Below are 115,343 nucleotides of genomic sequence, written 5' to 3' on the forward strand. Positions count from 1 at the left end.
GATAACGAAATAATCACAAACGGTATTTTCTATTTCTCGTAAATCCAGGATCTCTATATCATTTCCTTTTACTTCCTCAATCCCCTTGATTATGTGTGCGATAAGTATGTCGTTGTTCGTTTCTTTTTTTGTCATTAAATTTTATTTCTTTGCGCAAAGTTATTACTTTTTACTCTTTTTGAGCCTTGGTTTTTTATAACATTTAACGCCTTCATTATTCAACACTCTCTTATGCACCTTATCAAAGTTAATGCCATCAACTCCACCAATTCTTTCGCCCGTGAGCTGTTTAAGGAAAATAAGGCAGTACCGGTCACTTGTATACTCGCAAAAAAGCAGTTGCAAGGGAGAGGGCAGAGGGGCACCACCTGGGAATCTGAAGAAGGTCAAAACCTTACTTTCAGTGTCCTATACCCTCATCCAGGCATCCCACCCGCCAATCAATTCCTGCTTAGTGCGGCTGTGGCTGCAGCCCTGGTGCAGGGGCTTCAAAAATTCGGGTTGCCAAAACTTAAGGTGAAATGGCCGAACGACATTCTGTCAGCAAATAATAAAATTGCAGGCATCCTTATCGAAAATGTCATAACAGAGGGGCAGTTAACGGCAAGTATCATAGGGATAGGATTAAATGTGAATCAGGAGCAGTTTCCTCACCTCCCGGCCGCAGGGTCTATGTACACGGTTTCAGGTAAAAAATATGAGCCTCAAGAGGTGCTGGATGTGCTTCTTAATGAACTTGAAAACCGGTTGGACCTGCTTTCGAACCAGAGTGCCGCAGCGATACTGCAGGACTATAAAGACCGGTTGTTTCGCTTTGGGATTCCTTCAACTTTTGAACGGCCTGATGCAAGCCGGTTTACCGGCATCATAGCCGGGGTGAAGGCTTCGGGGGAATTGATCGTAAGAACAGAAGATGACCTCCTGCAGGAATTTGACCTGAAGGAGATCAAACTATGTTATTGATCACAGTTTTGAGGTGTTCTCTGCAAGGGTTGCAATGAATTTCTTCAGCGGTCCTTTTACCATCATCGCCATCATCGTATTGAACTTCCCGTGGAAGAACAATTGCGCCTCGCTCTGGCCGGGCCCTGCATTCTCAATGATGACATCAAGGGAAAAGTTGAACTTATCTGACGTAGACCCCAGTACGATAAATTCCGGTTCACGGGTCTCTTTGATCTGAAGTTCAATTTCGGGCATGCCTTTAAGGGCAAAAGAGAAGGTGTCTTGTGACTTCACCTCAAATTTCTCTTTACTCTCGGGCATGATCTGTTCGTAATTCTCGACATTCGTCAAAAAATTATAAAGCTCCTGTTGGCTTTTTTGAACAGTTACTTTCTGACTTTCTAATTCCATAGCTTTATTTTTTCCAGTTGGCCGGATCCTTATGCCAGTTCATCAGCAGTTCTGCTTCGGCCTGATTTATATAATTCGTTTTCTGGGCGATCTCCAGAAGGTATTCGTAATTGCTCAGGGTATGTAATTCAACCTTTGCTTTCTCGAAATTCTCTCGGGCCTCTTCAAAACCGTAGGAGAAAATGGCCAGCATCCCTTTGATCTGAACGTTTGCCGCCTCAAGGGCTTTGATTGCATTCAGACTGCTCTTTCCTGTACTAATGAGGTCTTCGATGACCACTACCGTTTGACCTTCATCGATCTTTCCTTCAATCTGGTTCTTTCTTCCGTGGCTTTTTGGTTCAGGGCGAACGTATACGAATGGCAGGCTAAGATATTCAGCTACCAGCATGCCTATTCCAATAGCTCCTGTGGCCACCCCGGCGATCACATCGGCCTTTCCGTAGAGCTGCTCGATCTGTTTCGCCATATTTTCCCTGATGAAATTCCGAATAGGCGGATAAGACAAGATGATGCGGTTGTCACAGTAAATTGGGGAATTCCACCCGCTGGCCCATTTGAAGCCCTGTTGTGCATCTAATTTTATTGCTTTAATTTGCAATAGTAACTCAGCCGTTTTGCGTGCTGTTTCTTTATCTAAAATCATACTGCAAATGTATAAAGTTTTTGTAAATGATATTCCGATTATTCTTTCTACTGAAAAGGATTTGGGAGAAAAATATACTTCAATCCCGATAAAAGAAGTTAAATTTAAAAGAATCATCAAAAAGATCAACAAAGGAAAACTTTTATACATCAACCTTTACCACCCCAAAAAAGAGAAATTACTGAAGCATCTTTTCAAAAAACTACCTGTTGTCACCGCAGGAGGGGGAATGGTCTTTAATCCCGAAAAAGAGGTGCTTTTCATTTATCGTAATGGCCGATGGGACCTGCCCAAAGGAAAGATCGAAAAGGATGAAAGCCTTGAAGAAGGTGCCATAAGGGAGGTGGAGGAAGAGACAGGAGTAAAGGGCCTGAAGGTTGACAAATTCCTTCAAAAAACTTACCACGTGTTCCAGCGCAAAGGTAAATACAAACTAAAAGTTACCTACTGGTTTCAAATGTCCACCGATTATACAGGAGAACTCGTGCCCGAAGAAAAAGAAGGGATCATGAAAGTGAAATGGAAGGATGTTGTGAAGGCTCAGAAGGCTCTCAAAAAGTCTTACGCTAACATCAAACTTCTTTTCCCCGAGGAGATCTTACCGGTTTATTCGAAACACGGGATATCTTAAATGTGATATTTCGTAATGGTCTGATCGCTTATGGATCCATTCGAGTTGCGCGTACCAGTTATTTGCAAATTCCCGGTCAGTTTTTTTCTTCTCCAGGAATTCATCTTCCAGTTCGGGATCGTCATCGAGGATCTCCCGTGCAAGATCTTCGAAAACATAAGGGGAGAAACCTTCTTTTTGCTGCAGGACACTGTCAAAGAAATTCCAGTTGAAAAAAGAATCGGGAGCTTCAGGCTCCAGCGTTTCCATGAGATATTTTGCTGCGCGTTGTTCAATAGGTATGAAAAAATCCCCTTTTCTGATCCTTACTTTTTGTTTGACGGTTTTTACTTTAGTCCCTGAATGAGGATAATGCCCCTCATAGGCACTGCTGCGGGTCTTGTAATCTTCTATTTTGTAAACTTCTGCCACCAACATAGTATCCTTTTCGAATTTCTGCATTTCCACTTCGTTCAGTTCTAAAAGTTCAAGTACCGGCCACCATCCCTGCGGAATGATATAACCTTTTGGAAGTGCCACCTGGCGTGCCGGCTTAAAATTGTTATAATATTTTATCTCTTTTGTGAAAGGACGTGTAGTGTCGTACCTAAGGCGATCAAAACCTGTTACCTCGCTTTTTTCAATATCTGCTTCATATCCTTTAAACTGAAGGTTGGAAACCTTGCTGCTGTCGATCCTAAAGTCAAAAGCGTATTTTTTTTGTTTAGGGAACTGTTCGAAGGCACGGGCACGCAGTTTCCTGATGGTATCGGCATCCTTTTCTGTAATTTCGATCATAGATCTCAGTACTTCGTAGGTACCGCGCACCCTATTGTCATAAGGTTTAAGCATGTGCGTCTCTATCATCATTCCGAAGCTGTTCCAGAGGGCAGCATAGCCGGTGGAGTAGCGGGGATTATCGAGGAACTGTGAAAATCCTTTTTCGGGTATATCATTAAAGACATTCACGTATGGAGTGATCTCCCACTTTTTTTCCTGTAGCGATTTCTCCAGGGCCGGTCTCATTTTTTCATTGATATAGCTACCCATTTCGCCACCCATTTTATTATGTTGGGTGAACAAATGAGTGAGCGTGTATTGATAATCTGCACCATTACTCACGTGAGTATCAATGAAAACATCAGGGTTTACCTGGTGGAAGATCTCGTAAAATGCGCGGGTATTGCGGGTATCTGCTTTGATGAAATCCCGGTTGAGGTCAAAGTTCCGGGCATTTCCGCGAAAGCCGTAAGATTTGGGACCATTCTGGTTGGTCCTGGTAAAGGAATTTCGGTTAAGGGCACCGCCAATATTGTAAACAGGAATGGTTGCTATAACCGTATTTTCAGGAACAGGAATTGAATCCTGGGCAAGATCCCTGAACAACATCATGGTTGCATCAATGCCGTCACTTTCGCCTGGGTGGATGCCGTTGTTTATGAAGAGGATCGTCCTTTTACCCTTCATTCCCTCCAGGTCAAAATCTTTGTTGTTGCTGTAGATCACCAGGTGTAACGGCTCCCCACTGTCAGTCTCCCCCATTATCTGCAGGTCTAGCCTGGGATATACTGCAGCCAGATTCTTGTAGTAATCTATTACTTCCCGGTACGTGGCTGTTTCTTTTCCGCCGGTCTTTTCATAAACGGTCGTGAAATCATAGTCCTGTTCAAGGATATAATTGGAAAAGTCACAGGAAGTGAGGGCGAACAATAAAGAAACCAGTGCCAGGATCTTTTTCATGAAAATTCATTTTATGAGCCGTAAACTTAATTAAAAACTCCAAAAACAGCCAGAGGTTCTCCGCTTCTTGTTAAAGATGTCCAAATTGGTCCCACGGGTTTTCTGTCACTAAAAATAAAACTTATTTTAGCCACACCGGCAGATCGCGCCTAAATTTATTAGCACTGTCGTTAGAAAACATCGCAACTTGATAAAAAATCTACTCCTGTTTACCTTCCTTCTTTGCTTCGGAAGTATTTCTGCCCAGACAGTAAATGGAACCCTGATGAATTCTCTCACCAATCAACCTGTGACCAATGCATCTGTTTCTGCGGAAGGTGCTTCAGCAGCCGTACTTACTGCGGAAGATGGCTCCTTTTCTATTTCAGTACTTTCATTTCCCGTGCTCCTGAAGATTTCCGCAGAAGGATTCGAAGAGAAAAAAATAACGATAGAAAATGCCGAAAAAGAACCCGTCATCTATCTTTTACCTCTGGCTGAAACCCTTTCTGAAGTTGTCTTAAGAAGCACTGTAATACCTAAAGAACTTTTACGGACCCCGGCTTCCGTTAGTGTTCTCAACGCTTCAGATCTGAAAAGGAGTGATGAAACCAATATCGTTCAGACTATTAACACGGTATCGGGAGTGTATATACACCAGGGGGCGCTCAACACCAATAAGATCAGCATTCGCGGTATAGGGGCCAGGGCCCAGTATGGAACTAATCGTGTAAAAGCCTATTTTGAAGGCATTCCCATTTCTACGGCAGAAGGGGAGACCACCATTGATGATATTGATCCTGCGGTTATAGGAAGAATAGAGATCCTGAAAGGTCCGGTTTCCAGTGTTTATGGTGCGGGGCTGGGAGGTGTTATAAATATGTACGCTGCCCGGGCTACCCAAAAAGGTAGCTCTGCAAAGGTCCGGCTGAGTTTTGGCAGTTACGGCCTCTTTAGTCAAACAGTGCAGGCCTCACATGCCACTGAAAATACTGACCTGGTTGCGACCTATAATGGTCTGAGTACAGATAGTTTCAGGGAGAACGGGGAATATGACCGCAAAAGTTTTACACTTAGTGGAAAACTGATGGATGACGGGAAGAGTTCCGTCTCCCTACTGGCCCAACTCACCCGTCTTAAAGCCTATATTCCCAGTTCGGTAGACAGGGAAACCCTTGAAAATGATCCTGCTTCGGCCGCTTTTACCTGGGCTGCATCCCGTGGATATGAATCTTATGACAGGGGGCTGTTGGGTCTTTCTTTTAAACACAGGTTTTCAAAGCATCTTTCAAATACCACCAGTACCTATCTCAATTTCAGGGATGGCTATGAACCCCGACCCTTTGATATACTGAATGAGAACAGGTTGGCTGCCGGTGCCCGAACTCAATTCAACTGGAATACCGAGATCATTAACCTTCCTTCCGAAATAAGTCTTGGAGCCGAGTACAACAGGGAATGGTACGCTGCTTCCACTTTTGATAACCTGTATGAGAATTTTTCCGAAGAAGGTAGTATACCGGGAGATCTTTTAAGCAATAACACCCAGGACAGGTATTATACCAACCTTTTCGCGCAGTGGAACCTTTCGCTGACCAAAAAACTGCTTATGGAGGCCGGGTTGAACCTTAACTCCACACGGTATGAGTTGACTGACCAGTTTTATGAGGATGAAACAGACCAGTCCGGAAAATATCGTTTTGAGTCCGTTCTTTCGCCGCGTGCAGGAGTTATTTATTCCCCACTAACTTCACTGAATTTGTATGCGACAGTGAGCCACGGATTTTCCACACCCTCGGTGGCAGAGACCCTCACTCCCGAAGGGCTTATCAATACAGAGCTAAAGCCGGAAACCGGGATCAACTATGAAGTTGGCTTCAAAGGGAATTTTTTCCGGAACAAACTCTATGCAGAAATAGCAGCTTTTTCGATCCAGGTTAATGATCTTTTGGTTGCCAAAAGGGTGGCAGAGGACCGGTATATTGGAAGGAATATCGGAAAGACAGATCACAACGGAATTGAATTTCTATTGCAATATAATTTCAGCCTTATTGACGGGGTTCAGATTAATACCCATGCAAATGCATCCTTCAATGATTTTAGTTTTGATGAGTTCGTGGAAGACGAAAAAGATCTTTCGGGCAACGCATTACCCGCGGTACCTGATAAGAGTATTAATGCAGGCCTGGATATTTCCTTTGATTTTGGGTTTGACCTCTATGCCTCTTTTCAGCATGAGGGGGAGATGCCTTTAAATGATGAAAATTCAGGTTTTACAGAAGATTACAACCTCTTCCATTTAAAAGCGGTTTATACTCTAAACTTTTTTAAGAACTGGGACCTGTCGGTTTTTGGAGGAGTGAACAATGTGTTTGATGAGAACTATGCTGCTTCTATTGTTCCCAATGCAATAGGATTTGGAGGGGCATCCCCGCGCTATTTCTATCCCGGGAACCCAAGGAACTATTTTGGAGGATTTTCAGTAAGTTACTTGTTTTAATATAGAACCCTTTTCAGGGTTTCAAACCCTGAAAGGGTTGATTTATTTCTTCACCGCATCGGGTACCATAAAGGCGTAATCCCCGCCGTTGCGTATCACATCCCTTACCACCGTTGAAGAAATATGGCTTTTTCCGGAGGAAGTAATAAAGAAAACTGTTTCAATACCGGCAATTTTAAAATTGGTCTGCCCTATGATCTTCTCGAAATCAAAATCTGTTGAACTTCTAAGGCCCCGTAGGAGGAAATTCGCTTTTTGTTCCCGGCAAAAATCCACCGTCATTCCCGTATAGGTCATAACTTTTATTTTGGGTTCATCTTTAAATGTTTCCTTAAGGAACTTTACCCTATCCTCAAGAGGGAACATATATTTCTTATCGGCATTGACACCCACCGCGAGAATGATCTCATCGAACAGCGGTAACCCACGTTCTATTATATCCACATGTCCCAGGGTGACAGGGTCAAAAGAACCCGGAAAAACAGCTTTTTTCATACCTTATAATTAATCCTGTGATTTAAAAATAGTGAAATTTGGTGAGCTTAAAAGCGCATGGCTGTCTCTATTGCACTTCCGAACAATTCCGGGAGGGTAATACCGGCTGCCTGGGCCTGCTGCGGCAAAATACTGGCTTCACTTAATCCAGGGTTCGTGTTCATTTCTATAAAATGCGGTTCATTATTATGGAAAATAAATTCTGATCTCGAAAATCCTTTCATTTTAAGTTTCCGGTAAATGAGCATGGCGATCTCCTGTACCTCTCTGGTCTGCTCTTCAGAAATCCTGGCAGGGGTGATCTCCTGGGATTTTCCGAGGTATTTGGCTTCGTAGTCAAAAAATTCATTTTCAGATATGATCTCGGTGACCGGCAATGCCGTGACCTCCCCGTTATGCATGATCACTCCCACAGAAACCTCAATTCCGTCAAGAAATGATTCGATGATCACTTCATTATCTTCCTTGAAAGCAAATTTTGTGGCCCTTACGATATCTTCCTTCTTTTTTACCTTGGTGATCCCAAAACTACTTCCGGCTTTATTAGCCTTTACAAAACAGGGTAATCCTACTTTTTCCACAATTTCGTCAGGCAGGACCTCATCTCCTTTATCAAGCAAATAATTTACTGCAGTCTTTATTCCGAAGGGTTTAAGAACACTTATAAGGTCTCTTTTGTTAAAGGTGAGGGCAGACTGGTAGAAATCGCAGGAAGTTTGCGGGATATCGAGCAGTTCCAGGTAAGCCTGCAATAAACCGTTTTCCCCTGGGGTCCCGTGTATGGTATTGAAAACACAGTCAAAAGTGATGAGCTTTCCATTAATAGTGACCGTAAAATTACTTCGGTTGATGGGGTAGGGCTCATCATTTTCTCCAATCACGAACCACTCTTTCTGTAAGATATGAACCCTATAGGGGTTGTATTTGCTGCGATCAAGATTTTTGTATACCACGTTCCCGCTGTTGATGGAAATACGGTATTCGCTGGAATAGCCTCCCATGGCTATGGCAACATTTCTCTTCATAAATGAATATTGGCAGTTTATTTGCGTTAACAAAAATAGGACTATTAAATGAATGTCCGCAAAACCACCTGTTTTTATATCTTTGCTCTTTTAAAAATATCTATGAGTTTTTTCAAATTCCTCTTTAGCAAAACCTTTCTGATACAGTTGGGTTTAGCTGTTCTGGCGCTTTTTTTGATCGTTTTCATTATTCTGAAGTGGCTGGATTTTTCCACCAATCAGGATCAAAGGATAGTGGTTCCAAACCTCGCAAGGCTTTCCCTTGACAAGGTTGACGAACAATTGGAGGAATTGGACCTTCGCAGGGAGATCCTGGATTCTGCAAATTATAATCCTGAATATCCTCCTTTTTCGGTGATCGATCAGGTGCCTCTTCCGGGGAAATTTGTAAAGGAGAACAGGAAGATCTACCTCACCCTGAATCCTTCGGGTTACAGGAAAGTAGAAATCCCCGAGAATCTTATTCGCAGGACCAGGAGGCAGGTGGAACCAACCTTGCGTTCCCTTGGATTTGAAATTGGGACCATCACCTATAAACCCGATGTGGCTAAAGATGCCGTGCTGGAACTAAGGCACAAAGGGGAGCTGGTAGAGCCCGGAATGAAATTACTCAAAACTTCTAAGATCGATCTTGTACTGGGTGACGGTTCAGGCAGGTATGGAATGGAGGAAGAAGATGAAACGACAGATGAAGATACAATTTTAGATGACCTGGAAAATGAAGAATTTGACTTCTGAGAATAACAATCCGGAACTGGATGATAACGATGATGAGCTTTATGAACATCACCGGTTTGTAGCCGATAAAGGTCAGCAACCGTTAAGGGTGGACAAGTTCCTCATGAACTATATCGAAAAAGCTACCCGTAATAAGATACAGACTGCCGCTAAGGAAGGGAACATTCATGTGAATGAAGTACCCGTAAAATCGAATTATAAGGTAAAGCCGGGCGATGTAGTGCAGGTAATGTTTCAGCATCCGCCTTATGAATTCCTGCTTACCCCCGAAGATATTCCGCTAGACATCGTTTATGAAGATGATGCCTTGCTGGTAGTGAATAAACCTGCCGGAATGGTGGTGCACCCCGGCCACGGAAATTACAGCGGCACCCTCATCAACGCCCTGGTCTATCATATTGATAACCTTCCGCAGAACAGCAGTGAACGCCCCGGACTTGTGCACAGGATCGATAAAGATACCAGCGGACTCCTGGTGGTTGCCAAGACTGAGCAGGCCATGACCAAACTTTCCAAGCAGTTCTTTGACAAGAGCAGTGAACGCGAATATGTCGCAATTGTTTGGGGGAATCTCGAAGAAGATGAAGGGACGATTGAAGGGAACATTGGCCGTCATCCCAAGAACAGGTTACAAAATACCGTTTATCTGGGGGATGATGAAGATAAAGGAAAGCCGGCTGTAACTCACTTCAAGGTAATCGAGCGACTTGGTTATGTTACGCTGGTCTCTTGTAAGCTCGAAACCGGAAGAACTCATCAGATTAGGGTGCATATGAAATACATTGGCCATACCCTGTTCAATGATGAACGTTATGGTGGTGACAAGATCCTTAAAGGGACCACCTTCACAAAATACAAGCAATTCGTGGAGAACTGTTTTAAAGTGCTTCCGCGACAGGCTTTACATGCCAAAACACTTGGCTTTAAACACCCGGTGAGTGGTGAGTGGATGAGGTTTGACACACCTATTCCTGATGATATGCAGCAGTGCATTGAAAAGTGGCGCAGTTATTCGAAAAATCAGAAGGAGTTTATCGACTAAATAAGCTTTTTCGATACCATTATCAATAGTAAAGAAAGATCCCGGCAAGAAAACCTTCCGGGATTTTATATTTTAGAGGAGTATTTAAAAAATAGTTTCTTCGGAAAGATCAAAATATGAAAATAGTAGTTTCCCCCGCCAAAACCCTGGATTACGAAACCAGGTTGCCCACCGCTCGTGGCACACAACCCGAATTTTTGGAAACCACAGCTACCATTAACCGGAAGCTGGCCAGGATGTCTAAAAAAGAGATCTCAGAATTAATGGGTATCAGCGACAAGCTGGCAGAGCTCAACCATACCCGTTATCACGAATTCAAAGAAGAGCACAATAAGAAGAATTCCCGCCCCGCTGTGTATGCCTTCAACGGCGATGTTTACACCGGGTTGGATGCCTATTCCATTCCCACAGAAAAACTGGATCTTCTGCAGGATTCCTTGCGGATACTTTCCGGCTACTACGGAATTTTAAAGCCTCTGGACCTTATTCAGCCATACCGCCTGGAGATGGGAACCTCCCTTTCTGTGGGGCGTAAAAAAGACCTGTACGAAATTTGGAAGGAAAAGGTCACCGGTTACCTTAATAAAGAACTTAAGGAAGATGAGTTGTTCGTGAACCTTGCCAGCCAGGAATATTTTAAGGCGGTAAATGTGAAGAAATTAAAGGTTCCGGTCATTACGCCGGTGTTCAAGGATCTCAAGAACGGAAAACTCAAGATCATTAGCTTTTTCGCTAAAAAAGCCAGGGGTTCCATGGTGCGCTACATTATAGATACCAATTCGAAAACCGTCGGGGACCTTAAAGGATTCAACTATGATGGATACCTTTATAGTGAAGAGGAAAGCACTAAAAAAAATGAATTGGTTTTTACTCGATAAGCAGCAGCAGGTTTATTGTTAAAGTATTTCAAAAAGCGGTGTCCCACCGCTTTTTTCTTTTTACTTTCTGAGCAATTGCATCTTTCGGAAGGAAGATATTTTAATTAACGAAAAAAGCATTTTTCAGAAATGGATATAAAAAAGGTTTTAGTAGCGAACAGAGGGGAAATTGCCATCAGGATCTTCAGGGCCTGTACCGAGATAGGTTTACGTACGGTTGGGATATATACTTTTGAAGATCGCTATTCGCTGCACAGATACAAGGCAGATGAAGCTTACCAGATAGGCGCAGATACAGATCCGTTAAAACCTTACCTCGATATTGATGCAATCATCAGAACCGCAAAAAAGAATGAGGTTGATGCCATTCATCCCGGTTACGGATTCCTTTCTGAAAATGCAGAATTTGCGGCAAAATGTGAGGAGAACGGGATCATTTTTATAGGGCCAAAGGTATCTGTATTAAAATCTCTTGGAGACAAGGTAAAAGCAAAGGAAGTTGCGGTTAAGAACAACATCCCGATCATTCAGAGTAACGAAAGGGAATTAAGTTCTGTAGAGGTCGCGCTTGAAGAAGCCGGAAAGATCGGGTATCCTGTAATGTTAAAAGCGGCATCTGGTGGCGGTGGTCGCGGAATGAGGGTCATTCGGAATGATGAGGAACTGGAAAGCGGTTTTCCGGAATCTAAACGGGAAGCCCTTAATGCTTTTGGGGATGACACGGTCTTTCTGGAAAAATTTGTAGAAGATCCTAAACACATTGAAATACAGATCGTAGCCGATAATCACGGTAATATGGTGCATCTTTTCGAACGGGATTGTTCAGTTCAACGCCGTTATCAAAAGGTGATCGAATTCGCGCCTTCGCAGGGGCTGGATGAGGGCATCAAGCAAAAGCTGTATCAATATGCGCTTGACCTTTGTAAAGCTGTTGACTATAATAATATCGGGACGGTAGAATTCCTGGTAGACAGGAGCGGGGAGATCTTTTTTATCGAGGTGAATCCGCGTATCCAGGTAGAACATACCGTGACAGAGATCATCACCAATTTTGACCTTGTTAAGGCCCAGATCTTCATTGCAGGAGGATATAAACTTTCAGATAAACAGATCAAGATAGATGCCCAGGAAAAGATCAAGATCAATGGTTACGCTCTCCAGTGTCGTATCACCACAGAAGATCCCACGAATGATTTTAAACCCGATTACGGTACTATAACTACCTACCGGAGTGCTTCCGGGTTCGGAATAAGACTTGATGCCGGGAGTATTTACCAGGGAGTATCGGTTTCGCCGTTCTTTGATTCCATGCTGGTAAAGGTTTCAGCCAGTAGTCGCACTCTTGACGGGGCGTGCCGAAAAATGCGTAGGGCGCTGGCCGAATTCCGTATTCGGGGAGTGATGACCAATATTGGTTTCCTCGATAACATCCTGGCCAATCAAACATTCAGGAACGGGGATGTCACCGTTAATTTTATAAAAGACCATCCTGAACTTTTTGAGATCAGGAAGACCAGGAACAGGGCTACCAAAATGGTTAAATTCCTGGGGAATGTGATCATCAATGGGAATGAAGATGTCAAAAATGTAAAAGAGGTCCCTGATTTCATTAAACCTGTAGTGCCCGATTTTCCTTCAGGGAACGGATATCCAAAAGGGACAAAAGACCTGCTGACAGAATACGGTCCCGAAAAATTCTCCCGTTGGTTGATGCACGAGGGAAAAGTACATTATACAGATACTACCATGCGCGATGCGCACCAAAGTCTCCTGGCTACCAGGATGCGAAGTACAGACATGTTGAAAGTTGCTGAAGGTTTTGCCCGTAACCATCCCGAGGTATTCAGTATGGAGATATGGGGAGGAGCCACTTTTGATGTATGTATGCGTTTTTTAAAGGAAAACCCCTGGGAACGACTAAGGTTGCTCAGAGAGGCGATGCCTAATATCTTAATGCAAATGCTGCTACGAGGCTCTAACGGAGTGGGATATACAGCTTACCCGGATAATCTTATCGGGAAATTTGTGGAGCAGTCCTGGGAGAACGGGATAGATGTATTCAGGATCTTTGACAGCCTTAACTGGATGGAATCTATTGCACCCTGCATTGAACATGTAAGGACACGAACCGAAGGGCTTGCAGAAGGAGCCATATGCTATACCGGCGACATTATGGATCCTAAAGAAACTAAGTACTCCCTGGAGTATTACGTGCAGCTGGCAAAGGATATTGAAAATGCCGGTGCCCATATTATCGGAATTAAAGACATGGCAGGTATCCTTAAACCCGATGCTGCCTTTGAATTGATCTCTGCAATAAAGTCACGGGTCAATTTGCCGATTCACCTGCACACACATGACACCTCTTCCATCCAGGCAGCCACCTATCTCAAGGCTATTGAAGCAGGGGTAGATGTGGTAGATGTTGCCCTGGGGGGACTCTCCGGTCTCACTTCCCAACCTAACTTCAATTCTATTGTTGAAATGTTAAGGTTCCATACCCGCGGACGATTGCTTAACACAGATAAACTCAATGAATACTCCCGGTATTGGGAGGCCGTTAGGCGCTATTACTTCCCATTCGAATCGGGATTAAAGGCCGGTTCAGGGGAAGTGTATAAACATGAGATCCCGGGAGGACAATATTCCAATCTTAAACCTCAGGCAGAATCGCTGGGGCTGGCAGATCGTTTCCACGAGATCACCGAAATGTACGGTAAGGTAAATGACCTTTTTGGGGATATTATAAAAGTAACCCCCAGCTCTAAAGTGGTGGGTGACATGGCGCAGTACCTGGTAAGCAATAACCTTAGTATAGAAGATGTGCTTGAAAAAGGCGAAGAAATTTCTTTTCCGCAGTCTGTAAAAAGCTTTTTCAGAGGAGACCTTGGGCAACCACATGGCGGCTTTCCCGAGAAGTTGCAGAAGATCATCCTCAAAGACGAACAGCCTTATACAGACAGGCCTAATGCGCATTTGGAACCCATAGATTTTGAAAAGGAATTTTCAGAATTCGAAGCAATGTTTGGGGAAGGATTGGGCAGGGACCTGGATATCACCGATTTTTTATCCTATAAATTATATCCCAAAGTTTTTACAGAGGCCTATAATCATCATGTGGAATACGGCGACGTCCTTAATATCCCAACTAAAAATTTCTTCTACGGAATGAAACCCGGGGAAGAGATCATTGTGGAACTCGATAGAGGAAAAACCTTGCTCATTCAGTACATGTCTTCAAGTGAACCTGACGAAGACGGGATGGCAAAGATCTACTTTAAGGTGAACGGACAAACCCGTGCGGTTGAAGTGAAAGATGAATCGGTCAAGGTTGAAAAGGTCGTACACCAGAAGGTGGATAAAAATGATAAAAAACAGATTGGCGCACCGCTTCAGGGTGCCTTGTCCAATATTCAGGTGAAACCCGGCGACTCCGTAGAAAAGAATCAGCCCTTGTTCGTTATTGAAGCGATGAAAATGGAAACCACCATCACCGCGAACTCTGACGGAGAAGTCGATAAGATCATTTTAAAAGAAGGAGATATGGTTTTTGCAGATGATTTGGTAATTGTTCTTAAATAGATATGAGATGTGAGTAGTGTGATTTTTAAAACACCAAATTCCAAAAAGAATTAATGTAGCCTCAGGGTTGTTGGTATCCTGAAGTTAGATTTTAGAATTTGGAGTTTTTTTGTGACTCATGGCTTAAAATTTGCATAAAACCTGGAATAATCCTCAAATCTTCAAATAGCAACATGTTCCATCATAAACATCCCTATGATCCCTTTATTCCCGAAAATGCCACAAAACTCATCGTGGGTACTTTGCCGCCTCCGCGGTTTACCACCCGCGAACTAAAAGAAGGGGATGTAGATTTTTGCTATGGAAGCCGTGACGGACTCCTATGGATGGTAATCGACCGGGTTTTTGGACTGGACCTTAAGTTTGAGAATACAGATGAGGCAGTTAAAGAACGTAAAGAATTCCTGGCCAAAAAAGGAATAGGGATTTGTGACACCGTAGAAAGCTGCAGGAGAGAAAAAATCGATGCTTCAGATTTGGGGATGCTTAAAGTAGAACTGCGGGACCTTATCTCCATCCTTAGGGATCATGAAAAAATCGATACCCTTCTTTTTACCGGAGGGAACAGTAAAAATGGCCCTGAATTCTTCTTCCGGAAGCTTTTAAAAGAATACGATCTAAAATTTAAGGTGATCTCCAATGATGTGCCCCGGGTACACCAGTTCCTGCTGGATGGAAGATCGATCAACACCGTGTCCCTTACCGCTCCATCTGGCTCAGCAAACCGGGCGATTGGAAGTATGGCGCTGTATAAAAAGCTAAAAAAACAAAACCCCGAATTCAATACGATTGATTTCAGGGTTTTGCAATACCGTCAGTTCCTTGAGAACTAAACGGGTTCTTTTTCAAGAGGATTTTTTGTTTTTTGTGGCTTAACTCTGAATTTCTTCCGCTTTGGCCTCAGCTTGCCCCAACTGTTGAGGGCAATTTTTCCTCTCTTGGTCTTTTTGTCACCTTTACCCATTATTTTTTATTTTTCTGGTCTCTAATTGTTCTTTCATTAATATCAAAATCGTTTGTTTCAATATCTCTGTTCCCAATTTCACCACTTAACGGGTCACTGTCACTACGACGTCTTCTCTGTCTTTGCTTCTTCTTGTTCTTATCTTCTATAATTCCCATGACATTTTAAATTTTGGTTCTCTTCAATATACAAAAAACCAGCCCTGAATTCTATTAAAGACTTGTTATAAGAAGGTTAAACTAACGCAGTTGACCAATAAAGTCGGCAATTTTATTGGTGCCGTGGGTGTTGAGCTGTTTTATAAAAGCACTTCCCACGATCGCTCCTTTGGTAGTTTTGGTGGCCTGTTTAAAGGTTTCTGCATTATTTATTCCGAAGCCTACGATTAGAGGTGTCTGCAGTCCCATTTTTGAGACTTTTTCGAAATAACTTGTATGTCCTTCTCCAAAGCCTGCAGTGCCTCCGGTAACACCTGCACTGCTTACCATATAGATAAAGCCCTGTGAGATCTTATCTATCTTTCGTATTCTTTCCTCGGAAGTCTGGGGGGTGATCAGGAAGATAGGGATCAGATCATATTTTTCGAAGATCGACTTGTAATGTTCCTCATATTCCTCCGCCGGAAGATCCGGAATTATGACGCCGTCTATACCTACCTCCCTGCACAGGGCACAGAATCTTTCCACCCCAAACTGAAGGATAGGATTAAAATATCCCATGATAAGCAACGGGATCTTGACTGTTTCCCTTATATTTTCAAGTTGCGAAAACAGTTTTTGAGTGGTCATTCCCTTTTTCAGTGCAATTTCTGAACTTCTTTGAATGGTAGGCCCGTCTGCCAGGGGATCACTAAAGGGCATTCCTATTTCTATCATGTCTACCCCGTTCTTTTCGAGTTCCCTTATGATGGGAACGGTATCTTCCTGCTGCGGGTAACCCGCGGTAAAATAGATGGAAAGCAACTTTTTCTGGGGGTCTTCCTGTAATTTTTGTTTGATTCTGTTCATTCGTTGAATATGATTTATTGTGAAGCCGTCTCGAAACTTCGGAAGTTTCAGATCCTGAAACAAGTTCAGGATGACGTAGCTCTACAAATTAAAATGTTCGATATAGGTGTTGAGGTCCTTATCACCACGCCCTGAAAGATTCACCACCACCACCTCATCTTCTTTGAACTTACGGTCTTCAAAAATAGCCAGGGCATGGGCCGTCTCGATCGCCGGAATAATGCCTTCCAGCTGCGAGAGCATCAGGCCTGCTTCCATGGCTTCCTTATCTGTTATAGAAATGAATTCCCCGCGACCCGTTTTGAACAGGTTGGCGTGCATAGGACCTACTCCCGGGTAATCCAGTCCGGCCGAAATGGAATAGGGTTCGGTTATTTGTCCGTCATCGGTCTGCATCAGCAGGGTTTTGCTTCCGTGAATGATCCCTTCCTTTCCAAGTGCCGAGGTCGCTGCGCTCTTCCCCGAAGCGATCCCTTCCCCGGCCGCTTCTACTGCTATGATGTTGACCTCCTCCCTGTCCAGGTAATGATAGAAAAGTCCGGCAGCATTACTTCCGCCGCCCACACAGGCCACGACATGATCGGGATCTTCGCGGCCTTCCTTTTCCAAAAGCTGTTTCTTGACCTCTTCGGAAATCACACTTTGAAAACGGGCCACCATATCAGGATAGGGATGCGGCCCTACCACAGACCCTATAATATAATGAGTGTCCAGAGGATTATTGATCCAGTCCCTGATTGCTTCATTGGTCGCATCCTTAAGAGTGCGGCTACCCGATCGCGCCGGAACAACAGTTGCTCCCAGCATCTTCATTCTTGCCACGTTAGGTGCCTGCCGTTCAATATCCACCTCTCCCATATAAACGATGCACTCCAGCCCCATCAACGCACATACCGTTGCTGTTGCAACCCCGTGCTGTCCCGCGCCGGTTTCAGCGATGATCCTGTCCTTGCCAAGACGTTTCGCCATAAGGATCTGTCCTACGGTATTATTCACCTTATGCGCCCCGGTATGGCAGAGATCCTCGCGTTTTAAATAGATCCTGGTCCCGTATTTCTTACTGAAACGGTCAGCATAGTAAAGTGGGGTAGGACGGCCTACATAATCTTTAAGCAGCTGGTGGAATTCTTTTTTGAAAGATTCCTCCTGCATGATATTGATATAATTCTTCCGTAGTTCTTCAACATTGGGATACAACATTTCAGGAATGAATGCTCCTCCAAAATCGCCGTAATATCCTTTCTCGTTTACCTGGTAACTCATATTATTTTGTTTTAAGACAGCAGCCTGTCCTTGAATATTTTTAATTTTTCCGGATCCTTTACTCCGGGTGCAGTTTCGAACCTGCTGTTAACATCGAGGCCATAGAAAAGATGCTGCATCTTATTTTTTTCAAAATAGTCGTAAAGGTCTTTTATGGCGGGTACCTCTTCCACTCCAATTCCTCCACTTAGGAAGAAAGGGACAGAAGATGGATATTTTTTCAGTATCTCCCAGTTAAAAGTGATCCCGTGACCGCCTTTGTTCTTGCCTTTTGTATCAAAAAGGAAAAGATCAACCACTTCTTCATAATCCTTTAAAATGCTGAATTCAAACTCATCTTTTACTCCAAAAACCTTGATAAGCTGAATTTCTTCAGAAAGTTTTTTCTTCAAAGCCCGGCAGTAGTCCTTAGATTCATTACCGTGCAACTGGATGGCCGAAAGTTTGAATTCTTCTGCTTTTTCCAGGACAAATGCTCCCGAAGCATCTACGAAAACCCCTGTTTTCCTTATGGCCGGATCTTTTACCTCTACAGTTTCTGAAACATACCTGGGAGAACCTTCAAAAAAGATAAATCCGAGATAATCTGGATGCAGGTCAGCCACCTTATTAATGTTTTCCTGGTCTCTCATGCCGCATATTTTAAGCTTTAACTCCATTATCTCCCCGATTTTAATTCCTGCATGAATTTTTGGGCACTATTCCCGGGATCTTTTGTCTTCATGAAATTTCCGCCAATAAGGAAGCCTTGAAATCCGCTTTTTTGAAGCTCCAGGATCGAGGAGGTCTCGCTAATGCCACTTTCAGATACTTTTACAAACTCAGAAGGGATTTCCTCTGCCAGGTTTTTGCTGATGTTGAGGTCCATTTCAAAGGTTTTCAGGTTCCTGTTGTTGACCCCAATCATGTCTATGGACGGCATTATTGACCGCTCCAGTTCCTCCTGGTTATGAACTTCCAGAAGAACTTCAAGGCCCAGCTTCCGGGCAAGAACCGAAAATTTTCTGATCTCTTCTGGCTTCAGAAGGGCAGCGATCAACAGGATCACATCGGCGCCAAACGCTTTTGCCTCAATAATCTGGTATTCGTCAATAATAAAATCCTTCCGAAGCAAGGGGATATTTACAGTTTCCCTTGCCAGCATAAGATCATCTGCGGTACCGCCAAAATAAAGTTCATCTGTAAGGACAGAGATACCTGCAGCCCCTGCTTTTTCGTATTCCGAAGTAATTTCAGCAACATCGGCGTCGGGATTGAGATCGGGGAGGGAAGGAGACCGCCTCTTGAATTCGGCTATAATTCCGGGAGGGGAAGTACGAAGGCGTTTGGCTAAGGAAATACATTTCCTTTTAAAGTGCGGCAGCAATTGCAATGCCTCCACAGGAACCATTTCTTTTTGTTCTTCTACCTCCAGGCGTTTATCGGTAGCTATCCTGTCCAGTATATTCATTTCTTTTTTCATTCGCTCAAATTCTGAAGTTTTTGAAAGGACCTCAAAGCTTTACCGGTCAACAGCGCTTCTTTAGCAAGGTCAAAACTTTCCTGTAGTCCTGTATTTTTAACGGTGTTAATGGCCATCGCGGAATTAGCGCAAACCACGTTATTCTGGGCTTCACTTCCTTTACCATTTAAAATATCCAGGAAAATGGCAGCGGCAGATTCCACTGTATTTCCTCCTGATATTTGTGAAGCAGCGATCTGGGATACGCCAAAATCCCCTGGCTTCAGCATACCTTCAGAAGTATTGGAGATGGTTTTTGTTTTGCCGGTAAGGGAGATCTCGTCATATCCATCAAGTGCATGTAAAATGGTGAATTTCTTATCTGTTTTTTGATACAGGTAACCGTACATCCTGGCCAACTCAAGGCTGAATACCCCAACTACCTGGTTCCGTGGAAAGGAAGGGTTCACCATGGGTCCCAGCATATTGAAAAAGGTCTTTACCGCAAGGGATTTTCTTATAGGCGCCACATTCTTCATGGCCGGATGAAAAAGGGCGGCATGAAGAAAACTGATCCCGGCCTCGTCCATACTTTTCTTTAAAAAATCCTGGTCATCGCTGAACCTTATCCCCAGCTTCTCCATAACATTAGAGCTGCCGCAGCTCGAAGAAACCCCGTAATTTCCATGTTTAGCCACAGGGATTCCTGCCCCTGCCGTTACAAATGATGCGAGGGTGGAAATATTAAAGGTGTCTTTTCCATCTCCGCCTGTTCCGCAGAGATCAACGGGATCATATTCCTGCAGGTCCACCGGCAGACAGAGTTCCAGTAAAGCATCCCTGAAACCTTCGAGTTCATCTATGGTGATGCTTCGCATCATGTAAACGGTCAAAAAAGCGGCGATCTGGCTTTCATTATAGTTGCCGTTGGAAATATTGATCAACGCAGACCGTGCCTCTTCTTTTGAGATGGTCTCATGATTGATAAGCCTGTTAAGTAGATCTTTCATTCTTACTGTTTTTTCCTTCCGGAACTTTTATTGTTTTTCCTGAATACCTGAAGTGGTATTTTCTTCTGGTGATGATTTTACCGGACTTTTGACCCAGTTCTCCAGAATCTTTTTACCGTGAGGGGTAAGAACAGATTCCGGGTGGAACTGAACTCCTTTTACATCGAAAAAGCGGTGTCGCAGGGACATTATCTGCCCGTTCTCATCATAAGATGTCGCCTCCAGGCAGTCGGGAAGGTTTCTGGCCACGACCCAGGAATGGTACCGGCCTACTTCCATCTCTTTTTCAAGGTTCTCAAACAGGGATTCATCACTCACACAAAGTTTGATCCTGGAAGAAACGCCATGGTAGACCTGCTGGAGGTTTATAATGCTGCCTCCAAAAACCTCCCCAATGGCCTGCTGACCAAGACATACTCCAAAAATACTTTTCGTGGGAGCATACCGGGCAATGATTTCCTTTAGGAGTCCGGCTTCATCGGGAATGCCCGGGCCCGGGGAAAGGAGGATCTTATCGAAATTTTCTACTTCTTCGAGCTCAAGCTCATTATTTCTTTTCACAGTCACCTTGCAATCCAGTTCTTCAAGGTAGTGCACCAGGTTATAAACGAAGGAGTCGTAATTGTCGATCACCAGAATTTTCAGGGGTTTACTCTCATCCCCTCCCTGGCCCCCGGAGGGAAGGGTGTTTTTATTGATATATTGATCTTTTTCCATTTTGCTATTATAACTATCCCCTATTTGTCAAGGAGAGGTGCCCGCAGGGCGGGGTGATTTATATTTCTTCTGCTATTTCAAGAGCGCGGGTAAGGGCACCCAGTTTGTTGTATACCTCCTGCAATTCATTTTCTTCCTTAGATTCTGAGACGATGCCTGCACCTGCCTGGTAATGTAGCTGATGGTTTTTGCTAAGAAAAGATCTGATGACAATGGCATGGTTAAAATTTCCTTTAAAATCCATAAAACCTATCGCGCCCCCGTAAAAATCCCGGTTCACATTCTCAAGTTCCTCAATGATCTGCATCGCACGATGTTTTGGAGCACCACTCAGCGTTCCTGCCGGGAAAGTATCGGCCACCATTTGCATGGTAGGAGTGAGGCTGTTCTTTTTTGCAGTGACTTTACTCACCAAATGGATCACGTGTGAAAAATACTGGATCTCCTTATAGGTTTCCACTTTTACCTCGCTGCCGTGGCGGCTAAGGTCATTACGGGCGAGGTCTACCAGCATTACATGTTCTGCGTTCTCTTTTTTATCTGCTGCCAGATCACGTGCATTCTGTGCATCAAGTTCATCGTGTCCGGTTCTTTTGAAAGTACCTGCAATAGGATGAATTTCTGCTTTCTCATCTTTTACGACAAGTTGGGCTTCAGGTGAACTACCGAAGATCCTGAAATCTCCATAGTCGAAATAGAACAAATAAGGGGAGGGATTCACATTTCGCAGGGCACGGTACACATTGAATTCATCCCCTTTAAAAGTTTGGGAGAACCTTCGGGAGAGTACCATCTGAAAAACATCGCCCCTTTGGCAATGGTGCTTTACCATTTTCACCTTTTCCATATAACCTTCGTCTGATTCGTTGGAAACCGGTTCCCCTTCCGCAGAGAAATGATAGGATGCAAAATTTTTCACTTTCAGCAACTGCTCTATTTGCTCCAGGTTACTTTCGGTATCATAACTATGGTCAAAAATGTAGGCTTCATTATTAAAATGATTGATAGCGATGATGTTCTGGTAAACGGCATAGTAGATATCGGGTATCTCCAGGTTGCCTTTCTTCTTATTAATATTAATATTCTCAAAATATCTCACTCCGTCATAGGCGATATACCCGAACAATCCCTGGTTGATGAAATTGAACCTGGGGCCGTTGGAGCTGAACTTTTCTGCAAACTTTTGAATTGCCAGGGGAATTTTAACTTCTGCGTCTATAGGGACATCAAAATTTGAACCGTCAGGGAAAGTTTGTGTAAGTATTTCTTTTTCTACCTTGAGGGATGCAATAGGATTACAGCAGATATAAGAAAAGCTGTTTTCGCTCCCGTGATAGTCACTGCTCTCCAGCAGCAGACTGTTGGGAAACTTATCTCTTATCTTGAGATAGATGCTAACAGGCGTGAAGGTATCTGCCAGAAGGGTTTTATAAGTGGTTTTTAATTTATACATCATAGTGCTGTAATCGTTTATTGAAAAAATGCTCATTTATAGACATAAAAAAAGGCCTGTCGTGTGACAAGCCTTTGTATATAGTTACAGGAGGTGTTGCTCACGACGTTCGACGTAAGTACTTCCACCACCAGTTATTGTTTAATTCATTGTTCATCTGGAGGCAAATATAAGCTGGTTAAATCATTAAATACAAATAAAACCAGAAATTTTAGGATAATATTTAAGGTGAAAAATATTATACTGCGCCGGCCTGTGACATACGGATTATTATCTTTGCAGGAATTGAAAAAGTCGAACCAAAATCAAAGTTATGAAAGAACTAACTCAGGAAGAATGGAAAGAACAATTGGAAAGGGATGAAAATGCAGAGATCCTGGATGTAAGAACTCAAGAGGAAGTAGAAGAAGGGTATATTCCCAATGCAAAAAATATTGATATCTATAAAGGCCAGGGGTTTGTAGAAGAGATCCAGAAACTCGACAAGTCCAAAAATTATTATGTGTATTGCAGGTCGGGAGCTCGTAGTGCTCAGGCATGTACTTTTATGGATCAAATGGGATTTAAGAACACTTATAATCTTATTGGCGGTTTTTCAAATTGGACCGGGCCAAAATCGGAATAATTTTAAGTTTTATTTAACATTCGTTAAAAGGACGTTTCTTCTCGATGAATAACGTCCTTTTTTTTATGCTTTAAAAACAGCAGCTGCAGGGGATAACCGTAAAAAAATTGTTAAAAAATCAGGGAGTGTCACAGCCGGGAGATATTGTAAATTGGGAGTTAATTATTTTAAAAAGTTGATTTTCCATATGTTAAAAAATTTGGTTTTTAAATTATTAAACATAGATTCGGAAAATCTTTTAACAATTTAACTTAAAATTTAATTTATGAAATTAAAAAAAACCTCTACGTTTTTGGCAACCGCTTTTGCAGTTGCAGCAATGGTTTCCTGTTCGAAAGAAGAGGGAACAAACATGGAAATCCAGGAAGAAGCAAAATTTAATCAAAGCTATTCCCAGGCAATTCCAGACCAATACATTATTGTCTACAAAGAGTCCGGTAAATTAAGTGGAGACCACACGCTTAATAAACAGGAAGTTCAAAACAAGACACAAAAATTATTAAGCCAAAACGCCATTGGTGATGCCGAGATCATTCAGGTTTACAGTGCAGCTCTTAGCGGGGTAACTGTTAGAATGTCTAAGGATCAGGTTGCAAAACTTCGCGGCAATGACAAGATCGCTTACATTGAGCAGGATCAAATCGTTGCTTTAGCTCCTCCTTGTGGAACTCCTAATGGAGGTCCATGTGATGGAGACGGTGGCGGTGGTGACGGTGGAACTTCCTCTCAGGAAACTCCTTACGGTATCGCAAGAGTTAATGGAGTGGCAGACTATACAGGATCTGGGGTAGCATGGGTGATCGATACAGGTATCGATCTTGACCATGAAGATCTTAATGTTGACGCTTCAAGAGGATTTAACGCTTTCACTTCTGGTAAGGATGGTGGTTCCCTTGATGACGGTAATGGTCATGGTTCACACGTAGCCGGAACTATTGCTGCCTTGAACAACAGTGTAGGAGTTATTGGTGTTGCTCCTGGAGCAACTGTAATTCCTGTTAAAGTTCTGGACAGCAGAGGTAGCGGATCTTACTCTGGTGTAATCAATGGAGTAGATCACGTAGCTGCAAACGGAAACTCAGGTGACGTTGCCAACATGAGTTTGGGTGGACCTGTTTCTGCAGCTCTTGACACTGCGGTTAAAAATGCAGCTGCCAAAGGTATCAAGTTTGCACTTGCTGCAGGAAATGATTCTGATGACGCTAACAACTATTCTCCTGCGAGGGTTAATGGCACCAATATCTACACGATTTCTGCAATGGATGTGAATGACAGCTTTGCTTATTTCTCCAACTTCGGAAATCCACCGGTAGATTATGTTGCTCCTGGAGTTTCTATCAAGTCAACCTGGAAAAGCGGAGGGTACAATACCATTAGTGGTACTTCTATGGCCTCTCCTCATGCTGCAGGTATCCTGTTATTAGGTAATGCTTCAACTGACGGTACCGTTTCAGGAGATCCTGACGGAAATGCAGATGCTATTATGGTTCACTAGAATTAGCATAATATTTTATTAAAAAGCACCCTTTAGGGTGCTTTTTTTATGTTATGTGATATTGATCAGCCTACTAAAAAATTACAAACCCTACCTTTAGGAAAATTAATAAGAATATGCGAACCATTGGTCTTATTGGTGGTACATCATGGCACTCCACTATAGTCTATTACCGGTTGATCAACGAACTGGTAGGAAAGAAAATCGGATCCCAGGCAAATCCTCCCCTAATCATTTATAGTCTTAATATTGAATTGATGCGGGAGCAGGACAGGAACAAGATCGAACATACTTATCTCCATATTGCACGAAAACTTGAAATAGCAGGTGCAAAGGCCCTTATCATTTGTGCCAATACCCCACACATGGTTTATGAGTATGTACAACCCAAAATCTCAATACCCATTCTGCATATTGCCGATGCTGTGGGAGAAATGGCAAAAAAAGAAAACCTTAGGACACTTGGACTGCTGGGAAACAGGCCTACCATGACCGGAGGATTTATTCAAAAAAGACTCTCTGAAAAATTTGGGATCACCACGTTGATTCCTGATGAGGATTATATAGATATTTCCCATGAATATGTTTCCAAAGAACTCACCCAGGGAAAATTTACCCAAACGGCACGTTCTTTTTTCATTGACCAGATGCAGTTGCTGAAAGAGAAAGGTGCAGAAGGTATTATTCTTGGATGTACTGAACTGCCCCTTCTAATTGAGCAGCAGGATTTTGATCTTCCGCTTATTCCCACCACCCAGCTACATGCCCAAATGGCTGCAGATTTTATTCTCAGGAGTTCTATGGCCAGCCATTAAAAAGATATTATACCAAAAAAAGAAGAGAGATCCCCCAATCTCTCTTCTTCTTTTTTTAAAAATTTACAAACTACCTTTTAAATATACACGTGTTTCTCTAAATGGTATAAACCAAATTTAGGTAACAAATCCCGTGATTGGAATAGGGGTATACACCCATTTTTCACCAGATCAATGAGATTGGATCCTAACCCTGAAACCTCCTGTATTTGGCCATTAGGAACATATAGATCGCATATGCAATAAGACCTGTGGCCACCGCACCCATTAACCAGGCCCCATAGGATGATTCCTGGAGGAAAGAGAAAACTTCAGTGGTTGTTTTGATCTCAGAAGGTTCATTGGTCATGGCTGCTTTTATAGCAAATGAACCAATTATCGCGAAGATCACCCCGCGGGCACTAAGGCCTACTTCTGCAGTGGTGTTGATACTCTTTCTCTTCTTTTCATCATGAATGGAAGAGAGATCGAATTTTTTATAATAATTATTTTTCCAGGCCTTATAGAATTGAAAGAGACCTGCGATAATAATTCCGGCACCTACAATTCCAATGATGAGCAAGCCAGTTTCACTGGCGAGGAAGGAGGATTTCTGAGCAGAGGATCCCGAGCCTCCCGAACTCCCGCTTCCCGACCCGGAACCTACCACACGCAGTACGGCCATTGCTGCAAAGCCCAGGTACAGGAGCCCGCTTATGAAAAAGGCTGTTCTTTTTGTCTTTCCTTTAAAGTCATCTCCAATATTTTCAGGGTCTTTTACAGACTGTATAAAGCGCCAGGTAGAATAGCTGGCTAGCCCTATAGCCATTAAAATGAGTAGAACGTTACCAAATGTTTGTTTGTCAAGGAATTCCAATACCTGTAAACCGCCGGTTTTTTGTCCTCCCATATTAAAGGCAGCCATTAATGTGAGAACTCCTGTAATGGCGTATACTACTCCTTTGGCCACAAAACCCGTACGGGCGATATTTTTCGTCTTATTTTTCATTTCTCGTCTTTTGGATGGTTAGCTACTAAATTTACAGGAAAGACAACAGAAAGCCAATGAATTATAAATTCTTTAAGTTTTAACTTCCAGTGAGATCACAGGTATATCCTTTGAAATTTTGTGGATCACTGAGTTCAGGCTGAATAAGGATTTGGATCAAAGTCCGGGGATCTTTCCTGTACCGGTATCCTTCCGGTAGCAGGAACCTTCGGGTGGATAATCCAGTGTATCTTCGATCTCTTTGATCTTCTGCGGATCGAACTTTGGAAGAGGCATTTCCCCTTTTTCTTTCCAATGCCTTACTTTTTCTTCCGCAGATCTGGATTTTTCCGTAGACAAGCCATGGTCTTTTGCGAAATAAAGAGTTTGCGAAGGGAAGGCGAAGCCTGTACCGCTCTCATTAACGATATCCATCATTCTCAATAACAGATCCTCCTGGACTTCCAGGAATTCATCATAATTTGAGGCCAGAATATAAGAGAAGACCTCCAGGTCAATGGAATCTGAATTGAGCTTTATGAATCTCACCCTGGCAGAATCTGAAGCTACTTTTGGATGTTTATATAAAACGGCTCTTAGCTCTACCAGGAGGAACCTTATTTGGTCTGGGGTTGTCTCATATCGAAGACCCAGTATAGGGTGGTACCAAAACCGGTCCCGATGGGCGTAATTTTCTATTTTACTTGAAGAGAATTCGCCATTGGGGATGGTAACAACCGTTCGGTCAAGGGTACGAATTCTCGTAGACCGCATTCCTACTTTCTCTACGGTACCCAAAGTGTCCCCCACCTTACAGAAATCCCCCACCCTAATTGGCTGGTCTGTGATGAGCGTAACGCTGCCAACAAAATTCTCAATGGTTTTTTGTGCCCCCAGGGCAAGCGCAAGACCACCTATTCCCAGGGCTGCGATACCTGTAGTCACATCAACACCAAAAGTACCCAGTATGGCTATGATACCAAATATCACAATGGCGATCTTAGCTGCTCTCTTTAAAAAAAGCACCACTGAAACTCCCGAGATATTTCCTCGGGAACTCATTCTTCTTTTGCTGAAGGTACCAATGAACTCGGTGAGCCTCCAGAGCAGTATGAGAAATGCGACAAAGCCAATGATCACCGTAATTCCGCTTAAGCGTTGGCGCAGGATAATGGACATCCCGGTTTCACGCGTAAGATAGACGAATAACAATACAGCCGCATAAAGTTCTACAGGTAAAGCAAAAGCCTTAATTACTCCCGAGGTGGGCTCCTGTTGAGCTTTTCTCCAGATCTTTGGGATGAGCAGAACGATAAGGGAAACGATACTCCAGGATATGAGGTAAGCAAAGGCTGCCAGGAACAATGCAACCAGCCACTGGCCAACTGGTACACCTCCCCATTCATTGTCCTGCAGAAATTTGGGAAGCACCCTTTCTACGGCAATAGCACTTTCTTCAACCGTACTTACAGAGGCAATACTTTCAACCGTTGCCGAGGAGAACAGCCAGAGAGCCTCCCCCTCGGTATCTTTTACATCCTCCATCAAAAGGTCTACTGTTTCGCCTTCAATAGTAACGGTTCCTACTTTTTCAAGGTTGGGTTCAAGGTTATCATCTGTTCTTCCTGAAGCTTCCTCACTTATCCAGGAGTAGGGAAGGATCTGTCCCCTTTGATTTAAAAGTTCTTCCAGCATTTCAGCCAGTTCGTCGCCGTTTTCGGCATCAACAGCAGTGCCCGAAAAATTAAAATACCGGCTTGCCCTTTCATAATTTCTGTCGGCCACCGCAGTTAAAAAGCCCGAGATACTACCCCTGGGGGATCGCCTCCCCAAAGAATCCTGCCGAACCTGGGGTTCTGCCTGCTCCTGTTCTTCTGAAGGGGCTTCAGGTATGAACTGAGCATGGGCTGGTAGAATGCCGCTTAAAACTACCAGCAAGATGAATATTGTCTGGAATAAATATTTGAGAGGAGTAATGATTTTAGAACTCATAGATGCTAAGATACGTTTTCGAAGGATTATGGCCATCCCTGTAAAATTCTGAAATTTATTTTGTGAAGACAAAATAATGAACAATTAAAGATCCTGAGAAGTCTCGGATGATCATAAATGATTGCTTTAACTTGTTTACGTGTTCAATTTCATCAGAAAGTTGAGAGACTAAAGATCTTACCCAGGATTTAAAAAGTAATTTTCTGAATTACTTTACTTCTTCGTACTTATATTTTTATTTCGTTGTGGGCTATTATACCATAAGCTCAGGATGAGAATTAACAAAAGGCCCTGTCCCAGAAGTGATTCCGCAGAAGAATAAATTCCCAGCCATTCTATTCTTATATCGATTGGTATCATAGTGACAGAGAGTAAACCAGACTCCTGGATAGAGTGGATGCCCTTGCCCATAAGGATCAACGCTAATAGAACAATCATCCAGGATGAATACAAAAAGAGTTGCCTGATTGGAATTTTCTGTGAATACTTAACAAACAGCACTACGAGAACAGCAATTATACTGAACGCCACCAATACACCAAGTCCAATAGAGGACTGATTTCCGGGTATTGTCTCCAGTTTAATAGCTTGAAGGAAAAGAACCGACTCGAAAGCTTCACGGAAAACAACCATGAAAGAAAAGAAAGCCAATCCCCACATATTTTCGGTCTTCAACAACTTCTGAATTCTTTTTTCAATAAATACCTTCCATCTCTTTGCATGCGAATTGGAATGTAACCAGAAACCAACATAAGTTAAAACCAATACGGCCAGAAGGGTCACTATTCCTTCAAGTATCTCCCGATTTTGGCCGCTTAACTGCAGAAGGAAGTCAGACATGTACCAACCTGCAAATCCCAACAAAACAGCAGTAATCCATCCCCCATGGAGCCATGGTAATGCTTTTTTCATTCTTGCACTGCGAATAATCGTTAGGACCACTGCAATGATGAGGAATGCTTCTATTCCTTCCCGTAAAAGGATGGAAACTGTTAATATAAAGGCGAGCCAAAAACCGAGCTTTTCACCCTTCATCATAGTCCCTGCCCTGGCAATCATTTCCAGGGAAAGATTTACCTGATGGGTTACTGCCTCAAGGGATTTCTTTTTTTCAATCGTACTTCGCAATTCGAACATCTGTTTCTCCAGTTGCACCATAAACGCAGGATCCTTTGCCCTAAGTTGGACCTCCACGGGCTCTACACCCTCAAGGTATGCGGCGAGGGCCTGTTTGCGCGCAAGAGAAGTTTCCCCTTCTGTATATGCCAGCAAAGCAGAATTCAAATATTCTTTCGCTAAATCAAGGGAGTTATAAGTATCGGGAATATGAAGCCGGATAATCTTTATTTTTTCTTTTGCCTTTTTTCTATCGTCTCCTAATTTGTTAAGTAACTCCAGATCTGACAAGCTGGCAACATCTGTCAAATTCACTTCTTCAGGGAGGTTTCTAGCCTTTTGGTTTCCGCTCCTTTCAAAACGCAGGGATTTAATGTAAAAGGCCAAATCCCAAACTTCTTCATCCTTGAGTTCCGGAAAAGCTTTCATCTCTGTTCCTTCAACTCCTAAACGAATGGTATTATAAGCCTGAAAGGGAGAAACCTGCTCCATGTGCTTATCGTTTAGAAAATTAGTTGGAGTAGGATCCATACTTTGTGCTAAAGGACCCTTTCCATTCCCGGCCTCACCATGACAGCTCAAACAGTTTTTTGCGTATAACTGTTTTCCCCGGGAGTGGTCTGGCCAATGAAGGGGGGCGACCTGGTACCCCGTCACTTCTATTAGTTCCAATCTTATTTTTTGCGCAAGTTCCGCAACCTTAGTTAACCCGGCTTTTTCCTGGATGAGAATTTTTAACTGCTCAACCTGTGACAAGAAATCCACTTCCTCCTTCTCAAATTCATTTTTTAAAGGTTTCAGCAATTCATACACTGTGGTACTAAATTCCAGCATTTCCTTATATTCAGCTGCATTAATTATTTTTCCATCTTTAACTGCGGTTGCGTAATCCCTGGCAATATAATCCAGCAGATGTATAGCCATTTGTGTGTTGTCATCCCTGGAGGTGGCAGTGGCCACCACAGAATTAGAAAGAAACAGCACACCGGTAATCAAAAAGGTGATGGAAATGGTTTTTAAATACATAGTTATGACTAAATATCATTCTTAAGTTTTATTTAGAATGATTATAAACAACAAAAATAGCCTTTATATTACCGGGAGCAAATTCCTGCTCTGCAATAATTAAGTTGTTCGAGGTAATAGTTGGAAATAATATCAAAAAAATGAGAAGATCAGGAAAAAGAGGTTTAACACTATTATTTTATGTAATCCATTTTTTCTTCTGAAGCAGGAGCACTCCGGTGAGATCTCCCCGCAATTTCAGGAATGTGAGGTAGGGATATTGACAGACAAAGTCCTGAATCCGGAAATGAAATAAGGGTTTCTAATTTAGGATTTGCCAATTCTGTCGTCATCACAAAAACTCTTTAAAAACTCGTCTATGGGCAATAAACCTTCTTTAATTGTGAAATTTTTTTAACCGACTTCAAATTATTGTAATCTTGCCTGAATTCTGGTATAGAGATTGGTGTTGTCAGTTTTATCATTTTAAAACGACACAAGGATTATTAAATAAGATTAAATTCTATTTTAAAATTAAAGATTATTATGGGAAGACCTTCCACTAAACCAAAAGACCTGAGAGATGGTTATTATATTGAAGTCAGGAATAAAAACCAAAAATCTGGTATTAAAATTCGGAGAGATACTAAAAGCCAACTTCTAATGGCCATTGATGAATACAAAGAAAACAAGGAAGTTATTATTCTTGGCAAACAGGAAAATGGAAAAATGAGGGATATTCCAGAACTTTGCGTTGAACTATAAAATTTTTTTGAAAGACTATTTTAGTTCATCACTGTACTTCAGAATAATATCCGTCCAGGCCACGTTTATCGCTAACTGCCTTTGCGGTTTTTTCATTATCTCCTGTAGCCATGAGCACCTTAATATTGTTTTGTTTAAAAATTTTAATAGCCTCTGCAGATTCCGGCCGTATCTCGTTCGCAATAGCAATATATCCCGCCAATTCTCCGTCGATCAACACAAAAACAACAGTTTCTCCCGCATCCCGGTAAGCATCTTCAGGAATGGTGATTTTTTCATCTCTTAATTAACCCGGACTCACCACTTTTACTTCTTTCCCTTCTACAGTAGCCTCAACCCCTTTTCCGGTTATGGCATTGAAATTTTCCGGTTTTGGAATCTCAACTTTATCTTCTTTTACTTTTTTGATGATACCAACAAGGTTCCAGTCCAATAAGGATCCTCAAATGCATGGGAATATTTTTATTTTCATTTTCTATAGGATATTATGAATCAGACAAATGAACCTACAGGCTCATTTCCTTCATGACCAGATAGCTGGTGTAAATAAGATATACAGATAACAACACTCCTGCTTCCCATCTCTCAAGTTTTCTCTTTCCTCCCAGGAACATGAACAGGAACAAGAGGGCAGTGCCCCCGAAAAGAAGGTACAGGTCGTTATTGAAAAGAGAGTCATAGGCAATAGGTCTTACGAGAGAGCTCAAGCCAAGAATGAAGAAGATGTTAAAGATATTGGAACCAATGATATTACCAACAGCAATGTCATTATTTTTCTTAAAAGCTGCAATTACAGAGGTGGCCAGTTCAGGTAAGGAAGTTCCTGCAGCAACAATGGTAATTCCAATGATCTTCTCACTTACTCCCAGAGTTCCTGCAATGTCCATTGCACTCGAGACCACCAGTCGCCCCCCAATGATGAGACCTGCAAGCCCCAGAACTATAAAAGTGAAAATTTTACCATTGGAAACCTGCTTTACGGCTTCCAAAGAAGTAGAAGGAGTTTCCTTTAGCTGTTTATAAACGTAGAAGAGAAAAGCAAGGAAAAAGAAAATAAGAATAAATCCATCCCACCTGTCCAGGGAGCCTTCTGACCCTGTAAAAAAATTGTTTACTAAAAAGAACAACAATATTGCGGCTAACAAAGAAATGGGTATTTCCTTCCACACTGTCGTTTGTTGAACCAACAGAGGTGTTATTAAACCGGCTATACCCAGGATAAAGAACAGGTTAAAGTTATTACTCCCAATAACGTTTGCAAAAACTATGTCCTGATGTCCCTGGTATGCGGCAACTACGTTGACTACCAGCTCTGGGGCCGAAGTTCCGAAAGCTACTATGGTTAACCCTATAGCCAGATCGGAAATTTTCTTTTTTCGTGCAAAAGCTGAAGAGTTTTCCACCAGCCAATCTGCACCTTTTATTAATAACAGGAGTCCTGCAATAAGTAATAAAAATTGTAATATCATAGAAGTATTAATAAAAGTATTAAAGGATGAATTTAAAATATTTTATAGAAAATAAATAGAGAAGAGACTAAGACAGTCTCTTCTCCTTTGTTAGCAGTTTTAAGCGGCAGAATTTACCGCAGGGCGATAACTGATCATAGAATTGATCTTATTATTCCATTTTTCTGCATGTTTCAGTTCATATTCCTGTGCATAGTTTTCCTCACAATTATAAAGATTAACAATTCGGATGGAGTCATTGCGACATGTTAATCTCAGGTCGATACGTTGAAGGATTTCTTCTGTACGTTTGTCAATTTTCAAGGTTTGCACTTCCCGAAGGATTTCACAGTTTTTAACTTCCTTCAGTTTGATAAATTCAGCATGTACCTCAGTCTTTCTATTCTGAACCAAAAGGATTATAGCTTTTTTTGTATCGACGCCTATGATGTTTGAGTTCCAGGAGTCTTTTTCATCAATTATAAGCTGATGATGTAAAGCTTCTTCTTTGAATTTATTTTTTAGCTTTCTTACTTCTCTGGATCCAATAAATATAAATAAGACGTAGGGAATGAAAACCAGCACAAGAAGGGCAAAGTCTACTATTAGTATATCAAGTTTCATTTTTTAAGTTTTTAAGTTTCAGGTAATCGAAAACATGCCATTATAAAGAACAGCACGGGGAGTGAGTATTTCATCATCCAATTTCAAATGAACAGTACTGGAAACTTAAAGAAAAACGTGAAAGGGAAAAATCACCTCCTTCACTCCCAAAGAAGGAAAAATATACCGGGAGCGTTTAATATAATTTTGGGAGATATTGGTGTGGGTAATGGTCTGTTCATACAGATCCCCCACTTTATTCATACTCCCTTTAAGGAAAAATATTGTTTTTTGGGCAGGAAGAATAGAATCACCAAGATTTACAACCTGGTCATCTATTAAAGAGGTGACATTTGAATCGTGTTGGGCTTCCTGAATGCCGTTAACGGAAAATATGAAATTGGCCGAAAAGGAGCCGGTGCTACTCCCAAAGAGCAACAGGAAAAGAAGGACCATCTGTGATGGTAAGAATAATCTTTTCAACATTTTCATTATCAAATGTAATACATTGTTATGTTAAAAAAACACGGGCAATTCGCTTAGGATAAATTTTTTTACAGGGAGAATTATACTGTCTAAAAGCTGCTAAACAAAATTGTTCAGGGCTAATTAAAGATATTTTCGATGCGATCTACTTTTTGCTTTAGGGAATCTAAAGTTGAAGAAGCGTCTTTGATGATAGAATCTGCCTCTTTAAGTCTTTTATTTGTTTCGGGTAAAATTGAATCTAACTCAGTTACCTTTTCAATTCCATCATTTATCATGGAATCAATATCTTCGACTTGAGAATTGAACTCTTTCAAATTTTGTTCAGCCTGCCGGCCATACTCACATGAAGAAAAAAGGACCACCATTAGCAGCCCCAAAAAAAAATTCTGTTTCATCTTTGTTTGTTGTCATTTAAGAAAATTCCTTTACCAAATTCTATACCAGCTCAATTTTTTTGTATACTTATTCCTGATCTTTGGTTGAATATTAAATGATTTTTTAATAAGGGCAAATAAAGGCAGACAAAGAATATGATACCTACAATAACCTCACTCATAGAATCCTTTTAACTTATGACAATAAAAGAAATAAGCTACAAGAAGAACCTGCGGCGTTTAAAAAAGGAGTGATGCAATTTTTGATTTCGATTTAGATGAAAAGGAAAATTGGATTAATTAAAGTTTACTCTTTGCTTGATCAATTCACTTTCACAACACCCGGAACCTCCCATTGATTATCCAATACCCTCTGTTCCGGCCAGTAGATACGTAGCATGAGATTAAAGGAGCTATTGGCATCCTGTGGGGTAGGCAGCCAATTGGATATTTTTTCAATACCGGGGCTGTCTTTTTGAAGGTACAATATTAAGGAGCCATCATCATTCAGTTGATAATCCATATAACTACTGATAGCATATCGGTCTATCGGATTCTGGGCCAGGAAGTGGTCGGCAGTGTACATGGTCAAAGACCAGAATCCTCGTGCCGGAGGTGTCTCGCCCGCCGGAAACGTGATAGTATACTTATAGTTGGTATTCAGTGGATCCAATGCAATATCATAGGTAGTAAACGGGTAGACAGCATCTTCGGGCAAGTTGGCGCCTAATCCTATTTTTGCAACATATGCTCTCAAGTCATAATGATCTTGATAATTCCCGACGTTATCCAACATATAACTCCATCCGTTTTTAATAATTCTTTGAATCGTACTGGCTAAATTTGCCAGTTGAACCTGTCCATCAGCATATCCCGCCCGGATGGCCCTCTGCTCAGATTTCGAGTAGTCAGAAAGTTTAAATTCACCCCCGGGGGTTATCCCTAGCTGTGTAAGTTTCTGTACTATGGCAATATCGTATGAAGCAGCAGGGTTGTCTACCATCAAATCACTCAGCATTTGAAAATATGTTTCAACAGGTAATGCTGCTACCTGATTTACAGGAGGGGTAGCCATATCAATACTATCATTAAAAACGCCATCTGGAGGGTTATAGGATCCAGGCCAGGCTGATAATGGCATCAATGACATATTATTTTGAAATGCCTGGACTGTTGCTTTGTCATCTGTGCCTTTAACCATTGTCCTGCCCAATAACCATACTAGCCTTGTGGGAGATACATAATGTGTCATTCCTCCCGGAACACTTCCTGACCAATTTGGACCTGATATCAGAAAAGACTGGGCCTCTGTACCTGTTGTTCTCACACCCGGTGCAGCAAACACATTGCTCCAGGCATCCATCATTTGAATCATATAATACCTCCATGGCGCATTTTCAGGCTTATATAAGGTTGCGTCCGGGACAGACAAAACCATAGGCTCTTCATCCAGGTCCAGCCATGCTGAAGAATAAAAAGTATCTACATTAGGCGAAACTACAGATGTAAAATTGTAATCAGGAATTTCATTTCTGTGTGAAAACTGATTGTAAGGAGCAAAACCTCGATCCGTACTATGCACAACATTGGTCACCACATTAGCTGTTGTTTTCATTGAAATAAGCGGATATGCATAAATGTATGCATCCTTGATGATTTGTGCTGTCTCATCAATCACGGGCGGTTCATCTTTTTCACATCCAGTAAGAAGGAAGAAGAACATACTTAAGAAAAGTAAATTTTTCATTTAGGTAAAAGGTTAATATTATTTCTAAAGTAAAAGGAATCGTATTATTTGTAAGATGATATTTGTCAGTTAGTTACAATAATATTATTAAAAAATGGCAGTAATTCAGATCGTTCAGAATTCACGATTATAATACATTGAAATGCAGTCAGTGATGGATAGGAAAATCGCCTTTACTGCTGTTACTGAAGGGAAGGTGCAGGTAGAGATAATGGGATTTGATTACCAGGGAATAGCTGTAAATAATTTAAGGAATCAGAAAGTGAATTTGAGAAAGTTTCTCCACTTTCTAAATGTTTTGTGTTTTTAGAATTGCATCCGCCATTTATACCTATGAGTAATACCTCTCCCAACTGTTGAACTTTTCATTGTTGACTTTAAAATATCTCATCATTCTCCTGCTAAAGCAATATAATTCATGTTTTGAAGTAGAAATGATTATTTTAAAACTCACAATAATGCTTTAAAAGTGTATTTAACAGGCAGTTAACCCCTTGATAAAAAGATTTTAGCTAAATTCTATGTTCTGTTTAATTAATTCAAGAATTTTAAGATTTAGGTATGAAAATGAAATCACTTTTCTTATTATTTAGTTTCGGGTATATACTTACAAGTTCATCGCAGGAAACCGTTGGATTAGAATTAGTAGCCCAGGATCTTGTTTCTCCTGTAGCACTTGTGGAATCCCCTGATGAATCGGGAAGACTCTTCATTGTTGATCAGGTGGGCTTAATCAGGATTCATGATCCTCAAAAAGGTCTTCTCGAGGAGCCTTTTTTGAATCTGAAGGATAAAATAGTTCCTCTGAAAGATGCACACGAAGAGCGGGGACTTCTTGGTCTGGCTTTTCATCCCGAATATAGTAATAACGGAAGATTCTTTGTGTATTACAGTGCACCGTTAGACGAAGAAGCTCCCGATAACTGGGATCATACCAGCCATATTTCTGAATTTCGGGTGTCCCCGAACAATCCCGGTATGGCCGATCAGGCTTCAGAAAAGATCATTATGAAAGTCCATCAACCTCAGGATAATCATAATGCCGGAAGTTTAGCAATTGGCCCGGATAATTATCTCTATATCGCCCTTGGTGACGGTGGCGGTGCAAATGATATCGATATGGGACATGTCCCCGACTGGTACGACGAAAATGGTGGCGGAAATGGACAGGACGTAGAGCAGAACCTTCTGGGAAGTATTTTGCGTATTGATGTTGATACTGGATCTCCCTATGCCATTCCTGAAGATAATCCTTTTGTAGACAAAGAGGGTATGGATGAGATTTACGCTTACGGACTTCGAAATCCCTATAGATTCTCTTTTGATCTTGAAGGGAATAATGATTTAATAGCAGGAGATGCCGGTCAGGTTTTATGGGAGGAGATCAACGTAATCACTAAAGGTGGTAACTACGGTTGGAATGTAAAGGAAGGAACTCATTGCTTTAATGCATATAATAACGATAAGACCAGGGAAGAATGTCCTAAGGAAGATAAAATGGGTAATCCTCTGATTGATCCCGTCCTGGAGTTTAAACAAGGTGGCGCCGAAGACGGCGGAAAAGGACTTGTTGTAATAGGGGGGCATGTCTATCGGGGTGATAACCTGCAAAACATGGCAGGAAAATACATTTTTGGAACCTGGACACAACACCATGGTAAACCTGAAGGAGTAGTGTTTATGGCAACTCCAAAAGAGACCGGAATGTGGGATTTTCAGGAGCTGAAAATTGCTCAAACTAATTCGAGTTCGATTGGCCATTATCTTTTGTCCTTTGGGCAGAGCAATGACGGGGAAATGTTTGTCCTTACGACAGATGAAGAAGGCCCTATAGGTAATACCGGAAAAATGTTTAAGATGGTTCCCGGCAATTAAACATCTATCGGTTCTTGAAGACAACAAAAAACCCTCCCATATAGGGGGGTTTTAGTTTTTTGGGAAAGTTATATCTCAAATGATAAAGTCACTCCCATGGTAGCGGGGTTACCCAGGTGAACTGCCCCAAAATTGTAACCGTAACTTATGTATTGAGTATCAAAAATATTCCGGCCCCAAATCATAAGTTTAATATCTCTATAGGAGACTCCAACATTTCCATTATACAAATTGTAAGGCTCCTGCCTGAGTGAATTTGCCAGATCAAAATATTGTTCTCCTAAATACTTCCATTCCGCACGTGCCGTAAACTCCCAGTTTCCATTAAGTCCTAAATTTGACCTGTATTGAAGGGCCAGCATCGAAGTTACCTCCGGGGTGAAAATTTGCTTGTTGTCCTTTAAATTAACTTCACCGCCATCCTGTGCTATAAGCAGCGACTCATAACCTGCATCAGTATATCCCAGGTCATAACTCAATTCGAGACCTGTGGTTAACAAGGTTCTTAGTTCTACTTCCAGGCCTTTACTGTTTAGGCTTCCGGTGTTTTGGGTTACTATCACCCCATCGGGCATAATTAAAGTGGGCACCTGTACGTCTGTCACTTTCGTATAAAACAACGTGGCGTTCACAAGCAGCTTATTCTCAAAAAATGAGTTTTTTGCACCTATTTCATAATTGTTACTAAACTCAGGTTTGTACTCGTATAGAGGGGGTTGAGCAGGATCTGCACTAAGGGGAGTAAGTCCTCCTGCCCTAAAGCCGCGGCTGTAGGTTAAGAAGACGAGATTTTCTTCTGAAAGATCATAGGTAAGACCAACTTTTGGCGAGAAGGCATTGAAGCTTGCAGTGGCGGTAGTGTCCGGCTGATACTCGAAAAGTGGTTCAGTATCGGAATCTAACTGGTACTCTCCCAACACCGATTGCTTCTTGTATTCGTGATCATATCTTAACCCTGCAATAACTTTAAGTTTCTCCCTGACTTGATAGTTAACCTGCCCAAAAAATGCAATTCCTTTACCGGTTGCCTCACTGGTGTTGATGAGCGAATAATTCGTTTCTTCAGAGCCTAGTAGCGCCGCATCCTCTCCAAAATGCGTATCCTGTTTTACCGGACTTTCCTGGTAGAACATGTAAGTTCCCGCAGTCCATTCAAGTTTATTGTCGGGACCACTTGGAGAGGAGAGTCTTAACTCCTGTGTGGCAACTTTAACAGTGTTCCAGTCCTTTCCATAGTCATTAATGATCGACATAGCATCCAGAGGGGAGAAATCTGCATCAATAGCATTTTCGTAATACCGGTAATTCTGCTGGTAGGCAGTTTGTGAACTGAAGTTGAGGTTTTTTCCTTTGTGATCAATGACCAGGGAAGTGTTAAAGGTCTTATCATTCATTGTGGAAATCCGGTTCTGGTTGAGTGTATAAGGGTTTTCCAGCGCAGCCTCAATCCCCATGTTCAAAGGGAAAGCTCCTTCATTTTCGGCTGAAAAATGTTTAAAATTCAGAGCGGCATTCCAGGTGGGGCTGAAAAGGTACTTCAGGTAATAATTTCCTGAAAAATTGAATTGATCATCGTAACTGGAATCGGTGAATTCATTGGTATAAAATCCTTCTCTTTCCTCATATAATTCGGCTGCACCAAAAAACAGATTCTCTCCTATAGGAGTTCTTATTCCTGCCATGTACCGCTGCTGGTTATAATTGCCCAGGGTAGCTTCTCCAAATACCGTGGTATGGTTTTGAGGTTCCCGGGTTATTATATTAATTACACCGCCCATAGCATTCCTTCCATAAAGAGTTCCCTGTGGTCCTCGTAAAACTTCTATTCTTTTAATATCAAAGAGCTGGGTAATATAAGTATCAAGGTTATATTGATTTACCCCGTCTATATAAGTAGCAATGGCAGGATCGTAAGAGGTAGTAACAATTCCCCTTATTGAAGTTACGGTTCTCCTATCCCCGGGATCACCGGCATAAAGATTCGGAGAAATAGCGGTAAGATCATTTGCATTCTGGATCTGGCTCTGCTTTACGTTTTCATAGGATAGGCTTGTAATACTCAACGGGATCTCCTGGATGAGCTCTTCTCTTTTCTGAGCAGTTACCGTCACCTCATCCAGGCGGTTCATTTTTGATTCCAGAAGGAATTCAATTGTGTTGGAAGTTTCATGAATAACCACATTTTGAGAAACCAGAGCAAAACCTGGTTTTTGGATAGTTATTACATAAGAACCATAGGGCACCTTCAAAAAGTCAAATTCTCCGGAAATGTTTGTGGTAGTAGTAAATGAAGTGTTTAAAAGATGAACCCTGGCGTTATGGACAGGCACAGAAGCCTCATTTCTTACAATGCCTTTTAAATCTGAGCTAGTCTGGCCAAAAACAGGCGATGAGAGGATAATGATAAGTAAGAGGAGAAAATATTTCATGATTTAATTTAAAGTTGATGTTCCAGGTTTTTTTCTGGAGTGAATATTTAAAAGGTTTAATACAGCTGAAAAGATCAGGAGAAGCAGCCCAAAGAATTCCCGGGTCTCTTCAATCCAGGGTTTATCTGTTTTCATGGATTGTGCAATATTTTCGGCGTCATGGTCCCTGTACCAGCTCAGGACTCCGGTAGGGCTTAAAAGAAGATATGTGGAATAGATGATATAAATCGTGAGGACGATCCAAATTAACATAGGATATTCTCTTTCTGTCAATCCCAGGATGCAAATTACCACACCCGAAAAATACAGCAGAAACCATAAGAGAGGATCGGGATCGTTCAACTGGAGGAAGGCAGCTATAATAAAAAGGATGGAAAATAAAATGTTAGTTATCTTCATGTGTTACAAATGTCAAAATTTTTCTGAGCGACTATTTTTAGTTTACCACTTTAATAATGTGCCCTATACTACCCAACAATCCTGAGCCGGAGCCTCTATTTTCCGCCAATTTTTCTCTTCAGTAACTGAGCATTTATGGCAACTATAACGGTACTCATACTCATCAAAACAGCGCCAACTGCCGGACCTAAAACAAAGCCGGTAGAGTAAAGAACCCCCGCAGCCAGTGGAATGGCAACAACGTTGTAGCCCGTCGCCCAAACCAGGTTCTGGATCATTTTATTATAAGTAGCCTTTCCGAATAAAATAAGATTTGCGATATCCTGAGGGTTGCTGTTTACCAAAATGATATCAGCAGTTTCAGCTGCTACATCCGTTCCCGAACCGACAGCAATACCAACATTCGCCTGAGCCAAAGCCGGGGCATCATTGACACCATCGCCGGTCATTGCAACGAATTCACCTTTGCTTTCTAATTCTTTAACTATTTCTACTTTTTGGTGGGGTAGTACTTCAGAATAATATCCATCCAGACCAAGTTTATCGCTAACTGCTTTGGCAGTTTTTTCATTATCTCCTGTAGCCATGAGCACCTTAATATTGTTTTGTTTAAAAATTTTAATAGCCTCTGCAGATTCCGGCCTTATCTCGTCCGCAAGAGCAATATATCCCGCCAATTCTCCTTCGATCAACACAAAAACAATAGTTTCAGCCGCATCACGGTAAGCATCTTCAGGAATGTTGATTTTTTCATCTCTTAAATAACCCGGGCTCACCACTTTTACTTCTTTCCCTTCTACAGTAGCTTCAACCCCTTTTCCGGTTATGGCATTGAAATTTTCCGGTTTTGGAATCTCAACTTTATCTTCTTTTACTTTTTTGATGATACCCACAGCGATGGGATGTTCAGAACTTTGCTCCAGGGCACTTGATAGCCTTAGGACTTCCTCTTTAGAGAATTTATCATTTACAGATTCGATGCGGGTGACCCCAAAGTCCCCTTTGGTGAGGGTACCCGTTTTATCAAACAATAAGACGGTAATTTTTCGGGACTCTTCAAATGCTGTCCTGTTTCTAATCAATAAGCCGTTCTGAGCAGATACAGATGTAGAAATAGCCACTACTAAGGGAATGGCCAGTCCTAATGCGTGAGGGCAGGCAATAACCATAACCGTTACCATTCTCTCAAGTGCATATACAAAAGGAAAGCCTAAGATTGACCAAACTGCAAGGGTTCCAAAACCAATGGCCAATGCGATATAGGTGAGCCATTTTGCAGCCCTATCAGAAAGATTTTGCATTTTCGATTTTGATTTTTGCGCTTCCTCCACCATCATTATCACCTTGTTCAGGTAACTGTCTTTCCCTGTATGCTCCACTTTTGCCTTTAATGACCCGTTGCCATTAATAGATCCCCCAATTACTTTTTGATCTTTATTCTTTTTAACCGGTTTTGATTCCCCGGTTAGCATGGCCTCGTTCAGGTAGCTCTCACCCTCCACAATAATACCATCAGCCGGTACTTTTTCCCCAGGTTTTATAAGGATTATATCTCCTTTTTCTAAAGAGTCCAGCTCAACATCTTCGACTTCATCGCCATTTATACGGTGAGCTTCGGCAGGCATCATACTCACTAAAAGCTGCAAAGCTTTAGAAGCACCCAGGACAGATTTCATTTCTATCCAGTGTCCTACCAACATTATAGCGATAAGGGTGGCAAGCTCCCAGAAAAAATCAACCCCTTCTAACCCGAAGACTGTGGCAGAACTGTAAAAATATGCTACCGTAATAGCCATAGAAATAAGGGTCATCATCCCCGGTGCAGCCTTTTTTACTTCAGACCAAAAACCCTTTAAAAACGGCCAACCCCCGTAGAAATATACCACTGTGGAGAGGGCAAAGAGGATGTACTGGTTGCCAGGTAAAAGGTAGTCATACCCAAAGAAATCCTGGATCATTGGAGAGAGGAACAGGATTGGGATAGTTAGGACCAGGGTTACCCAAAAGCGTTTTTTAAAATCGGCAATCATCATTTTATGATGATCGTGCCCCGCATGGCCATGTCCCGGCTCGCTATCAGCATGTTTGCGTTTTTCATCGTGGTCCATTGCCTTATTATGCCCGTGTTTGGTTTTTTCGGCCAGCTCATCCTGTATATTTGATTCCTCTTTCCCGGCTTTCCGCTTCGGAGCATTTTTCGGCTCGTCGTTGTCTTTGTCGTGATGGTTATGTTCCATGATTTCCTGATTTACTGGTTAACTCTTACAGCTTAATCTTCAGCTTTAGAATGGATGAAGAGCTAAAGGTTGAATGGTCGTAAAACTGACTCCCTTAGATTCTCATAAAAGCATCTTAGTTTTATGCTGGAATGGCATTTACCAGTTCTTTATTTAATCGTAATAATTAGCCAGTGACTAATTAAATTACGCATTTTTTTAAAATTTTGAGTTACTTCATGTTGTACCTATCACCAGCCGGTTCTTTTTGAAGCGGAATCGAGAAAGCTCGAAGTGGATCATTGGGAGGCTGCTATCACCATTTCCGTTATTTTACTCAAGGGAAGTGACTTGAGAATCCCTTAAGACCAGATTATATAAATTTTAACCCTAATTAAGCGGTAAATATTAATGAATCACTAACTTTAGTTAGCTGCTGGAATAGGAAGATTGATTTACCATATATAATTTATTACGGAAATTTTATAAACATTTAAAATGTCACAAAATGAAAACCTTATTTAAAACAACGATTATAGCTTTTTTATTCACTGCATTTATTGGTTGTAAGGAAAAGCAATCGGTAGAAATAAATACCCCCGAGGAAGTTAAAAAAGAAAGCAAAAAGACTGCTGATATTGCAGATCAACATTTCATTGATGGGATGACGGGTAAAATATGGCACAATTACCTGGAGATAAAAATGGCATTAACTTTATCTGATGCAGATCAGGTGCAGGACGTAGCACATTCCATGGCTGAATCTTTTTCTGAAGAAAGGGCTGTAATGAAGGCCCTTGCAGTGCAAATGTCCGAGACAGATGATATTGAAGCTCAAAGGGAATTGTTTGCCCAATTCACGGAAAATGCCGGGCCAATGTTTGAAGATGCGCTCTCAGGGGGTACGATCTACAAAAAATTCTGCCCAATGGCTTTTGATAACAAAGGGGCTTATTGGTATGCCAGTGTAGAAGAAATTTCCAATCCATATTTTGGGGAAAAAATGCCAAAATGCGGATCAGTTGAAAAAACCATATCAAAATAACAAGAAGAAATTACCCCTTGTATCTTATTCATATAAGTACTTTCTAAACATTACTTGATTAATAGAAAAAAAAATTAAAAATAACCAACAGTAAATTTCATAAACAATGAACCCAGAAGAAAAACAACACAGCGGAATGAAAAAAGGGAATTATACCAGATTTATAATTATGCTGGTCCTTTCATTTATTGCAATGTATATAACAATGTACATGAACACCTATGATTGGGACCACGTTTGGTTTAGTCTAACAAGATTCTATATGGCTATTTTAGGGATCTGTGCAATGGCCGTGATCATGTTGACCATGATGTTGGGAATGTATAAAAACCGAAAAAAGAATATAGCCATATACGCAGGTAGCCTGGTGATTTTTTTAAGCTCTTTAGGTTTAGTAAGGGCACAAATTCCGGTGGGTGATGTGTTGTGGATGAAGGCAATGATACCTCATCACTCAATTGCCATCTTAACCAGTAAGAGAGCAGATATTAAGGACCCTGAAGCACAAAAACTTGCAAAGGAAATTATTGAGGCGCAGGAACGGGAAATTGCGGAAATGAAAAAAATAATTTACAGGCTTGAAAACATTGAAGAGTAAAGAATACTTTTTCTAAAAATTAGAAATCAGGAAGTGGCACTTTGCCGCCGATGTCTTAAAATAAAATTCCCGTTCAGGTGAAAATACCTGCCGGGAATTTTATTTTAAATCCATTGCAGAATTTCCGCTTGATTGTGGAGTCGGAGGGGTTGGCTGCGCCTTCCCCTGGTAATCCCATACTGCAATTACAACTGCCCATCCCTGCGGTCTGGGTGCTTTAAAACACAAAATCCTGCTCGAACAAGTTCGGCAGGATTCTTTATTTTTAAATCACAACGCAGTTGTGAATGATTGTGGAGTCGGAGGGGTTCGAACCCTCGTGCAAACAAGCAATTCAGCTGCTTTCTTCACGTTTAGTTTTCGCTTGTTTTTCGATGCAAAGCCGGCCGAAAACCACCAACTTTACACTTATCCTCAATTAAGTTTCGCAACCGCATCAAGGCCCTGCAGTTACTATATTTACTTTATCGGTGCCTCTGGTGTGGACGCCGTAAATCAAGGCTTCCACGAGACATCTTGGCTCCCTGCCTTGCAGGGACTAAGCTATCCTACTGTGATTCGGATTATGCAGCCAAGGCGTAGTTATTCTCGCCGTTTAAAAAAGTGTGAAATATGAGATTTACGAGCTATATCCCAGCGCTCGACGTGCTTACAACCCAATTAGACTCGCTGTCAAAACCAAGTCGACCCCATAAATAAAAGAACTTATTGTATTTAGTGCATTTTTCATGCCAATTATAAAGGCGGCCTCCTCTCCGCAAAAGCTACGAGGAACCGGGCTTTCCACTTTTAGTTTTTACTCGTTTAACTCGCAAAAAGCTAACCGCTTCAATCCCTGCCGCAGTGCAAAGATAGTATTAAATTCCTATCTTTGGGGTTCGTCCTCATAATCACAAAAGCTATTCCAAAATATGATAAAATTTGCCCTCATAAAAGAGCGTAAAACCCCGCCCGACCGCAGGGTTGTTTTCTCTCCACAAACATTGAAGGAAGCTGCCAAAAAGTTTCCTGATGCACATTTCGAAGTCGAGAGTTCAGATATTCGCGTCTTCTCAGATCGGGAATATGAGGAAGCAGGCTTTGAGGTTTCCGAAGATGTTTCGCACTGTGACGTTATGCTGGGGGTAAAGGAGGTGCCAATTCCATATTTAATTCCAAATAAAAAATACTTTTTTTTCTCTCATACCATTAAAAAACAGCCTTATAACCGTGACCTCTTAAGGGAGATCCTTAAGAAGAATATTGAACTTTACGACCACGAGGTGATCGTGAATGAAACGGGGGCACGTCTTATAGGCTTCGGAAGATACGCGGGGCTGGTGGGAGCCTATAACGGCTTCAGGGCAATAGGCCTCAAAAACGACCTTTTTGAGCTGCCTAAGGCAGAGTCCCTTTCAGATCTTAATGCCATGCTGGCAGAACTTGACAAGATCAGTCTTCCTCCCCTAAAGATCGTACTTACAGGAAACGGAAAGGTAGCGCGTGGGGCTAAAGAGATCCTTGAACACCTGAAGATCAAAAAGGTTAAGGTGAAAGATTATCTGGAAAAGGATTTTCAGGAACCGGTTTACTGTCAGATTGATGTGATTGACTATAATAAACGTAAAGACGGTGGGGAAGGATCTATACGTGAATTCTATAAACACCCTGAACTCTATGAATCAGATTTTATGAGGTTTGCACGAGGAAGTGACTTCTTTATTGCCGGCCATTTTTACGGGCAGGGTGCACCGGTATTCTATACGGAAAAGGATATGCAGGCAGATGATTTCAGAATTAAATATGTGGCAGATATTTCCTGTGATATTGCAGGACCCATCGCCAGTACTATCAGGCCTTCAACAATAGCGGAACCTTTCTACGGTTACAATCCCCAAACGGCCGCAGAGGTTGATTTTAGGGAAAAAAGTGCGGTAACGGTAATGGCGGTAGATAATCTGCCTTGCGAACTTCCCCGGGATGCCAGTGAAGGATTTGGCAGGATGTTCCTGGATAATGTTCTACCGGCTTTTTTTAATAATGACCGGGATGGGCTCCTTGAAAGATCAGGAATGACAAAGAACGGGGAGCTGACGCCACGATTCAAATACCTGCAGGACTATGTTGATGGAAAGATCAAAATGGAACAGAAATGAAAAAAGTATTTTTAATATTCGTTTTAGCAGCAATCGTATTCCCTGTACAGGCGCAAATGGATGTCATGACCTATAATATAAAGTATGCCAATGAAACCGATGGGGAGAACAGCTGGTCCAAACGAAAGGACCACCTAACTAACCAGATCAAATTCTATGAACCCGGCATCTTTGGAGTGCAGGAAGCGGTAAAGGAGCAGCTGGACCATTTGAAAACCAATCTCGGGGGATATGAATTTTTAGGTGAAGGCCGTGATGGGGGAATAAAAGGGGAATATAGTGCGATCTTTTATGACACCCGGGAATTTGAAAAACTGGTGTCGGGCACCTTCTGGCTTTCTGATACCCCTGCAAAACCTTCAATGGGATGGGACGCCTCCTATCCAAGGGTCTGTACGTATGCAAAATTCAGCAATAAGGAAACCGGCGAGGAATTCTGGGTGTTCAATACCCATTTTGACCATGAAGGCATAGAGGCAAGGAAGAACAGTTCCCAAATGATCCTTGAGAAGATGAAAGAGATCAATGAGCAGGAATTACCTGCTATTCTTATGGGAGACCTTAACCTGGAGCCGGAAACAGAAGAGGTGAAGTTCCTTTCAGAAAAAATGGAAGACTCCAAAGCCGTTGCCGATCTTGTTTTTGGACCCGAAGGCACTTTCAACGGTTATAATTTTCACGAACCGGTAAACAAGCGCATTGATTACATCTTCCTTTCCAAAGGAGACTTTAAAGTATTCAAATACGCGGTACTTTCAGATTCCAAAGACCTGAAGTATCCCTCAGATCATTTACCTGTATTGGTTAAGGTGCAACTTAAATAGAAAATTAAGACATAAAAAAAACCGGCTTGAGCCGGTTTTTTTTATGTTTCTACTACATTGGCGGAGTTGGATTTTCGGGTTCATCTTTGTCTCGGGGAGTTCCCGGTGAAGGAGGAGGTGTCCTTCTTTCCCCCGGCAGGTCAGTTTTTTTACGCATTGGATCTTCCATATCTGAAGCTTCAGACCGGAACTTCTTAATAATGTCCCTGAAGTGTTCTCCCGCAGCTTCGCGTCCCCCAAGTCCGTAGCTTAAAGCGACCGCAACGGCTATAGCTCCAAGAATGAGTCCGAAGGCAAGTTCCACGATCTCGTTGGCGATTCCCATGGTCCTTAGGGCAATGGCAATGAACAAAGCCAAAGCCGACCATCTTACCACTCCTGCGATAAAATGATTTTTACCAGACCGGGTCATAGTGTTGTAGATCAGCAGGGAAATATAGTTTCCTATCGCCAGGATCACAATTCCGAACAATATTTGTCCTGTCACCTCAAGAATCTGGTGCAGGATCTCGGTTAACCTTGAAAGGCCGAGGATCTCTACCGCCGTAATAATTCCGAAGAAGACCAGGAAGAAATAAATTAAGTTAGCCACCAGCTTTGATAAGGATTGCCCTGATCCTATCATATTATGTATCTGGATCTTTTCCGCAGTATGATCAAGTCCCAGACTCCTGAAAAGGTCTTCCAGGAAATTGGCCAAATACTTTCCTCCCCATATAAATACTATAAGGATAAGCGCTGCAATTACGATCTCCCCAATAAGCTCAGTAAAACCGTACAGAATATCATTTGCGGGTTCTGAGATAGCATCCAGTTGTAAAGTATTGAACGCCTGGATAAGGAACGGAATGAAGATCACGATGAATACGATCTTGCGAATGATGTCGACCAGTTTATCTGTATCCTTGAATCCTGTTTTATCCACCCACTTGTCCAGCAATCCTCCACCTATATGGATGAGGTTAGAAACGAATTTCGCGAGGATATATCCTATAAAGGCAATAACGATAGCTCCAATAAGATTTGGAATGAACATGAGGAATTCATTTACCATGTTTTCCAGAGGGGTGAGTACCTCACTAATGCCCAGGATCTCGAGAACGATCAAAAGAACGATGATCATTATGAGATAGTAAAAGATATTGGCTACGAAAACGTTAGTGTCTTCAATGTTTTCCCTTCCAAAAACACGTTCATCCCAGGAGGTTTTCCGAAGCATCTTTACGATAAGGGCTTTGATGCCTTTCGCGATCAACCAGCCTATTAAAAGGACCAGTAAAGCCGCAAGAAGATCAGGCAGAAAATTGGCAATACGTTCACCAATTTGTTCTAATTCATTTTCCATTTTTTTTTGGTTTTAGTTAGAAAGTTAGTACCTGAAGTTAGCATAAAAACCCCTTAAGCCACAGATGGTTAACAAGAGTTTAGAAAATATTTCAATTTATTGTTAATATAATATTAAGGTTAAAAACTGGACAGGATTTTGATGGAATCAATCATAGTAAGGGCTGGTGAAGCGTGTGGATTTTCTAAAAAAAAATCAAAAAATTTTTCAACAGTCTTTCGTTAATAAGAATGTGTATGAGCTTATTTCAGGAACGAATAATTAAAATAACTTTATCCCTCTTTCTTGTAATAATAAAATTAAACTGCCATGGTTGAAGAATTATTTAGCACCCAGACCTATAAGTATGATGAAGTCTTAAAAGCATCATTGAAATATTTTAATAATGATGAGCTCGCGGCCACTACCTGGATCAATAAATATGCGGTAAAGGACAAAAGCGGAAATTTCCTGGAACTTACTCCAAATGATATGCATCAGCGTATGGCTAAGGAATTTGCCCGTGTTGAGGCAAAATATGCCGACCGCGCAAACACTTCTGAGAATCTTTCAGAATACGGTAAAACGAGGGAAGCTCTTACAGAGGAGCGTATTTTTCAGCTTTTTAAAGACTTCAAATACAGCATTCCACAAGGTAGTGTGATGGCAGCACTGGGAAATGATCAAATGATCGCATCCCTTTCCAATTGTGTGGTCGTACCTCCGGTTTATGATTCTTACGGCGGAATTCTTTATACAGACCAGCAGCTTGTGCAGTTGTTTAAAAGACGTTGTGGAGTAGGGGTAGACCTTTCGGGATTGAGGCCAAAAAATGCCATGGTCTCCAACTCGGCAGGAACTACCACCGGAGCAGTTTCTTTCATGGAGCGTTTTTCTAACACTACCCGTGAGGTGGCCCAGAATGGTCGACGGGGTGCGTTAATGCTTACCATTGATGTGGCTCACCCAGATGTGCTCGACTTTATTACCATTAAACAGGACCTGAAAAAGGTGACCGGGGCAAACATTTCCCTTCGTCTTTCTGATGAGTTCATGCAGGCGGTTACAGATGATACAGATTTTACACTTCGCTGGCCAATTGACAGTCCGAATCCAAAATATACCCGAACCGTTCGTGCAAAAGATCTGTGGGATACGATCATTAAATGTGCCCATAATACTGCAGAGCCAGGTTTGATCTTTTGGGATAAGCAACACACTTATTCCACCTCTTCATACTATCCCGGCTTTAAGAACAGTTCAACCAACCCATGTTCTGAGATCGCAATGCAAGGCGGGGATTCCTGCCGTTTGATCGCAGTGAACCTTTACAGTTTTGTTGATGAGCCGTTCACAGAGAATGCGAGCTTCAACCATGAGAAATTCTATAAAGTGATCTATGAAACACAGCGTTTGATGGATGACCTTGTAGATCTTGAACTTGAAGCTGTTGAAAAAATACTTGCGAAGATCAACCAGGATGATGAGCCAGATTTCATTAAGAAGAATGAAATCGATACCTGGAAACTGTTAGCAGAAAATGGTAAAAATGGCCGTCGTACGGGTCTTGGTTTTACCGCTCTTGCCGATGCTGTTGCCGCCCTTGGGGTGAAATTTGATACTTCGGAAGCCATTGGAGTGGTTGACAAGATCATGCAAACAAAGTTCCGCGGAGAGTTTGACAGTAGTATTGACATGGCGATCACCAGAGAACCTTTTAAAGTATTTGATCCTGAGATCGAAGAGAAATCAGACTTCGTTCAAATGATGAAAAGGGAATTCCCCGAGATCTACGGAAGAATGATGCAGCACGGCCGAAGGAATATTTCCATTAGTACGGTAGCTCCTACCGGAAGTTTGAGCATGCTCGCCCAAACCTCTTCAGGAATTGAACCGGTTTTTATGTTGGCTTATACCAGAAGAAGGAAAGTAAATCCGTCTGAGAAGAATGCGAAAGTGGCATTTGTAGATGACACAGGTGATGCTTTCGAAGAGTTCACTGTTTATCACCCAAAAGTGAAAACCTGGATGGATGCTACAGGTAAGGATGACATCAATTTAAGTGCATACGCAGGTGCCACTGCATCTGAGATCAACTGGCAAAAACGGGTTGAGATGCAGGCTTTGGTACAAAAATATACCACCCACTCAATAAGCTCCACCATAAACCTGGCTAAAGATGTTAGCCTTGAAAAGGTAAGTGACATTTACGTTGAGTCCTGGAAAAAGGGGTTAAAAGGTATTACAGTTTACCGTGATGGTTCCCGAAGTGGTATCCTGGTTTCTTCTGAAGATAAAAAGGCCAAAGACAAGGAAGCTATTTTCACAGAAACCTTTGCGCCAAAAAGGCCTAAAAAGATTGATGCGAAAATCGTAAGATTCAATAACGATAATGAGAAATGGATCGCAGTTGTAGGTTTACTGCATAATCGTCCCTATGAGATATTTACCGGGAAGATGGAAGATGTTTTCAATCTTCCTACCTGGGTAGAAAAAGGATATGTGATCAAGAATCGTGATGATGATGGTAATTCAAGATATGACTTCCAGTTCTGTGACAAACATGGATACAAAGTAACCATTGAAGGCTTGTCGAGATCGTTCAATGAGGAATACTGGAACTATGCTAAGTTAATTTCAGGGGTGTTGCGTCATGGAATGCCAATTCCTTACGTGGTTGACCTTATCAATAACCTTAACCTGATGGATGAGAACATCAACACCTGGAAAGCCGGTGTGGTTCGTGCCCTTAAACAGTTCGTACCCGATGGAACTCCGGCTGCCGATAAACTATGTGAAGAATGCGGCGATCCTGAAGGAATACATTTCTCTGAAGGTTGCCTGGTTTGCAAGAGCTGCGGATACTCAAAATGTGGATAGTAATTTTTGTCCCCCGATAAAAATGAAAAACCCCGGTTCCTTTTGGAAGCGGGGTTTTTGTTTTATTTTCAACCTCAGAAGTTCGTGGTTTGAGCTTCTTTAAAGAAAGGTTTAAGTATTACTTTCTTTCTCTGAAGCTTTCTTGTTTAAAAGCCCGATCATAATATCCAACTCCTGAACCATTTCCTCGTTATTTCCGCTGTATCCCACTTTTTTGAATCTCATTTTTCCTTCAGGGCCAATAATGACTTTTGTTGGGATTCCGGAGATATCGTAGTCCCGGGCAGTCTTGAATGTATTAAAGTCGTCTAAAGCCTGATCGAAAAGTACGTGGAAAGGATAATCATTTTCTGAAATAAAATCGGCTACGTCTTTTTCTCTGGTAGCAGCATTTTCAAAAGTGTCAATAAACAGAAACGCGACCTTTGGATCATCCTGATATTTCTCAACTGCCTTTTCCATACCGGGGAAGGAATTAATGCAGGGTCCGCACCAGGTAGCCCAGAAATCAAGAACCACGGTTTTTCCCTTCAACGATGCAAGGGAGACTTCATTTCCTTCAAGGTCTTTTAATGTAAAGGCAGGAGCCTTCTCATTAAGCATTTCCTTTTTAATATCTGCTATAGCTTTTTCTTTTCCTGCTTTCTCCAGTTCTGCAAGTTTTTCCTGAAGCCCTTTTTCTGATCCCTTAGTTTTTAAATAAGCTTCTTTAAAAACTTCTTTTGTAGCCGCAGTTGCAGTGTTTTCCCTGATATATTCGGCAGCCTTATTTAGTGCCTTTTCCGTTTGGCCACCTTTTATTAAAAGCTGAACATAGCGCTCATTCATTTCGCTATAGAGACCTTCGCCTATAGCTTTCTCCTGGTATTCGATTGCCTCTCCGATATTCCCTTGTTTCATCAGGATATAGGCGTATGTGTCCTGATACATCCTTTCAGAATATTCCTGACTGTTTTCAAATTGATTCTTTGTGTAGTAATCAGGTTTTTCTCCCTGCTTAAGCAGTTCTAAGGATGATCTGGATAATTCGGCGGCTTTTTTAAGATTTTGATCCTTTTCAGCCATATTCCAGGCAGTGCTGTTATAAAGGGACGCTTGTTTATCTTTATTTGTCATTAATTCAGAATACTGGTCGAACTTTTCCCAATTCCCTTCTTTCGCGTGGACCCTGAGTAATGATTCCAACATATAGTTTTTCTCGAATCCTGTTTCCTCCGGTCCAAATTTCTTATTGAACTCTTCAAAGATCTCTTCTTTTTCAGCCACGTTTTTCGCCTTCTGTAGATCCTGCAGGTATTTCTGCTTCACCAGTAAGCTTTTTGGAAATTTTTGGGCAATGATTTGTTCAAGTGAATCGACAGATTCTTTCTCCTTCAGAAGTTCATATAATTTATGGACAGTCATCAAATCCTCTTTTTCCGGATTTTCTTTTCCACCTCTTTCTTTTATCCGCTGCTCAATATAGGCTTTGGCTTTTTCTTTGTCCTTTGCATATAACATTCGGGCATATACTACATCCCAATCCTTATTCAACTCAGGATTTTCCTCCAGATCTTCTTCAAGCAAGGCGAAAGCAGAGTCATTTTTGACTTCATACCTGCTGCCATAAGAATTATAGAAGTGTCCCTGGCTGGCTTTGCTGCCGGCTAACAATTCTCCTTTCGAATCATAGAGCGGAAGAATAAATCCTTTCTTATTGTTATTGTCTATTTTCCAGTTTTGAGAGATATTGATGGCAACGGTAGTTGCAGAATCGGGCAGTACAATGCTGGCTTTCCATACTCCTGACGAATCGGTGAATTCAATGTCTTCAGGATAAGCATCAGGACCAACGAAATAATGATAAAAGGCTACTACTTCCGCTGAGTCTGCCAAATTTGAGGCATCTCCGGTATAGGTCAGGTCCAGTTGATCGCCGGGCTGAGGTTTCTGCTTTGAAATATGCAGTGCTCCCAAATTAGTTCCGGGATCTTCCATATTCTTGTCATCTTTACAGGACAGGATAAGTGCTGTGAGGAGCACAAACAAAATAATCGATTTTATTTTCATAGGTTAATAAATTGAGAAAATCCTTACAATGTAATTATTTTTTAATGGAATTGACATATTAGGCCCTTTATTTCTGCTGAATAAGGAAAATCAAAAAAAAACCCACAGCGGTGGAGGCAGTGGGTTCTGAATAGAAAAACCTGAAATATTATTAAAACGAATTGATCGTTTTCCTGATCGCGGTAAGATTGGTAAGCAGCTTCTCAAGATATTGTATATCCAGCATATTGGCACCGTCACTTTTTGCCGTAGAGGGGTCAAAATGGGTCTCTATGAAAATACCATCTGCTCCAGTGGCAATTCCGGCACGGGCGATGGTTTCGATCATATCAGGTCTTCCCCCGGTTACTCCACTGCTCTGGTTTGGTTGCTGCAGGGAATGGGTGACATCAAGCACAGTTGGTGCGAATTGTCTCATGGTGGGTATTCCTCTAAAGTCAACGATCATATCAGTATACCCGAACATGGTACCACGGTCAGTCACCATCACCTGCTCATTGTTACAGTCGGTGACTTTGGTAACCGCATGTTTCATGCTCTCCGGACTCATGAACTGGCCTTTTTTCAGGTTTACTACTTTTCCGGTTTCGGCTGCCGCGACCACAAGATCGGTTTGGCGCACCAGGAAAGCAGGGATTTGCAGGATGTCTACATATTCTGCAGCCATGGCAGCGTCAGATCTTTCGTGAATATCTGTCACCGTAGGAACTTGAAAGGTTTCTGAAACTTTCCGAAGGATCTTCAGGGCTTTTTCATCACCTATCCCTGTAAAGCTGTCAATACGACTTCTGTTAGCTTTTTTAAAGGAACCTTTGAAAACAAAAGGGATCTCGAGTTTATCTGTAATGGTCAAAATAGTTTCGGCAATACGCAAAGCCATTTCCTCGCCTTCAATGGCGCAGGGCCCGGCCAGCAGGAAGAAATTGCCGGAGTCTGTATGTTTTAACTGCGGAATGTTGTTCAGTTTCATAGTTCAAAATTTGAGTACAAAGATACTTTTTTTAGACTTCTTTGTGTGTACCTCTCCCCACGCACATTTTTCCGGAAAGATCTTTTCTTACCTTCTTTGTAACCCGGGAAATGGTTGTTCGTTATTTCAGAGTTAACCGGATTTTGATTTGATGTCCTGTGAATTAAAAGGTCAATTAATTGATCTACAGATATTTCCGTAGTAATAATCCAGCCTCAAAAGCAATTCTTGTATCATAATTTATGAGAAGGCTCAGGTATTAACCTTTTTCGGTGAAAATATATTTTTAAGTTGTCCTGTTAATTCTGTTTTCAGGGAAAATTTATTCCATGTAACCCTTTGTATGCCAGTATTTTGAAGGGTTTAGTGAAAAGTAAAAGAATTGAATAAGAGGCTGTCTTTTTTCGAAAAAAATAAACGTACCTTTGCAGCCTTTAAAAATCAGGCGTTTATATGACAGCTATTAAAAACATTGCGATTATCGCACACGTTGACCACGGAAAAACTACTTTGGTAGATAAGATTATGTACCATTGTCACCTCTTCCGGGACAACGAAAATACAGGGGACCTTATTCTTGACAGTAATGATCAGGAACGGGAACGCGGGATTACTATTACCTCAAAAAACGTATCCGTTATTTATAAGGATACCAAGATCAACATTATTGATACCCCGGGTCACGCCGACTTTGGTGGAGAAGTGGAAAGGGTATTAAACATGGCCGATGGGGTTCTACTCTTGGTGGATGCCTTTGAAGGACCAATGCCTCAAACCCGTTTTGTACTTCAAAAAGCCATTAACCTTGGTCTTAAACCTTGTGTGGTGATCAACAAAGTTGATAAGCCAAACTGTACTCCTGAAGAAGTTCATGAAAAGGTTTTTGACTTGATGTTTGAACTGGGCGCCGAGGAATGGCAGTTGGATTTTCCATCTGTTTACGGTTCTGCCTTAAACAACTGGATGAGTACAGATCCAAATGTTCAAACAGACAGTATTGAACCATTACTTGATATGGTAATTGAACATATTCCTTCTCCAAAAGTGGAGGAAGGGAGCCCTCAAATGTTGATCACTTCTCTTGACTTTTCTTCCTTTACCGGGAGGATCGCGATTGGACGTCTGCAAAGAGGTGTATTAAAAGAAGGAATGCAAATCGCTCTGGTAAAACGCGATGGGTCCATTAAAAAGACTAAGATTAAAGAGCTTTTCACTTTTGAAGGTTTAGGACGTGTAAAAGTGAAGGAAGTAGTAGCCGGCGACATTTGTGCGCTGGTAGGTCTTGAAGGATTTGAAATTGGTGATACTGTTGCCGATATCGAAAATCCTGAAGGATTAAAAACCATTGCCATTGATGAGCCAACAATGAGCATGTTGTTCACGATCAATGATTCACCTTTCTTTGGAAAGGATGGAAAGTTCGTGACATCGAGACATATTAAGGAGCGCCTTATGAAGGAGCTCGAAAGAAACCTGGCCCTTAGAGTGGAAGAGACAGACAGTGCAGATAAATTCCTGGTTTATGGACGCGGAATCATGCACCTTTCTGTTTTGATCGAGACTATGAGAAGGGAAGGTTATGAAATGCAGATAGGACAGCCACAGGTTATCATTCGTGAGATTGATGGTGTGAAATGTGAGCCTGTAGAAGAATTGACAATTGACCTTCCGGAAGTTGTTTCAGGAAAGGCAGTGGAGATGGTAACCATTAGAAAAGGTGAACTTCTTAGCATGGAAACCAAAGGAGAGAGAATGACTATTCAGTTCCTGATCCCTTCCCGCGGAATTATTGGTTTGAGAAATCAACTTTTAACCGCGACAGCGGGAGAAGCTATTATGGCTCACCGTTATAAAGAATATCAGCCCCTAAAAGGTGGAATTCCTGAAAGACAGAACGGGTCGCTTATTTCAATGGAAAAAGGAAAAGCCATTCCTTATTCAATCGATAAGTTACAGGACAGAGGACGTTTCTTCGTAGAACCGGGAGAGGATATATATGAAGGACAGGTTATTGGGGAAAATTCACGCCAGGATGATATGACCGTGAACATCACCAAGACAAAAAAGCTTTCTAACGTACGGTCTTCAGGAGCAGATGACAAAGCAAAAATATTTCCTGCTTTGAAATTTTCTCTGGAAGAAGCACTGGAATTTATTCAGAAAGATGAATATGTAGAGGTTACTCCAAAGTTTATTCGTCTGCGGAAGATTCACCTTACCGAAAACGACAGAAAAAGAAATAAGATTATGTAATTCTGAAACACTTTTTTATAAAAGCTGCTGAAAATTGTATTTTTGGCAGCTTTTAATTTTTAAAACAATACCGGATTTCAGGGAGGGAGAAGTAACTCTTAAATTCTGAATCCTGATTTATAAATACTGAATTAATACTATGGAAATACTTGGAATATCACATGTGGAATGGTTTGGTTACCTCGCCTCTCTTTTCGTTTTACTTTCATTCCTGATGAAGAATATCAAAACCCTGCGCTATGTCAATACCCTTGGATGTGGTTTTTTTGTGATCTACGGAGTGCTGCTTAATTCCTGGCCCATCATTATCACCAACGCCGCAATCATCCTTGTTAATGCGTACTATTTGATCATCCATAAGAAGGAACATGTTCCTGCCGATGAGGTGAAGCCATAAGGTTTGTTAATGACTACGGAAGTATGATAGCTTTGCCGGGCATTATTGCCAACAAAACAAGACCTCTCAAAAATGCATTTTTGAGAGGTTTTTTTTTACGTCATTCCGAATTTTTTTCAGTATCTCATCTGGACCCTGAAACAAGTTCAGGGTGACGGATTTTGATAGGGATGAATTTTGCGTCATGCTGAATTTATTTCAGCATCTCATCTGGACCCTGAAACAAGTTCAGGGTGACGGTTTTGCGGGAAGACTATCATTCTACACAGCGTTTCTCCATAGGGAGAGTGCTGAGCATTTCATTCTCCCTCTCCTTTGGAGAGGGTTGGGGAGAGGATGAGAAGAACAGTATGTCATGCTGTATTAAACAGACCCTGAAACAAGTTCAGGGTGACGGCTTTGCAAGAAGACTATTATTCTACACAGCGTTTCTCCATAGGGAGAGCGCTGAGCATTTCATTCTCCCTCTCCTCTGGAGAGGGTTGGGGAGAGGATGAGAAGAACAGTATGTCATGCTGTATTAAATAGACCCTGAAACAAGTTCAGGGTGACGGCTTTTGATAGGGATGAATTTTGCGTCATGCTGAATTTTTTTCAGCATCTCATCTGGACCCTGAAACAAGTTCAGTGTGACGGCTTTGCAGGAAGACTATCATTCTACACAGCGTTTCTCCTCTGGGAGAGTGCTGATCATTTCATTCTCCCTCTCCTGGAGAGGGTTGGGGGGAGGATGAGAAGAACAGTATGTCATGCTGTATTAGACAGACCCTGAAACAAGTTCAGGGTGACGGATTTTGATAGGGATGAATTTTGCGTCATGCTGAATTTATTTCAGCATCTCATCTGGACCCTGAAACAAGTTCAGGGTGACGGCTTTGCGGGAAGACTATCATTCTACACAGCGAGGGTGACGCAGTAGAATAACTCGGGTCTCTACATTTCCCGATTCTAGACGGTTTTCTGTACCACCTCAAAAACTTTTTGTCCGTCGCACTTAAGTGTTTTTGAAGGATATTTCAGCAGCAGGGCATAATCATGGGTAGCCATAAGGATGGTTTTTCCGTTCTTACTAATTTGCTGAAGTACTTCCATGATTTCCACTGAAGTTTGGGGATCAAGATTCCCCGTAGGCTCATCTGCGAGGATGAGTTCGGGGTCATTTAAAAGGGCGCGAGCAATGGCAATTCGCTGCTGTTCCCCTCCTGAGAGCTGGAACGGGTTTTTGAACCCTTTGGTTTGCATTCCCACTTTTTTTAGCACCTCCTCGATCTTGGCGTTCATGGAGGCCTCGTCTTTCCATCCGGTAGCCTTCAGTACAAACAGGAGGTTCTCGTTCACGTTACGGTCATTGAGTAGCTTAAAATCCTGGAATACCACTCCCAGCTTACGGCGCAGAAAAGGGATGTCCTTTTCTTTCAGGGTCCTGAGGTCGTAGTCTACAATGTTGCCTTCCCCTTCGGTTAACGGAAGATCTCCGTAAAGAGTTTTCATAAAACTACTTTTTCCGGTTCCGGTTTTTCCAATGAGGTAAACAAATTCACCTTTTTCGATCTCTATATTAACATCAGAAAGTATGAGGGTCTCCCGTTGGTAAATGGAAGCGTCCTTCAGGTATAACACCGTATTGGCCATGAAAAGTTGCTTTTTGTGAGGTAAAAGTAAGAAAGAGAACGTAAATAGAAAGACTTGAATTGTTTTTCTTCAGCTTTATTTTAAGTAGGAAATTTTAAGTTTCATTTAACGGGAGAGCATAATTTATCTTACAGGATGGGCGTTATTACCACAGAGTTTCTTATATCTTTGAATCATCAACAAAATAAACCCTCGAATGACACATAACAGAACCTACCTTTTTGGTGTTTTTCTATTCATTTGCATTTCAGTTTTTCCGCAGCAATCTGCGATCCAGACCAGTGAACTGGCCGACTATAACCGAGCCCTGGAACTTTACAACAATCAACAATACCTGGCAGCCCAAACTTTGTTTGATGAGGTGCGGGATGAGGTGGAAGATGAAAGGATCGAGGCCAATTGTGCCTATTATATAGCGAATGCAGCCATACGGCTTAATCAACCCGGAGCCGACAAATTGATGGAAGACTTTGTACAGCGCTATCCTACCAGCACAAAGACAAATGCGGCTTTTCTTGATGTAGCCGATTATTATTTTGAAAGCGGAAAATATTCCCTGGCCCGAAAATGGTATGACACAGTAGACCAGCGTAACCTGAGCCGCTCTGAAACCGAAAGGTTCAATTTCAATAACGGATACGCCTACTTCAGGGCGAATGACCCTGATAACGCGAAGCTCTACCTTAATAAGGTTAAGGACTCTAAGAAATATGGTTCCCAGGCTAAATATTATCTCGGCTTTATGGCCTATGAAGGGGATGATTACCAACAGGCGAATGCTCTTTTTGAGGAGGTAAAGGAAGATGAACGCTACCAGGAGAACCTTACTTACTTCCAGAGTGACATGAACTTTAAACAAGGTAATTTCGAAAAAGCCATAGAACTGGGGCTTGAGCAATTACCGAATGCCACTCGCAGGGACCAATCTGAACTCAACAAGATCATTGGAGAAAGTTATTTTAACCTGGGGGAATATGAAAAGGCCATTCCTTATCTGAAGGAGTATAAGGGAGCACGTGGTAAGTGGAACAATACAGATTATTATCAGCTGGGTTATGCTTATTTCCAACAGGGGGATTATGAAGCAGCAATTTCTGAATTCAATAAGATCATTGACGGTACAAATGCTGTGGCACAAAATGCCTACTACCATCTAGCCCAGTCTTACCTGAAGACAGACAAGAAGCAACAGGCATTGAACGCTTTTAAGAATGCCAGTGAAATGGATTTCGACAAGGATATCCAGGCAGATGCTTCGCTTAATTACGCCAAACTAAGTTACGAGATAGGGAACAGCTATGCCAGCGTACCGCAGGTGCTGATGAACTATCTGGAAAAATATCCAGATTCGCCCGCTAAAGAGGAGATCAATGAATTGCTAATCAATTCATTTATCACTTCGAAGAATTATGAGGAGGCTATGCGTTTACTCAAAGGAAACAGGAACTTTCAGAATAATGTGGTATACCAGCAGGTGGCTTTCTATCGTGGGCTGGAACTCTACAACGAAGGGAACTACACTGAAGCCGAAGAATATTTTGATCTGGCCTTAAGTGAAAGAAGAGATCCCCGGTTAACAGCTCTGGCCACGTTTTGGAAAGCCGAAACAGATTTTAACCTGAGAAGGTTCCAGGATGCACTTATTGGATATCGGGAATTCACAGGAATGAGTGGCGCAAAAGATGCCGCAGAAAGGGAGAATATTGATTACAATATCGCTTATGCGTATTTCAAACAGCGGGACTATAACCGGGCTGTCGAATACTTCAAGCGATATGCCGGGAATACAGCTCACGAAAAATCCCGAAGAAATGATGCCTTTGTGAGACTGGGGGACAGTTATTTCGTGAACAGCAGTTACTGGCCGGCGATGGAAGCTTATAATTCGGCTATCGCTCTTAATGGAACCCAGAATGATTACGCGGCATTCCAAAAGGCGATCAGTTATGGATTTGTAGACAGGAACGACACCAAGCTTCAGGAGTTGAATGAGTTCCTCAACCGCTACCCACGTTCCTCTTACAGAGATGATGCATCCTATGAATTAGGAAATACCTATATCGCCATGAACCGTACCTCTGAAGGTATTGAAGCATACAACCGGCTTATTCGGGATGTACCCGGAAGCGCCTATGTGCCCAAGGCGATCCTGAGACAGGGATTGATCTACTACAACAGCGACCAGGGGAATAAAGCCCTGGAAAGACTGAAAAAGGTAGTTGCAGAACATCCTAATTCTCCCGAGGCTGCACAGGCCGTAAAGACTGCAAGATTGGTTTATATTGATCTTGGAAGAACAGATGAATATGCAGCATGGGTAAGAAACCTTGATTTTGTCGAGGTCACCGATGCAGATCTTGATAACACCACTTTTGAATCTGCAGAGAAACAGTACAGGGAGAACAATACTGCACAAGCTACGGCGTCTCTTGAGAAATATATAAGCTCTTTCCCTAAAGGATTACATTCGGTGCAGGCGAATTTCTACCTTGGCCAGCTTTATTACAGGGAAGGAAACAAGCAAAAAAGTATCCCACATTATAAGTTCGTAGTTGACAAAGGTACCGGTGAAAATTCTGAAACGGCACTTTCCAGACTGGGAGAAGTATATCTTGAGAACAGGAATTATTCCGAAGCGATCCCGGTATTAAAAAGACTGGAGAGTGAAGCTACCTATCCACAGAATGTGATCTTCGCGCAGTCTAACTTAATGAAGTCCTACCTGCAGGAGAACAATTACAACGAAGCAGTGCGATACGCAGAGAAAGTACTGGCGAATCCTGAGGCTGAAACAGCCGCTAAGAATGATGCGCAGGTGATCATTGCCCGGGCAGCTATCAAAACAGGAAATGAAGCCCGTGCGAAACAGGCTTATGCAGAAGTCCAACGATCTGCTACAGGAGAACTGGCAGCCGAAGCTTTATACTATGATGCGTATTTCAAGAACAAAGAAGGAAAATACCAGGCTTCTAATGACGCAGTACAAAAACTGGCTAAAGATTACTCCGGTTATAAACTTTACGGCGCAAAAGGCCTTGTCCTGATGGGAAAAAATTTCTACCAGCTGGGCGACGCCTATCAGGCCACTTATATTCTGGACAACGTGATCAATAACTTCCCAGACTATCCCGAGGTGGTCAAAGAGGCCAGGCAGGAACTGGCAAAGATCAAAGCCGAAGAAGCCAAGACCAATGCTTCTGTAGAAACCAACAATTAATTTTCTGAATAAAACAGCCTTCCCATGAAAATCAACTTTTTAAGGAATAGTTTTCTAATCATGTTCTTTTTTCTCACCGGTTTCATTTTCTCCCAGGACCTGGGGAGCGAAACAGTAACAGTGGTGAAACCATATACCCCAAGCGTAAATGACGCCAATAAGATCAAAGAAGTTCCGTCAATAAGTGACTCTGTGAACCTGGAGAAAAGGCCGGTGCAGTACAGCATTTTTTCGGTGCCGGTGGCTTCTACCTTCTCCCCTGCAAAAGGCCGTGCGACCACGGTGGAAAGGCAGAGGCCTCCTAAATTGTATGACAACTATGTAACTCTGGGCTTTGGTACTTATACGAGTATACTGGCCGAATTTTACAGCAACATCGAGGTAAGCCGCACAGATAACTTCGGAATTTTCCTAACCCACAACTCGGCTCAGGGAGATATTGAAGGAGTATATCTTGATGACCATTATTACGATACTGAGTTAAACCTGAATTATACCTCAAGACAAAGGAACCTAACCTGGAAAACCGATTTTGGAGTGGAGCATCAGCTTCAGAACTGGTATGGAGTGCCTTCATCCCTGACCAATGAAGTTAGAAATCAGATCGATCCGCAGCACAATTATTACAGTGTATATGCCGGGGGGGAATTAAGGCCTGAAGATTCTTTTTTTGATGGGGCTAAGGTGAAATACCGCTTTTTTGGAGATGATTACAGTTCGGCAGAACATCATATTAATTTCAAACCCAGCTTTGAACTTCCGTTGGGAGGGGAAATCTTCCATACCAATGTCACGGTTGATTATTTGAATGGAAGCTTTGACCGAAACTATTTCAATAACGAAGGATTAAATTACAGTTTCCTGAACCTGGGGCTCGATTCCAGTCTTTTGATCCTCAGGGATGATCTCACTTTGAACCTGGGGGCGGCCGTTTTTTACAGCATGGATACAGAGAACAGTGACGGGGCAGTATTTGTTTATCCAAAGGTTACGGCCAGCTACCGCATGGCGGGGGAATATTTTATAGGATACGCAGGTCTTGAAGGAGAATTGAAACAGAATACCTATTACCAGATGGTACAGAAGAATCCTTTTGTTTCTCCTACGTTAAACATTCAGCCTACAGATCAGCAATACAATGCCTATGTTGGGGCCAAGGGAAAATTGAGCAACAGTGTAGGTTATAACCTTAAGGGAAGTTATATCGCCGAAGATACCAAACCTCTTTTTCTTGCGAATCCTGTTGTTTCTTATAGAAATGAGGAAGATTATGCACATGGGAATTCCTTCGGAATCGTATATGATCGCATGAAAACCATTTCAGCCTTTGGGGAACTTAATTTTGACCTTAGCAGGAACTTTAACCTTCGGGTGAACGGGGAATATTTTGTTTATGATACAGATGAAGAGGCTGAAGCATGGAACCTTCCCGATTTTAAAGCCAACCTTCTGGCAGATTATCAGATCACTGAAAAATGGTTTGCAGGGGCGAACCTTTTCCTTGTGGGAGAACGCAAAGACCTTTTAAATTATGATCCATTTGAAATGGCACCTCCTTCAACCGTGGTTACCCTCGACAGCTATTTCGATATAAACGCCAATGTTGGGTATCGTTTCAATGACCGGCTTTCAATTTTCGCAAGAGGGAATAACCTGCTGGGAGAAAATTATGAAAAATGGATGAACTACCCGGTTATGGGGCTCCAGGTCATGGCGGGAGCTACTTATAAATTTGACTTCGGAAGGTAAAAAACACGAAACTAAAAACTAAAGGCTGATCGATCGATCAGCCTTTTTTTGTTTAATTCTTAAACCTTGATCATATTCCTGGAAAATAATTCATTTACCATGACGTAATATTCTTAACAATTACATAACATTGAAAAAAAATAGAATAACCGGGTAAGTCTGTAATTTTGCACCTCGAAAAACCGGGAAAAAGAATCCTTTGATTTTCATCTTGTAAACCAAATATTCTATTTGAATTTTTAAAGAAATGGCAAAAACTAAAAAATTTACCCGCACAAAAAGGAACAGGCCTTATTTAAATGTCCTGGATTTCATGGTACAGGAAAAAACATTCCTGGCTATTGTAATTATAGGTCTTGTGTTGGCGGGAATTCTCTCGGGTTATGGACAGGCCGGGATGTGGTTGGGATTCTTCTTTGCGGCATACGCAACAGTGGCCAATGACAGTATTCAGTCTCTTGGGACTTTCATTGAAAGTAACAAACACAGAAGTTGGTGGTCAATGTGGTTATTTATTGGAGTAATCTTTTTGGCGGTAGTCACCTTTAGCTGGGTCTATTTTGACGGGGATGTTACTTTTCAACGTTTATTGAGTTCAGACGGAACAACAAAATACCCACATCCCGAAACCTTCAGCTTTTTCCAGATCATTGCTCCGTTGGTACTGTTGATTCTTACCCGAATGAAGATGCCTGTTTCGACCACTTTCCTTATTCTGAGTGTTTTTAGTGCCGATACCTCCGGGATCACTTCCGTGGTATGGAAATCATGGTCGGGTTACATAATGGCATTTATCCTTTCCTTTCTGGTTTGGTATCTGTCTTATAACCTCATTAAAAAATATTTTAAAAGCAGAAAATTCAACAGAAGTTGGAGTGTTGTACAATGGATAGTTAGTGGAACCCTTTGGGGAGTTTGGGTGATGCAGGACGGTGCAAATATTGCTGTGTTCCTTCCAAGGCAAATGGACATGTTTCAATTTCTTATATTCTCTTTGACCATTTTTGCCGGTCTTGGGCTGTTGTTCTACTTACGAGGTGATAAGATCCAGGAAGTTGTTAGTGAGAAGGTGAGAATATCAGATGTCAGGGCTGCAACATTGGTAGATGCAACCTATGTTATTCTGTTGATCTATAAGTTATTTATAAGCACAGTACCAATGAGTACCACCTGGGTTTTTCTAGGGGTTATTGGAGGTAGAGAGATCGCAGTGAGCCTGGCCAGATCCAAGAAAGGTAAAAAACACCGTAAGAAAGCTGGAAAAATGATCTTTAGAGACTTCTCTTACGCCATGATAGGACTATTCGTTTCTATCGCTCTTGCTGCAGGAGCCAATTCTGAAATTCGCCGTACCATTGGTGATACAGTTTCAAGCTGGTTTTAATTAATAAGTACAGATAAACTTTAAATGCGCTTCTTTATTGGAGCGCATTTTTTATTTTTGGTCAAATTTGAATCTGATGAAAAAAGTACTTCTATCCTTACTTATCTGCGGAATTTTCTTCTCCTGCAATACTAAAGAAGAGGCCGACCTGATGGTGGTCAATGCCAGGGTCTATACCGTGAACGATGATTTTCATGTAGCGGAAGCATTCGCCGTTAGGGATGGAAAATTCCTGGCTGTAGGTACTACTGCAGATCTTCTGGAGAAATATGAATCTGTTGAAACTATAGATGCCGACGGAAAAGCTGTTTACCCCGGACTTATTGATGCTCATGCCCATTTTTTTGGTTTGGGTACCACCTTGCAGCATGTTGATCTAACTGAAACCACAAGCTTTGAGGAGGTTGTAAACAGGATCACCGAATTTCAGAAGGAAAAAAATGCAGAATTCATAGTAGGAAGGGGATGGGACCAAAACGACTGGGAAGTGAAAGAGTTCCCTGTAAAAGATACATTGGATATCTTATTTCCCACTACCCCCGTTGCGATCACCAGGATAGATGGGCACGCCTTACTGGCAAACCAGGCAGCACTTGATGCTGCAGGGATCACGATCAATACTCCTGCTGAAGGCGGTGAAATCGAAGTAAAGAACGGAAAGCTTACCGGGATCCTTATTGACAACCCTATGGCATTGGTGGAGAATGCTATACCTGCAACCAGCCTGGAAGACCAGACGACCGCTTTACTGGATGCTCAAAAAGAAGTTTTTCAATATGGATTAACCACTGTGAACGATGCAGGGCTTGACAGACAAGTCATAGAGTTGATCGACAGTTTGCACCAGACCGGGGAACTTGATGTGCGCATCTATTCCATGATAAGCAACACCAAAGAAAATCTTGATTATTACCTTGAAAAGGAACCCTTAAAAACTGAAAAGCTAAATGTGGGCTCGGTGAAATTTTATGCAGATGGTGCCCTTGGCTCCAGGGGTGCAGCTTTAAAAGAACCGTATTCAGATAAACACAATCACTACGGGGCCCTTCTTTCTTCTGTAGCAGATTTTAAGGAAACAGCTACACGTATCGCAAAGACAGATTACCAAATGAATACCCATGCCATAGGGGATTCGGCAAATATGGTAGTTCTTAAAACCTATGATTCCCTGTTAGAAGGTAGAGAAGACCGGCGCTGGAGAGTGGAACACTCCCAGGTGATTGACCAGGAGGATTTTAAATACTTCAGTAAAAATATTATTCCGTCTGTACAGCCTACCCATGCAACCAGTGATATGTACTGGGCCGGGGACAGACTTGGAGAAGAGAGGGAGAAAGGCGCCTATGCCTATAAAAAATTATTGGATCAAGCCGACATTATTGCTCTGGGAACAGATTTTCCGGTAGAAAAAGTAAGTCCTTTCCTAACATTTTACGCTGCGGTGGCAAGGAAGGATTTGGAAAACTGTCCTGATGGAGGTTACATGAAGGAACAAACTCTCTCTAGGGAGGAAGCGCTTAAGGGTATGACCATCTGGGCCGCGTACAGCAATTTTGAAGAGGAGGAGAAAGGGAGTATAGAGGAAGGAAAGTTTGCGGACTTTGTGATACTGGAGCGGGATATCATGGAGATCCCTGAAAGTGAGCTTCCGGATGTGGAAGTGAATGCAACTTACCTGGACGGGAAAAAAGTTTACTAAAGCAGGAGATACCTGTGCAAGATCAGTGGTGAAAAAACCAGATGACTAATCACTATATAAGTTGGTTATCTGGTCATGCATTTCAACAATGCTGAGAACAGGGACCCTGAAGACATTTTTTAACGCAAGTTTGCTCTTTAGATACCTCTCGACTCCGCTCGAGGAGACGATTGAATATTACTTCACCCCAAAGGAAACTTTGCCGAATTAAAACTAAGCGAAGGAATTCTTATGAAAATTATTTTCCACCATTGGCAACAAGGTCCAACCTGCATTTTTCGTCAAAATCCAGGATTTGTTCTTCATTTTCAATTTGGTTGACAGCACTGGCAAAATCAATGGATCCGGCCATTAGACAATCTGCAACATTGCAGTGTGCTTTATAGGCCGGGTCAGTATCTTCATGGGGAGATTGCGCCGGGCTCCCATTGTTCACCAGTCCAAAAAGGTGGCCAAATTCATGTCTCAGGATGGTGTGTTCTATTTCGGTTTTAGTGACATTAGAAGAGGATGCCGCCATATCCTGGACGTCTTTTTCAAAAATTACAATGGAAGAACTGGAATACGCTTTTCCAAGGATCCTTTCATCGGAATTTTCCAATTCAAGCGAAGCTTCACTAATATTATCTGCGAAATAGATAAAAGCGGTCAGTTGTTTATCGGTATTAAAGACCGTTCGGTTTTGCTTTTCGATTTCCCTGACTTCTGAGATGGAAAGAATACCTTTTTCAGGAGATGGAATTGCCCGTTCAGAAAAGATGATTCCCGCAGGTTTATTCAAATACTTTTTAAGAAAATTTTCCAGAACCGTGAGAGTGCTCTGGGTAGGGTTATAACCGTTTACATAAACTATTTCCACCTTTAAAGATGTGTAATTCTCATCACTTAAAAAATCTCTTGCAGAAGCTCCAAGTATCTTCTTGTCACTTGCAGGTTCATCAACAGTACATCCTGTTAGCACCAAAGTAAATGTGGTAAGAATTACAATTAAATATCTTTTGAAATTCATCGAAAAACCTTTATTTTTTAAAAGTCAATTTTGCCAAATAGTCGTAATGTTCTCCTTCTTTAACGAGTTCACAAAGAAAACCATTTTTTGCTGCCGCTAAAGATAAGGAATCAAAGTCCAGATACAACCAGTCAAAATTATTCGAGGTCTCTCCTTTATAGTTAAGACTATACATCAATTCCCCGTAATATCCCTGTGCTGTATCGATCCAGATACCGCCATCTTCATCTGGATCAAAAAGATAAATAAGATCTGAAGAATCTATAAGCACTTGTCCGGCTTCTTTCAGGAGAGACTTCAGCTTCAGGAAGAAAGCATCCAGGTTTCTCATTTTTCCAATGATTCCCGTGCCGTTCATCAACATTAGGATAGTATCGAACTTCTGTTCTGACAGGTCCTCAAAAGCGATATTTTGTGCATTTTTCAATCCGCGTTGCCGGCAGACTTCAATGGCCCCCGCCGAAATGTCGATCGCTGTTACAGGAAGTCCTTTTTCCTGTTCAAGATAAAGAGAATGACTTCCTGCTCCACACCCTACATCAAGAGTGTCCCCCTGGCAGAGGGAAAGAGCTGTTTGCTCTAGAACAGGCATTTCCTGGTAATTTCTGAAGAGGTAGGCTACAGGTATGACATCTTCGTCAAAATCTGGGGAAAGCACCTTGATCTCCTCTTCGGCACCGGTTTCATAGAAAGCTTTTATAGCCTTTCCGAAGATATCTGTATCTTTTTTTTGATCATTCATCTTTCGTTCTTTTTATCTTTGCAACATGCAGGAAGAATTAAATGAGCTCCCCCAAAGGGCCAAAGATAAGCATAAGGAGAATAAAAAATTTTTCCAAAAACTTAAAAAGAAGCCGCCCAGGCAACTGGACCGGCAGATGCAGGAGATCCATGATCAAGAATTTGAGCGAACAGATTGCCTGAAGTGCGCCAACTGCTGTAAAACAACCGGCCCCCTTTTTACTCCCAGGGATATTGAACGTATTTCAAAACACCTCAAGGTAAAGCCCCGGCAATTCACAGAGCAATACCTCCGGATAGATGAAGATAATGACTATGTACTGCAGGAAGTGCCCTGTTCTTTTCTGGCTGCAGACAATCATTGTCTCATTTACGAAGTTCGTCCAAAGGCCTGCAGTGAATTCCCGCACACTGACCGAAAGGATTTTCACAAGATCACAAATCTTACCTTGAAAAATGTAGCTATTTGTCCGGCCGCTTTCAGAATAGTGGAGGAGATGAAAAAGAGGATAGGTTAACTCTGTTTCGGGTTTCGGGTTACGCACATCCCGCAACTAGCCTGCATCTTAAAAAGGATATCAGGAAAGATTTTGCAGGTATGGCAAAAGATTATTTGAGTTCCGGGGCAAAATACCTTAAAAAGAATCAGAAGAATTATCAGCTTATCAAGGAAAGAATAGAACTCAACGAAGCTATGGCAGATCTTTATTCCGATGATCTAAAAAAGGTGGAAAAATTTCTACGTAAGAAGGATCTGGCCGATTTTGATGCCAAACACCTTATGATCGTTGCATTTTTAAAGAGGGCGGTTTCCCTCAATGACAATTCTCCCGAAGCAGAAAAATGGGCTGACTACTTTGCTGCTCAAAATAACGAGGCTTACGAGGTGCGGTGGAAGTTATTTTCCAGGGACAAAGAAGCTTTTGCAGAAAGTAATCTTTAGTATAGGAGATAACTTACCCTGATCTTATTGAATGCTTTCAGCCCCGGTTGCCAGCTTTCCCTGATCGTTTCCTCACTTAACCCCTTTTCGATCTGTCTGCTTAGGTTTTCAGTCCCCGCGAGATTGGTGAAGAAATTATTGAAAAATTCAGATTTTTCGCTCGTATCTCTGTAGGCATTGATCAGCCACTCCAGGTTGATTCGGTCCAGTGCGGGACCTGATGAAAGATCCTTACCATAGCAGGTTTTTCCAAGATGTTTAGGCGATTTAGCACCCTCATTTGACTGAGGGGTATATTGAAAATCATACTTTTCACGAGGTAGGAAAGGAGAGCCAAAGACCTGGAATTGTTTATCGGTTCCCCGACCGGCATTCACATTGGTTCCTTCAAAAAAACAAAGACTGGGATAAAGATTGATGGCCCGTGCATTAGGTAGGTTAGGCGAAGGTTTCACCGGAAGATCATACTCCAGTTGGTGATCGTAATTCTCGATCCTGATCACATGTAAGTCTGTTTCTATCCCATTTTCCAACCACTTTTCTCCATTGATCATTTGAGCGTATTCTCCAATGGTCATTCCATAGACCACAGGAACGGGATGCATGCCGACAAAACTTTTGTGCTGAGGTTCCAGTACCGGGCCGTCTATATAATGCGCGTTGGGGTTTGGTCTGTCAAGCAGGATCACCGGAAGATCATTTTCTGCAGCGGCTTCCATCACGTAATGAAGTGTGGAAATATAAGTATAGAAACGCAAGCCAACATCCTGCAGGTCAAAGACCAGGATGTCCAAATCCTGCAATTGTGAGGAAGTTGGTTTTTTGTTGTTTCCGTACAGAGAGATCACCGGCAGACCTGTTTGAGTATCTTTTCCATCTTTGATAAGTTCTCCTGCATCAGCCGTGCCTCTAAAACCATGTTCGGGTGCGAAAACCTTCCGTAGATCAACATCGAGGGAGAGCAGGGAATCTACGAGGTGAACATTGCCATTTTCGGTAGGGATAATACTGGTTTGATTCCCGATCAATCCCACCTTTTTCCCGGCTAACAATGGCAGGTATTCCTCAAATCGTGCAGCTCCCAAACGGAGTTCTTTTTTTACTTCCTCTGGAGATCCTTCCGTAGCAACAGGCGTCATAACCTGATCCTGTTGTGAGGAGGTGTTTCCGCAGGCGGTGACCGTAATAAATACGAATAAAAATGTACTTTTGAGGAATCTAAAAATCATAAGCTACTTTTGAATCTGGAATTTTTTATAGCCAAACGCCTTATAAGTGCGAAGCAGCACAAAAGTAGCATTTCGGCCCCAATAATTAAAATTGCCATAGTGGCCATCGCTATTGGGGTTATAATGATGCTTGTCTCTTTTGCGACCGGAATTGGGCTACAGCAGAAGATACGTGAAAAAATGTCGGCTTTTACCGGCCACGTCACTATTTCCAACTACGATAATAATAATTCCCAGATCTCCCTCAAGCCAATATCCTTAGACCAGGATTTTTACCCTGAGTTCACCAGCGTGGAAGGGGTGGAGCATGTGCAGGCCACGGCCTATAAAGGTGGGGTGATACGAACAGCTACAGATTTTGAGGGGATCATCGTCAAAGGTATCGGAAAAGATTATAAATGGAATTATTTTAAAGATTTCCTGGTAGCCGGAAGTATTCCCGATTATACCGACCGGCTGCATGATAAAGTTCTCATTTCCGAATATATTGCCAAAAGGCTTGGATTCAAAGTGGGGGATAAGGTGATAACTTATTTTTTAAGGGAAGATAGCAGTAAAACTCCGCTGTTAAGGGCCTTTGAGGTGCAGGGGATTTACAATTCAGGTTTTCAGGAGTTCGATGAGCTATACATGCTGGCGGACATAAGGCATATTCAACGGCTCAACAAATGGGAAGAGGATGAGATTGGGAATTTCGAGGTATTCCTGACAGATTTCAAAAACCTGGATCAAAAAGGGCAGGAGATCTATGAGAACACCGGGTCTTTTCTGGATACCCGCACCATAAAACAAAAGTATTATTCCATTTTTGAATGGTTATCGCTCTTTGATTTTAATATTGCCCTTATCATAGGGATAATGATCCTTGTGGCCGGGATCAATATGATCACCGCACTGCTGGTATTGATCCTGGAACGCACCCAAATGATAGGAATCCTCAAAGCTTTGGGAAGCAGCGACTGGAGTGTTCGTAAGATCTTCCTGTACAATGCCGGATATTTGATCCTCCTTGGGTTATTCTGGGGTAACTTGATAGGGCTGGGGCTGCTTTTCGCACAAAAGTACCTGAAGCTCATTCCACTCAATCCTGAAACATATTACGTAACAGAAGCACCGGTTTATATTGGCTGGGAATACATCCTGGCGGTGAACGCAGGCACCCTGTTGTTATGTATGCTAATGTTGCTGCTCCCGTCTTACATCATTACCAGGATCTCTCCGGTCAAGGCTATGAAGTTCGATTAGGTCTGGCTATAAGGTAATGCATAAGCCTTTTTCCCGACCTATTCCAAAACCTGCTTTTTTTTCTACCTTTGCAGCCGCAAAAAATGAGATATGGAATACGCTGAAAATATATTAGGTACCATTGGGAATACGCCCCTTGTTAAGATCAATAAACTGGCAGAGGAGATCGACGCCCTGGTACTTGCAAAATACGAAACCTTTAATCCCGGAAACTCGGTTAAGGACCGCATGGCGGTTAAGATGATCGAAGATGCCGAAGCCGCAGGTTTACTTAAACCGGGGGGAACTATCATTGAGGGGACTTCCGGAAATACAGGAATGGGTCTTGCCCTGGTCGCTATTGTAAAAGGTTACAAGATGATCTGCGTAATTGCAGATAAGCAATCAAAGGAGAAGATCGACATACTTCGTGCGGTGGGTAGTGAAGTGGTGGTATGTCCTACAGATGTGCAGCCTGATGATCCTAGATCATATTATTCTACTTCTAAAAGACTGGCCGAAGAAACTCCGAATTCCTGGTATGTAAATCAATATGATAATCTTTCAAACCGAAAGGCTCATTACGAGACCACCGGTCCTGAGATCTGGAGACAGACAGATGGGAAAGTAACTCACTTTGTTGTGGGAGTCGGTACCGGCGGAACTATTTCTGGGGTTGGAAAATATTTAAAAGAACAAAACCCTAATATCAAAGTCTGGGGGATCGATACCTACGGTTCGGTTTTCAAAAAATACCATGAAACGGGAGAGTTTGATGAAAAGGAGATCTATCCATATGTTACCGAAGGGATAGGTGAAGATATACTTCCGAAGAATGTTGACTTTAGTATTATTGACGGGTTCACAAAGGTGACCGATAAAGATGCGGCTATCTATACTCAAAAGCTTGCCAAAGAAGAAGGAATGTTCCTTGGGAACAGTGCAGGTGCCGCCATGAAAGGTTTGTTGCAGCTTAAGGAGCACTTCAAGAAAGATGATGTGGTTGTTGTTTTGTTTCATGACCACGGAAGCCGTTATGTTGGGAAAATGTTCAACGATGAATGGATGCGGAAAATGGGATATATTGAATAAAATATTTCTTCCGGATAATAGTAGAGCTGTCTTATTGGCAGCTCTTTTTATTTTCTGATTATAGTTTTTTCTGGAAGTGGCGGCTCCTGGAGATAATAGAACAGAACCGAACCCGTAAAGTATAAAATAACATCAATGACGTCTGCAGTATATCGCTCCATGAACTGCGGAAGCAGAATTTCAAAATATATCGAATAGAAGGTGGCAAGTGATAAGACCGTGAACAAGGAGAGCCTGATGTTGCTGTCTTTTTTTAATTTTTGAACAGTAAGGAGGCAGAGGCTCAGGATGATAGGCATGCAAAGGAAATCGTTTAGATAGAACCTCAACCAATCCGGCCGGGGAATACCGGTAATTGAGAGGAAGCGTTCAAAGAGAAAGATTCCGCTGAAGATCACCAATGTCCACAAGATCTTTTTCATAATAACAGCAGGGAAGTAAGAAAGGCAAGAACTCCTCCAATGACCATCACCGCCACCCATACAGAAAAGCCAACCTTCTTGACCACTTGCAGGAAAGACTTTTTTTCAGGTTCGTTCCCGATGGGTTTTCCTGATTGTTCCCTGTTCGCTTCCTTTGGAAAGGTTGTTTCAGAATGTTTTGGATTTGAAGTGTTTTCGGGTTCCATAATCTTTAAATGCATTCAGGGTAATATAATTATTTCCCTTCTTATTTAAAGAATGCCCAGATAGGTTTAACCCCGAATTAAGAAAGTTATTCTTCCGCACCCCATGGTGCCGGAGGAGTTTCTACTGGCCGGGTAAGATCAAATTCCACTCTGAATTCCCTGTCTGTTCCCAGGCGTCGAAGATTGTAAGTGAAAAGGTTATCATCAAGGGAGATCCACCAGATGTTTGAGGCGGCCTGCGGAATGAGAGCGGCAGTTTCCTGGTCTGCCGGGAAAACCTGCAGGTTTGCCAGCCCCGGGTTGGAAGTCATTCCTCCATACATGGTCACTTCATCTTCGCTGCCGTCCTTGTGGCGGTGATCATGTTTTAACTGAATACGGTCACCCACCCGGGTAAGTACCCAGGTTCGGGACCTGTCCTCGCCCACAAAAAATGGGATTCTGATGACATTTTCTTCGCAGGAGCGAACGTGCATCACTAATTTTTTTCCTCTGAAATCGTCATTTTCGGGCGCTTCGGCCACTGTTCCTTCGTATGATTTTCCGCAGTGATCCTGCAGGCTGTTCCAGAATTTCAGCCCGGGGTCGGGTTCCTGAGCAGAACCATTGAGGCTTACCATCAAGAGGAGGAGAGGCAACAAAGTTTTCATAAAAGGGTATTTTTGATAAATATAGATAAATTACATAGAGCCGGTTTTGTGAAGGAAAAATTATATTTTGCAGACTTATTTACCCACTATGAAAAAATTACTCTTCCTCTTTTTCGTTAACGCAATCTTCTGTAGTTGTATAGATTCAGAAGAAAAACTTCCAATAAAAGAAACACCCGAACTAAATTATCTTGCCCTTGGGGATTCTTACACCATAGGTGAGAGCGTTCATAAGACGCTCCGTTGGCCGGTGCAATTAAGTGACAGTTTGAGGGAACGTGACGTGCCTGTAAATCACCCACGTATCATCGCCCGTACCGGCTGGACTACCGCAGATCTTTTAAAGGCTATGGATGAAAGGCTTAATGATGAGAAATTTGACCTCGTTTCTGTATTGATAGGGGTAAATAATCAATACCAGGGTAGATCTATTGAGGAGTACAGGGAGGACCTTAAAGAGATCTTTAGACGGGCTATTTCCCGTTCAAATTCCGGAAAAGACGGAGTCTTTGCCGTAAGTATTCCTGATTATGGAGTGACTCCATTTGGCAAGGAAAAAGCAGAGGAGATCAGGAAAGAGATCGACCTGTTCAATGCAGTGTTTGAGGAGACAGCAGCAGAATTTGATATTGAATTCTATAACATCACCCCTATTTCCAGAAAGGCAGCAACAGATCCCTCCCTAACCGCCACAGATGATCTTCACCCAAGTGGCAAGATGTATACGCTTTGGGTACAGGAGATCGTAAAAGAAATTGCTGAAAAGACAAGTGGGGGTAATTAGTATAAATAACTCTTTTTAAGTAAGTTAAGTGGATTTTGTAAAAAGAAATTTTTTACATTTATCCACATGCAGGAAGATTATCTACATTATTTATGGGAGTTTCAAAAATGGAAGCATAGTGGACTTTTCACTACAGAGGGAGCTCCTGTTACCGTTCTTTCTGCCGGAAGCCACAATTTTCTTTCAGGTCCCGATTTTTTTAATTCAAGGGTGGTCATTGGTGATCAGGAATGGGCAGGAAATGTAGAGATCCACATCAATTCATCTGACTGGTACAGGCACCGGCATGAGATAGATCCTGCTTATGATAACGTGATCCTGCACGTTGTATGGAAACATGATGTAGATGTTTATAGAAAAGATCAATCGGCCGTGCCTGTGCTCGAATTGCATAATATCGTACCAAAATCAACCCTTGAGAATTATGAGCGGCTGCTCCTTCGCCCTGCCGGCAACTGGATAAATTGCGAATCTGATTTTAAGGGGTTTGAAGAATTTACTTTAGACAACTGGCTTGAGCGTCTGTATTTTGAGAGGCTGGAATCAAAATCAAAATTGATCTATTCGCTTCTTCAACGATCTGCCGGAAACTGGGAAGAAGTACTTTTTAAAATGCTGGCCAGGAATTTTGGTCTCAACTTGAACGGGGAAGCTTTTTTAAGCATTGCCGAATCTATTCCATTTGCGGTTGTACGGAAATGCAGGGGTGATCGGGATAACCTGGAAGCGCTTCTATTGGGTCAGGCTGGGCTGCTGGAAGACGACCTTGAAGATTCGTATTATCTAAAACTGAAACAGGATTATCTGTTCCTAAAGCATAAATACCGGCTTTCAAGGGAAGGAATAAGTCCGGTGAAATACTTCCGGTTAAGGCCCGATAATTTCCCTGAGTTAAGGTTGGTGCAACTTGCTGCAGTATATAAACTAACGCCGGCACTATTTTCGAAATTGATGGAAGCCGGGAACGTGGAAGAATTAAGAGAGCTTTTTACAGGCGGGATAAATGAGTACTGGAAAACCCACTATACCTTCAGGAGATCTCATCCTTCCCGCAAGAAGGCATTCACTACTTCCTTTCTAAACCTTCTTATTATTAATACCCTTGTTCCGGTCAAGTTCTGTTACCTTCAGCAGCAGGGTAGGGAGGAGGATGAAACCCTGATCAATATTATGACCTCTTTACCGGCGGAATCCAACAAGATCATCCAAAAATTCAATGAGCTGAGAACGGGAACTGCCACCAATGCCTTGCAGTCTCAGGCGCTGTTGCAGTTAAAGAAGGAGTATTGCGATAAAAACAACTGCCTGCATTGCGGACTGGGTATAAAATTATTGCAGAGGCAGGCATGAATTTAATATCTTTGTTTTTATGTATAAAATGGTCACTCAAATAAGGAATTTTTTTGAAAGGCATGGCTTTTACGTGTCCTCCAGATTTGCAGACAAACTGGGAATGCGGGCCAAGAATGTGCGCCTTTTCTTTATCTACCTTTCTTTTGCGACCTTCGGAATAGGTTTCGCTTTTTATCTTACCCTTGCCTTTTTGCTAAAGTTCAAGGACATGATCTATGCTAAGCGAACTTCAGTTTTTGATCTGTAATTCTTCGGAAGCAAAGGGTTTTTTGAGGCAGCAATAGATCGCACTTAACGTTTTCTTTGCAATTTAACTTGCTAAAATTTGAAAACGTTAAATTTTTTAGCATCTTGCTTGGCCGAAAAAAACAACCCAAAAATTAAATTTTTTAATCAGATCTTATGAGAAAGTACTTGCTTTCATTTCTTTTTTTCTTTTCAGTATTCACAATTTTTGCCCAGGAGTTAAAATTAAATGCTGAGATTGAAAATCCATCAAAAGTTATAAATGACGGTTTTGTTGAGTTGAACGTTGAAGGAGGAACCCCACCTTATACTTATCGATGGTCCAGCCAGTCTACTCCTATGGATTCCCCCCGGTCAGAAAATCTGATAGAGGGAGTGCCATATAGCGTTACGGTAACAGATGCTGCAGGGAATGAAGTTACTGAAGAGTATACTGTAGAGGCCAAAGCTATAACTGAGCACTTCAACGGAACCTTTGCCCCAATAGTGGAGAGCATGGGAAGTGTACTATTCTGGGATCCTTTTTCGGCTATAGGTATTTATGATCCTGTGGTTTATGCCGACGTAAAGAGAGTGCCGGCACCAGAATGGTCTGCCACCATAGAAGGCCAGTTCATATTAAAAGAATGGTTACTGGCAGAAGGCACTCATGTTGAAGAGGGAGAGGCCATTGCTATAATTTCCAAGAACGGAGAAGATATTACTGCCTATGCCAATGCAAACGGGAATCTTAAATACCTGGTGCAGGAAGGCGGAATGATCTATAACTCAGAGAACAAACAACACGTGATAGAGCAGGGTGCACAATACCTTGCCGCTATAGAATATGACCAGCCGGTAGCCCTTACACATCCAAACGGGGACCTGCAGCAAAAAGATATTCCTTTTATCGTGGTATGGCTTGTTTTGGGCGCGTTATTCTTTACATTAAGATTAGGGTTTATAAATTTTCGCGGGTTCAAACATTCGCTTGAACTGGCCCGTGGGAAGTATGACGATCCAAACGCACCGGGACAGGTTACCCATTTCCAGGCACTGGCAACTGCCGTATCGGGAACTGTAGGACTCGGTAATATTGCCGGGGTGGCTGTTGCTGTATCGCTTGGAGGAGCAGGAGCAACTTTTTGGATGATCCTTGCGGGTCTACTGGGGATGTCTTCCAAATTCGTGGAATGTACCCTTGGGGTAAAATATAGATTTATCAACAGTGAAGGCCGTGTTTTTGGAGGGCCTATGAACTACCTGAGATATGGTCTGGAGAAAAGAGGTCAGAAAGGACTGGGTAAATTCCTGGCGGTTTTCTTTGCTATTCTTGCCATTGGTGCCTCTTTTGGAGGAGGAAACATGTTCCAGGCCAACCAGTCTTTTGTGATCCTTGCTGGTGAATTTCCGGCCCTTGTAGGCAATGGATTCATCTTTGGTCTTGTTGTAGCTGTACTTGTGGGAGTAGTTATCATTGGAGGAATTTCCAGTATTGCAAAGGTTACGGGAAAGATAGTTCCTATCATGGCTGCAGTTTATATACTTGGAGCCCTGGTGGTGATTGGGGTAAATATAGAGAACATTGGGCCTGCATTTTCAGCAATCTGGAACGGAGCTTTTAGTCCGAGTGCCTTAAAAGGTGGAGTTATTGGAGTATTGATCGTTGGCTTCCAGCGTGCTGCCTTTTCGAATGAGGCCGGGGTTGGTTCTGCTGCCATTGCGCACAGTGCCGCCAAGACCAATCACCCGCCATCTGAAGGTTTTGTGGCGCTTCTTGAGCCCTTCATTGACACGGTTGTGGTATGTACCCTTACCGCCCTGGTGTTAATATTTACCGGTATGCACGAAGTAGAAGGAATAGGTGGGGTAGAACTTACTTCCAGCGCGTTTGGAAGTGTGATCTCCTGGTTCCCTTATGTACTGGCCACTGCTGTATTCCTTTTTGCATTCTCCACAATGATCTCATGGTCATACTACGGGATGAGGGCATGGACTTACCTTTTTGGAAAAAGCAAAAAAATTGAAATAGTTTATAAGGCGTTATTTTTAGTATTTGTGGTCATAGGAGCATCTGTAAGTCTTGGAGCCGTGCTGGATTTCTCAGATATGATGATACTTGCAATGTCTTTCCCTAATATTATCGGACTTTATATTATGTCTGGTGAGGTAAAGAGAGACCTTGATGAATACAGTAGAAAATTAAAGGCCGGTGAGCTATTTCGCAGCCCCGAAAAAGAAAAGGTTAAAAAGGCTTCTTAACATTTAGACCTTATGAAGAATTGGAGATCCCATTTTGTGCTCAACAGAAGCCAACAGAATGGGATCTTTCTTTTGGTACTGGTTATAATCCTGCTGCAACTGGTTTATTTTTTCTACCCCTTTTCTTCACGGGGCGCCGGGAATGAAGATCAGCAGCAGCTGGTAGTAGAACTGCAGAGGAAACTTGACTCCCTCAAACTGGTGGCCTCAGAAAAAGACACGGTGGTTACAGCCCCTTTTAATCCCAATTTCATTTCAGATTATAAAGGTTACACTCTGGGCATGACTGTAGATGAGATCGACAGGCTGCATGCATATCGGGCAAATGGTTCATGGATAAATTCTGCGGAAGATTTCCGGAAGGTTACCGGGGTATCTGACTCCCTGTTGGAGGTTATTTCTCCCCACTTTAAATTCCCGGAATGGCGGGAAACGAACTTAAAAAAAGAAATGGGTCAAAAGACTATTTCAGAAGCCGTCATTAAGCAGGACCTTAATGCTGCTACTGCCGAAGATTTACAACGGGTGTACGGAATTGGAGAGAAACTTTCTGAAAGGATCGTAAAGTACAGGGAAAGCCTTGGCGGCTTCAGGCATGCGATACAGCTCAAGGATGTTTATGGACTTTCCCCTGAAGTAATAGACCGGGTGCTGAAGGGGTTTGAGGTGAAAGAAAGTAATTTGGAGAAACAGGACATCAATTCTGTAACGATACTTCAACTTTCAGAATTACCTTATTTCAATTATGAACTTGCGAGAGTAGTGATAAAATACAGGGAGCGAAAAGGTGAGATCCAGTCTTTTGAGGAGCTGGGACAGATAAAGGAATTTCCGGTAGAAAAAATAGACAGAATTAAATTATATTTGGCAATCGACTAAGAGATCGTGTGATTTCTTATCCCCCCTTAAACTATTCAGATACTATAAAACAATTATATGAACAGCAGGTATTTTACAGAAGAACACGAATTATTCAGAAAAAGCTTTCAGGAGTTTTTACAAAAGGAGGTGGTGCCACATATTGAAAAATGGGAAAAGACAGGTACTATAGATCGGTTTATCTGGAAAAAATTTGGGGAAATGGGCTACTTCGGCCTTAATTACCCAGAGCAGTATGGTGGAATGGGTCTTGATATTTTTTATACCGTGATCTTTTTGGAAGAACTTCAGAAGATAAACTCAGGTGGATTTGCTGCAGCAATGTGGGCCCACGCTTACCTTGCAATGACCCATGTGGCAAAAGAAGGGGATGAGGATATCAAACAAAAATATCTTACCGCCAGTATAGAAGGTGAGATGATTGGGTGTCTTTGTATCACAGAGCCTTTTGGAGGCTCTGATGTTGCAGGAATGAAGACCACTGCAGTTAAAAAAGGGGACAAGTATGTGATCAACGGTTCCAAGACCTTTATCACCAATGGAGTATATTCAGATTATCTGGTGGTAGCGGCAAAGACCAACCCTGAACTGCACAATAAAGGGATGAGCATTTTTATCGTGGACCGGGATACCCCTGGAATTTCTGCTACCAAGCTTGATAAGCTTGGCTGGAGAGCTTCAGACACGGCAGAGATCGCATTTGACAATGTCGAGATCCCTGCGAGCCACCTTATGGGAGAAGAAGGGAAAGGTTTTCCATACATCATGCAGCACTTTGCATTTGAAAGATTGATCATGGGGATCAATGCTCATGCCCGCGCAGAGTATGCTCTTGATTATACTCTTCAGTATATGAGTGAGAGAGTGGCATTTGGAAAAACTATAGATAAATTTCAAGCTCTAAGGCACAGCATTGCAGATATGGCCAGTGAAGTAGAAATGAATAAAGAGTTTAACTACTCGGTTGCCGAAAGACTTGACAAAGGGGAGTATGTGGTGAAAGAAGCGAGCATGTCAAAACTGCTTTCAACAAAGATGGCCGATAAGGTGATCTATCAGTGTCTTCAGTTCCTTGGAGGGTATGGTTATATGGAAGATTATCCCTTGGCAAGGCTGTCCAGAGACAGCAGGCTTGGACCAATTGGAGGTGGTACTTCAGAGATCCTAAGGGAAGTGATCGCGAAAATGGTGATCGATAAGAAGGAATACAGGCCCGCGGCGAAGTAAATTCAGGATTCAGGATTCAAGATTTGGAATTTCGAATATGGTGCCTGGAATTTTAAATTTTCATAAAATATAATTGTGAGTTTGTAATTAACGAGTATATTTGCAGCTCGAAATTAATTCTTAAAGAAAGGAGGTGACACTATGTTAATTATACCAGTTAAAGACGGAGAAAATATTGATAGAGCGCTGAAGCGTTTCAAGCGTAAATTTGATCGCACAGGAACAATGCGTCAGTTGAGAAGTCGTCAAGCATTCACAAAGCCGTCCGTAGAACGTAGGGCTCAAATCCAAAAAGCTGAATACATTCAGCACTTAAGAGATCAGGAAGAGATCTAGTATCAATTCCTAAGCCTGGTTCTTAGGTATACATTATATTAACTGTTGGTAAGCTAAAGTTTGATAACTTTGTTTGCCAACAGTTTTTTTATGCCTCAGGATCAATTTACCCGTTTTTTCGAATACCTTGAACTGGAGAAGAATTATTCTCCGCACACGGTAACTGCCTACAGGAAAGACCTTCTTTCCTTTGCAGAATTCATTACTGCGGAATATGATCAAAAGGCACTAAAAGAAGTAAACTATCCTCAGGTTAGAAGCTGGATCGTATCCCTGGCGGAAAGCGGTCTTTCAAATTCAAGCATTAACCGAAAGGTTTCCTCCCTAAAATCTTATTTTAAGTTTCTTCAAAAGACCAAACAGCTCGAGGTGTCACCGCTTTCCAATCACCGTTCGCTTAAAGCTTCAGGGAAGCTGCAGGTTCCTTTTTCTGAAACCGAAGTAAGCCTGGCATTAAGTTCATTTCCTGCCGAAGGATTCGTAGAAATGAGGGATAAACTCATGATAGAACTTTTCTATTCAACCGGGATTAGACGCAGTGAACTTATAGGGATCAAACTTGGAAACGTGGAACTTTCAGGAAAGCTTCTCAAGGTTAGGGGTAAGGGTAACAAGGAGCGTTTCATCCCGCTGCTGCCTTCTGTAATAGAAACTATAGCAGCGTATTTACCGGAGAGAAAAACAGTTGAAAAGGGGGATTCCGGAGGGTATTTATTCCTCACCGTGAAGGGCGTTAAAGTATACGATTCCCTTGTTTATAGAACAATAAATAATTACTTTAGAGGTATCTCGAGTAAGCTAAAAAAAAGTCCGCACATCCTGCGGCATTCTTTTGCTACTCATTTGCTGAACCAGGGTGCTCATTTAAATGCTGTCAAAGAACTGCTTGGACATTCAAGTCTTGCTGCTACCCAGGTTTACACCCATAACAGCATGACCGAATTAAGCAGGGTTTACAGGAACGCACACCCGCGGAACAGGAAAAAGGGACCTCACTAATTGTTTAATTAAATTTCAAGTACTATGAAAATTAACGTACAGTCGGTCAATTTCACTGCAGATCAAAAACTGGTAGATTTCATTCAAAAGAAGCTGGATAAACTGGAGAGTCATTATGACAATGTGATCCATGCAGATATTTATTTAAAAGTGGAAAATACCAGTGATAAAGAAAATAAGATTTCAGAAATTTTGCTGAGCATTCCCGGTGATGAGCTTATTTGCAAAAAGAAAGGCCGAAGGTTTGAAATTGGTGTAGATGAATGTGTTAGTTCTTTGGAACGCCAGCTTCAAAAAAGAAAAAGGAAATTTAGTGCTCAGGTTGCCTAAAATATTTTTCAGAAATGTTTTGAGAACTGAATAAAATTAATACATTTGCAGTCCGTTAGAAATAGCGGACTTTTTTTATGGAAAAGAAGTGATTGGCCGATGTAGCTCAGCTGGCTAGAGCAGCTGATTTGTAATCAGCAGGTCGTGGGTTCGAGTCCCTCCATCGGCTCTGAAAAAACAGGCAAGGAACCTGTTGTTGATGTTCTTAAAATATTGAAAAAAAAGCTTTGGAAGATAATTTAATTTTCTTTTAATTTGCGGCTTCAAAAAGCAAGCCCTAAGCCAAAGCGAGTGGTTCTGTGAAATATTGATAAGATTATAATTGGGGAGATACTCAAGCGGCCAACGAGGGCAGACTGTAAATCTGCTGTTTTTAACTTCGCAGGTTCGAATCCTGCTCTCCCCACAAAAATTAAATTCCAAATAACAAATTCCAAATACCAAATTGGGATTTGGTGCTTGAGACTTGGGATTTAAGAATTGCGGGAGTAGCTCAGTTGGTAGAGCGTCAGCCTTCCAAGCTGAATGTCGCCGGTTCGAACCCGGTCTCCCGCTCTAAGTCTTTCTGGTGGAAATAAGATTTATGAGAATTGAATTTTATTTAAATCAGAATGCAGGGTGAGAAGCCTGTCCTGAGTTAGCTTGCAAAGCGAATCGAAAGGAGCCTGGTATCCCGCTCTATTCCTTTTTGGGGAGGTTTAAATTCAGATTTGATCCTGTTCGGGGCGGAAAATAGGGGAAAGGAGGTTTTTCTTTTCGAAAGTAAGGATTTCACGCTACAGGCGTGTTTTTCTGCTAAATAAAATTTAAGGTTTATCCTTATGTATTTTCTCCGGCATATAATAGGAGAAAGACTTTTTTGCCGACGTAGCTCAGGGGTAGAGCGTTTCCTTGGTAAGGAAGAGGTCACGAGTTCAATTCTCGTCGTTGGCTCTAGATTTTGTATAAAATTGAACACTAATATATAACTAAGATTAAATAAGTATTAATTATGGCAAAGGAAACTTACGATCGGTCCAAGCCGCACCTAAACATAGGTACAATTGGACACGTAGATCACGGAAAAACAACTTTAACAGCAGCGATTACTAAGGTAATGGCTGATGCCGGTTATTCAGAAGCTAGATCTTTTGATCAAATTGATAATGCTCCGGAAGAAAAAGAAAGAGGTATTACCATTAACTCTTCGCACGTTGAATATTCAACAGAGAAGCGTCACTATGCACACGTTGACTGTCCTGGTCACGCGGATTATGTGAAGAACATGGTTACTGGTGCTGCCCAAATGGACGGTGCTATTCTTGTGGTTGCGGCTACAGATGGTCCTATGCCACAAACTCGTGAGCACATCCTTCTTGGACGCCAGGTTGGTATTCCAAGAATCGTTGTATTCCTTAACAAAGTTGACCTTGTTGATGATGAAGAGCTTCTTGAGCTAGTTGAAATGGAAGTTAGAGATCTTCTTTCTTTCTACGAATATGATGGTGATAACGGACCTGTAATTTCAGGATCTGCACTTGGTGCTCTTAACGGAGATGAGAAGTGGACAAAAACTGTTCTTGATTTGATGGAAGCTGTTGATAGCTGGATCGAATTGCCAGAGCGCGATGTTGATAAGCCATTCCTTATGCCTATCGAAGATGTATTCTCTATTACTGGTCGTGGTACTGTTGCAACCGGTCGTATCGAGACTGGTGTTGCTAACACCGGAGATCCTGTAGAGATCATTGGTATGGGAGCTGGAAAATTGACATCTACTGTTACAGGTGTTGAGATGTTCCGTAAAATATTGGATAGAGGTGAAGCTGGTGACAACGTTGGTATCCTGCTTAGAGGTATTGAGAAAACTCAAATCTCAAGAGGTATGGTAATTACCAAGCCAGGATCTGTAACTCCACACGCTAAATTCAAAGCTGAGGTTTATATCCTTAAGAAAGAAGAAGGTGGACGTCACACTCCATTCCATAACAACTACCGTCCACAGTTTTATGTACGTACAACTGATGTAACTGGTACTATTAACTTACCAGAAGGAGTAGAGATGGTAATGCCTGGGGATAACTTGACTATCCACGTTGATTTGATCCAGCCAATTGCCATGAATATTGGTCTACGTTTCGCTATCCGTGAAGGTGGTAGAACAGTAGGTGCTGGCCAGGTTACTGAGATCCTTGACTAATTAAAGTCTAGAATTATAAAGTTAAGGTATTCACTTTTGTGAATACCTTGACTTATATTTACGGGTTTAGCTCAGTTGGTAGAGCACTGGTCTCCAAAACCAGGTGTCGGGAGTTCGAGTCTCTCAACCCGTGCATAAAGAAATGATCGAATTTTTCTGATTATTCTTAATAATATTGATCAATTAGGCAGGAGGCCGTACCTCTTTCAAAGGGGAAAGAATCTCAGAATGCCTGCACTTAGTAAAGCTTAAAAAGGCAAAATAAAATACCATGGCAGGAATAGTTAATTACATCTCAGAGTCATACAATGAATTAAAGAACCACGTAACCTGGCCAACCTGGCCGGAAGCGCAAAGGCTTACTGTTGTTGTGGCTGTATTTTCAATCATTTTTGCCCTGGCTATCTGGGGAGTTGATACCGTTTTTAGCGGAATGATAGAGCAATATTTTGAATGGATTAAATCATAAACAGTATTGCAATGGCAGAGGTGAAAGACAAAAAATGGTATGTGGTTCGTGCCGTTAGCGGACAAGAGAATAAAGTAAAGGAATATATTGAGCGGGAGATCGCTCATGAAGGCCTTGAAGATTTTATAGAGCAGGTTCTTGTACCTACAGAAAAGGTCATTCAAATCAGGAATGGCAAAAAAGTAAACAAAGAAAGGGTATATTTCCCTGGCTACGTTATGATCCTTGCTAATATTGGCGGGGAGATTCCTCACATAATCAAGTCTATTAACGGCGTTATCGGTTTCTTAGGAGAAACGAAGGGCGGAGATCCTGTGCCTTTGAGAAAATCTGAAGTTAATCGTATGCTCGGTAAGGTTGATGAATTATCAGTTAAGGCTGATAATGTTGCGATCCCGTTCACTATTGGAGAAACCATTAAGGTGATCGATGGCCCGTTCAACGGCTTTAACGGTACGGTTGAGAAGATAAATGAAGAGAAGCGTAAGCTTGAAGTAATGGTGAAGATCTTCGGAAGGAAGACTCCGCTGGAACTAAGCTATATGCAGGTAGAAAAAGTATAATAACTGTTACACTATATATTTTTGGGTAGTTTTAGTATGCTTCCACTAACAAAACTATCATCTTAAAATTAATAAAATGGCAAAAGAAGTAAGTAAGGTTGTTAAGTTACAAGTTCGCGGAGGTGCTGCTAACCCATCACCACCAGTTGGACCAGCTTTGGGTGCCGCCGGGGTTAATATCATGGAGTTCTGTAAGCAGTTTAATGCAAGAACCCAGGATAAGCAGGGAAAAGTATTGCCTTGTGTGATTACAGTATTTAAAGATAAGTCTTTTGATTTTGTAATTAAGACTCCACCGGCTGCAGTTCAGATTTTAGAAGCTGCGAAGGCTAAAAAAGGTTCTGGTGAACCAAACCGTAAGAAAATAGCTAGTGTTTCTTGGGATCAGGTAAGAACCATTGCTGAAGATAAAATGCAGGATCTAAATGCATTCACTATTGAGTCTGCAATGAAGATGGTGGCAGGAACAGCAAGATCTATGGGAATTACTGTAAAAGGACAAGCACCTTTTTAATCCAAAAAGAAATTAAAAATGGCAAGATTGACTAATAAGCAAAAGGAAGCACAGTCTAAACTTGAAAAAGGTAAAACTTATTCGGTTACAGAAGCTTCAGCTTTAATAAAAGAGATTTCCAATGTAAACTTTGATCCTTCTGTGGATTTGGCCGTTCGTTTGAACGTAGATCCCCGTAAGGCTAATCAAATGGTGCGTGGCGTAGTTACCTTACCACACGGTACAGGTAAAGACGTGAAGGTTTTGGCTCTTGTGACTCCAGATAAGGAGGCAGAAGCCAAAGAAGCCGGCGCAGATTATGTTGGTTTAGACGAGTACCTTGAAAAGATCAAGGGCGGTTGGACAGATGTTGATGTGATCATCACTATGCCAAGCGTTATGGGTAAACTTGGACCATTAGGACGTGTTCTAGGACCAAGAGGGCTTATGCCTAACCCAAAGACCGGAACGGTAACTATGGATGTGGCTAAAGCTGTATCTGATGTGAAAGCCGGTAAGATCGATTTCAAAGTAGATAAGACAGGTATTGTTCACGCTGGTATCGGGAAAGCATCTTTTGATGCAGAGAAGATAGCAGGAAATGCAAGAGAATTATTAACTACCCTGGTAAAATTGAAACCTCAGGCTGCTAAAGGTGTTTACATTAAAAGTATACACATGTCAAGCACAATGAGTCCGAGTGTTGAGATTGATACAAAAAGGTTCACTGAGCAATAATATTATTAGATTATGACAAGAGAAGAAAAATCAAGAGTAATTGAAGATTTAACTGCCCAGTTAGCTGATAATACCACTATTTACTTAGCAGATATTTCAGGCTTAAATGCTTTGAGCACAACAAACCTGCGCAGAGCCTGTTTTAAAGCCAACATAAAACTTGCGGTAGTTAAGAACACACTTTTGGCCAAGGCCATGGAGAGTTCAGATAAAGATTTTGGAGAGCTTCCTTCAGTATTGAAAGGAAATACTTCCATCATGTTTTCTGAAACAGGAAATGGACCGGCTAAGGTAATTAAAGAATTCAGAAAGAAATCTGATAAGCCTTTACTAAAGGGCGCGTTTATTGAAGAGGCTATCTTCGTAGGAGATGATAAACTGGAAACCCTGGTTAACATCAAGTCTAAGGAAGAAGTTATTGGAGATATCGTTGGATTGCTTCAATCACCTGCTAAAAATGTTATTTCGGCACTTAAATCGGGTGGCGGTAAACTCGCAGGAATTCTTAAGACCCTTTCAGAAAAGGAAGGATAAACAAGTACGCACTTTTTAACAAATATATTTTTACAGAACATTTTAAAAACGATAGAAAATGGCAGATTTAAAAGATTTCGCAGAACAATTGGTTAACCTAACAGTAAAAGAAGTAAACGAGTTAGCTGATATATTAAAAGAGGAATACGGGATTGAGCCTGCAGCTGCAGCTGTAGTTGCTGGTGGTGCTGCTGCCGGTGGTGGTGAAGAAGCCGCTGAAGAGCAGTCTGAATTTGACGTGATCCTTAAGGCTCCGGGTGGTTCAAAACTAGCCGTAGTTAAATTAGTAAAAGAACTTACCGGTCTTGGCTTGAAAGATGCTAAAGAATTGGTAGACAATGCTCCAAAACCAGTAAAAGAGGGAGTTTCTAAAGACGAAGCTGAAGCATTAAAAGCACAGTTAGAAGAAGCAGGAGCTGAGGTTGAGCTTAAGTAAGCTAAACCCACTAAATAGTATAGGTTTAGACCCGGAGATTAGGTTCTCTGAGGTCTAAACCATTTTGCGTATATGAACATTTCCTGTTTATTTCGCACATATTTTTTTTATTTAACATAATTCCGTCCATTGATGTTAGCAACGCAAACTGAAAGATTGAGTTTCTCTTCTGTAAAGAACAGGCCTGCTTACCCCGACTTTCTGGATATCCAGATCAAGTCATTCCAGGACTTCTTTCAACTAGAAACAAAATCAGAAGAAAGAGGAAATGAAGGTTTATATAACACCTTCATGGAGAACTTTCCCATTACGGACACCCGTAACCAATTCGTACTAGAATTTTTAGACTATTTTGTGGACCCGCCGCGATACTCTCTTCAGGAATGTATCGAGCGTGGATTGACCTATAGTGTACCGCTTAAAGCACGGTTAAAGCTTTATTGTACAGACCCCGAACATGAGGATTTTGAAACTATTGTTCAGGATGTGTACCTGGGGACTATTCCTTACATGACCCCAAGCGGGACCTTTTGTATCAATGGAGCTGAGCGCGTAGTAGTTTCTCAGTTGCACCGGTCTCCCGGAGTATTCTTTGGACAATCCTTCCATGCCAACGGGACAAAACTTTACTCTGCCCGTGTAATTCCTTTCAAAGGTTCATGGATTGAATTCGCTACCGATATCAACAGCGTAATGTACGCCTATATCGATAGGAAGAAAAAATTACCCGTTACCACTCTTTTCCGTGCTATTGGATTTGAGCGTGACAAAGACATTCTTGAGATCTTTGACCTTGCTGAAGAGGTGAAAGTATCTAAAGCAGGGCTTAAAAAAGTCCTTGGGCGTAAACTCGCCGCACGTGTATTGAACACCTGGTATGAAGATTTTGTAGATGAAGATACTGGAGAGGTGGTTTCAATTGAACGTAACGAAATCGTACTTGATCGTGATACCGTTCTTGAAAAAGATCATATTGAAGAAATAGTTGAAACCGGTTCCAAGACCATTCTTTTGCATAAAGAAGATAATCAAACCGGCGACTACGCTATTATCCATAATACCTTACAAAAGGATCCAACCAATTCTGAAAAAGAAGCGGTGGAACACATATACCGTCAACTTCGTAATGCAGAACCGCCCGATGAGGAAACTGCCCGCGGAATCATTGACAAGCTTTTCTTCTCAGACCAGCGATACAGCCTTGGAGAAGTGGGGCGTTACAGAATGAATAAAAAACTTGGTCTTGATGTTACTATGGATAAGCAAGTGCTTACCCGTGAAGATATCATCACCATCGTTAAATATCTTATTGAACTTATCAACTCTAAGGCAGAGGTCGATGATATCGATCACTTGTCCAACCGTCGTGTAAGAACAGTAGGAGAGCAGCTGTCTCAGCAGTTTGGAGTAGGTTTGGCTCGTATGGCCAGAACTATTCGTGAGCGTATGAACGTACGTGACAATGAAGTGTTTACTCCAATTGATTTGATCAACGCGAAGACACTTTCTTCTGTGATCAATTCATTTTTTGGTACCAACCAGTTGTCTCAGTTCATGGATCAAACGAACCCGCTGGCAGAGATCACTCACAAACGAAGATTATCGGCTCTTGGGCCTGGTGGTCTTTCCCGTGAGCGTGCCGGTTTTGAGGTGCGTGACGTTCATTATACTCACTACGGAAGGCTTTGTCCTATCGAGACCCCTGAAGGTCCAAACATTGGTTTGATCTCTTCACTTTCTTCTTATGCGAAAGTGAACTCTATGGGATTCCTTGAAACTCCATACCGTGAGGTGATAAATGGAAAAGTTAATATTAAAGATGAGCCTCGATACCTGAGTGCCGAAGAGGAAGAAGAGAAATTGATCGCCCAGGCGAACATTCCTATTTCTGATGATGGTACCATTGAACGAGAAAGGATTACTGCCCGTGAGGAAGGTGATTTCCCGCTCGTAGAACCAACAAAGGTTCATTATATTGATGTTGCTCCTAACCAGATCGCTTCTATTTCGGCTTCTCTTATCCCGTTCCTTGAACATGATGATGCGAACCGTGCTTTGATGGGATCTAACATGATGCGCCAGGCAGTACCGTTATTGAGAGTTGATTCCCCAATCGTAGGTACAGGACTGGAAAGACAGGTAGCTACAGATTCCCGTGTATTGATTAATGCTGAAGGAGAAGGAACTGTGGAATATGTTGATGCAGAAAGGATTACGATAAAATATGACAGAACTGAGGAAGAGCGAATGGTAAGCTTTGATTCAGATTCCAAGACCTATGAACTGGTAAAATTCAGAAAGACCAACCAGGGTACTTCCATTAACCTGAAGCCAATCGTAAGAGTAGGAGACAGGGTAAGTAAAGGACAGGTACTTTGCCAGGGTTACGCTACAGAAGCAGGGGAACTTGCACTGGGACGTAACATGAAGGTTGCCTTCATGCCATGGAAAGGATATAACTTTGAAGATGCTATCGTGATCTCAGAAAAAGTGGTTAGAGATGACATCTTTACTTCAATCCATATTGATGAGTATTCTCTTGAAGTAAGGGATACCAAATTAGGTAACGAAGAATTGACCAATGACATTCCTAACGTTTCTGAAGAGGCTACAAAAGACCTTGATGAAAACGGAATGATCAGGATTGGTGCTGAAGTTAAGCCGGGAGATATTCTTATAGGTAAGATCACTCCAAAAGGAGAAAGCGATCCTACTCCTGAAGAAAAACTTCTTAGAGCGATCTTTGGAGACAAGGCCGGTGATGTAAAAGATGCTTCTCTTAAAGCTTCTCCATCGCTTAGAGGTGTGGTAATAGACAAGAAATTGTTTGCCCGTGCCATTAAGGATAAGCGTAAGAGAGCTCAGGATAAGGAAGATGTTGCTGCACTTGAAAAGAAATATGAAGCGAAATTTGCCATTTTAAAATCTGAACTGGTAGATAAACTTTTTGCTGTCATTGGTGGAAAAACTGCCCAGGGTGTTATGAATGACCTTGGAGAAGAGATCCTTCCAAAAGGGAAGAAATATACCCAGAAAATGTTGAACGCAGTAGACGACTACGCTCACCTTACTCAGGGAACCTGGACTACAGATGATCACCTTAATGCTATGGTTGCAGACCTTCTGCATAACTACCGTATCAAGGAGAACGACATCCAGGGTAACCTTAGAAGAGAGAAGTTCACCATTTCAGTTGGGGATGAATTACCATCTGGTATCATCAAATTGGCAAAAATTTACATTGCCAAGAAGAGAAAACTGAAAGTTGGGGATAAAATGGCAGGACGTCACGGTAACAAAGGTATTGTTGCCAGGATCGTACGTGAAGAAGATATGCCATTCCTTGCAGACGGTACGCCTGTAGACATCGTGTTGAACCCTCTTGGGGTACCATCGCGTATGAACATTGGGCAGATCTATGAAACTGTTCTTGGATGGGCCGGACAAAAATTAGGGAAGAAATATGCTACTCCAATTTTTGACGGTGCGACCATAGACCAGATCAATGAATTGACAGATGAAGCCGGAATTCCACGCTTTGGTCACACCTATCTTTATGATGGTGGTACCGGAGATCGTTTTGACCAGGCTGCAACTGTTGGTGTGATCTATATGCTAAAACTTGGTCACATGATCGATGATAAGATGCACGCACGTTCCATTGGGCCATACTCACTCATCACCCAGCAGCCTCTTGGAGGTAAAGCACAATTTGGTGGTCAGCGATTTGGTGAGATGGAGGTTTGGGCTCTGGAAGCCTACGGTGCTTCTGCAACCCTGCGTGAAATTCTTACTGTGAAGTCTGATGATGTAATTGGAAGGGCTAAGACCTATGAGGCCATTGTAAAAGGTGAGCCAATGCCGGAACCTGGACTACCTGAATCTTTCAACGTGTTGATGCACGAACTGAAAGGTCTGGGATTAGATATTAGATTAGAAGAATAAAGCTTTGCAGTGTGCTGCTCACCCGGCACACTGCATTTTACAATAATTAGATAGCACCATTTATTATGGCTAGAAATAATGATAAGAATACAGTACAGAGGTTTAACAAGATCTCTATAGGTTTAGCTTCTCCCGAGTCCATTTTGGCTGAGTCTCGCGGGGAAGTCCTGAAGCCGGAAACTATCAATTATCGTACGCACAAACCTGAGCGGGATGGTCTTTTCTGTGAGCGAATTTTTGGTCCTGTAAAGGATTACGAATGTGCCTGTGGAAAATACAAAAGGATCCGTTACAAAGGCATCGTTTGCGATAGGTGTGGTGTAGAGGTAACTGAAAAGAAAGTACGTAGAGATCGTGTGGGGCACATCAATCTTGTTGTTCCCGTAGCGCATATCTGGTACTTCCGTTCTTTACCTAACAAAATTGGATACCTGCTTGGTCTTCCGTCCAAGAAACTGGACATGATCATTTATTACGAGAGATACGTGGTAATTCAGCCGGGTATCGCCAAGAATGAAGATGGAGAGCCTTTGAAGAAAATGGATTTCCTAACAGAAGAAGAGTACCTGAACATTCTGGATACCCTTCCGCAGGAAAACCTTTATCTTGACGAGAATGACCCGAATAAATTCATCGCCAAAATGGGTGCAGAATGTCTTATTGACATCCTGCAGCGCATTGATCTTGATGCACTTTCCTATGAATTAAGACACAAGGCGAACAACGAAACTTCCAAGCAACGTAAGACTGAAGCTCTTAAGAGACTTCAGGTTGTGGAAGCGCTTCGTGATGCAAATAAAAACCGTGAAAACCGTCCTGAGTGGATGATAATGAAGGTGATTCCTATCATTCCGCCGGAATTGCGCCCTTTGGTGCCGCTTGATGGTGGACGTTTCGCAACTTCAGATTTGAACGATCTTTACCGTCGTGTAATTATTCGTAACAACCGTTTGAAGCGTTTAATGGAGATCAAAGCTCCTGAAGTGATCTTACGTAATGAAAAACGTATGCTTCAGGAATCTGTAGATTCATTGTTTGACAACACCAGAAAATCTTCAGCAGTAAAAACTGATTCCAACAGGCCGTTGAAATCCCTTTCAGATTCCTTAAAAGGAAAGCAGGGGCGTTTCCGTCAAAACCTGCTTGGTAAGCGTGTGGATTATTCGGCACGTTCGGTAATTGTTGTAGGACCTGAGTTGAAATTCTATGAATGTGGTCTTCCAAAAGACATGGCAGCTGAGCTTTACAAGCCTTTTGTGATCAGAAAATTGATCGAAAGAGGTATTGTTAAGACCGTAAAATCTGCCAAGAAAATTATAGATAAGAAAGAACCTGTTGTTTGGGATATTCTTGAGAACGTGTTGAAAGGGCATCCTGTGTTGCTTAACCGGGCCCCTACTCTTCACAGACTTGGTATCCAGGCATTCCAGCCTAAATTAATCGAAGGTAAGGCGATCCAGTTGCACCCGCTTGCGTGTACTGCATTTAACGCCGACTTTGATGGTGACCAGATGGCTGTTCACCTTCCGCTTGGGCCAGAGGCAATCCTCGAAGCTCAGCTGTTGATGCTAGGTTCTCACAATATTTTGAATCCCGCTAACGGTTCTCCTGTTACGGTACCATCTCAGGATATGGTTCTGGGACTTTACTACATGACAAAGTCCAGACAATCTACGCCTGAAGTACCTGTAAAAGGTGAAGGCCTTACCTTCTATTCAGAAGAAGAGGTAGTGATCGCTTACAACCAGAAAATGGTCGACCTTAACGCTGTTATTAAGATAAGGGCTAAGGATTATAATGATCAGGGGGAACTTGTTTTCCAAATCATTGAAACTACTGTGGGTAGAGTACTGTTCAACCAGTCTGTTCCTGAAAAAGCCGGATTCATCAACGAGGTATTGACCAAGAAATCTTTGAGAGATATTATTGGTAACATCCTTAAGGTAACAAGTGTTCCTGAAACAGCAGAATTCCTTGACAATATCAAAGACCTTGGATACGGTTTCGCATTCAGGGGAGGGCTTTCTTTCAGCCTTGGGGATATTATTATTCCTGAAGAAAAACAAGGAATGATCGACGAGGCAAACGAGCAGGTTGAAGGTATTATGGCCAACTATAACATGGGTCTTATCACCAACAACGAGCGTTATAACCAGGTTATTGATATCTGGACTTCTACGAATGCCGGCTTAACGGAATTAGCCATGAAACGTATTCGTGAGGATCAGCAAGGATTTAACTCGGTGTATATGATGCTTGACTCGGGAGCGAGGGGATCTAAAGAACAGATCCGTCAGTTGACCGGTATGCGTGGATTGATGGCTAAGCCTAAGAAATCTACCTCTGGGGGTGGAGAAATTATTGAGAACCCTATTCTTTCCAACTTTAAGGAAGGTCTATCGATTCTTGAGTACTTTATTTCTACTCACGGTGCACGTAAAGGTCTTGCCGATACGGCTCTTAAAACTGCCGATGCAGGTTACCTGACTCGTCGTCTTGTAGATGTTTCACAAGATGTGATCATCAACGAAGAAGACTGTGGTACTTTGAGAGGAGTAGATGTGTCACCGCTTAAAAAGAACGAAGAGATCGTAGAGTCACTTGGTGAAAGGATCCTTGGTAGAACTGCCTTACACGATGTTTACAACCCAATTACCAATGAACTTTTGGTTGTTGGTGGTGTTGAGATCGATGAAGATGCGGTTGATAAAATAAACAATGCGCCAATAGAGAGTGTAGAAGTTCGTTCTGCCCTTACCTGTGAGGCAAAGAAAGGAATATGTGTGAAATGTTATGGTCGTAACCTGGCTACCAATAAAACGGTACAAAAAGGTGAAGCTGTAGGTGTTGTAGCTGCCCAGTCTATTGGGGAGCCGGGAACACAGCTTACATTGCGTACCTTCCACGTGGGTGGTATTGCAGGTAACATTTCCGAAGAAAATAAATTGATCGCCAAATTCAATGGTATCGCAGAGATCGAAGAACTTAAGACCGTTAAAGGAGAAGCTCCTGATGGTGGAGAGGCTGAGATCGTGATCTCCAGGACTTCAGAATTGAAGTTAAAAGATCCAAAATCAGGAATTGTATTGAGTACCAATAACATTCCTTATGGTTCACAGATATTCATTAAAAATGGCGACAAAGTAGTACAAGACGAAGTAATTTGTCAATGGGATCCATATAACGGGGTGATCATTTCAGAATTTGCAGGTAAGATCCGCTACGAGAATATCGAGCAGGGAGTTACTTACCAGGTAGAGATCGATGAGCAAACCGGATTCCAGGAAAAAGTTATTTCTGAATCACGTAACAAGAAATTGATCCCAACCCTTCAGATCTTAGGTAAGAAGGATGAAGTGATAAGATCTTACAACCTTCCTGTTGGAGCCCACCTTATGGTAGACAACGACGAGAAGATCAAGGTAGGTAAGATCCTTGTAAAGATTCCGCGTAAGTCTTCAAAATCAGGGGATATTACGGGAGGTCTTCCAAGGGTAACCGAATTGTTCGAAGCACGTAACCCATCTAACCCTGCTGTAGTTAGTGAGATTGATGGTGTTGTTTCCTTCGGAAAGATCAAACGTGGTAACAGGGAGATCATCATTGAATCCAAGCTTGGCGAGATCAAGAAGTATCTTGTGAAGCTTTCTAACCAGATCCTGGTTCAGGAGAACGATTTTGTTCGTGCGGGAATGCCGTTATCAGACGGTTCTGTAACGCCTGAAGATATCCTGTCTATCAAAGGTCCAAGTGCCGTACAACAGTATCTTGTGAACGAAGTTCAGGAGGTTTACCGTTTACAAGGTGTGAAGATCAATGATAAACACTTTGAGGTGGTTGTAAGACAAATGATGCGTAAAGTTAGGATCGTTGATCCGGGTGATACTATCTTCCTTGAGAATCAATTGGTTCACAAAGATGATTTCATGGAAGAGAACGATGAGATCTTTGGTATGAAGGTAGTTGAAGATGCAGGGGATTCAGAAAACCTGAAACCAGGCCAGCTTGTTACTCCGCGTGAGTTAAGAGATGAAAACTCTATTCTTAGAAGAGAGGACAAGAATCTTGCAACTGCGAGAGATGTGACCCCGGCTACTGCAACGCCAATACTGCAAGGTATTACAAGGGCTTCCCTGCAAACCAAGTCATTTATTTCTGCGGCTTCCTTCCAGGAAACTACAAAAGTGTTGAACGAGGCTGCAGTAAGCGCTAAAGTAGATACTCTTGAAGGACTTAAAGAAAATGTTATTGTTGGTCACAGGATCCCTGCCGGTACCGGTATGAGAAACTATGAGAATATCATTGTAGGTTCAAAAGAAGAATTTGACGAAATGCTTGAGAAAAAGCAGGAAGTTAATTATAACTAGTAAAGGGCTGCTATTGCGGCCATCTACTGGTAAAACAAAAATCCCGGCCAAAATGGTCGGGATTTTTTTGTACTTTTAATTGATAAAATTTATAGATAATGAGTGAAGAGAAAAAACCAAAAAAAGGTCAGATCAATATAGAACTTGATGAAAAAGTAGCAGAAGGAACCTATTCTAACCTTGCGATCATCAACCATTCCGTTTCAGAATTTGTAGTAGATTTTGTAAGCATTATGCCCGGTACTCCCAAGAGTAAAGTCAAGTCAAGGATCATTCTTACCCCTCAACATGCAAAAAGACTTTTGAAAGCATTGGGTGATAACGTGAAGCGGTTCGAAAAAGCCCACGGCGAGATCAAGGATTATGAGCAACCTCCCATTCCTCTGAATTTTGGACCTACAGGACAGGCTTAATTAATTTTTGATAATAAAAAGATCAACCCTTTCAGGGTTTCAAGCCCTGGAAGGGTTCTTTTTTGCCGGAATTCCGCAACAAAAAAGCCCTCCAAAACAGAATATTTTTGAAAGACTTTCCAATATTGAATTAAAACCTTTAAAAGATTAGAGTCTGCTCCATTTTGTTATTTCTTCTTGTTAGCTTTTCTACACTGGGTCAGGATAGGACACTGTTGAAAGGAAAGATCTATACGCCTGATAAGGAAATTACTTCCATTAATATCATCAATCTCACGAGCAAAACGGGGACAACGAATAATGAGGCCGGAGAGTTTGAAATTGAGATAGCACTCAAAGACACCCTTCTGTTTTCTTCAGTTCAATATGAATCCAGAAAAATAATCATTTCAGAAGAGGTGCTGAAAAAAGCATTTTTGACAGTATTGCTTGTGGACAAGATAGATGAGCTAAAGGAGGTAAGTATCAGCGATATTAGTCTTAGCGGAAATCTTTTCACAGATCTCCCCGAAATTCCCACCTTAACCCAGGCCGACCTGGGCTTTCCCATGTCTGATACCCCCAGGCTTACATCAATTGAGCGAAAGCTAAAGACAGCTTCAAACGTTAGTACGACATCCAGGTACAATCCACCCGGAATGATAAATGTAAGTCTTGATGGGATACTAAACAGGATCAATGGAAGAACAGAGAAGCTTCAAAAAGCAGCCGCCAATGAAGATCTTTCTCAGATGGTTGATGCGGGGGTAGCGGCTCTGCCATTTTCATTTTTTAAAGATCTTGCCATCCCTGAAGAGCGTATTCGGGACTTCATATATTTCTGTGCTGAAGATAAAATTTTTTATAGTTTATTATCTGAAACTAAGCGTCTCGAGCTGGTGGAATTTTACCTGACAAAAGCACTAGAATTTGTAAAGGAGCGGATGTAGTTTTGTTGCATTTATTTCAAAGACCTCACAGGTTTAAAAAATTGTGAGGTCTGGTTTCTATAGGGTGTAAAGAATAAAAATAAGACTATTCAAAAATGTCGTTTTTCAAGATCCATATATTTTTAGAATTCCGAAGTATAATGGAATTTTATGGAAGGATATTTTTGTTGTGCCATTTGAAGGGAGAATGCTGAATCGGCCAGGAAAACCAACTGTCCTCTTTTGTCCTTTGCAAGATATTTTGATTTTACTCTTTTAAAATCTGCGAATTCCTCTCCTTTGGGGTTTTCCGGTTCTATCCAGCACGCCTTGTGTACATTCAGGTTCTCATAGGTACATTTGGCTCCATATTCATGCTCGAGACGGTACTGGATCACTTCAAACTGCAGGGCACCTACTGTACCAATCACTTTTCGGCCATTCATCTCCAGGGTGAATAACTGGGCAACCCCTTCATCCATTAGCTGGTCGATCCCTTTTTCGAGCTGCTTTGATTTCATGGGATCGGCATTATTGATATACCGGAAGTGTTCTGGAGAGAAACTGGGAATTCCTTTATACATTAATTGTTCACCTTCGGTCAGGGTATCTCCTATCTTAAAGTTTCCCGTGTCGTGTAATCCCACAATGTCTCCGGGGTAAGAAACCTCTACGATTTCCTTCTTTTCTGCAAAGAAAGCATTGGGACTGGAGAACTTGAGGTTCTTTCCATGTCTCACGTGCAGGTAAGGCTTATTCCGTTCAAATTTTCCCGATACTACCTTAATGAACGCCAAACGGTCCCTGTGTTTTGGATCCATGTTCGCGTGGATCTTGAAAACGAATCCGGTGAAATCTTTTTCGTCGGGGAGTACTTTTCGTGTGTCACTGTCTTTGGGTCTGGGAGTGGGGGCAATGTTTATAAAGCAGTCCAGGAGTTCCCGTACACCAAAGTTATTTAATGCAGAACCAAAAAACACCGGCTGCAGGTTCCCATCCAGGTAATCCTGTTTGTTGAATTCGGGATACACGCCGTGAGCCAGCTCCAGTTCTTCCCTAAGTGTACCGGCTGCTTTTTCCCCAATTAGATTATCAAGTTCTTTAGAGGAGAGGTCAGAGATCTCTACGGTTTCTTCAATGTCGCGACGGGGATCTCCGGTGAAAAGGTTTACGTTCTGTTCCCAGATATTGTAGATCCCTTTGAAATCATAACCCATTCCAATAGGGAAACTCAGGGGGGTAACGGTAAGTTTTAATTTTTGTTCAATTTCATCAAGAAGTTCAAACGCATCCTTACCCTCACGATCAAGTTTATTGATAAACACGATCATAGGAATGTTTCGCATGCGACAAACCTCCACCAGTTTTTCAGTTTGTTCCTCGACCCCTTTTGCCACGTCTATAACAACGATAACCGAATCTACGGCGGTAAGGGTTCTAAAGGTGTCTTCTGCAAAATCCTTATGCCCGGGAGTATCCAGGATATTGATCTTGATGTTCTTATATTCAAAAGCAAGTACAGAAGTTGCTACAGAAATACCTCTTTGACGCTCTATCTCCATAAAATCACTGGTGGCGCCTTTTTTAACCTTATTTGATTTAACAGCACCGGCTTCCTGGATCGCACCTCCAAAAAGCAGCAATTTTTCGGTTAAGGTGGTTTTCCCCGCATCGGGGTGGGAGATGATCCCAAATGTTCTTCTTCTTTTGATCTCTTCTGAAAACTTCATACCTGGATTTAAGGCTGCAAAGATAATTATTTGAATGTGATTTAGGGCAATGCAGCAATAAGGCTTTGGGTCTTTCCCTCTGCCATTAGTTACTTTTATTTCCCGGGCGATTTCGTACATTTGAAACTCAATTTTAGAAATGAAGGAAGAACAAGTGATCCTGGTGAATGAAAAGGATGAGCAGATAGGCTTGATGCCTAAGATGGAGGCTCATGAAAAAGCGCTGCTCCACAGGGCGTTTTCAGTATTCGTTTTTAATAAGAAGAACGAATTGCTCATACAGCAACGGGCAATGGGAAAATATCATTCCCCCGGGCTTTGGACGAATACCTGTTGCAGCCACCAGAGAGAGGGGGAGAGCAATATAGCGGCCGGAAAACGCAGACTAATGGAGGAAATGGGCTTTACAACAGATCTTAAGGACACGATATCCTTTATCTATAAAGCTCCTTTTGATAATGGTCTTACTGAACATGAATTTGATCATATTCTTGTGGGGTTCTATGATGAAGAACCCAATCCTAATCCTGAAGAAGTTCATGCTTTTAAATGGATGGAACTGGAGACGTTGAAAGAAGATATGATCAAAAACCCGGATATTTATACCGAATGGTTTAAGATCATTTTTGATAAATATTATAAGCACATTCAACAATGAAAGTAACTGTTAGCAGAAAAGCACATTTTAATGCTGCACACCGGTTGCACCGGAAGGAGTGGGATGATGCACGCAACGAAGAGGTTTTTGGAAAGTGTAGTAATCCTCATTATCATGGTCATAATTATGAGCTTGTGGTTGCGGTGACCGGTGAAATATGTGAGGAAACAGGCTTCGTAATTGATCTTAAAGATCTGAAGGAATTGATCTATAATAAGATCGAGATCCCTTTTGATCACAAGAATCTTAATCTTGAGGTGCCTCAGTTCAAAGACCTGAATCCTACAGCTGAAAATATATCTGTCGTGATCTGGAGAATCCTTCGCCATGAGCTCCCGTCCCATCTAAACCTGGAGGTAACCCTATACGAAACACCCAGAAATTTCGTGACTTACAGGGGGGAATAAAAAAAGTTAAAAAAGAATTTTTCTAAACAGGAAATAGTTTAAATTCGCAGTTGAAAAATAAGCACCAGGATGGCTAATAAAAGAACACTTAAAAGGGATATCAATTACGTAATGGGAGACATTATCGAAGCAGCATACCTGCACCAGATAGCTAACCCAAAGGAAGATCCTGCAAAGTCTGAAGCAGTAGTAGATCAGGCAATTGCAGATTTCGACGAATTGATCGCGAAGATGAACAGGAAGGATGTTGAGAACAAGAAACAACACTTTAAAAGTATCGAAAAAGAACTGGAAGTTAAGGCTACCGCTCTTGTAGAGAAGATAAACGCTTTATAGCAGATCAAGTGCCGATGTAGCTCAGCTGGCTAGAGCAGCTGATTTGTAATCAGCAGGTCGTGGGTTCGAGTCCCTCCATCGGCTCAAGGTTAAAACCTCTCTTTTGAGAGGTTTTTTTATGGAATATACTGAGGGACGAGAAGCCTGTCCCGAGCGCTAGTCGAGGGGAGTCCCTCCATCGGCTCAAGGTTAAAACCTCTCTTTTGAGAGGTTTTTTTATGGAATATGCTGAGGGACGAGAAGCCTGTCCCGAGCGCTAGTCGAGGGGAGTCCCTCCATCGGCTCAAGGTTAAAACCTCTCTTTTGAGAGGTTTTTTTTATGGAATATGCTGAGGGACGAGAATCTCTAAGCAGGTTCCTGGATGAAGATTGGGTAAGTGAATATTTGGTTTAAGATTTAAATTAAAAATAGGACAGCATGCTTAAATCAGGAAATAAAAAAAGGCAGTAAAAACTGCCTTTTTGGTAGGGATATCTTGTTTTGTTTTTACTCTGTCTTTTTCTCCTGTTCCTTTCTTTCCCTTAGGAAATCTTCCAGGCTTTTTCCGTATTTGGAATTCTTTACCTCGGGAGTCAGGACTTTATAGATAGTGTCGAGATATTTGATGTTGGCATCATATACTTCAGAAATTGCCAGATAAGGGGCCAGTTCAAGATCTTTATTGTTAATGGCAAAATTTACGGTGTATAGGTATTTTCTTTTGATTAGGTTTTCATATTCCTTTGAAGTAGAATCTATTCGCGCTCCATTTTTCTCTTTTTGAGCCTGCAGGTTGGCCTGGATTAGCTCAAGGTTCCTGGAATTGAACTGCTGGATCATTTTCCGGTACTCTATGAATTTTTTCTGATTTTCGGAACCCTCTACGATCGCGTCTTTTTCAAAGTTTTTTAAAGTGGTATTGACCACCATTTCCCCCGGCTCTGCAAAGAACATTATCCTGTCATCAAATTCACTGTGATCCACCTTGTTGAGGTATAGATAAAGTACCTGGGGATCCTCGATAAAAGTTTCAAAAGTGAAGTTTTCATTCCCTTTTATTACAACCGAGTCCAGGGTTACCAGTGAAGTATCCTCAATTTTCTGAAGGTACAGTGTTCCTTTTTTCAAGCCCTGAATTTTACCGTTGATGGTAAGGTTCTTTTCATCTTTCGAACAGGCTGTTACAGAGAAGATGATCAACAATAGTAGTCCTAATTTTTTCATGAATCTTTTTAGATAATATGCGCGAAAATATGATAAAAAATAGAGTAACCTAACCTGCCGCAGCAATTTGCATTAATATGGTACTTAATATTGCTCCGTAGGTTCCCACTACATAGCCAAATACGGCCAGGAGCACGCCTACTGTTGCAAGAGAGGGATGAAATGCTGCTGCTACAACGGGAGCAGATGCTGCTCCTCCCACGTTTGCCTGGCTTCCAACGGCCAGAAAAAAATATGGAGCTTTGATCAATTTAGCCACAAGTATCAACAGGCCGGCATGAATTGACATCCACACCAATCCTATAGCTATAAGCCCGGGATTGTCAAAGACCATGGTAAGGTCCATCTTCATCCCAATAGTGGCTACAAGGAAATATATGAACACACTCCCTATTTTACTCGCCCCGGCACCTTCATATTTTTTTGCGCGGGTAAAAGACAGGGCGATCCCAACTGCCGTAGCTATGGTGATCATCCAGAAAAAGGAAGAAGCAAACGAAGATATCGCAGATTTTGTATCATTTACGGCATCAAAATTTGCGATCAGAAAAGCAGAAATCCCTTCTGCTCCCCAATGCGCCAATCCTACTGCACCAAAAGCAATGGCCAGCATGATCATAAGATCTGAAAGGGTAGGATTTCGGGTTACACTTTCAGCGTAGGCAGTAACTTTGTGTTTTAATTCTGTTATGGCAGAGTTGTCTGCTTTTAGCCATTTGTCAATTTTATCGGTTTTTCCAATTCCCATTAACAGGATCGCCATCCAAAGATTGGCTACCACTATATCCACAAGTACCATTCCGCCGTAAAGATCGGGGTTATATTCGAAGATCTCCAGCATTGCAGCCTGGTTCGCTCCACCGCCAATCCAGCTTCCGGCAAGGGTTGAAAGACCCCTCCATACTGCATCAGGACCTACTCCGCCAACGGTTTCAGGTGAAAACATAGAGATCAACAGGATGGCGATTGGTCCGCCGATTATGATCCCAATCGTTCCAGTAAAGAACATTACCAGGGCCTTCACTCCCAGATTATAGATGGCCTTAAGATCAATACTCAGGGTCATTAAAACCAGGGAGGCAGGTAAAAGATACCTGCTGGCTATAAAATAAAGTTCTGAGGTCTCATCAGAAATGATATTCAGGGAATTGAGGATTGCCGGAATCAGGTAACACATCAGCAGTGCCGGCACTACCTTATAAAATTTATACCAGAAACCTGTTTGTTTCGAAGATGTAAAAAAAACGAAGCCAAGGGCGACCATCAAAAGTCCGAGAACTATGGCGTCATTTGTGAAAATAGGGGGATTGTCCATGAATTTACCGTATGAGGGCGGCAAAATACAATTTTTACGGAACTCTTAAAAATATATTAAAACTAAGTCAGATTAAAGAGTTTCTGAAGGCTGAGAGCCACCCCGTCTTTCTTACCCTCATGGGTGATCTCATTGGCAATTTTTAGAATTTCAGGTCTGGCATTTCCTACCGCTATTCCCATACCTGCTGCTTTGAGCATTTCATAGTCATTGTAATTATCTCCAAAAGCCAGGATCTCTTTTAAGGAAAGGTGAAAATATTGGTCCAGCAATACCTTTATGGCGGTTAGTTTGGAAACCCTTTTATTGGCTATTTCCAGGTAGGTAGGTTTTGACCGGTAAAGGTGAAGTTCGTTCCTAAATTCATTTAACAGGTATTTTTCAATGGCATCTATTTTTTCTTCTTTCCCCATACACATGATCTTATGAGCTCCTTTTTTCTGTGCTTCCCATTCCTGGATAACTTCCTTGGCCGGTTTAACTTCCGGTGTTACGCGGGTATTGTTCTCTTCTCTTTTTGCCCATTCATCCATAGCAGGAACAAACCAATCTTCGTTGTTATACAGGCTTAGGTGACAGTCTAAACCAGAGTTGAATTCCTCCAGGCTTTTTACAACAGCGACTGGGATCTCTGTAGAACCCACTTTCTTTCCATCAACAATAATGAGTCCGCCGTTGTAGCAAATGAGCGGCTGGTGCTCAATGTGAAGCTCCTGTTGTAAATGGGTCATGGCCTGGGGCATTCGGGAGGATATCAAAACCACCGGCACCTTTTTTTGCAGCGCCCTGAATACTTCTTTGGTTAATTGAGATAATTCCCGGTCTTTATTAAGTAAAGTTCCGTCGATATCTGTAAAAATGATCTTGTATGGCATTAAAGTTTTTTGATGAATTCTACTATGGCTGGGGTGAGTTGCGGGTGCAATGGAAGCCCGGGTTCATTATAGGATTTGGAATTCTCCAGCTCACTACCTGAAATATTTCTTAGAACATGGTTCATATTTTCTATGAGGAGAAGTTCTGCATCTGGATTGGCCCTTTTAAGGGATTGGGCTTCCTGCTCGCTTATCTGGAGGTCTTTTGTCCCGTTGATCAACAATAACGGCATGTCAAGGTCTGTGATCTTTTCCTTAGGGTCGTACTTCATCCAGGAAAGAATAAAAGGTTGAACCGAAGGCCTGAAGATCATTTCAAGCATTGGGTCATAATTGCGACTGCTGCCAGATTCCCGGAGGTCTCTGAAACTCTGTTCCACATTTTCTGACAGAGACGGCATTTGTAAAGCAACCTGTGAGGTGATGATAGAATCAATGGTTTTGGAAGCTCCCGCTATAGAAATGAAAGCATCTGCTTTTTTTTCCTTCGCAACCACCATTCCTACAAGAGAACCCTGACTGTGGCCAAGGATAATAACCTTACTGAATCTATTTTCTGTTCTGAAATGATCTACGGCAGAGGAAGCATCTTCGATAAAATTTTCAAACCTGATATCCTCTTCTTTTATTCCCAGTTTTGACATATGGAGAATTCGTTTGTCAAATCTGAAGCTGGCGATCCCTTCCCGGGCGAGTTCATTGGCCAGTTTTTTAAAGGAATCATTCTTCATAAAAGATTGGTTCCCGTTCCTGTCAGTAGGTCCCGATCCCTGGATGAGAAGCACCAGGGGAGCAGATGTTTCTGTGGCAGGAGTAAGAAGTGTTCCTTTCACATATTTGTCGACCTCCACTTCTTCACTGTTTAAAGGAGTTTCCTGTCCTATGGCAATCGTAGTGAAGATGAGGAACAAAATGAAAAGATTATATTTCATGAGGGGCTTTTTTAACTGTGGACGGGTGGTATATTTTTATGATCTCTTTTGCCGCAGCCGGTCTTTGAGTACCTATCAGGAATTTTTCATCATCATTGGTGATAATTTGTATGCCTTTGTTACCGGATACTTCATAAGCTTTAGATTTGCTGCCCAGGCCTCTAAGCCCCCAGCCCCCGAATTCCTTGACCGAATTGTACTGTCTTACATGACATTCTTTTATATTTTTCCACTCAAAATGCTTTTTGGTAAAGCCAAAGGGTTTGAACCAGGTGGTAATTCCTTCCCGGTCAATTCTTGTTTCCAGGCGCAAATATAACAGCCCTGCCACAATGGGTAAGGCTATAGCTATACTAATTATTGATACCAGGAGTTGGGTGTTTTCCTTTGCGTCCAGGGTGGCATAATAAGCTGTCCCAACTATTATCAATAATACAGCAAGAATGAACATGAACAACCACCAACGATTAATGAACTGTTTTTCCCGGAATATTTTCATAGGTCCAATTTTTCTCTATTAAAGTTACAAATTTCTTTTATGCTTTGATCATCTTCGGAAAGACTTCAGAAAAAAGGCAGGATATTTGTCTGATAGATAATCTTCCGTGTTTTTTATCTTTGCGGAAATAAATTAAAACTTATGAAATATCTATTACTGGTAGCGGCTGTATTTTTTTCTTCCATTACGTTTGCTTCCGAAGCAGATTGGGGAAGAACAGGACACAGGGCAACAGGGGAAGTAGCCGAAGGACACCTTTCTAAAAAAGCCAAGCAAAAAATAAGAAAATTACTGGATGGGCAAAGTCTGGCATTCGTATCTACCTATGGGGATGATATAAAAAGTGATCCGAAATACAGGTATCTTAATACCTGGCATTATGTGAACATTGATAAGGGTGAAACTGAATATTCGAAGGAAAATGCAAATCCTAAGGGAGATATCATCCAGGGAATTGAGGAGTGCATTACTGTTCTAAAGGATAAGAATACTTCCAAAGATGAAAAAGCATTCTATTTGAAATTGCTGGTTCATTTTGTGGGAGACCTTCACCAGCCAATGCATGCGGGAAGAGGAGAGGACAAAGGTGGTAATGATATCCAGGTTAGATGGTTTGGCCAGGGAAGTAATATTCACCGGGTATGGGACAGCGAAATGATCAATGATTTTCAAATGAGCTATACAGAACTTGCTCATAGTACAGATGAGCTTTCTAAAGAAGAGATCAGACAAATAAAAGCGGGGTCTCTTCTTGACTGGATGTATGAATCAAAGGAACTCAGTACAAGGGTTTACGATTCTGTAGAGATCGGGGAAAAATTAGGGTATGAATATATGTATGAATGGTTTCCTGTTTTACATGACCAGATCCAAAAAGGTGGAATTAGGTTGGCAGATATACTGAACGAAATTTTTGAGGAATAAACCTTTTCCTCTCAACAATGATAAGAAACCCGGTACTTGTTAACCGGGTTTCTTATTTATAAAATCCCCGAAAAGTGAGAATGTACACAACAAAAAATAGAAAACATTCAAGTTTTCTATTTTTTGTTGTGTAATCCATTAAAAATAAATAATTTGCAGGGCCCTACAGCTATAGAAACTTAACCGAAAAAATTTGAGGAAAAACTACTTTCTGAGTGTTATTGGTGTTCTCTTATGTCTTCCGCTGTTTGCTCAGAATCCGGTTAAGACCTATCAGGATAGTGTGGAAAGTCTGGCTAAAGCTGCTAATGAGGCCTATGACAGTTATGATTATAACGTCTCTCAGGAATACTTCCTCGAATTAATAAAACTCGCTTCTACCCGGGACGATAATTATAACCTGCACCGTGGATATAACGGCCTTGGGGTGACCTATGAAGTGCTTGAGGATACCCTTCGCGCAAGAGTGAATTATGAAAAATCCCTGGATTATGCCCGGGCAAGCAACAATGATACTCTCTTATGGTATGCATATAACAACCTGGGGAATATTCTATCTTCAGATAAAAGAACGGTTCAAAAAGGGCTGCAATATTATGAAGAGGCAATAGAGATCGCCTCGCAAATGACCCAGCCGGAAGAAGCTCTTACTCCGGTCATTAATATTGCCTGGACACATCTTGAAAATCATAATTATGACCGGGCTCTTCCGTACTTGCAGCGGGCCTGGACGCTGAGTAAGGAAGAGGAGAACAGGAAGCTACAGAGCAATTTGCTTACCCTCTTTGGAATGTATCATTCAGGAAAGGATGAATTTATCCAATCCAGGGACCATTTTGAACAAGGTATTGACATTGCCGAAAGTGATACTCTTCTTGTAGAAGCTTCTTTTGCCTATAAAGAATTTGCCAAGATGTTGTTTAAGAGCGGGGATTTTGAGGAAGCTTATGCTGCACTTGAGACACATCAGAATAATCGTGAGAAAATATTCCAGAAAGAAAAGAACCATCAGCGGGAAGCCGTTTATGGCAAATTTGAAACTGAAGTTTTAAAGAAAGACCTGGCCCTCGCCCAACGGGAGCAGGAATATAAGGATGAAGTAATCGCCAAGACCAGGCAAATGTCTGTATGGATGGTAGTTTCTTTGGTGATCATGTTCATGTTCCTCATCCTGCTATACAGGAATAACCGTATCAGGAAAAAACTTATTAGGGAACTTAGAGATAAGAACGATGAGCTTGTGGAAGCCAAAGAAGAAGCCGAAAGACTTTCTTTACTTAAAACCAGGTTTTTCTCTACTGTTAGTCATGAATTGCGCACCCCTCTTTATGGTGTTGTAGGTTTGACATCACTTTTGCTCGAAGACAATGAGAATGAAAAGCAACGGGAGGATCTTAAATCTCTTAAATTTTCTGCCGATTATTTGCTGGCTCTTATCAATGATGTACTGCAAATGAATAAAATGGAATCCAACCTGGTCCACCTGGAGAAGATAAATTTCAATATTGAAGAACAATTAATTGGTATCGTAAAATCCTTTGAGACCACCCGGAACCAGAACTACAATATAATTGAGCTGGAAGTAGACCCTAATATTCCAAAGAACCTTATTGGCGATTCGATGCGCTTTTCCCAGATTGTGATGAACCTGGTAGGGAATGCGGTGAAATTTACCGAAAACGGAAAGGTATGGATCAAAGCCAAAAGGATGGAATGTGATTCAGAGGATTGCCTGATCTATTTTGAAGTGGGTGATACCGGACCCGGTATTCCTAAAGACAAGCAAAAAGAGATATTTGAGGAATTTTCACAGTTAAAATCGAATAATTACAACTACCAGGGAACGGGATTGGGTCTGCCTATCGTTAAGAAATTACTTAACCTGTTTGATTCAGAAGTTAAATTACAAAGTGAAGAGGGAAAAGGCTCTGTATTTACTTTTAAGATCAGTTTCCCAATTGGGAAGGAGATCCTGACCCCAACAACGGTGGCAGCCCCTGAAGCGGAAACCGGTAACAGTGGCATCAAAAAAGCATTGATTGTTGATGATAACAGGATCAACCAGGTGATCACCAGAAGGATCCTGGAACAAAAGGATTTTCAATGTAAGGTGGCCAGTTCGGGTGCTGAGGCCATTGATATTTTAAAGTTAGAAGAAATGGACCTCGTATTGATGGATGTCAACATGCCGGGAATGAGCGGGATGGAAGCCACAAAACGTATCAGGGAGTTTAATCCCACCGTCCCAATCATTGCCTTGACGGCAGTAGAAGTGGGGGAGATGCGGGAGGAGATCCTTAGTGCGGGAATGAATGATATTATCAACAAACCTTACAACATTCCGCAGTTCTTCGATACTATTTTAAAGAATTTACTGCAACCGGTAGCATGATGCGCGAAGCGCATTCCAAATTCCAAATTCCAAATTCCAAATTCTAAATTCCAAATTCCAAATTCCAAATTCCAAATTCCAAATTCCAAATTCCAAATTCCGGGGTCAGGATTTAAGCTGAATTTTTCATTCATTTAATAATCCTCAATTCTCAGTATTCAATAAAAAAACCGCCTCTTCGGGAACTTCCTGAAGAGGCGGTTGTACTTATAGGGTTAAGAAAGTCTATTACTTAACCATCTCAAAACTTCGCTTAATGAAAGCAGTAAGTTCTTCCCCTTTTAAAAGGTTCTGAGACAATTTTGCAAGATCGAGGGATTGTTTGATCAATCGTTCTTGTTTCTTAGCGGTCTTGGAGTTCAGGATCTCAGAAATGAGCTCATGATTGGTATTTACCACCAGGTTATACATTTCAGGCATGTTGCCCATCCCGAACATTCCACCTCCGGTTTGCTGCATCTCCTTCATACGTCGCATGAATTCCGGTTGCGTAATGATGAGGGGAGCTGCATTGCTGTCCATTGCCTCCAGTTGGATGGAATATTTTTCTGCAGGGATCACCTTTTCAAAATCGGCTTTCAGTTTCTCTTTTTCCTCATCTGTAAGTTTCGAGATCTTCTCTTCATCCTTCTTGATCAGGTTATCTACATGGTCTGAATCTACCCGTACGAATGAGATCTTTTCTTCTGTAGATTCCAGCTTTTGAAGCAGGTGGGAAACGATAGGGGAATCAAGTAGCAGAACTTCATAACCTTTTTCTGTGGCAGCTTCGATATAACTGTGCTGCGCATCTTCATTGGAAGCATAGAGAATGACCTTGTTGCCATCCTTGTCTGTCTGATTATCCTTTATCTTTTCTGTGAATTCCTCAAAAGTGTAATATTTGTTATCTACCGTAGGGTAAAGGGCAAAGGCCTGTGCTTTTTCAAAAAACTTGTCTTCAGAAAGCATTCCGTATTCAATAACGATCTTTATATCGTTCCATTTCTTTTCGAAATCTTCACGGTTGTTATTGAAAAGAGACTTCAGCTTATCAGCTACCTTCCGGGTGATGTAACTTGAGATCTTCTTCACGGCACCGTCTGCCTGCAGGTAAGACCTTGATACGTTAAGTGGGATATCGGGAGAATCGATCACTCCGCGTAACATGGTAAGGAATTCAGGTACGATCCCTTCAACATTATCGGTTACGTAAACCTGGTTCTGGTAAAGCTGGATCTTATCCTTCTGTATGTTCATATCCTGTCCCATCTTCGGGAAGTAAAGGATCCCGGTGAGATTGAAAGGATAATCTACGTTAAGGTGAATGTGGAACAACGGCTCCTCAAATTGCATAGGATAAAGTTCCCTGTAGAATTCATTATAATCCTTGTTTTCAAGCTCTGTGGGTTGTTTGGTCCAGGCAGGATTGGTGTTGTTGATAATGTTATCAACGGTCTTTGTTTCCGGTTTTGCATCTTCGGGAGCATCTTCGGGTAACTCGATGGTTTCCTCTTTTGTTCCGAATTTAATAGGGATCGGCATGAACTTATTGTACTTAACCAATAATTGTTCAATACGGTGTTCTTCCAGGAATTCCTTGTCATCTTCATTGATGTGAAGGATGATGTCTGTTCCGTGTGTTTTTTTATCGGCTTCTTCCAGGGTGAATTCAGTAGTGCCTTCACAAACCCAATGTGCTGCCGGCTCATCTTTATAAGACTTGGTGATGATCTCCACTTTATTGGCCACCATAAAGGCGGAATAGAAACCAAGACCAAAATGGCCAATAATTCCGCTGTCTTTTGCAGAGTCCTTATATTTCTCAAGGAATTCTTCGGCTCCAGAAAAGGCTACCTGGTTGATATATTTTTCAACCTCTTCCCTGGTCATTCCAATCCCCTTGTCAGAAATGATCAGTTGTTTTTTCTCTTTATCGATCCTCACCTCGATGGTAGGATTGCCATATTCAACCCCTGCTTCTCCAATGCTGGTAAGATGTTTTAGCTTCAAAGTCGCGTCTGTCGCGTTAGAGATCAATTCCCTTAAAAAGATCTCATGATCACTGTAAAGAAACTTTTTTATTAAAGGAAAAATGTTTTCTACAGATACATTAATGTTTCCGGTTGCCATATATTATTCTATTATTTGATTAATGTGGTTTATATACTCAGCCACCTAAGGGCAAAAAATGAACCAATACTATTTCGCTGACAAACTGACATAAGGTTGTAAGGTATGTTCTTTATTTCCGTCAAAGAAGTAGATACTTTTCTTGTATAATCACCAATTACAGACTTTTGTTAAGTATTATCGAATTCTAAAAAGTATAATTTCTTTCAGAAATAAAGAATTGACTATGGCCACAGTAAAAAAAACCGGAAAGCAAAAAGAAGTATTGACCAAAGATCACCTTATCACTTTATATATGGATGAGGTCCTTGAAAAGGAATCTATCCCTGTGACCGTTTACAAATTTTGTAAAACCAATGATGTCAGGGAAGAGGAATTCTACAGTTTCTTTGGAAATTTTGATGCTTTGAAAGAGGCTGTCTGGGTAAGGTTCTTCGAACATTCCCTTGATGTAATGCAGCGGAGTGCCGAGTACGAGACATTTATGGTTAGAGAAAAGGTACTTACATTTTACTATACATTTTTTGAAGTACTCACGGCAAACCGGAGTTATGTGATGCTGAGTCTCAGGGAAAGCAAAAGCCCCCTTAAAAATCTGGAACAATTAAAAGGCCTCCGAAAAGAGGTGAAAGCATTTGCCCGGGACCTGGTAAAGGAAGCTAATGATGAGAAGCAAATGAAGTTGGTGAGGAATTCTGGAACTGTATTTTCTGAAGCGATCTGGCTTCAACTATTGTTCCTTATGAAATTCTGGATGGATGATGCGTCCCCAAAATTCGAGAGTACAGATATCGCCATAGAAAAATCTGTCAACACTGTTTTTGACCTCATGGATAATACAGCCCTTGAACGGGTGCTGGATCTTGGGAAATTTCTCTGGAAAGAAAAAATGGCTTAAGACCTCCCGTTATTTGCCTGCAGGCAGGAATGCCCCTACCATTCTCCTGTGGGCTTTTTTTTTGAAAAAAATATGTATGAAGACTATAGATAAGATCCCCACAGGAAAAATTGGCCGCACCGGAAAAATGGTAACGACCGGAATGAAGGTGGGTGGCAATTATTTGAAATATTATGGGAAAAAGGCCCTTAATTCTGATCTAGGCCGGGAGGAGCTTGACAAGGATAATGCCCGTGATATTTATGACGGGTTAAAAAGTCTGAAAGGAAGTGCACTCAAGCTCGCCCAGATGCTTTCCATGGAAAAGAACCTTTTGCCCGGGGCCTACGTTGAAAAATTCAGTCTTGCCCAGTTCAGTGTGCCACCATTATCGGCTCCCTTGGTGCGAAAGACCTTTAAAAAGTACCACGGTGTATATCCCGAAGACCTTTTTGACACCTTTACCTCCCATTCTGTCAATGCTGCCAGTATTGGGCAGGTGCATAAAGCGGTTAAGGATGGAAAGGAACTTGCAGTAAAGATCCAGTATCCCGGGGTTGCAGAGAGTATAGGGTCAGACCTGGCATTGGTGAAACCTGTGGCCTTGAAGATGTTCAATATAAAAGGTAAGGATGCTGAAAAATTTTTCAAAGAAGTGGAGGGCAAGCTGCTGGAAGAAACAGACTATCTGCTGGAGTTGAAACAAAGCCGGGAGATCTCTGAAGCTTGTGCCCATATTCCAAACATTCGTTTTCCGAAGTATTATGAAGAACTTTCCAGTGAAAAGATCATTACGATGGACTGGATGGAAGGGATACATTTGAGTGAGTTTACGAAAATCAATACAGACGGGAAGAAGGCCAACAAAATTGGGCAGACCCTTTGGGATTTTTATATGTTCCAGATCCACGAGCTCAAGGCCGTTCACGCCGATCCTCATCCTGGGAACTTCCTGATAGATGATCAAGGTGATCTTAATGTCCTGGATTTTGGTTGCGTGAAGAGGTTGCCTGAAGAATTTTACAGTCCCTATTTTGATCTGACTCAGGAAAAGAATTTTAAAGACCCTCAAATTTTGAAGACGCGGTTATACGAGCTGGAGATCCTGAAAGAGGATGACAGTCCTGAGGAAGCTGCTTATTTTTCAGAACTTTATTACCAGATGCTAAGTCTGTTTTCAAGACCGCTTAATTCGGAAAGTTTTGATTTCTCTGATGAAAGTTTCCTGACTGAAATTTCTAAACTCAGCGAAAAGTATAGTAAAGACGAGAAGCTGAGAAAAATGGATGCTAACCGCGGAAGTGAACATTTTATTTACATTAGCAGGACCTTTATGGGACTTTACACCCTTTTGACTGAGTTGAAAGCAAAGGTGCAGACGCGAAGCAAATAATCAGAGCTTGAAGAAAGACAATATGACCACATTAAAGATAAAACTGTTTTCACTACTGTTCATTTCCTCTACCATTCTCTTTTCACAGGAATATTCAGAATTCGACCTTAATAGTGACGGGAAGGTAGATCCCAGGGAATTTGAGGAAGTTTTCGGTGATAGGTTTCATGAATGGGATCAGGATGCTAATGGCCTCCTTACAGAAATTGAGTTCCATGAAGCCGTTTTTGACCGCGTAGACAGCAATAGCGACACATTTTTGGATCCCAATGAGTGGAATGAAGGGTTTGATTATATTTTTGGTGACTTTCTGGGTACTCCGCATAACAACCAGTTCGACGTAGACGGGGACCACAAAATATCCAAAGAAGAATTTCACGGAGGCATTAAATTTTCAGACTTTTTTAGCTTCTATGATGAAAATGGTAACAGCAGCATTGATCCCAAAGAATTACAGAATGGGGTATTTGCCCATTGGGATGAAGACCGTGATCACCTTATTGACCAAAGAGAATATAATACCTTTGGTCCTTATTTTCTGACCGGGGAGTAGGAATAGAAAAAATCATAAAAAGACGCCCGCAATTTGCGGGCGTCTTTTTTGAGAAAACTTTTTTAGTTCTGTAACTCGGGAGTAGCTTTTTCAACTCCGGTTTTCGTTTCTTCTTTATTCTTTACATATTTCTCAAGCCATTGATCCTGTTCCCATAGAACATGTAAAACAGATTCCTTTGCGCTGTAACCGTGGCTCTCCTTTGGAAGGATCACCAGGCGTGCGGTAGCACCCAATCCTTTTAGAGCATTGAAATACCGTTCGCTTTGCATGGGATAGGTACCCGAATTATTATCGGCTTCCCCGTGAATGAGGAGTAATGGGGTTTTCATCTTATCTGCATGCATGAACGGAGACATGTTGTAATAAACCTCCGGGGCTTCCCAGTAGTTTCGTTCCTCACTCTGGAAACCAAACGGGGTAAGTGTCCTGTTGTAGGCACCACTCCGGGCAATTCCCGCGGCAAAAAGGTTTGAGTGAGACAAAAGGTTGGCGGTCATGAAAGCCCCGTAGCTGTGGCCCCCTACGGCAACACGGTCCCTGTCAATATAACCCAGGTCATCTACAGCATCAATAGCCGCCTTTCCGTTTGCTACCAGTTGATCTCTAAAACTATCATTTGGCTCTTCTTCCCCTTCACCAACGATGGGGAAAGAGGCATCGTCCAGCACTACATAACCACGGTTCACCCAATAAATGGGAGAGCCATAGTATGGGTAGGTGAAATCATTCGCATTTGAAGTATTTTGAGAAGCTGAATTCTTGTCCTTAAACTCCCGGGGATAGGCCCATACGATCATTGGAAGTTCTTCAGGGTTCGCCTTATCAAATCCTTCCGGAAGGTAAAGTGTTCCGTTAAGCTCCAGGCCGTCATCACGCTTGTAAGTGATCACCTCTTTACTAACATTTTCTAGGGCTTTGAAAGGATTTTCAAAAAAGGTGATTTGCTCCAGATCTTCAGTTTTGATATTTCTGATGTAATAATTGGGATATTCTGCAGAAGCTTCGATCCTTACCAGGAGCTTACCTTCTTCCATATCAAGAGCCTTCATCAAAGTTTCCTTTTTATCATTGTATGCTGATTGGTAAAGCCGTTCTGTTTCTCCGGAAGTCAGGTCGATCTTATCGGCAAACGGGAATTGTCCTTCCGGGGTAAATCCATCTCCTAATAAATAAGCGGTGCTTTCATTTAATTCCAGGATATCGCGCCCGAATTTG

Annotated in this window: 100 protein-coding genes, 6 tRNA genes, 1 other RNA gene and 1 pseudogene (2 of these 108 running past the window's edge); 62 read left to right on the forward strand and 46 right to left on the reverse strand. The window is 41.9% G+C overall.

The genetic code is table 11. The features are described from left to right. Window positions 1–135 carry the beginning of a ribosome silencing factor gene (gene rsfS / locus ACFSTG_RS01745; RefSeq protein ID WP_380747855.1) on the reverse strand. Its footprint begins 237 nt before the window's first position, so the window shows 135 of its 372 coding nt (coding positions 1–135); it begins with the start codon at window positions 133–135; its stop codon lies off the left edge, out of view. Between the two features lie 96 nt (window positions 136–231). Between rsfS and ACFSTG_RS01750 the strand changes: the two genes are divergently transcribed. Then, on the forward strand, window positions 232–963 hold the full coding sequence (locus tag ACFSTG_RS01750) for a biotin--[acetyl-CoA-carboxylase] ligase (protein WP_380747857.1): 732 nt from the start codon (window positions 232–234) through the stop codon (window positions 961–963). Here ACFSTG_RS01750 and ACFSTG_RS01755 read toward each other — a convergent pair whose 3' ends face one another. Together ACFSTG_RS01755 and pyrE are read right to left on the reverse strand one after the other, a co-directional pair. Continuing rightward, the gene (locus ACFSTG_RS01755) at window positions 964–1,356 is read right to left on the reverse strand and encodes an SRPBCC family protein (RefSeq protein ID WP_380747859.1); all 393 of its coding nucleotides are present in this window, start codon (window positions 1,354–1,356) and stop codon (window positions 964–966) included. Between the two features lie 4 nt (window positions 1,357–1,360). Then, window positions 1,361–2,002, reverse strand: a complete 642-nt coding sequence (gene pyrE / locus ACFSTG_RS01760) for an orotate phosphoribosyltransferase (protein WP_380747861.1) — start codon at window positions 2,000–2,002, stop codon at window positions 1,361–1,363. A gap of 7 nt (window positions 2,003–2,009) precedes the next feature. Between pyrE and ACFSTG_RS01765 the strand changes: the two genes are divergently transcribed. After that, a complete protein-coding gene (locus ACFSTG_RS01765; RefSeq protein WP_380747863.1) occupies window positions 2,010–2,633 on the forward strand; it encodes an NUDIX hydrolase in 624 nt (207 codons plus the stop codon). Here ACFSTG_RS01765 and ACFSTG_RS01770 read toward each other — a convergent pair. Next, window positions 2,601–4,352 (reverse strand): M14 family metallopeptidase, encoded by a 1,752-nt coding sequence (locus tag ACFSTG_RS01770; protein WP_380747865.1) that lies wholly within the window; start codon window positions 4,350–4,352, stop codon window positions 2,601–2,603. The two genes, ACFSTG_RS01765 and ACFSTG_RS01770, sit on opposite strands and share 33 nt — an antisense overlap. Before the next feature lie 187 nt (window positions 4,353–4,539). Between ACFSTG_RS01770 and ACFSTG_RS01775 the strand changes: the two genes are divergently transcribed. Continuing rightward, entirely contained in the window at window positions 4,540–6,831 is a 2,292-nt protein-coding gene (locus ACFSTG_RS01775; RefSeq protein ID WP_380747867.1) for a TonB-dependent receptor domain-containing protein, read from the forward strand. A gap of 42 nt (window positions 6,832–6,873) precedes the next feature. Here the strand turns inward: ACFSTG_RS01775 and coaD are convergent, their stop codons facing one another. After that, a complete protein-coding gene (gene coaD / locus ACFSTG_RS01780; protein ID WP_380747869.1) occupies window positions 6,874–7,326 on the reverse strand; it encodes a pantetheine-phosphate adenylyltransferase in 453 nt (150 codons plus the stop codon). A gap of 47 nt (window positions 7,327–7,373) precedes the next feature. After that, entirely contained in the window at window positions 7,374–8,351 is a 978-nt protein-coding gene (locus ACFSTG_RS01785; RefSeq protein ID WP_380747871.1) for a D-alanine--D-alanine ligase, read from the reverse strand. A gap of 102 nt (window positions 8,352–8,453) precedes the next feature. Between ACFSTG_RS01785 and ACFSTG_RS01790 the strand changes: the two genes are divergently transcribed. From ACFSTG_RS01790 to ACFSTG_RS01810, 5 genes are all read left to right on the forward strand, one after another. Then, the gene (locus ACFSTG_RS01790) at window positions 8,454–9,089 is read left to right on the forward strand and encodes a PASTA domain-containing protein (RefSeq protein ID WP_380747873.1); all 636 of its coding nucleotides are present in this window, start codon (window positions 8,454–8,456) and stop codon (window positions 9,087–9,089) included. Continuing rightward, complete coding sequence (locus ACFSTG_RS01795; protein WP_380747875.1) at window positions 9,070–10,131, forward strand: RluA family pseudouridine synthase; 1,062 nt, start codon at window positions 9,070–9,072, stop codon at window positions 10,129–10,131. The genes ACFSTG_RS01790 and ACFSTG_RS01795 overlap by 20 nt, the downstream gene beginning before the upstream one ends. 116 nt (window positions 10,132–10,247) lie before the next feature. Next, window positions 10,248–11,009 (forward strand): peroxide stress protein YaaA, encoded by a 762-nt coding sequence (yaaA, locus tag ACFSTG_RS01800; RefSeq protein ID WP_380747877.1) that lies wholly within the window; start codon window positions 10,248–10,250, stop codon window positions 11,007–11,009. A gap of 129 nt (window positions 11,010–11,138) precedes the next feature. Further along, window positions 11,139–14,591 (forward strand): pyruvate carboxylase, encoded by a 3,453-nt coding sequence (locus tag ACFSTG_RS01805; protein ID WP_380747879.1) that lies wholly within the window; start codon window positions 11,139–11,141, stop codon window positions 14,589–14,591. Between the two features lie 173 nt (window positions 14,592–14,764). Further along, complete coding sequence (locus tag ACFSTG_RS01810; RefSeq protein ID WP_380747881.1) at window positions 14,765–15,424, forward strand: uracil-DNA glycosylase family protein; 660 nt, start codon at window positions 14,765–14,767, stop codon at window positions 15,422–15,424. Here ACFSTG_RS01810 and ACFSTG_RS01815 read toward each other — a convergent pair. The 9 genes from ACFSTG_RS01815 to ACFSTG_RS01855 all read right to left on the reverse strand — a co-directional run bounded on the left by ACFSTG_RS01815 (window position 15,421) and on the right by ACFSTG_RS01855 (window position 22,446). Next, window positions 15,421–15,555 carry a 30S ribosomal protein THX gene (locus tag ACFSTG_RS01815; RefSeq protein ID WP_380747883.1) on the reverse strand — a complete coding sequence of 45 codons (135 nt, stop codon included), beginning with the start codon at window positions 15,553–15,555 and terminating at the stop codon, window positions 15,421–15,423. The genes ACFSTG_RS01810 and ACFSTG_RS01815 overlap by 4 nt on opposite strands. After that, complete coding sequence (locus tag ACFSTG_RS01820; RefSeq protein ID WP_380747885.1) at window positions 15,555–15,713, reverse strand: hypothetical protein; 159 nt, start codon at window positions 15,711–15,713, stop codon at window positions 15,555–15,557. Before ACFSTG_RS01820 ends, ACFSTG_RS01815 begins: the two co-directional genes overlap by 1 nt. 81 nt (window positions 15,714–15,794) lie before the next feature. Beyond that, window positions 15,795–16,562, reverse strand: coding sequence for a tryptophan synthase subunit alpha (gene trpA / locus ACFSTG_RS01825; RefSeq protein WP_380747887.1), 768 nt, complete (start codon window positions 16,560–16,562; stop codon window positions 15,795–15,797). 81 nt (window positions 16,563–16,643) lie between these two features. Further along, entirely contained in the window at window positions 16,644–17,825 is a 1,182-nt protein-coding gene (gene trpB / locus ACFSTG_RS01830; protein WP_380747889.1) for a tryptophan synthase subunit beta, read from the reverse strand. An 11-nt stretch (window positions 17,826–17,836) separates the two neighbouring features. Continuing rightward, window positions 17,837–18,457 carry a phosphoribosylanthranilate isomerase gene (locus tag ACFSTG_RS01835; RefSeq protein WP_380747891.1) on the reverse strand — a complete coding sequence of 207 codons (621 nt, stop codon included), beginning with the start codon at window positions 18,455–18,457 and terminating at the stop codon, window positions 17,837–17,839. 26 nt (window positions 18,458–18,483) lie between these two features. Next, entirely contained in the window at window positions 18,484–19,275 is a 792-nt protein-coding gene (gene trpC, locus ACFSTG_RS01840; RefSeq protein ID WP_380748420.1) for an indole-3-glycerol phosphate synthase TrpC, read from the reverse strand. An 8-nt stretch (window positions 19,276–19,283) separates the two neighbouring features. Beyond that, a complete protein-coding gene (trpD, locus tag ACFSTG_RS01845; RefSeq protein WP_380747893.1) occupies window positions 19,284–20,276 on the reverse strand; it encodes an anthranilate phosphoribosyltransferase in 993 nt (330 codons plus the stop codon). A gap of 27 nt (window positions 20,277–20,303) precedes the next feature. Further along, window positions 20,304–20,993, reverse strand: a complete 690-nt coding sequence (locus tag ACFSTG_RS01850; RefSeq protein ID WP_380747895.1) for an anthranilate synthase component II — start codon at window positions 20,991–20,993, stop codon at window positions 20,304–20,306. Window positions 20,994–21,051: 58 nt separating this feature from the next. Beyond that, entirely contained in the window at window positions 21,052–22,446 is a 1,395-nt protein-coding gene (locus tag ACFSTG_RS01855; RefSeq protein WP_380748422.1) for an anthranilate synthase component I family protein, read from the reverse strand. 313 nt (window positions 22,447–22,759) lie between these two features. Here ACFSTG_RS01855 and ACFSTG_RS01860 point away from each other — a divergent pair, with 313 nt between their 5' ends. The 3 genes from ACFSTG_RS01860 (at window position 22,760) to ACFSTG_RS01870 (ending at window position 25,381) form a co-directional block, all read left to right on the forward strand. Next, window positions 22,760–23,071, forward strand: coding sequence for a rhodanese-like domain-containing protein (locus tag ACFSTG_RS01860; protein ID WP_380747897.1), 312 nt, complete (start codon window positions 22,760–22,762; stop codon window positions 23,069–23,071). A gap of 265 nt (window positions 23,072–23,336) precedes the next feature. Next, complete coding sequence (locus ACFSTG_RS01865; protein WP_380747899.1) at window positions 23,337–24,566, forward strand: S8 family peptidase; 1,230 nt, start codon at window positions 23,337–23,339, stop codon at window positions 24,564–24,566. Window positions 24,567–24,682: 116 nt separating this feature from the next. Next, window positions 24,683–25,381, forward strand: coding sequence for an aspartate/glutamate racemase family protein (locus ACFSTG_RS01870; RefSeq protein WP_380747901.1), 699 nt, complete (start codon window positions 24,683–24,685; stop codon window positions 25,379–25,381). Between the two features lie 187 nt (window positions 25,382–25,568). On the opposite strand, the gene ACFSTG_RS01875 is transcribed toward ACFSTG_RS01870, so the two are convergent. The 3 genes from ACFSTG_RS01875 to ACFSTG_RS01885 form a co-directional block, all read right to left on the reverse strand. After that, window positions 25,569–26,369 carry a DUF1206 domain-containing protein gene (locus ACFSTG_RS01875; RefSeq protein WP_380747903.1) on the reverse strand — a complete coding sequence of 267 codons (801 nt, stop codon included), beginning with the start codon at window positions 26,367–26,369 and terminating at the stop codon, window positions 25,569–25,571. Between the two features lie 156 nt (window positions 26,370–26,525). Then, window positions 26,526–28,340: a mechanosensitive ion channel family protein gene (locus ACFSTG_RS01880; protein ID WP_380747905.1), complete on the reverse strand. Its 1,815-nt coding sequence runs from the start codon at window positions 28,338–28,340 to the stop codon at window positions 26,526–26,528. A gap of 213 nt (window positions 28,341–28,553) precedes the next feature. Further along, entirely contained in the window at window positions 28,554–30,482 is a 1,929-nt protein-coding gene (locus tag ACFSTG_RS01885; RefSeq protein ID WP_380747907.1) for a cytochrome c/FTR1 family iron permease, read from the reverse strand. 525 nt (window positions 30,483–31,007) lie between these two features. Here ACFSTG_RS01885 and ACFSTG_RS01890 point away from each other — a divergent pair. Then, entirely contained in the window at window positions 31,008–31,226 is a 219-nt protein-coding gene (locus ACFSTG_RS01890; RefSeq protein ID WP_380747909.1) for a hypothetical protein, read from the forward strand. Between the two features lie 34 nt (window positions 31,227–31,260). On the opposite strand, the pseudogene ACFSTG_RS01895 reads toward ACFSTG_RS01890, so the two are convergent. The 6 genes and pseudogenes from ACFSTG_RS01895 to ACFSTG_RS01920 form a co-directional block, all read right to left on the reverse strand. After that, window positions 31,261–31,644: pseudogene (locus ACFSTG_RS01895) on the reverse strand (HAD family hydrolase); the annotation flags it as partial. Between the two features lie 88 nt (window positions 31,645–31,732). After that, on the reverse strand, window positions 31,733–32,695 hold the full coding sequence (locus tag ACFSTG_RS01900) for a calcium/sodium antiporter (RefSeq protein ID WP_380747911.1): 963 nt from the start codon (window positions 32,693–32,695) through the stop codon (window positions 31,733–31,735). A gap of 99 nt (window positions 32,696–32,794) precedes the next feature. Beyond that, window positions 32,795–33,298 carry a hypothetical protein gene (locus ACFSTG_RS01905; protein ID WP_380747913.1) on the reverse strand — a complete coding sequence of 168 codons (504 nt, stop codon included), beginning with the start codon at window positions 33,296–33,298 and terminating at the stop codon, window positions 32,795–32,797. A gap of 105 nt (window positions 33,299–33,403) precedes the next feature. Continuing rightward, complete coding sequence (locus ACFSTG_RS01910) at window positions 33,404–33,763, reverse strand: hypothetical protein (RefSeq protein WP_380747915.1); 360 nt, start codon at window positions 33,761–33,763, stop codon at window positions 33,404–33,406. Between the two features lie 119 nt (window positions 33,764–33,882). After that, window positions 33,883–34,161, reverse strand: coding sequence for a hypothetical protein (locus ACFSTG_RS01915; RefSeq protein ID WP_380747917.1), 279 nt, complete (start codon window positions 34,159–34,161; stop codon window positions 33,883–33,885). Between the two features lie 301 nt (window positions 34,162–34,462). Continuing rightward, entirely contained in the window at window positions 34,463–35,887 is a 1,425-nt protein-coding gene (locus ACFSTG_RS01920) for a DUF1254 domain-containing protein (protein WP_380747919.1), read from the reverse strand. Window positions 35,888–36,448: 561 nt separating this feature from the next. On the opposite strand from ACFSTG_RS01920, the gene ACFSTG_RS01925 reads away from it, so the two are divergent. Continuing rightward, window positions 36,449–37,762: a PQQ-dependent sugar dehydrogenase gene (locus ACFSTG_RS01925; protein WP_380747921.1), complete on the forward strand. Its 1,314-nt coding sequence runs from the start codon at window positions 36,449–36,451 to the stop codon at window positions 37,760–37,762. A gap of 68 nt (window positions 37,763–37,830) precedes the next feature. On the opposite strand, the gene ACFSTG_RS01930 is transcribed toward ACFSTG_RS01925, so the two are convergent. The 3 genes from ACFSTG_RS01930 to ACFSTG_RS01940 all read right to left on the reverse strand — a co-directional run bounded on the left by ACFSTG_RS01930 (window position 37,831) and on the right by ACFSTG_RS01940 (window position 42,827). Beyond that, complete coding sequence (locus tag ACFSTG_RS01930; protein WP_380747923.1) at window positions 37,831–40,191, reverse strand: TonB-dependent receptor; 2,361 nt, start codon at window positions 40,189–40,191, stop codon at window positions 37,831–37,833. Between the two features lie 3 nt (window positions 40,192–40,194). Then, window positions 40,195–40,590, reverse strand: coding sequence for a transmembrane 220 family protein (locus tag ACFSTG_RS01935; protein WP_380747925.1), 396 nt, complete (start codon window positions 40,588–40,590; stop codon window positions 40,195–40,197). A 95-nt stretch (window positions 40,591–40,685) separates the two neighbouring features. Then, window positions 40,686–42,827: a copper-translocating P-type ATPase gene (locus ACFSTG_RS01940; RefSeq protein ID WP_380747927.1), complete on the reverse strand. Its 2,142-nt coding sequence runs from the start codon at window positions 42,825–42,827 to the stop codon at window positions 40,686–40,688. 487 nt (window positions 42,828–43,314) lie between these two features. Between ACFSTG_RS01940 and ACFSTG_RS01945 the strand changes: the two genes are divergently transcribed. Then, a complete protein-coding gene (locus ACFSTG_RS01945; RefSeq protein ID WP_380747929.1) occupies window positions 43,315–43,851 on the forward strand; it encodes a DUF3347 domain-containing protein in 537 nt (178 codons plus the stop codon). A 106-nt stretch (window positions 43,852–43,957) separates the two neighbouring features. Further along, a complete protein-coding gene (locus ACFSTG_RS01950; protein ID WP_380747930.1) occupies window positions 43,958–44,449 on the forward strand; it encodes a DUF305 domain-containing protein in 492 nt (163 codons plus the stop codon). A 291-nt stretch (window positions 44,450–44,740) separates the two neighbouring features. Here the strand turns inward: ACFSTG_RS01950 and ssrA are convergent. Continuing rightward, window positions 44,741–45,140, reverse strand: a transfer-messenger RNA (tmRNA) gene (gene ssrA, locus ACFSTG_RS01955). A 220-nt stretch (window positions 45,141–45,360) separates the two neighbouring features. Here ssrA and ACFSTG_RS01960 point away from each other — a divergent pair. Together ACFSTG_RS01960 and ACFSTG_RS01965 are read left to right on the forward strand one after the other, a co-directional pair. Next, window positions 45,361–46,584 (forward strand): NAD(P)-dependent oxidoreductase, encoded by a 1,224-nt coding sequence (locus ACFSTG_RS01960; RefSeq protein ID WP_380747932.1) that lies wholly within the window; start codon window positions 45,361–45,363, stop codon window positions 46,582–46,584. After that, the gene (locus tag ACFSTG_RS01965; protein ID WP_380747934.1) at window positions 46,581–47,408 is read left to right on the forward strand and encodes an endonuclease/exonuclease/phosphatase family protein; all 828 of its coding nucleotides are present in this window, start codon (window positions 46,581–46,583) and stop codon (window positions 47,406–47,408) included. The genes ACFSTG_RS01960 and ACFSTG_RS01965 overlap by 4 nt, the downstream gene beginning before the upstream one ends. 52 nt (window positions 47,409–47,460) lie before the next feature. On the opposite strand, the gene ACFSTG_RS01970 is transcribed toward ACFSTG_RS01965, so the two are convergent. Next, window positions 47,461–48,753 (reverse strand): mechanosensitive ion channel, encoded by a 1,293-nt coding sequence (locus tag ACFSTG_RS01970; protein ID WP_380747936.1) that lies wholly within the window; start codon window positions 48,751–48,753, stop codon window positions 47,461–47,463. A gap of 309 nt (window positions 48,754–49,062) precedes the next feature. On the opposite strand from ACFSTG_RS01970, the gene ACFSTG_RS01975 reads away from it, so the two are divergent. Further along, the gene (locus ACFSTG_RS01975; protein ID WP_380747938.1) at window positions 49,063–51,612 is read left to right on the forward strand and encodes an adenosylcobalamin-dependent ribonucleoside-diphosphate reductase; all 2,550 of its coding nucleotides are present in this window, start codon (window positions 49,063–49,065) and stop codon (window positions 51,610–51,612) included. Window positions 51,613–51,723: 111 nt separating this feature from the next. Here ACFSTG_RS01975 and ACFSTG_RS01980 read toward each other — a convergent pair whose 3' ends face one another. Together ACFSTG_RS01980 and kdsA are read right to left on the reverse strand one after the other, a co-directional pair. Beyond that, the gene (locus ACFSTG_RS01980) at window positions 51,724–53,661 is read right to left on the reverse strand and encodes a redoxin domain-containing protein (protein ID WP_380747940.1); all 1,938 of its coding nucleotides are present in this window, start codon (window positions 53,659–53,661) and stop codon (window positions 51,724–51,726) included. 151 nt (window positions 53,662–53,812) lie between these two features. Continuing rightward, window positions 53,813–54,631 (reverse strand): 3-deoxy-8-phosphooctulonate synthase, encoded by an 819-nt coding sequence (kdsA, locus tag ACFSTG_RS01985; RefSeq protein ID WP_380747942.1) that lies wholly within the window; start codon window positions 54,629–54,631, stop codon window positions 53,813–53,815. A gap of 453 nt (window positions 54,632–55,084) precedes the next feature. On the opposite strand from kdsA, the gene typA reads away from it, so the two are divergent. Beyond that, window positions 55,085–56,884, forward strand: coding sequence for a translational GTPase TypA (gene typA, locus ACFSTG_RS01990; RefSeq protein WP_380747944.1), 1,800 nt, complete (start codon window positions 55,085–55,087; stop codon window positions 56,882–56,884). A gap of 139 nt (window positions 56,885–57,023) precedes the next feature. Beyond that, window positions 57,024–57,281 (forward strand): uroporphyrinogen decarboxylase, encoded by a 258-nt coding sequence (locus ACFSTG_RS01995; RefSeq protein ID WP_380747946.1) that lies wholly within the window; start codon window positions 57,024–57,026, stop codon window positions 57,279–57,281. A gap of 948 nt (window positions 57,282–58,229) precedes the next feature. Here ACFSTG_RS01995 and ACFSTG_RS02000 read toward each other — a convergent pair. Then, window positions 58,230–58,913 carry a cell division ATP-binding protein FtsE gene (locus ACFSTG_RS02000; RefSeq protein WP_380747948.1) on the reverse strand — a complete coding sequence of 228 codons (684 nt, stop codon included), beginning with the start codon at window positions 58,911–58,913 and terminating at the stop codon, window positions 58,230–58,232. Between the two features lie 196 nt (window positions 58,914–59,109). Between ACFSTG_RS02000 and ACFSTG_RS02005 the strand changes: the two genes are divergently transcribed. The 4 genes from ACFSTG_RS02005 (at window position 59,110) to ACFSTG_RS02020 (ending at window position 66,962) form a co-directional block, all read left to right on the forward strand. Next, window positions 59,110–62,130, forward strand: coding sequence for a tetratricopeptide repeat protein (locus ACFSTG_RS02005; protein WP_380747950.1), 3,021 nt, complete (start codon window positions 59,110–59,112; stop codon window positions 62,128–62,130). Between the two features lie 24 nt (window positions 62,131–62,154). Continuing rightward, window positions 62,155–63,879: a TonB-dependent receptor gene (locus tag ACFSTG_RS02010; RefSeq protein WP_380747952.1), complete on the forward strand. Its 1,725-nt coding sequence runs from the start codon at window positions 62,155–62,157 to the stop codon at window positions 63,877–63,879. A 247-nt stretch (window positions 63,880–64,126) separates the two neighbouring features. Then, a complete protein-coding gene (locus ACFSTG_RS02015) occupies window positions 64,127–65,263 on the forward strand; it encodes a hypothetical protein (protein ID WP_380747954.1) in 1,137 nt (378 codons plus the stop codon). 76 nt (window positions 65,264–65,339) lie between these two features. Then, complete coding sequence (locus ACFSTG_RS02020) at window positions 65,340–66,962, forward strand: amidohydrolase (protein ID WP_380747956.1); 1,623 nt, start codon at window positions 65,340–65,342, stop codon at window positions 66,960–66,962. Between the two features lie 238 nt (window positions 66,963–67,200). Here ACFSTG_RS02020 and ACFSTG_RS02025 read toward each other — a convergent pair whose 3' ends face one another. Together ACFSTG_RS02025 and ACFSTG_RS02030 are read right to left on the reverse strand one after the other, a co-directional pair. Beyond that, the gene (locus tag ACFSTG_RS02025; protein WP_380747958.1) at window positions 67,201–67,971 is read right to left on the reverse strand and encodes a hypothetical protein; all 771 of its coding nucleotides are present in this window, start codon (window positions 67,969–67,971) and stop codon (window positions 67,201–67,203) included. 10 nt (window positions 67,972–67,981) lie between these two features. Then, window positions 67,982–68,713, reverse strand: coding sequence for a class I SAM-dependent methyltransferase (locus ACFSTG_RS02030; RefSeq protein WP_380747960.1), 732 nt, complete (start codon window positions 68,711–68,713; stop codon window positions 67,982–67,984). 25 nt (window positions 68,714–68,738) lie between these two features. On the opposite strand from ACFSTG_RS02030, the gene ACFSTG_RS02035 reads away from it, so the two are divergent. Together ACFSTG_RS02035 and ACFSTG_RS02040 are read left to right on the forward strand one after the other, a co-directional pair. Then, complete coding sequence (locus ACFSTG_RS02035; protein ID WP_380747962.1) at window positions 68,739–69,230, forward strand: YkgJ family cysteine cluster protein; 492 nt, start codon at window positions 68,739–68,741, stop codon at window positions 69,228–69,230. Window positions 69,231–69,310: 80 nt separating this feature from the next. Next, window positions 69,311–69,655 carry a hypothetical protein gene (locus ACFSTG_RS02040; protein ID WP_380747964.1) on the forward strand — a complete coding sequence of 115 codons (345 nt, stop codon included), beginning with the start codon at window positions 69,311–69,313 and terminating at the stop codon, window positions 69,653–69,655. Here ACFSTG_RS02040 and ACFSTG_RS02045 read toward each other — a convergent pair. After that, the gene (locus ACFSTG_RS02045; RefSeq protein ID WP_380747966.1) at window positions 69,652–70,884 is read right to left on the reverse strand and encodes an exo-beta-N-acetylmuramidase NamZ family protein; all 1,233 of its coding nucleotides are present in this window, start codon (window positions 70,882–70,884) and stop codon (window positions 69,652–69,654) included. The two genes, ACFSTG_RS02040 and ACFSTG_RS02045, sit on opposite strands and share 4 nt — an antisense overlap. A gap of 9 nt (window positions 70,885–70,893) precedes the next feature. Here ACFSTG_RS02045 and ACFSTG_RS02050 point away from each other — a divergent pair, with 9 nt between their 5' ends. Then, window positions 70,894–72,129 carry an ABC transporter permease gene (locus ACFSTG_RS02050; protein ID WP_380747968.1) on the forward strand — a complete coding sequence of 412 codons (1,236 nt, stop codon included), beginning with the start codon at window positions 70,894–70,896 and terminating at the stop codon, window positions 72,127–72,129. Between the two features lie 90 nt (window positions 72,130–72,219). Then, window positions 72,220–73,200, forward strand: a complete 981-nt coding sequence (locus ACFSTG_RS02055) for a PLP-dependent cysteine synthase family protein (RefSeq protein ID WP_380747970.1) — start codon at window positions 72,220–72,222, stop codon at window positions 73,198–73,200. Window positions 73,201–73,247: 47 nt separating this feature from the next. Here ACFSTG_RS02055 and ACFSTG_RS02060 read toward each other — a convergent pair whose 3' ends face one another. The 3 genes from ACFSTG_RS02060 to ACFSTG_RS02070 form a co-directional block, all read right to left on the reverse strand. After that, window positions 73,248–73,622: a hypothetical protein gene (locus tag ACFSTG_RS02060; RefSeq protein ID WP_380747972.1), complete on the reverse strand. Its 375-nt coding sequence runs from the start codon at window positions 73,620–73,622 to the stop codon at window positions 73,248–73,250. Then, window positions 73,619–73,843 carry a hypothetical protein gene (locus ACFSTG_RS02065; RefSeq protein WP_380747974.1) on the reverse strand — a complete coding sequence of 75 codons (225 nt, stop codon included), beginning with the start codon at window positions 73,841–73,843 and terminating at the stop codon, window positions 73,619–73,621. Before ACFSTG_RS02065 ends, ACFSTG_RS02060 begins: the two co-directional genes overlap by 4 nt. Window positions 73,844–73,914: 71 nt before the next feature. Beyond that, a complete protein-coding gene (locus ACFSTG_RS02070) occupies window positions 73,915–74,478 on the reverse strand; it encodes a hypothetical protein (RefSeq protein WP_380747976.1) in 564 nt (187 codons plus the stop codon). Window positions 74,479–74,566: 88 nt separating this feature from the next. Between ACFSTG_RS02070 and ACFSTG_RS02075 the strand changes: the two genes are divergently transcribed. From ACFSTG_RS02075 to ACFSTG_RS02195, 25 genes are all read left to right on the forward strand, one after another. Continuing rightward, entirely contained in the window at window positions 74,567–75,262 is a 696-nt protein-coding gene (locus ACFSTG_RS02075; protein ID WP_380747978.1) for an SGNH/GDSL hydrolase family protein, read from the forward strand. Between the two features lie 66 nt (window positions 75,263–75,328). Beyond that, window positions 75,329–76,612, forward strand: coding sequence for a DUF2851 family protein (locus tag ACFSTG_RS02080; protein WP_380747980.1), 1,284 nt, complete (start codon window positions 75,329–75,331; stop codon window positions 76,610–76,612). Window positions 76,613–76,631: 19 nt separating this feature from the next. Further along, the gene (locus ACFSTG_RS02085) at window positions 76,632–76,862 is read left to right on the forward strand and encodes a PspC domain-containing protein (protein WP_380747982.1); all 231 of its coding nucleotides are present in this window, start codon (window positions 76,632–76,634) and stop codon (window positions 76,860–76,862) included. A gap of 155 nt (window positions 76,863–77,017) precedes the next feature. Next, window positions 77,018–79,102, forward strand: a complete 2,085-nt coding sequence (locus ACFSTG_RS02090) for an amino acid carrier protein (protein ID WP_380747984.1) — start codon at window positions 77,018–77,020, stop codon at window positions 79,100–79,102. Window positions 79,103–79,114: 12 nt separating this feature from the next. Next, complete coding sequence (locus ACFSTG_RS02095) at window positions 79,115–79,981, forward strand: ComEA family DNA-binding protein (RefSeq protein ID WP_380747986.1); 867 nt, start codon at window positions 79,115–79,117, stop codon at window positions 79,979–79,981. A 57-nt stretch (window positions 79,982–80,038) separates the two neighbouring features. After that, complete coding sequence (locus tag ACFSTG_RS02100; protein ID WP_380747988.1) at window positions 80,039–81,208, forward strand: acyl-CoA dehydrogenase family protein; 1,170 nt, start codon at window positions 80,039–80,041, stop codon at window positions 81,206–81,208. A gap of 141 nt (window positions 81,209–81,349) precedes the next feature. Beyond that, on the forward strand, window positions 81,350–81,544 hold the full coding sequence (gene rpsU, locus ACFSTG_RS02105) for a 30S ribosomal protein S21 (RefSeq protein WP_380747990.1): 195 nt from the start codon (window positions 81,350–81,352) through the stop codon (window positions 81,542–81,544). A 90-nt stretch (window positions 81,545–81,634) separates the two neighbouring features. After that, a complete protein-coding gene (locus tag ACFSTG_RS02110) occupies window positions 81,635–82,543 on the forward strand; it encodes a tyrosine-type recombinase/integrase (protein WP_380747992.1) in 909 nt (302 codons plus the stop codon). A gap of 24 nt (window positions 82,544–82,567) precedes the next feature. Continuing rightward, window positions 82,568–82,873, forward strand: coding sequence for a ribosome hibernation-promoting factor, HPF/YfiA family (gene hpf / locus ACFSTG_RS02115; RefSeq protein ID WP_380747994.1), 306 nt, complete (start codon window positions 82,568–82,570; stop codon window positions 82,871–82,873). Window positions 82,874–82,968: 95 nt separating this feature from the next. Continuing rightward, a tRNA-Thr gene (locus ACFSTG_RS02120) sits at window positions 82,969–83,042 on the forward strand. Between the two features lie 155 nt (window positions 83,043–83,197). Beyond that, window positions 83,198–83,279: transfer RNA gene (locus tag ACFSTG_RS02125), tRNA-Tyr, on the forward strand. 76 nt (window positions 83,280–83,355) lie between these two features. Then, window positions 83,356–83,428 (forward strand) — tRNA-Gly (locus tag ACFSTG_RS02130). Window positions 83,429–83,734: 306 nt separating this feature from the next. Next, a tRNA-Thr gene (locus tag ACFSTG_RS02135) sits at window positions 83,735–83,806 on the forward strand. Between the two features lie 58 nt (window positions 83,807–83,864). Continuing rightward, a complete protein-coding gene (gene tuf, locus ACFSTG_RS02140) occupies window positions 83,865–85,052 on the forward strand; it encodes an elongation factor Tu (RefSeq protein ID WP_380747996.1) in 1,188 nt (395 codons plus the stop codon). Window positions 85,053–85,112: 60 nt separating this feature from the next. Further along, window positions 85,113–85,185, forward strand: a tRNA-Trp gene (locus ACFSTG_RS02145). A gap of 138 nt (window positions 85,186–85,323) precedes the next feature. Beyond that, entirely contained in the window at window positions 85,324–85,521 is a 198-nt protein-coding gene (gene secE / locus ACFSTG_RS02150) for a preprotein translocase subunit SecE (protein WP_380747998.1), read from the forward strand. 11 nt (window positions 85,522–85,532) lie between these two features. Continuing rightward, entirely contained in the window at window positions 85,533–86,084 is a 552-nt protein-coding gene (nusG, locus tag ACFSTG_RS02155; RefSeq protein ID WP_324721505.1) for a transcription termination/antitermination protein NusG, read from the forward strand. Between the two features lie 76 nt (window positions 86,085–86,160). Continuing rightward, entirely contained in the window at window positions 86,161–86,598 is a 438-nt protein-coding gene (gene rplK / locus ACFSTG_RS02160; RefSeq protein WP_380748001.1) for a 50S ribosomal protein L11, read from the forward strand. 18 nt (window positions 86,599–86,616) lie between these two features. Beyond that, a complete protein-coding gene (gene rplA / locus ACFSTG_RS02165; protein WP_380748003.1) occupies window positions 86,617–87,315 on the forward strand; it encodes a 50S ribosomal protein L1 in 699 nt (232 codons plus the stop codon). A gap of 12 nt (window positions 87,316–87,327) precedes the next feature. Next, entirely contained in the window at window positions 87,328–87,849 is a 522-nt protein-coding gene (rplJ, locus tag ACFSTG_RS02170; protein ID WP_380748005.1) for a 50S ribosomal protein L10, read from the forward strand. A 58-nt stretch (window positions 87,850–87,907) separates the two neighbouring features. Beyond that, entirely contained in the window at window positions 87,908–88,285 is a 378-nt protein-coding gene (gene rplL / locus ACFSTG_RS02175) for a 50S ribosomal protein L7/L12 (RefSeq protein WP_380748007.1), read from the forward strand. 132 nt (window positions 88,286–88,417) lie between these two features. After that, window positions 88,418–92,230 (forward strand): DNA-directed RNA polymerase subunit beta, encoded by a 3,813-nt coding sequence (gene rpoB / locus ACFSTG_RS02180; protein ID WP_380748009.1) that lies wholly within the window; start codon window positions 88,418–88,420, stop codon window positions 92,228–92,230. Window positions 92,231–92,295: 65 nt separating this feature from the next. Further along, window positions 92,296–96,597, forward strand: a complete 4,302-nt coding sequence (gene rpoC / locus ACFSTG_RS02185) for a DNA-directed RNA polymerase subunit beta' (RefSeq protein WP_380748011.1) — start codon at window positions 92,296–92,298, stop codon at window positions 96,595–96,597. A gap of 98 nt (window positions 96,598–96,695) precedes the next feature. After that, a complete protein-coding gene (locus ACFSTG_RS02190; protein ID WP_380748013.1) occupies window positions 96,696–97,010 on the forward strand; it encodes a DUF3467 domain-containing protein in 315 nt (104 codons plus the stop codon). 164 nt (window positions 97,011–97,174) lie between these two features. Next, the gene (locus tag ACFSTG_RS02195; protein ID WP_380748015.1) at window positions 97,175–97,939 is read left to right on the forward strand and encodes a hypothetical protein; all 765 of its coding nucleotides are present in this window, start codon (window positions 97,175–97,177) and stop codon (window positions 97,937–97,939) included. Window positions 97,940–98,061: 122 nt separating this feature from the next. On the opposite strand, the gene ACFSTG_RS02200 is transcribed toward ACFSTG_RS02195, so the two are convergent. Then, window positions 98,062–99,648 carry a peptide chain release factor 3 gene (locus tag ACFSTG_RS02200; RefSeq protein WP_380748017.1) on the reverse strand — a complete coding sequence of 529 codons (1,587 nt, stop codon included), beginning with the start codon at window positions 99,646–99,648 and terminating at the stop codon, window positions 98,062–98,064. 139 nt (window positions 99,649–99,787) lie between these two features. On the opposite strand from ACFSTG_RS02200, the gene idi reads away from it, so the two are divergent. The 4 genes from idi (at window position 99,788) to ACFSTG_RS02220 (ending at window position 101,133) form a co-directional block, all read left to right on the forward strand. Further along, on the forward strand, window positions 99,788–100,306 hold the full coding sequence (idi, locus tag ACFSTG_RS02205) for an isopentenyl-diphosphate Delta-isomerase (RefSeq protein ID WP_380748019.1): 519 nt from the start codon (window positions 99,788–99,790) through the stop codon (window positions 100,304–100,306). After that, window positions 100,303–100,713 (forward strand): 6-carboxytetrahydropterin synthase, encoded by a 411-nt coding sequence (locus ACFSTG_RS02210; protein ID WP_380748021.1) that lies wholly within the window; start codon window positions 100,303–100,305, stop codon window positions 100,711–100,713. Before idi ends, ACFSTG_RS02210 begins: the two co-directional genes overlap by 4 nt. 69 nt (window positions 100,714–100,782) lie before the next feature. Beyond that, window positions 100,783–101,049, forward strand: a complete 267-nt coding sequence (locus tag ACFSTG_RS02215; RefSeq protein ID WP_380748023.1) for a hypothetical protein — start codon at window positions 100,783–100,785, stop codon at window positions 101,047–101,049. A 10-nt stretch (window positions 101,050–101,059) separates the two neighbouring features. Beyond that, a tRNA-Thr gene (locus tag ACFSTG_RS02220) sits at window positions 101,060–101,133 on the forward strand. A gap of 403 nt (window positions 101,134–101,536) precedes the next feature. On the opposite strand, the gene ACFSTG_RS02225 is transcribed toward ACFSTG_RS02220, so the two are convergent. From ACFSTG_RS02225 to ACFSTG_RS02245, 5 genes are all read right to left on the reverse strand, one after another. Beyond that, on the reverse strand, window positions 101,537–102,253 hold the full coding sequence (locus ACFSTG_RS02225; RefSeq protein WP_380748025.1) for a DUF4369 domain-containing protein: 717 nt from the start codon (window positions 102,251–102,253) through the stop codon (window positions 101,537–101,539). 49 nt (window positions 102,254–102,302) lie between these two features. Next, a complete protein-coding gene (locus tag ACFSTG_RS02230; RefSeq protein WP_380748027.1) occupies window positions 102,303–103,568 on the reverse strand; it encodes a DUF819 family protein in 1,266 nt (421 codons plus the stop codon). 62 nt (window positions 103,569–103,630) lie between these two features. Further along, on the reverse strand, window positions 103,631–104,443 hold the full coding sequence (locus ACFSTG_RS02235; RefSeq protein ID WP_380748029.1) for a Cof-type HAD-IIB family hydrolase: 813 nt from the start codon (window positions 104,441–104,443) through the stop codon (window positions 103,631–103,633). Further along, a complete protein-coding gene (locus ACFSTG_RS02240; protein ID WP_380748031.1) occupies window positions 104,443–105,375 on the reverse strand; it encodes an alpha/beta hydrolase family protein in 933 nt (310 codons plus the stop codon). Before ACFSTG_RS02240 ends, ACFSTG_RS02235 begins: the two co-directional genes overlap by 1 nt. Then, the gene (locus ACFSTG_RS02245; RefSeq protein WP_380748033.1) at window positions 105,365–105,874 is read right to left on the reverse strand and encodes a hypothetical protein; all 510 of its coding nucleotides are present in this window, start codon (window positions 105,872–105,874) and stop codon (window positions 105,365–105,367) included. Before ACFSTG_RS02245 ends, ACFSTG_RS02240 begins: the two co-directional genes overlap by 11 nt. A gap of 141 nt (window positions 105,875–106,015) precedes the next feature. On the opposite strand from ACFSTG_RS02245, the gene ACFSTG_RS02250 reads away from it, so the two are divergent. Next, entirely contained in the window at window positions 106,016–106,798 is a 783-nt protein-coding gene (locus ACFSTG_RS02250; RefSeq protein WP_380748035.1) for a S1/P1 nuclease, read from the forward strand. A gap of 193 nt (window positions 106,799–106,991) precedes the next feature. Next, window positions 106,992–109,190: a response regulator gene (locus tag ACFSTG_RS02255; RefSeq protein ID WP_380748037.1), complete on the forward strand. Its 2,199-nt coding sequence runs from the start codon at window positions 106,992–106,994 to the stop codon at window positions 109,188–109,190. Window positions 109,191–109,418: 228 nt separating this feature from the next. On the opposite strand, the gene htpG is transcribed toward ACFSTG_RS02255, so the two are convergent. After that, window positions 109,419–111,302 carry a molecular chaperone HtpG gene (gene htpG / locus ACFSTG_RS02260; protein WP_380748039.1) on the reverse strand — a complete coding sequence of 628 codons (1,884 nt, stop codon included), beginning with the start codon at window positions 111,300–111,302 and terminating at the stop codon, window positions 109,419–109,421. A 226-nt stretch (window positions 111,303–111,528) separates the two neighbouring features. On the opposite strand from htpG, the gene ACFSTG_RS02265 reads away from it, so the two are divergent. From ACFSTG_RS02265 to ACFSTG_RS02275, 3 genes are all read left to right on the forward strand, one after another. Beyond that, window positions 111,529–112,200: a TetR family transcriptional regulator C-terminal domain-containing protein gene (locus ACFSTG_RS02265; protein WP_380748041.1), complete on the forward strand. Its 672-nt coding sequence runs from the start codon at window positions 111,529–111,531 to the stop codon at window positions 112,198–112,200. A gap of 76 nt (window positions 112,201–112,276) precedes the next feature. Beyond that, window positions 112,277–113,572 carry an ABC1 kinase family protein gene (locus ACFSTG_RS02270; RefSeq protein ID WP_380748043.1) on the forward strand — a complete coding sequence of 432 codons (1,296 nt, stop codon included), beginning with the start codon at window positions 112,277–112,279 and terminating at the stop codon, window positions 113,570–113,572. A 7-nt stretch (window positions 113,573–113,579) separates the two neighbouring features. After that, a complete protein-coding gene (locus ACFSTG_RS02275) occupies window positions 113,580–114,125 on the forward strand; it encodes a hypothetical protein (protein WP_380748045.1) in 546 nt (181 codons plus the stop codon). A 62-nt stretch (window positions 114,126–114,187) separates the two neighbouring features. Here ACFSTG_RS02275 and ACFSTG_RS02280 read toward each other — a convergent pair whose 3' ends face one another. After that, window positions 114,188–115,343, reverse strand: partial view of an alpha/beta hydrolase family protein gene (locus ACFSTG_RS02280; protein WP_380748047.1) — the final stretch only. Its footprint extends 1,307 nt past the window's final position; the window shows 1,156 of its 2,463 coding nt (coding positions 1,308–2,463); its start codon lies off the right edge, out of view; its stop codon occupies window positions 114,188–114,190.

The organism is Salinimicrobium flavum (assembly GCF_042684505.1).
Taxonomy (GTDB): Bacteria; Bacteroidota; Bacteroidia; order Flavobacteriales; family Flavobacteriaceae; genus Salinimicrobium; species Salinimicrobium flavum.

Excerpts from the sequence above, each read along its gene's own strand:
- ACFSTG_RS01810 (WP_380747881.1), top strand. The coding sequence starts at position 14,765 with ATGTTCCATCATAAACATCCCTATGATCCCTTTATTCCCGAAAATGCC.
- ACFSTG_RS02270 (WP_380748043.1), top strand. The coding sequence starts at position 112,277 with ATGAAGACTATAGATAAGATCCCCACAGGAAAAATTGGCCGCACCGGA.
- typA (WP_380747944.1), top strand. The coding sequence starts at position 55,085 with ATGACAGCTATTAAAAACATTGCGATTATCGCACACGTTGACCACGGA.
- ACFSTG_RS01950 (WP_380747930.1), top strand. The coding sequence starts at position 43,958 with ATGAACCCAGAAGAAAAACAACACAGCGGAATGAAAAAAGGGAATTAT.
- secE (WP_380747998.1), top strand. The coding sequence starts at position 85,324 with ATGGCAGGAATAGTTAATTACATCTCAGAGTCATACAATGAATTAAAG.
- ACFSTG_RS02095 (WP_380747986.1), top strand. The coding sequence starts at position 79,115 with ATGAAGAATTGGAGATCCCATTTTGTGCTCAACAGAAGCCAACAGAAT.
- ACFSTG_RS02040 (WP_380747964.1), top strand. The coding sequence starts at position 69,311 with ATGGCAAAAGATTATTTGAGTTCCGGGGCAAAATACCTTAAAAAGAAT.
- ACFSTG_RS01970 (WP_380747936.1), bottom strand. The coding sequence starts at position 48,753 with ATGGAAAATGAATTAGAACAAATTGGTGAACGTATTGCCAATTTTCTG.
- ACFSTG_RS01795 (WP_380747875.1), top strand. The coding sequence starts at position 9,070 with ATGAAGAATTTGACTTCTGAGAATAACAATCCGGAACTGGATGATAAC.
- ACFSTG_RS01790 (WP_380747873.1), top strand. The coding sequence starts at position 8,454 with ATGAGTTTTTTCAAATTCCTCTTTAGCAAAACCTTTCTGATACAGTTG.
- ACFSTG_RS01945 (WP_380747929.1), top strand. The coding sequence starts at position 43,315 with ATGAAAACCTTATTTAAAACAACGATTATAGCTTTTTTATTCACTGCA.
- pyrE (WP_380747861.1), bottom strand. The coding sequence starts at position 2,002 with ATGATTTTAGATAAAGAAACAGCACGCAAAACGGCTGAGTTACTATTG.
- ACFSTG_RS01835 (WP_380747891.1), bottom strand. The coding sequence starts at position 18,457 with ATGAGAGACCAGGAAAACATTAATAAGGTGGCTGACCTGCATCCAGAT.
- ACFSTG_RS01870 (WP_380747901.1), top strand. The coding sequence starts at position 24,683 with ATGCGAACCATTGGTCTTATTGGTGGTACATCATGGCACTCCACTATA.
- ACFSTG_RS02200 (WP_380748017.1), bottom strand. The coding sequence starts at position 99,648 with ATGAAGTTTTCAGAAGAGATCAAAAGAAGAAGAACATTTGGGATCATC.
- ACFSTG_RS02250 (WP_380748035.1), top strand. The coding sequence starts at position 106,016 with ATGAAATATCTATTACTGGTAGCGGCTGTATTTTTTTCTTCCATTACG.
- ACFSTG_RS02080 (WP_380747980.1), top strand. The coding sequence starts at position 75,329 with ATGCAGGAAGATTATCTACATTATTTATGGGAGTTTCAAAAATGGAAG.
- ACFSTG_RS02225 (WP_380748025.1), bottom strand. The coding sequence starts at position 102,253 with ATGAAAAAATTAGGACTACTATTGTTGATCATCTTCTCTGTAACAGCC.
- ACFSTG_RS02035 (WP_380747962.1), top strand. The coding sequence starts at position 68,739 with ATGCAGGAAGAATTAAATGAGCTCCCCCAAAGGGCCAAAGATAAGCAT.
- ACFSTG_RS02230 (WP_380748027.1), bottom strand. The coding sequence starts at position 103,568 with ATGGACAATCCCCCTATTTTCACAAATGACGCCATAGTTCTCGGACTT.
- ACFSTG_RS01900 (WP_380747911.1), bottom strand. The coding sequence starts at position 32,695 with ATGATATTACAATTTTTATTACTTATTGCAGGACTCCTGTTATTAATA.
- ACFSTG_RS02010 (WP_380747952.1), top strand. The coding sequence starts at position 62,155 with ATGAAAATCAACTTTTTAAGGAATAGTTTTCTAATCATGTTCTTTTTT.
- ACFSTG_RS01865 (WP_380747899.1), top strand. The coding sequence starts at position 23,337 with ATGAAATTAAAAAAAACCTCTACGTTTTTGGCAACCGCTTTTGCAGTT.
- ACFSTG_RS01855 (WP_380748422.1), bottom strand. The coding sequence starts at position 22,446 with ATGTATAAATTAAAAACCACTTATAAAACCCTTCTGGCAGATACCTTC.
- ACFSTG_RS02215 (WP_380748023.1), top strand. The coding sequence starts at position 100,783 with ATGGCTAATAAAAGAACACTTAAAAGGGATATCAATTACGTAATGGGA.
- ACFSTG_RS02265 (WP_380748041.1), top strand. The coding sequence starts at position 111,529 with ATGGCCACAGTAAAAAAAACCGGAAAGCAAAAAGAAGTATTGACCAAA.
- ACFSTG_RS01965 (WP_380747934.1), top strand. The coding sequence starts at position 46,581 with ATGAAAAAAGTATTTTTAATATTCGTTTTAGCAGCAATCGTATTCCCT.
- ACFSTG_RS02015 (WP_380747954.1), top strand. The coding sequence starts at position 64,127 with ATGGCAAAAACTAAAAAATTTACCCGCACAAAAAGGAACAGGCCTTAT.
- coaD (WP_380747869.1), bottom strand. The coding sequence starts at position 7,326 with ATGAAAAAAGCTGTTTTTCCGGGTTCTTTTGACCCTGTCACCCTGGGA.
- ACFSTG_RS02245 (WP_380748033.1), bottom strand. The coding sequence starts at position 105,874 with ATGAAAATATTCCGGGAAAAACAGTTCATTAATCGTTGGTGGTTGTTC.
- ACFSTG_RS01860 (WP_380747897.1), top strand. The coding sequence starts at position 22,760 with ATGAAAGAACTAACTCAGGAAGAATGGAAAGAACAATTGGAAAGGGAT.
- ACFSTG_RS02030 (WP_380747960.1), bottom strand. The coding sequence starts at position 68,713 with ATGAATGATCAAAAAAAAGATACAGATATCTTCGGAAAGGCTATAAAA.
- ACFSTG_RS02075 (WP_380747978.1), top strand. The coding sequence starts at position 74,567 with ATGAAAAAATTACTCTTCCTCTTTTTCGTTAACGCAATCTTCTGTAGT.
- ACFSTG_RS01995 (WP_380747946.1), top strand. The coding sequence starts at position 57,024 with ATGGAAATACTTGGAATATCACATGTGGAATGGTTTGGTTACCTCGCC.
- ACFSTG_RS02065 (WP_380747974.1), bottom strand. The coding sequence starts at position 73,843 with ATGCATTTAAAGATTATGGAACCCGAAAACACTTCAAATCCAAAACAT.
- rpoC (WP_380748011.1), top strand. The coding sequence starts at position 92,296 with ATGGCTAGAAATAATGATAAGAATACAGTACAGAGGTTTAACAAGATC.
- ACFSTG_RS02025 (WP_380747958.1), bottom strand. The coding sequence starts at position 67,971 with ATGAATTTCAAAAGATATTTAATTGTAATTCTTACCACATTTACTTTG.
- ACFSTG_RS01770 (WP_380747865.1), bottom strand. The coding sequence starts at position 4,352 with ATGAAAAAGATCCTGGCACTGGTTTCTTTATTGTTCGCCCTCACTTCC.
- trpC (WP_380748420.1), bottom strand. The coding sequence starts at position 19,275 with ATGAATATACTGGACAGGATAGCTACCGATAAACGCCTGGAGGTAGAA.
- ACFSTG_RS02235 (WP_380748029.1), bottom strand. The coding sequence starts at position 104,443 with ATGCCATACAAGATCATTTTTACAGATATCGACGGAACTTTACTTAAT.
- htpG (WP_380748039.1), bottom strand. The coding sequence starts at position 111,302 with ATGGCAACCGGAAACATTAATGTATCTGTAGAAAACATTTTTCCTTTA.
- ACFSTG_RS01815 (WP_380747883.1), bottom strand. The coding sequence starts at position 15,555 with ATGGGTAAAGGTGACAAAAAGACCAAGAGAGGAAAAATTGCCCTCAAC.
- ACFSTG_RS01820 (WP_380747885.1), bottom strand. The coding sequence starts at position 15,713 with ATGGGAATTATAGAAGATAAGAACAAGAAGAAGCAAAGACAGAGAAGA.
- ACFSTG_RS01805 (WP_380747879.1), top strand. The coding sequence starts at position 11,139 with ATGGATATAAAAAAGGTTTTAGTAGCGAACAGAGGGGAAATTGCCATC.
- ACFSTG_RS02055 (WP_380747970.1), top strand. The coding sequence starts at position 72,220 with ATGGAATACGCTGAAAATATATTAGGTACCATTGGGAATACGCCCCTT.
- rplK (WP_380748001.1), top strand. The coding sequence starts at position 86,161 with ATGGCAAAAGAAGTAAGTAAGGTTGTTAAGTTACAAGTTCGCGGAGGT.
- tuf (WP_380747996.1), top strand. The coding sequence starts at position 83,865 with ATGGCAAAGGAAACTTACGATCGGTCCAAGCCGCACCTAAACATAGGT.
- ACFSTG_RS01885 (WP_380747907.1), bottom strand. The coding sequence starts at position 30,482 with ATGTATTTAAAAACCATTTCCATCACCTTTTTGATTACCGGTGTGCTG.
- ACFSTG_RS02085 (WP_380747982.1), top strand. The coding sequence starts at position 76,632 with ATGTATAAAATGGTCACTCAAATAAGGAATTTTTTTGAAAGGCATGGC.
- trpA (WP_380747887.1), bottom strand. The coding sequence starts at position 16,562 with ATGAACAGAATCAAACAAAAATTACAGGAAGACCCCCAGAAAAAGTTG.
- rpoB (WP_380748009.1), top strand. The coding sequence starts at position 88,418 with ATGTTAGCAACGCAAACTGAAAGATTGAGTTTCTCTTCTGTAAAGAAC.
- ACFSTG_RS01755 (WP_380747859.1), bottom strand. The coding sequence starts at position 1,356 with ATGGAATTAGAAAGTCAGAAAGTAACTGTTCAAAAAAGCCAACAGGAG.
- ACFSTG_RS01880 (WP_380747905.1), bottom strand. The coding sequence starts at position 28,340 with ATGAGTTCTAAAATCATTACTCCTCTCAAATATTTATTCCAGACAATA.
- hpf (WP_380747994.1), top strand. The coding sequence starts at position 82,568 with ATGAAAATTAACGTACAGTCGGTCAATTTCACTGCAGATCAAAAACTG.
- ACFSTG_RS01910 (WP_380747915.1), bottom strand. The coding sequence starts at position 33,763 with ATGTTGAAAAGATTATTCTTACCATCACAGATGGTCCTTCTTTTCCTG.
- ACFSTG_RS02005 (WP_380747950.1), top strand. The coding sequence starts at position 59,110 with ATGACACATAACAGAACCTACCTTTTTGGTGTTTTTCTATTCATTTGC.
- rplA (WP_380748003.1), top strand. The coding sequence starts at position 86,617 with ATGGCAAGATTGACTAATAAGCAAAAGGAAGCACAGTCTAAACTTGAA.
- idi (WP_380748019.1), top strand. The coding sequence starts at position 99,788 with ATGAAGGAAGAACAAGTGATCCTGGTGAATGAAAAGGATGAGCAGATA.
- ACFSTG_RS01750 (WP_380747857.1), top strand. The coding sequence starts at position 232 with ATGCACCTTATCAAAGTTAATGCCATCAACTCCACCAATTCTTTCGCC.
- ACFSTG_RS01905 (WP_380747913.1), bottom strand. The coding sequence starts at position 33,298 with ATGAAACTTGATATACTAATAGTAGACTTTGCCCTTCTTGTGCTGGTT.
- ACFSTG_RS02110 (WP_380747992.1), top strand. The coding sequence starts at position 81,635 with ATGCCTCAGGATCAATTTACCCGTTTTTTCGAATACCTTGAACTGGAG.
- ACFSTG_RS02090 (WP_380747984.1), top strand. The coding sequence starts at position 77,018 with ATGAGAAAGTACTTGCTTTCATTTCTTTTTTTCTTTTCAGTATTCACA.
- ACFSTG_RS02045 (WP_380747966.1), bottom strand. The coding sequence starts at position 70,884 with ATGATTTTTAGATTCCTCAAAAGTACATTTTTATTCGTATTTATTACG.
- ACFSTG_RS01925 (WP_380747921.1), top strand. The coding sequence starts at position 36,449 with ATGAAAATGAAATCACTTTTCTTATTATTTAGTTTCGGGTATATACTT.
- ACFSTG_RS01975 (WP_380747938.1), top strand. The coding sequence starts at position 49,063 with ATGGTTGAAGAATTATTTAGCACCCAGACCTATAAGTATGATGAAGTC.
- ACFSTG_RS01940 (WP_380747927.1), bottom strand. The coding sequence starts at position 42,827 with ATGGAACATAACCATCACGACAAAGACAACGACGAGCCGAAAAATGCT.
- ACFSTG_RS02060 (WP_380747972.1), bottom strand. The coding sequence starts at position 73,622 with ATGAAAAAGATCTTGTGGACATTGGTGATCTTCAGCGGAATCTTTCTC.
- trpB (WP_380747889.1), bottom strand. The coding sequence starts at position 17,825 with ATGAGTTACCAGGTAAACGAGAAAGGATATTACGGCGATTTTGGAGGA.
- ACFSTG_RS01960 (WP_380747932.1), top strand. The coding sequence starts at position 45,361 with ATGATAAAATTTGCCCTCATAAAAGAGCGTAAAACCCCGCCCGACCGC.
- ACFSTG_RS02020 (WP_380747956.1), top strand. The coding sequence starts at position 65,340 with ATGAAAAAAGTACTTCTATCCTTACTTATCTGCGGAATTTTCTTCTCC.
- rpsU (WP_380747990.1), top strand. The coding sequence starts at position 81,350 with ATGTTAATTATACCAGTTAAAGACGGAGAAAATATTGATAGAGCGCTG.
- ACFSTG_RS01980 (WP_380747940.1), bottom strand. The coding sequence starts at position 53,661 with ATGAAAATAAAATCGATTATTTTGTTTGTGCTCCTCACAGCACTTATC.
- ACFSTG_RS01785 (WP_380747871.1), bottom strand. The coding sequence starts at position 8,351 with ATGAAGAGAAATGTTGCCATAGCCATGGGAGGCTATTCCAGCGAATAC.
- ACFSTG_RS02000 (WP_380747948.1), bottom strand. The coding sequence starts at position 58,913 with ATGGCCAATACGGTGTTATACCTGAAGGACGCTTCCATTTACCAACGG.
- ACFSTG_RS01920 (WP_380747919.1), bottom strand. The coding sequence starts at position 35,887 with ATGAAAAATTTACTTTTCTTAAGTATGTTCTTCTTCCTTCTTACTGGA.
- ACFSTG_RS01850 (WP_380747895.1), bottom strand. The coding sequence starts at position 20,993 with ATGGAAAAAGATCAATATATCAATAAAAACACCCTTCCCTCCGGGGGC.
- yaaA (WP_380747877.1), top strand. The coding sequence starts at position 10,248 with ATGAAAATAGTAGTTTCCCCCGCCAAAACCCTGGATTACGAAACCAGG.
- ACFSTG_RS02190 (WP_380748013.1), top strand. The coding sequence starts at position 96,696 with ATGAGTGAAGAGAAAAAACCAAAAAAAGGTCAGATCAATATAGAACTT.
- ACFSTG_RS01765 (WP_380747863.1), top strand. The coding sequence starts at position 2,010 with ATGTATAAAGTTTTTGTAAATGATATTCCGATTATTCTTTCTACTGAA.
- ACFSTG_RS01890 (WP_380747909.1), top strand. The coding sequence starts at position 31,008 with ATGGGAAGACCTTCCACTAAACCAAAAGACCTGAGAGATGGTTATTAT.
- rplL (WP_380748007.1), top strand. The coding sequence starts at position 87,908 with ATGGCAGATTTAAAAGATTTCGCAGAACAATTGGTTAACCTAACAGTA.
- ACFSTG_RS01915 (WP_380747917.1), bottom strand. The coding sequence starts at position 34,161 with ATGAAACAGAATTTTTTTTTGGGGCTGCTAATGGTGGTCCTTTTTTCT.
- ACFSTG_RS02070 (WP_380747976.1), bottom strand. The coding sequence starts at position 74,478 with ATGAAAACTTTGTTGCCTCTCCTCCTCTTGATGGTAAGCCTCAATGGT.
- ACFSTG_RS01875 (WP_380747903.1), bottom strand. The coding sequence starts at position 26,369 with ATGAAAAATAAGACGAAAAATATCGCCCGTACGGGTTTTGTGGCCAAA.
- ACFSTG_RS01930 (WP_380747923.1), bottom strand. The coding sequence starts at position 40,191 with ATGAAATATTTTCTCCTCTTACTTATCATTATCCTCTCATCGCCTGTT.
- ACFSTG_RS02100 (WP_380747988.1), top strand. The coding sequence starts at position 80,039 with ATGAACAGCAGGTATTTTACAGAAGAACACGAATTATTCAGAAAAAGC.
- kdsA (WP_380747942.1), bottom strand. The coding sequence starts at position 54,631 with ATGAAACTGAACAACATTCCGCAGTTAAAACATACAGACTCCGGCAAT.
- ACFSTG_RS02240 (WP_380748031.1), bottom strand. The coding sequence starts at position 105,375 with ATGAAATATAATCTTTTCATTTTGTTCCTCATCTTCACTACGATTGCC.
- nusG (WP_324721505.1), top strand. The coding sequence starts at position 85,533 with ATGGCAGAGGTGAAAGACAAAAAATGGTATGTGGTTCGTGCCGTTAGC.
- ACFSTG_RS01935 (WP_380747925.1), bottom strand. The coding sequence starts at position 40,590 with ATGAAGATAACTAACATTTTATTTTCCATCCTTTTTATTATAGCTGCC.
- rplJ (WP_380748005.1), top strand. The coding sequence starts at position 87,328 with ATGACAAGAGAAGAAAAATCAAGAGTAATTGAAGATTTAACTGCCCAG.
- ACFSTG_RS02210 (WP_380748021.1), top strand. The coding sequence starts at position 100,303 with ATGAAAGTAACTGTTAGCAGAAAAGCACATTTTAATGCTGCACACCGG.
- trpD (WP_380747893.1), bottom strand. The coding sequence starts at position 20,276 with ATGAAAGATCTACTTAACAGGCTTATCAATCATGAGACCATCTCAAAA.